Annotated in this window: 67 protein-coding genes, 10 tRNA genes, 1 other RNA gene and 1 riboswitch (1 of these 79 only partly in view); of the genes, 37 read left to right on the top strand and 41 right to left on the bottom strand. The window is 72.1% G+C overall.

Features of this window, described 5'->3' with window-relative positions; all coding sequences use genetic code 11:
- Window positions 1-444 precede the first annotated feature (444 nt).
- Window positions 445-1011, bottom strand: coding sequence for a MarR family winged helix-turn-helix transcriptional regulator (locus IE267_RS26530; RefSeq protein WP_161244893.1), 567 nt, complete (start codon window positions 1009-1011; stop codon window positions 445-447).
- A gap of 182 nt (window positions 1012-1193) precedes the next feature.
- On the opposite strand from IE267_RS26530, the gene IE267_RS26525 reads away from it, so the two are divergent.
- Entirely contained in the window at window positions 1194-2474 is a 1281-nt protein-coding gene (locus IE267_RS26525) for an MFS transporter (RefSeq protein WP_189764961.1), read from the top strand.
- Between the two features lie 12 nt (window positions 2475-2486).
- Here the strand turns inward: IE267_RS26525 and IE267_RS26520 are convergent, their stop codons facing one another.
- A complete protein-coding gene (locus IE267_RS26520) occupies window positions 2487-4115 on the bottom strand; it encodes an ATP-binding SpoIIE family protein phosphatase (protein WP_167158200.1) in 1629 nt (542 codons plus the stop codon).
- A 151-nt stretch (window positions 4116-4266) separates the two neighbouring features.
- A complete protein-coding gene (locus IE267_RS26515; protein WP_189764940.1) occupies window positions 4267-5640 on the bottom strand; it encodes an NAD(P)/FAD-dependent oxidoreductase in 1374 nt (457 codons plus the stop codon).
- Between the two features lie 323 nt (window positions 5641-5963).
- Between IE267_RS26515 and IE267_RS26510 the strand changes: the two genes are divergently transcribed.
- Together IE267_RS26510 and IE267_RS26505 are read left to right on the top strand one after the other, a co-directional pair.
- Window positions 5964-6863 (top strand): TetR/AcrR family transcriptional regulator, encoded by a 900-nt coding sequence (locus IE267_RS26510; RefSeq protein ID WP_189764939.1) that lies wholly within the window; start codon window positions 5964-5966, stop codon window positions 6861-6863.
- Between the two features lie 212 nt (window positions 6864-7075).
- A complete protein-coding gene (locus IE267_RS26505) occupies window positions 7076-9166 on the top strand; it encodes a sigma-70 family RNA polymerase sigma factor (protein ID WP_189764938.1) in 2091 nt (696 codons plus the stop codon).
- 130 nt (window positions 9167-9296) lie between these two features.
- Here the strand turns inward: IE267_RS26505 and IE267_RS26500 are convergent, their stop codons facing one another.
- Both IE267_RS26500 and IE267_RS26495 read right to left on the bottom strand, forming a co-directional pair.
- Window positions 9297-12470, bottom strand: coding sequence for an AfsR/SARP family transcriptional regulator (locus tag IE267_RS26500; protein ID WP_189764937.1), 3174 nt, complete (start codon window positions 12468-12470; stop codon window positions 9297-9299).
- A 196-nt stretch (window positions 12471-12666) separates the two neighbouring features.
- Window positions 12667-14808 (bottom strand): asparagine synthase-related protein, encoded by a 2142-nt coding sequence (locus IE267_RS26495; RefSeq protein ID WP_189764936.1) that lies wholly within the window; start codon window positions 14806-14808, stop codon window positions 12667-12669.
- A gap of 768 nt (window positions 14809-15576) precedes the next feature.
- Here IE267_RS26495 and IE267_RS26490 point away from each other — a divergent pair.
- The 4 genes from IE267_RS26490 (at window position 15577) to IE267_RS26475 (ending at window position 21082) form a co-directional block, all read left to right on the top strand.
- On the top strand, window positions 15577-16992 hold the full coding sequence (locus IE267_RS26490; RefSeq protein ID WP_161245700.1) for an NsdA family TPR-like regulatory protein: 1416 nt from the start codon (window positions 15577-15579) through the stop codon (window positions 16990-16992).
- Window positions 16993-17043: 51 nt separating this feature from the next.
- Complete coding sequence (lhgD, locus tag IE267_RS26485) at window positions 17044-18303, top strand: L-2-hydroxyglutarate dehydrogenase (protein WP_189764960.1); 1260 nt, start codon at window positions 17044-17046, stop codon at window positions 18301-18303.
- 421 nt (window positions 18304-18724) lie between these two features.
- Window positions 18725-19471 carry a tRNA (guanosine(46)-N7)-methyltransferase TrmB gene (trmB, locus tag IE267_RS26480; RefSeq protein ID WP_167159676.1) on the top strand — a complete coding sequence of 249 codons (747 nt, stop codon included), beginning with the start codon at window positions 18725-18727 and terminating at the stop codon, window positions 19469-19471.
- Between the two features lie 138 nt (window positions 19472-19609).
- Window positions 19610-21082 carry a PrsW family intramembrane metalloprotease gene (locus IE267_RS26475; protein ID WP_167158210.1) on the top strand — a complete coding sequence of 491 codons (1473 nt, stop codon included), beginning with the start codon at window positions 19610-19612 and terminating at the stop codon, window positions 21080-21082.
- Here the strand turns inward: IE267_RS26475 and IE267_RS26470 are convergent.
- From IE267_RS26470 to IE267_RS26445, 6 genes are all read right to left on the bottom strand, one after another.
- Window positions 21074-22018 carry an aldo/keto reductase gene (locus IE267_RS26470; RefSeq protein ID WP_167158212.1) on the bottom strand — a complete coding sequence of 315 codons (945 nt, stop codon included), beginning with the start codon at window positions 22016-22018 and terminating at the stop codon, window positions 21074-21076. The genes IE267_RS26475 and IE267_RS26470 overlap by 9 nt on opposite strands.
- A 125-nt stretch (window positions 22019-22143) precedes the next feature.
- Complete coding sequence (locus IE267_RS26465) at window positions 22144-23208, bottom strand: M23 family metallopeptidase (protein WP_167158214.1); 1065 nt, start codon at window positions 23206-23208, stop codon at window positions 22144-22146.
- Window positions 23209-23218: 10 nt separating this feature from the next.
- Window positions 23219-23391: riboswitch (cyclic di-AMP (ydaO/yuaA leader) on the bottom strand.
- A gap of 356 nt (window positions 23392-23747) precedes the next feature.
- On the bottom strand, window positions 23748-24869 hold the full coding sequence (locus tag IE267_RS26460; protein WP_189764934.1) for a PP2C family protein-serine/threonine phosphatase: 1122 nt from the start codon (window positions 24867-24869) through the stop codon (window positions 23748-23750).
- 135 nt (window positions 24870-25004) lie between these two features.
- On the bottom strand, window positions 25005-25274 hold the full coding sequence (locus tag IE267_RS26455) for a hypothetical protein (protein WP_167156482.1): 270 nt from the start codon (window positions 25272-25274) through the stop codon (window positions 25005-25007).
- A gap of 44 nt (window positions 25275-25318) precedes the next feature.
- The gene (locus IE267_RS26450) at window positions 25319-26116 is read right to left on the bottom strand and encodes a MerR family transcriptional regulator (RefSeq protein ID WP_189764933.1); all 798 of its coding nucleotides are present in this window, start codon (window positions 26114-26116) and stop codon (window positions 25319-25321) included.
- 123 nt (window positions 26117-26239) lie between these two features.
- A tRNA-Met gene (locus IE267_RS26445) sits at window positions 26240-26313 on the bottom strand.
- 496 nt (window positions 26314-26809) lie between these two features.
- Between IE267_RS26445 and IE267_RS26440 the strand changes: the two genes are divergently transcribed.
- The 6 genes from IE267_RS26440 (at window position 26810) to IE267_RS26415 (ending at window position 30158) form a co-directional block, all read left to right on the top strand.
- Window positions 26810-27031, top strand: coding sequence for a hypothetical protein (locus IE267_RS26440; protein ID WP_189764932.1), 222 nt, complete (start codon window positions 26810-26812; stop codon window positions 27029-27031).
- Window positions 27028-27342: a hypothetical protein gene (locus tag IE267_RS26435; protein ID WP_189764931.1), complete on the top strand. Its 315-nt coding sequence runs from the start codon at window positions 27028-27030 to the stop codon at window positions 27340-27342. The genes IE267_RS26440 and IE267_RS26435 overlap by 4 nt, the downstream gene beginning before the upstream one ends.
- 211 nt (window positions 27343-27553) lie before the next feature.
- Window positions 27554-27736: a hypothetical protein gene (locus IE267_RS26430; protein WP_189764930.1), complete on the top strand. Its 183-nt coding sequence runs from the start codon at window positions 27554-27556 to the stop codon at window positions 27734-27736.
- 177 nt (window positions 27737-27913) lie between these two features.
- Entirely contained in the window at window positions 27914-28654 is a 741-nt protein-coding gene (locus IE267_RS26425) for a DUF6879 family protein (RefSeq protein WP_189764929.1), read from the top strand.
- Window positions 28651-29493 carry a helix-turn-helix domain-containing protein gene (locus tag IE267_RS26420; protein WP_189764928.1) on the top strand — a complete coding sequence of 281 codons (843 nt, stop codon included), beginning with the start codon at window positions 28651-28653 and terminating at the stop codon, window positions 29491-29493. Before IE267_RS26425 ends, IE267_RS26420 begins: the two co-directional genes overlap by 4 nt.
- A 134-nt stretch (window positions 29494-29627) precedes the next feature.
- On the top strand, window positions 29628-30158 hold the full coding sequence (locus IE267_RS26415) for a hypothetical protein (protein WP_189764927.1): 531 nt from the start codon (window positions 29628-29630) through the stop codon (window positions 30156-30158).
- 231 nt (window positions 30159-30389) lie between these two features.
- On the opposite strand, the gene IE267_RS26410 is transcribed toward IE267_RS26415, so the two are convergent.
- Window positions 30390-30815, bottom strand: a complete 426-nt coding sequence (locus IE267_RS26410; RefSeq protein ID WP_167158230.1) for an HIT family protein — start codon at window positions 30813-30815, stop codon at window positions 30390-30392.
- A gap of 288 nt (window positions 30816-31103) precedes the next feature.
- On the opposite strand from IE267_RS26410, the gene IE267_RS26405 reads away from it, so the two are divergent.
- The gene (locus tag IE267_RS26405) at window positions 31104-31625 is read left to right on the top strand and encodes a hypothetical protein (RefSeq protein WP_189764926.1); all 522 of its coding nucleotides are present in this window, start codon (window positions 31104-31106) and stop codon (window positions 31623-31625) included.
- A gap of 116 nt (window positions 31626-31741) precedes the next feature.
- Here the strand turns inward: IE267_RS26405 and IE267_RS26400 are convergent, their stop codons facing one another.
- The 6 genes from IE267_RS26400 to IE267_RS26375 form a co-directional block, all read right to left on the bottom strand.
- Complete coding sequence (locus IE267_RS26400) at window positions 31742-31966, bottom strand: hypothetical protein (RefSeq protein WP_189764925.1); 225 nt, start codon at window positions 31964-31966, stop codon at window positions 31742-31744.
- 847 nt (window positions 31967-32813) lie between these two features.
- Window positions 32814-32886 (bottom strand) — tRNA-Lys (locus IE267_RS26395).
- Between the two features lie 165 nt (window positions 32887-33051).
- Window positions 33052-34623: an amino acid permease gene (locus IE267_RS26390; protein ID WP_189764924.1), complete on the bottom strand. Its 1572-nt coding sequence runs from the start codon at window positions 34621-34623 to the stop codon at window positions 33052-33054.
- Window positions 34624-34847: 224 nt separating this feature from the next.
- Window positions 34848-37115, bottom strand: a complete 2268-nt coding sequence (locus IE267_RS26385; protein ID WP_189764923.1) for a DEAD/DEAH box helicase — start codon at window positions 37113-37115, stop codon at window positions 34848-34850.
- A gap of 198 nt (window positions 37116-37313) precedes the next feature.
- Entirely contained in the window at window positions 37314-37859 is a 546-nt protein-coding gene (locus IE267_RS26380) for a hypothetical protein (RefSeq protein WP_189764922.1), read from the bottom strand.
- A gap of 240 nt (window positions 37860-38099) precedes the next feature.
- Window positions 38100-38450: a metallopeptidase family protein gene (locus tag IE267_RS26375; RefSeq protein WP_189764959.1), complete on the bottom strand. Its 351-nt coding sequence runs from the start codon at window positions 38448-38450 to the stop codon at window positions 38100-38102.
- Window positions 38451-38676: 226 nt separating this feature from the next.
- Here IE267_RS26375 and IE267_RS26370 point away from each other — a divergent pair.
- From IE267_RS26370 to IE267_RS26360, 3 genes are all read left to right on the top strand, one after another.
- Window positions 38677-38749, top strand: a tRNA-Glu gene (locus tag IE267_RS26370).
- A gap of 38 nt (window positions 38750-38787) precedes the next feature.
- A tRNA-Asp gene (locus IE267_RS26365) sits at window positions 38788-38862 on the top strand.
- A 26-nt stretch (window positions 38863-38888) separates the two neighbouring features.
- A tRNA-Phe gene (locus IE267_RS26360) sits at window positions 38889-38965 on the top strand.
- Window positions 38966-39409: 444 nt separating this feature from the next.
- Here IE267_RS26360 and IE267_RS26355 read toward each other — a convergent pair.
- The 3 genes from IE267_RS26355 to IE267_RS26345 all read right to left on the bottom strand — a co-directional run bounded on the left by IE267_RS26355 (window position 39410) and on the right by IE267_RS26345 (window position 41488).
- The gene (locus IE267_RS26355; RefSeq protein ID WP_189764921.1) at window positions 39410-40249 is read right to left on the bottom strand and encodes a cytochrome c biogenesis CcdA family protein; all 840 of its coding nucleotides are present in this window, start codon (window positions 40247-40249) and stop codon (window positions 39410-39412) included.
- Entirely contained in the window at window positions 40246-40998 is a 753-nt protein-coding gene (locus tag IE267_RS26350; RefSeq protein WP_189764920.1) for a DsbA family protein, read from the bottom strand. The genes IE267_RS26355 and IE267_RS26350 overlap by 4 nt, the downstream gene beginning before the upstream one ends.
- 88 nt (window positions 40999-41086) lie before the next feature.
- On the bottom strand, window positions 41087-41488 hold the full coding sequence (locus IE267_RS26345; protein WP_167158244.1) for a hypothetical protein: 402 nt from the start codon (window positions 41486-41488) through the stop codon (window positions 41087-41089).
- Between the two features lie 84 nt (window positions 41489-41572).
- Here IE267_RS26345 and hrpA point away from each other — a divergent pair, with 84 nt between their 5' ends.
- The 3 genes from hrpA to IE267_RS26330 all read left to right on the top strand — a co-directional run bounded on the left by hrpA (window position 41573) and on the right by IE267_RS26330 (window position 46092).
- A complete protein-coding gene (hrpA, locus tag IE267_RS26340; RefSeq protein WP_189764919.1) occupies window positions 41573-45532 on the top strand; it encodes an ATP-dependent RNA helicase HrpA in 3960 nt (1319 codons plus the stop codon).
- Window positions 45533-45622: 90 nt separating this feature from the next.
- Window positions 45623-45697, top strand: a tRNA-Asp gene (locus IE267_RS26335).
- A gap of 221 nt (window positions 45698-45918) precedes the next feature.
- The gene (locus IE267_RS26330) at window positions 45919-46092 is read left to right on the top strand and encodes a DUF6274 family protein (RefSeq protein WP_167158248.1); all 174 of its coding nucleotides are present in this window, start codon (window positions 45919-45921) and stop codon (window positions 46090-46092) included.
- Between the two features lie 388 nt (window positions 46093-46480).
- On the opposite strand, the gene bldC is transcribed toward IE267_RS26330, so the two are convergent.
- Entirely contained in the window at window positions 46481-46687 is a 207-nt protein-coding gene (bldC, locus tag IE267_RS26325; RefSeq protein WP_003949541.1) for a developmental transcriptional regulator BldC, read from the bottom strand.
- Window positions 46688-47172: 485 nt separating this feature from the next.
- On the bottom strand, window positions 47173-48015 hold the full coding sequence (locus IE267_RS26320; protein WP_167158250.1) for a DUF8083 family protein: 843 nt from the start codon (window positions 48013-48015) through the stop codon (window positions 47173-47175).
- Window positions 48016-48179: 164 nt separating this feature from the next.
- Between IE267_RS26320 and IE267_RS26315 the strand changes: the two genes are divergently transcribed.
- Both IE267_RS26315 and IE267_RS26310 read left to right on the top strand, forming a co-directional pair.
- Entirely contained in the window at window positions 48180-49268 is a 1089-nt protein-coding gene (locus IE267_RS26315) for a Leu/Phe/Val dehydrogenase (protein WP_189764918.1), read from the top strand.
- Between the two features lie 280 nt (window positions 49269-49548).
- A complete protein-coding gene (locus IE267_RS26310) occupies window positions 49549-49812 on the top strand; it encodes a DUF3073 domain-containing protein (protein ID WP_161255807.1) in 264 nt (87 codons plus the stop codon).
- 103 nt (window positions 49813-49915) lie between these two features.
- Here IE267_RS26310 and purM read toward each other — a convergent pair whose 3' ends face one another.
- Together purM and purF are read right to left on the bottom strand one after the other, a co-directional pair.
- Entirely contained in the window at window positions 49916-51013 is a 1098-nt protein-coding gene (gene purM / locus IE267_RS26305; RefSeq protein ID WP_167158252.1) for a phosphoribosylformylglycinamidine cyclo-ligase, read from the bottom strand.
- A 35-nt stretch (window positions 51014-51048) separates the two neighbouring features.
- Entirely contained in the window at window positions 51049-52575 is a 1527-nt protein-coding gene (gene purF / locus IE267_RS26300) for an amidophosphoribosyltransferase (RefSeq protein ID WP_161255815.1), read from the bottom strand.
- A gap of 290 nt (window positions 52576-52865) precedes the next feature.
- Here purF and IE267_RS40480 point away from each other — a divergent pair, with 290 nt between their 5' ends.
- Together IE267_RS40480 and IE267_RS26295 are read left to right on the top strand one after the other, a co-directional pair.
- Window positions 52866-52958, top strand: coding sequence for a putative leader peptide (locus IE267_RS40480; RefSeq protein ID WP_324901219.1), 93 nt, complete (start codon window positions 52866-52868; stop codon window positions 52956-52958).
- Between the two features lie 97 nt (window positions 52959-53055).
- Window positions 53056-54468, top strand: coding sequence for a sulfatase family protein (locus IE267_RS26295; protein WP_229861424.1), 1413 nt, complete (start codon window positions 53056-53058; stop codon window positions 54466-54468).
- Window positions 54469-54528: 60 nt separating this feature from the next.
- Here IE267_RS26295 and IE267_RS26290 read toward each other — a convergent pair whose 3' ends face one another.
- Window positions 54529-55326 carry a maleylpyruvate isomerase family mycothiol-dependent enzyme gene (locus IE267_RS26290; protein WP_189764917.1) on the bottom strand — a complete coding sequence of 266 codons (798 nt, stop codon included), beginning with the start codon at window positions 55324-55326 and terminating at the stop codon, window positions 54529-54531.
- Here IE267_RS26290 and IE267_RS26285 point away from each other — a divergent pair.
- Entirely contained in the window at window positions 55325-55531 is a 207-nt protein-coding gene (locus tag IE267_RS26285; RefSeq protein ID WP_189764916.1) for a hypothetical protein, read from the top strand. The two genes, IE267_RS26290 and IE267_RS26285, sit on opposite strands and share 2 nt — an antisense overlap.
- Window positions 55532-55588: 57 nt before the next feature.
- On the opposite strand, the gene purL is transcribed toward IE267_RS26285, so the two are convergent.
- From purL to purS, 3 genes are read right to left on the bottom strand one after another with little or no spacing between them, the layout of a single operon-like run.
- Window positions 55589-57838 (bottom strand): phosphoribosylformylglycinamidine synthase subunit PurL, encoded by a 2250-nt coding sequence (gene purL / locus IE267_RS26280; protein WP_189764915.1) that lies wholly within the window; start codon window positions 57836-57838, stop codon window positions 55589-55591.
- Window positions 57835-58515, bottom strand: coding sequence for a phosphoribosylformylglycinamidine synthase subunit PurQ (purQ, locus tag IE267_RS26275; protein WP_161246944.1), 681 nt, complete (start codon window positions 58513-58515; stop codon window positions 57835-57837). The genes purL and purQ overlap by 4 nt, the downstream gene beginning before the upstream one ends.
- Window positions 58512-58772 (bottom strand): phosphoribosylformylglycinamidine synthase subunit PurS, encoded by a 261-nt coding sequence (gene purS / locus IE267_RS26270; protein WP_078966365.1) that lies wholly within the window; start codon window positions 58770-58772, stop codon window positions 58512-58514. The genes purQ and purS overlap by 4 nt, the downstream gene beginning before the upstream one ends.
- Before the next feature lie 315 nt (window positions 58773-59087).
- On the opposite strand from purS, the gene IE267_RS26265 reads away from it, so the two are divergent.
- The 8 genes from IE267_RS26265 to IE267_RS26230 all read left to right on the top strand — a co-directional run bounded on the left by IE267_RS26265 (window position 59088) and on the right by IE267_RS26230 (window position 63635).
- Entirely contained in the window at window positions 59088-59405 is a 318-nt protein-coding gene (locus IE267_RS26265; RefSeq protein ID WP_100579828.1) for a histone-like nucleoid-structuring protein Lsr2, read from the top strand.
- Window positions 59406-59528: 123 nt separating this feature from the next.
- A tRNA-Gly gene (locus IE267_RS26260) sits at window positions 59529-59600 on the top strand.
- A gap of 78 nt (window positions 59601-59678) precedes the next feature.
- Window positions 59679-59751, top strand: a tRNA-Gly gene (locus IE267_RS26255).
- Between the two features lie 174 nt (window positions 59752-59925).
- Window positions 59926-60879, top strand: a complete 954-nt coding sequence (locus IE267_RS26250) for an ABC transporter ATP-binding protein (protein ID WP_189764914.1) — start codon at window positions 59926-59928, stop codon at window positions 60877-60879.
- Complete coding sequence (locus IE267_RS26245; RefSeq protein ID WP_229861423.1) at window positions 60876-61694, top strand: ABC transporter permease; 819 nt, start codon at window positions 60876-60878, stop codon at window positions 61692-61694. The genes IE267_RS26250 and IE267_RS26245 overlap by 4 nt, the downstream gene beginning before the upstream one ends.
- 80 nt (window positions 61695-61774) lie before the next feature.
- Window positions 61775-62929 carry a sensor histidine kinase gene (locus IE267_RS26240; RefSeq protein ID WP_229861422.1) on the top strand — a complete coding sequence of 385 codons (1155 nt, stop codon included), beginning with the start codon at window positions 61775-61777 and terminating at the stop codon, window positions 62927-62929.
- A complete protein-coding gene (locus tag IE267_RS26235) occupies window positions 62926-63537 on the top strand; it encodes a response regulator transcription factor (protein WP_189764913.1) in 612 nt (203 codons plus the stop codon). The genes IE267_RS26240 and IE267_RS26235 overlap by 4 nt, the downstream gene beginning before the upstream one ends.
- A 22-nt stretch (window positions 63538-63559) precedes the next feature.
- Window positions 63560-63635 (top strand) — tRNA-Gly (locus IE267_RS26230).
- Between the two features lie 50 nt (window positions 63636-63685).
- Here IE267_RS26230 and IE267_RS26225 read toward each other — a convergent pair.
- The 6 genes from IE267_RS26225 to ffs form a co-directional block, all read right to left on the bottom strand.
- Complete coding sequence (locus IE267_RS26225; RefSeq protein WP_167158266.1) at window positions 63686-64585, bottom strand: phosphoribosylaminoimidazolesuccinocarboxamide synthase; 900 nt, start codon at window positions 64583-64585, stop codon at window positions 63686-63688.
- Window positions 64586-64702: 117 nt separating this feature from the next.
- On the bottom strand, window positions 64703-66196 hold the full coding sequence (locus tag IE267_RS26220) for a N,N-dimethylformamidase beta subunit family domain-containing protein (protein ID WP_167158268.1): 1494 nt from the start codon (window positions 66194-66196) through the stop codon (window positions 64703-64705).
- Window positions 66197-66433: 237 nt separating this feature from the next.
- Window positions 66434-68098 (bottom strand): M48 family metalloprotease, encoded by a 1665-nt coding sequence (locus IE267_RS26215; RefSeq protein ID WP_189764912.1) that lies wholly within the window; start codon window positions 68096-68098, stop codon window positions 66434-66436.
- Window positions 68099-68663: 565 nt separating this feature from the next.
- Entirely contained in the window at window positions 68664-69920 is a 1257-nt protein-coding gene (purD, locus tag IE267_RS26210; RefSeq protein WP_189764911.1) for a phosphoribosylamine--glycine ligase, read from the bottom strand.
- 58 nt (window positions 69921-69978) lie between these two features.
- Window positions 69979-72282 (bottom strand): DNA polymerase III subunit gamma and tau, encoded by a 2304-nt coding sequence (locus IE267_RS26205; protein ID WP_189764910.1) that lies wholly within the window; start codon window positions 72280-72282, stop codon window positions 69979-69981.
- Between the two features lie 118 nt (window positions 72283-72400).
- Window positions 72401-72495: signal recognition particle sRNA small type (ffs, locus tag IE267_RS26200), an RNA gene on the bottom strand.
- 72 nt (window positions 72496-72567) lie between these two features.
- On the opposite strand from ffs, the gene IE267_RS26195 reads away from it, so the two are divergent.
- Window positions 72568-72655 (top strand) — tRNA-Ser (locus tag IE267_RS26195).
- 385 nt (window positions 72656-73040) lie between these two features.
- A complete protein-coding gene (locus IE267_RS26190; protein WP_189764909.1) occupies window positions 73041-76001 on the top strand; it encodes a hypothetical protein in 2961 nt (986 codons plus the stop codon).
- A gap of 52 nt (window positions 76002-76053) precedes the next feature.
- Here the strand turns inward: IE267_RS26190 and IE267_RS26185 are convergent, their stop codons facing one another.
- The gene (locus IE267_RS26185; protein WP_189764908.1) at window positions 76054-76572 is read right to left on the bottom strand and encodes a response regulator; all 519 of its coding nucleotides are present in this window, start codon (window positions 76570-76572) and stop codon (window positions 76054-76056) included.
- Window positions 76573-77139: 567 nt separating this feature from the next.
- On the opposite strand from IE267_RS26185, the gene IE267_RS26180 reads away from it, so the two are divergent.
- On the top strand, window positions 77140-78393 hold the full coding sequence (locus IE267_RS26180) for a hypothetical protein (protein WP_189764907.1): 1254 nt from the start codon (window positions 77140-77142) through the stop codon (window positions 78391-78393).
- A 133-nt stretch (window positions 78394-78526) separates the two neighbouring features.
- On the opposite strand, the gene IE267_RS26175 is transcribed toward IE267_RS26180, so the two are convergent.
- From IE267_RS26175 to IE267_RS26160, 4 genes are all read right to left on the bottom strand, one after another.
- Entirely contained in the window at window positions 78527-79078 is a 552-nt protein-coding gene (locus tag IE267_RS26175; protein ID WP_229861421.1) for a GNAT family N-acetyltransferase, read from the bottom strand.
- A gap of 175 nt (window positions 79079-79253) precedes the next feature.
- Window positions 79254-80798, bottom strand: a complete 1545-nt coding sequence (locus IE267_RS26170) for an alpha/beta hydrolase (RefSeq protein WP_189764906.1) — start codon at window positions 80796-80798, stop codon at window positions 79254-79256.
- A gap of 105 nt (window positions 80799-80903) precedes the next feature.
- Window positions 80904-81827, bottom strand: coding sequence for a cation diffusion facilitator family transporter (locus IE267_RS26165; RefSeq protein WP_189764905.1), 924 nt, complete (start codon window positions 81825-81827; stop codon window positions 80904-80906).
- Window positions 81828-81886: 59 nt separating this feature from the next.
- Window positions 81887-84355 carry a terpene synthase family protein gene (locus IE267_RS26160; protein WP_229861420.1) on the bottom strand — a complete coding sequence of 823 codons (2469 nt, stop codon included), beginning with the start codon at window positions 84353-84355 and terminating at the stop codon, window positions 81887-81889.
- A gap of 350 nt (window positions 84356-84705) precedes the next feature.
- On the opposite strand from IE267_RS26160, the gene IE267_RS26155 reads away from it, so the two are divergent.
- Window positions 84706-85287 (top strand): HhH-GPD-type base excision DNA repair protein, encoded by a 582-nt coding sequence (locus IE267_RS26155; RefSeq protein ID WP_161252646.1) that lies wholly within the window; start codon window positions 84706-84708, stop codon window positions 85285-85287.
- Window positions 85288-85690: 403 nt separating this feature from the next.
- On the opposite strand, the gene IE267_RS26150 is transcribed toward IE267_RS26155, so the two are convergent.
- On the bottom strand, window positions 85691-86051 hold the final stretch of the coding sequence (locus IE267_RS26150; protein WP_189764904.1) for a helicase HerA-like domain-containing protein. It continues 1343 nt past the right edge of the window; 361 of the gene's 1704 nt are visible here — the last part of the coding sequence; its start codon lies beyond the right edge, outside the window; the stop codon is at window positions 85691-85693.

The following is an 86051-nucleotide window of genomic DNA, read 5'->3' as shown; positions in this document are numbered from 1 at the left end:
ACTCTTTCGTGTCCGATTTCCTCGGTGCCTTTCAGGTTCTCCCTCGCGGGTTTCCCTTTCCGGCGGCTCCGACTCTATCAGATCCTTTCGGGCCCGATTCCCGGTCGCCCGGGGCCAAGTCGGCTTGTCTTCCCGGCTGTTGGGCCGTTCGGACTCCCGAACCCTAGCGGATTTTCCCGGCAACCCGTAATCGGGTCTTCCGGTCCCGATCGAAAGGAATTCGGCATGCCGAAAACATTCCCGGTCGGGAGATCGTGCTGAGTTGGGATGCCGCAGAATCTGCGGCGGATGGTTGTCACGGAACCCTGTGGGCTCCGCACAACTCGAAGAACCTTACGGATCGGGCCGAGTCGTGTCAACCCCGGCTTCGGCTCCTGTCCACTGGTTTTTGGGCCGGGCCCTCCCGGGAGGGCCCATCACCTCGGCCGACGCCCGATCGGCGTCTCAGTCGAGGTCGGTGAGCCGGCCGCCCGCGTCCGGCTGGGCGTGCTCCACGCGGCGGAGCAGGCGGATCAGCATCTCGCCGAGAAGGCCGCGCTCCTGCGGGGAGAGGTCCTGGAGGAGGTCCTCTTCGAAGTCGCTGGCCATGCGCATGGCCTCCAGCCACTTCGTCCGGCCCTCGTCCGTCAGCTCGACGATGACGCGTACCCGGTTGTTCTCGTCCCGGTCGCGCGTGACCAGGCCCTCGCCGGCCATGCGGTCGATCCGGTGCGTCATCGCGGCCGGGGTGAGGCCGAGGCGCTTGGCGAGCTCTCCGGGTCCCAGGCGATAGGGCTCGCCCGCGAGGAGCAGGGTCTTGAGGACCTCCCACTCGGCGTTGCTGATACCGAGGGCGGCGACCTGGCGGCCGTACGCCACGTTCATCCGGCGGTTGAGGCGGCCCAGGGCCGAGACGACCTTTTCGACCTGGGGGTCGAGGTCGCGGTACTCCCGCTGGTACGCGGCGATCTGCTCGTCGAGGGTCGGCTCCTGTGGGCCGTCGGGCTCGGCGGGCTCGGGGGTCTCAGCCATGTCGCGAGTATGGCACGGGGTTCGTTGGCGTCTAAGTCCTTGAGTGTGTATTGTTAAGGCTCTAACTTTAGTGTTGAAGTCTTCAGATCTGAGCCCTTCACGTTCGAGCCCTCGGCTCACGTCCGCGGGTGACAGGTTCTCCGAGCTTCCAGACCCCCAGGGTGGTGAGTGTGACCAAGGCGATGGGTGCAGCGATGCGCCGGATCCAGGCAGGTAACGCGCTGAGCGCGTTCGGACTCGGGTTCACCGTTCCGTACCTCTATGTCTATGTGGCCCAGGTGCGGGACCTGGGTGCGTCGACGGCCGGTGTCGTGCTCGCCGTCTTCGCCATGGCCGCGCTCCTGGTGCTGCCGTTCACCGGCCGCGTCATCGACCGGCGCGGGCCGCTGCCGGTGCTGGTCGGCGCCGCGCTGCTCGCCTCCGTCGGCGCGCTGAGCATGGGCTTCGCCACCAGCGTCCCCGCCGCCGTGGCCTCGGCCGCGCTGCTCGGCGCCGGTACCGCCGTGATGCAGCCCGCGCTCGCGACGATGATCGTCTGGTGCTCCGGACCCGCGACCCGCACCCGTGCCTTCGCCATGCAGTTCTTCCTGCAGAACCTCGGGCTCGGCATCGGCGGGCTCATCGGCGGCCAGATCGTCGACGAGAGCCACCCCTCCAGCTTCACCCTGCTCTTCTCCATCGAAGCGGTGATGTTCCTGGTGCTCGCCGGGATCGCCGGCTCCGTACGGATGCCGCGTTCGGCGGTCGTCTCGGACGCACGTCCCAAGGGTGAGCGGGGCGCCGGCGGCGGAATCCGGGCGATCCTCGGGCACCGGGCGATGGTGCAGCTGTGCGTGCTCGGCTTCGTGCTGTTCTTCGCCTGCTACGGACAGTTCGAGTCCGGACTCGCGGCGTACGGCACCGAGGCCGCCGGGATCCAGCCCTCGACGCTGGGCATCGCGCTGGCCGCCAACACGGCCGTCATCGTGGTCGCGCAGTTCCTGGTGCTGAAGTTCGTGGAGCGCCGGCGCCGCAGCCGTGTCATCGCGTCCGTCGGCCTGATCTGGGCCGTCGCGTGGATCGCGGCCGGTTACGCCGGGCTCGGCCACGGCAGCCAGGCGATGGCGACGGCCGCCTTCGTCTCGACGTACGCGCTGTTCGGGCTCGGCGAGGCGATGCTGTCGCCGACCGTGGCGCCGCTGGTCGCCGATCTCGCGCCGGAGTCGATGGTCGGGCAGTACAACTCGGCGTTCGCGCTGGTCAAGCAGCTCGCCCTGGCGGTGGGTCCGGCAGTCGGCGGGCCCATGGGGGCAGCGCTGCACGGCCCGTACATCGTGACGTTCGTGCTGTTCTCGCTCGGGATCACCTTCCTCGCGCTGCGGCTCGGCAAGAAGCTCACCCTCGCGCAGGACCACCCGGCCGCCGCGGCCACCTCGCGCGTGGTCGCGGTGCACCTGCCGGAGCAGGCACCCGCCAACGCCTGACCGGGGCAGGCCCTACCCCGGCAGTGCGAACTCGCACCACACCGCTTTGCCGCCGCCCGGCGTGCGGCGCGAACCCCAGGACGAGGCGATCGTCGCGACGATCGAGATGCCTCGTCCTGCTTCGTCCCCGGGCTCCGCGCGGCGGCGGCGCGGCAGGTGGTCGTCGCCGTCCGTCACCTCGATGATCAAGCGGCGGTCGGTGCGCCGCAGTCTCAGGCGCATCGGCGGGGTGCCGTGCTGGAGCGAGTTGGCCACCAGCTCGCTCGCGGCCAGGACGCCCAGGTCGCGCAGCTCCACCGGGAAGCGCCAGGAGGCGAGCACGCCGGAGGCGAACGCCCGGGCCCGCGGGGCCGCTTCGATGCCGCCCAGCAGGTCGAGGGCCGCGTTGTGGAAGAGCTCGGCGGCCGGCCCCGTGCGGGCGGGGTGCTGGCAGACCAGTACCGCGACGTCGTCGTCGTGTTCGGCGGTGACACCGAGCGAGCGCAGCAGCCGGTCGCACACCACCTGCGGGGTACCGACCGCGCCGGACAGCGCGCGCTCCAGGGCTGCCACGCCCTCGTCGATGTCCTCCCGGCGCCGCTCGACCAGGCCGTCCGTATAGAGGACGGCGGTGGCGCCCGGCGGCAGGGCGATGGTGCCCGAGGTGTGCAGCCAGCCGCCGGTGCCGAGCGGCGGGCCCGTCGGGTCCTCTGCCCGGTGGACGGTGCCGTCCTCATGGCGTACGAGAACGGGCAGGTGGCCCGCCGACGCGTAGACCAGGCGGCCCTCGTTGGGGTCGTGCACCGCGTAGACGCAGGTGGCGATCTGGCTGGCGTCGATCTCGGCGGCCAGGCCGTCCAGGAGCTGGAGCACCTCGTGCGGGGGCAGGTCGAGGCGCGCGTACGCCCGGACCGCCGTGCGGAGCTGGCCCATCACGGCGGCGGCCCGCACACCGCGGCCCATCACGTCGCCGATGACGAGCGCGGTGCGGCCCGCGCCCAGGGTGATCACGTCGTACCAGTCGCCGCCGACCGCCGCGTCCGTGCCGCCGGGCTGGTAGGTGGCGGCCACCCGCAGGTCGTCGGGCTGCTCCAGCTCCTGCGGGAGCAGGGAGCGCTGGAGGGTGACGGCGGTCTCGCGGTGGCGGCGCTCGCTGGTGCGCAGCCGCTCGGCGGCCTCGGCGTGGTCGGTGACGTCGGCGGCGAAGACGAGCACGCCGCCCTCGGCGTGGCCGGGGATCTCCACCGGGGTGCACGTGACCGTGTAGGACCCGGCGGCCCGGGTCTTGCGGGACTTGACCGTACGGGGCTTGCCGCTGCGCAGCACCTGGTCCATCAGCGGGAGCAGGCCGAGCTCGTCGAGCTCGGGCAGCGCCTTGGCGGCCGGGGCGCCGAGCGGGCGGTGGCCGAAGGCCGCGGCGTAGGCGTCGTTGACGTACGCGATGCGGTGCTCGGGGCCGTGCAGGAGCGCGACCAGGGCGGGGAGCTGGCCCAGGACCTCCCGCACGGAGAGGTCGTCCAGGACCGGGGGCTCGGCCGTGTCGTCCGGCCAGGGCTGCGGCCCGGATTCGGCGCGGGCGGCGGGCACGGAGCCCCGGTCGGTCCGTGCTGCGGCGCGGCGCTGCGTACCGGGGAGCCGGGCGCTCCAACGCGTGAAGTTCACGGTGTTCCAAGCCTCGTGTGTTGCTGCGGGTGCTGTGCTGCCGGTGCTGTGCTGCCGGTCCTTGCGGGGTGCTGGGTCGCGGGATCACTCTGTGCAGGTGTGGGCCCACCTATGGTCACACGCCCAGTGTGACGGACCGCACTGACAACCGTCAGTCGTCGTGCGGGGCCGGGCCCTTGGCGGGCGGGCCGCCGCCTGCGGCGATCTCGAACTCGGCGCGCGGATGTTCCAGCGAGCCGAGCGAGACGATCTCCCGTTTGAACAGCCCGGCGAGGGTCCATTCGGCGAGCACGCGGGCCTTGCGGTTGAAGGTGGGGACGCGGCTCAAGTGGTAGGCGCGGTGCATGAACCAGGCCGGGTAGCCCTTGAGTCTGCGGCCATAGACGTGGGCGACGCCCTTGTGCAGGCCGAGGGAGGCGACCGAGCCGACGTACTTGTGCCGGTACTCCTTGAGTTCGCCGCCCCGCACCGCTGACGCGATGTTCTCAGCGAGCACCTTCGCCTGGCGCACGGCGTGCTGCGCGTTGGGCGCGCACTCCTTGCCCTTCTCGTCCGAGGTCAGGTCGGGGACGGCTGCCGCGTCGCCGGCCGCCCAGGCGTGCTCGGTGCCGGCCACCCGCAGCTCGGCGGTGCACTCGATCCGGCCGCGCTCGGTCAGGGGCAGATCGGTGGCGGCGAGGACGGGGGCGGGTTTGACGCCCGCGGTCCACACGACGGTCCGGGTGGGGAAGCGGGCGCCGTCGCTGAGCACGGCGACCCGGTTCTCGCAGCTGTCGAGCCGGGTCTCCAGGCGCACGTCGATGTTGCGGGCCCGCAGCTCGCGGATCGCGTACCGGCCCATCTCCTCGCCGACCTCGGGCAGGATCCGGTCGCTGGCCTCGACGAGGATCCACTTCAGGTCCTCGGGGCGGATGTTGTGGTAGTACCGCGCGGTGTAGCGGGCCATGTCCTCCAGCTCGGCCAGCGCCTCGACGCCCGCGTAGCCGCCGCCGACGAACACGAAGGTCAGGGCCGCGTCGCGGATGGCCGGGTCGCGCGTGGAGGAGGCGATGTCCATCTGCTCGATGACGTGGTTGCGCAGGCCGATGGCCTCCTCGACGGTCTTGAAGCCGATGGCGTAGTCGGCGAGGCCGGGGACCGGCAGGGTGCGCGAGACCGAACCGGGCGCGAGGACGAGTTCGTCGTACGTCAGGCGGACCGTGCCCGTGCCGTCCTCGGGCGAGGCGAGGGTGGTGACGGTGGCGGTGCGCCGCGCGTGGTCGATGCGGTCGGCCTCGCCGATGACGATCCGGCACTGGCCGAGGACCCGGCGCAGCGGCACCACGACATGGCGCGGGGAGATGCTTCCGGCCGCCGCCTCGGGCAGGAAGGGCTGGTACGTCATGTACGGGTCCGGGGCCACCACGGTGATCTCGACCGCCCCGCTCCGCAGCTCCGCCTTGAGCTGCCGCTGCAGGCGCAGCGCCGTGTACATCCCGACGTATCCGCCGCCGACCACGAGAATGCGCACAGGTTCTGTCACCACCCCATGACGCAACGGGCCTCGGGCTTTGTCCACAGCCCCGACAAATTGTGCGACTGGAGGGAACTGCCGGGGCGGGTGGCGAATTCTCGCGGCCCTGAGGGCAGATCCGCAGGTCAAGGGGTGAGTGACACGTGTTGGGCCGGGTCCGATTCCGTCGGGTTTCGGTCCTTGGTCCGATCGGGGGGCACACCGTGCGGAAGAACCCCTTCTGAATTGAGTCCGGCTCAACTATGTTCGTATCCCGTCGGGGTGTCGAGTCATGACCGGTCCCGGCTGTCAGGGGCGGGGAGTCTCCGGGGGGAGACGTTGATACCGGGGGATAAATGCACATTCAGGACTCTCATTGGCAGACCGCCGTCGCGGCGTCCGACGGAAACGGTCGCGTGGGTACGGGTCCGAGCGGCGGGGGCTCGCGTTCCGCGCCGCTGCGGGTGGATGCCCAGCGCAATCTTGAACACGTACTGCGCGCGGCGCGCGAGGTGTTCGGCGAGCTCGGCTACGGGGCGCCGATGGAGGACGTGGCGCGCAGGGCCAGGGTCGGCGTGGGCACGGTGTACCGCCGCTTCCCCAGCAAGGACGTGCTGGTGCGCCGCATAGCCGAGGAGGAGACCTCGCGCCTGACGGACCAGGCCCGCACGGCCCTTGGCCAGGAGGACGAGCCCTGGTCGGCGCTCTCCCGCTTCCTGCGCACCTCGGTGGCCTCGGGCGCGGGCCGGTTGCTTCCGCCGCAGGTGCTCCGGGTCGGCAGGGACGCCGAGGAGTCCGACGGCGTGCGCCCCGAGGACGTACGTCCGGAGGGGTCCCGGGTCGACGGGCTGCGGGCCGGCGGAGTCCGGGCCGATGGAATCCGGGCCGATGGAATCCTGACCGACGGGCTGCGGGCCGACGGCGTGCGGGACGGGCTCGACGAGGCGCGAGTGCCGCAGCAGCGTCAGGTCGGCCTGGCCGAGCAGAGTGCGGCCTGGGGCCGGATCGTCGAGCAGCGGGCGGCGCCCGAGCAGGAGCTGGACGACGCGGGCGCGGCCGAACTGCTCGATGTGGTAGGCCAGTTGGTGGACCGGGCACGCGCGGCGGGTGAGCTGCGCGTCGACGTGACCGTGGCCGATGTGCTCCTGGTGATAGCCACGGCGGCGCCGTCGCTGCCGGACGCCACCCAGCAGGCGGCGGCCTCGGCACGGCTGCTCGACATCCTCCTTGAGGGGCTCCGCTCCCGCCCGTCCTGAGGGTCAACTCCCGTATGGGTCACGCGAGTCCAAAGCCGCTGGGCCACCGCGCCCGAACCATCGAGCCTTCCCCGAAAGAGTGACGGCTAGTGCTCGGGTGCGGTAAACCTCCCCGGATGAGTGGTTGCCGCGTCTGACACTCGGCTCCGCTTGTGCTCTGTGGCAGGCTGGCCCGGTGGTCGGGTCTGGGCGTGCTTACGGGAGCTTCCGCTATGGGCGTTGAAGAGCGGGACGAGTCACTCTCGGACGGCGGCGGCCCCGAATCGGGTGGCCCCGGGGGTGGTCGTCCGCCGCGCCAGGTGCCGAGCCAGGGCGGTCCCGGCAAGGCCGTGCCGAGTGGGTCCGCGTCGGTACCGGGGCAGGGTGTCGGCGGTTCCGGTTCCGAGCACGTGGGGGCGCCCGAGGCCGGCTTGAACGAGCTCGGCGTGAACGAACTCGGTACGCACGAACTCGGTCTGCACGAACTCGGCGGGACCGTACTGCCCGGCCCCTGGGGGCCGATGGACGGGGTCGGCGAGCCCGGCACGAGCGTGCCGTCGCAGCGCGAGGGCGGCCTTCGCGAGGGCATGACGCTCGACCTCGCCGAGGCCGGCCAGTCCGACGCGGACCTCATCCACGCGATGCGGGCCGGCGACGACAGCGCGTACGAGGAGCTGTTCCGGCGGCACTCGGAGGCCGTGCGGCGCTACGCCCGCAGCTGCTGCCGCGACGCGCACACCGCGGACGACCTGACGGCGGAGGTCTTCGCGCGGACCCTGCAGGCGGTGCGCGGCGGGGCCGGTCCCGAACAGGCCGTGCGCGCCTACCTGATGACGACCGTGCGCCGGGTCGCGGCCTCGTGGACGCGGACCGCCAAGCGGGAGCAGCTGGTCGACGACTTCGCGGTGTTCGCGCAGCAGTCCGCGCGCTCGGCCGACGTGTCCGACGACGACACCGTCGACCTGGGTGCCGATGTGCGGGCCATGCACGAGGCCGAGCAGACGCTCGCCATGCAGGCGTTCCGCTCGCTGCCCGAGCGCTGGCAGGCGGTGCTGTGGCACACCACCGTCGAGGAGGAGTCGCCCAGCGAGATCGCGCCGCTGTTCGGGCTGAGCGCCAACGCGACCGCGGTTCTGGCCAGTCGGGCCCGCGAGGGGCTCAAGCAGGCCTATCTCCAAGCTCACGTCTCCAGCGCGCTGACCTCCGGCGGGGACTGCGCGCGCTACGCCGACCGGCTCGGCGCGTATGCGCGCGGGGGCCTGCGGATGCGTGCCGAGCGCGGGCTCAGCAAGCACCTGGACGAGTGCGCGAAGTGCCGGGTCGCGGTCGTCGAACTCAAGGACGTCAACGCCGGTATTCCCGCGCTGCTTCCGGTCGCGGTCATCGGCTGGTTCGCCGCCGGGTTCTCGCTCAAGGCGGCCGGGGTCGTCGCGGGCGGCGCCGCCGGGGCCGCCGGCGCCGGTGCGGCGGCCGCGGCGACGGGCGGCAGCTCGTCCGGTGGCGCGGCGGGGAGTGCCGCGGCCGCGGAGGGGCTCGGCGCCCCGGTCAAGGCCGGTATCGCGGCGGCGGTGGCCGTCGCGGTGGCGGCGGGGATCGTGTTCGCGCTGACCGGCAACGACTCGGCGCCGCCGAAGCCGGATGCGAAGCCGCCCGCGGTGGCGCCCGTCACTCCGCCGAAGCCGCCGCCCAGCCCCTCGCCGCCCGCGGCTCCGGCGCCCGTGCCGCCCGCGCCCGCCCCCTCGCCCGCGCCGAAGAAGCCGGCTGCCCGTCCGACGCTGCCGAAGCCGACGCCGCCCCAGCCCACGCCGCCCCGTCCGGCGCCGCCGAAGCCCACGCCGCCCAAGCCGACGCCTCCCCCGCCCCCGGCGCCGCCCGCGCCGGCGCCGGCGCCGGCGGTGTTCCAGGTGAACCGTCTGGACTACGGCATCCTCGGCGACGGCACCAAGCCGGAGGTGCGGCTCGGCGGCTCCAGCTGGCTGTGGCAGCGCTCGGGCATGAGCATCGGCGAGCACCGCTACGCACACGGGGTGACCGTGCACGGCCGGTCCTCGGTGACGATCGACCTCAACCGCCAGTGCCGTACGTACGACGCGTACGCGGGAGTGGACGACCTCACGATGGGGCTCGGGGCGGTGCGGTTCTCCCTGTACGGGGACGGGGCGCGGCTGTGGCACTCCCCGGTGCTGCGGGGCGGTGATCCCGCGGTGCCGGTGCACGCCGACATCTCCGGCCGCCGGACGATCCGGCTCGTCGTCGAACCGGCCGGGCCGTTCGGCGGGGTCGCCCTCGCGGACTGGGCCCAGTCCCAGATCAGCTGCCGGTAGGGGCCCGCTGCGGCCCGGGTCGGCTTGCTGAGGGCAGGGCCACGCCTTCGGCTCGGCCCACGAGGGGGCGATCGGCACCGAGTTCCGTCCCCGTCGCGGCAGAGCCGTACCGCAGGCGGAGCCGTGCCGCTCAGGCGGTGCCGAGCGCGTCCAGGAGCGGCAGGACCTCAGTGAGCGGAAGGGGCGGGGCTGCCGTGGCGGTCGCGTACTGGTCGGAGGTGAGGGCGTGGTGGGCCCGGGTCGTGATGGAGGCCTCGACGGACCGTTCCGGGACGCTCCGCGGGATCGGGCCGCGCCAGGCGGCGGCCGCCGCGAGCGTCCGTAGCGCCGCCTCGTGGTGGCCGAGGTCCCCGAGCAACTGGGCGGCGCGCTCGGCGAGATGGGCCAGGACCATCTCGGTGCAGCCGGAGTCGGCCGCCGTGCGCAGCGCGTCCGTCATGCCGCGCAGGCCCGCGAGCGGGCCCGAGTCGGCGGCGGCGATCCGGGCGCTCAGGCCGTCGAGCAGCGCGATGAAGTGCGGGGGCGGCGGTCCGAACTCCGCGAAGGTGCGGGCCCGCGCGTACAGGGCGCGGGCGTCGTCGGTCTCACCCCGGTCGAGCGCGACGGTGGCCAGCAGCGAGTGGACGTAGGGCATCGCGTCGGGCACCCGGTAGCGGTCCGCCTCCGTCGCGGCGTCCAGGAGCAGCTTTTCCGCCGCGTCCAAGTCACCTTCCCGGTAGGCGAGTTCACCCACGCGCGCGGTGAGGAACGGCGCCTCCTGGTGGGCTCCGACTTCTCGGGCCAGCTGCAGGGCCTCCTCGTAGGCGGCACGGGCCGGCTCCACGAGGCCGCGCATCATCGCGGCCTCCGCGGCGGCGCCGGCCACCTGGGCCCGCATCCAGCGGTCGCCCACCCGGCGGCCGAGCTCCCGCAGTTCGGCGAGGTCGTCGTCGATGCCCACCATGCCGCCGGGCATGTCCATGCTCATGTGGGTGCGGAACATGAGGGACACCCCGATGGCCCAATCACTGCCGTGCAGGCGGCAGTTGGTGACGACGGCGTCGATGGAGGTGCGCACCATCTCGGGGGTGTCGGTGCGGAACGTCGTGAACGGCCACAGCAGTCCCGGGAAGCGGGCCGCCTGCGGGCCGCCGGCCTCGAAGGCCTGGCGCAGCCGGACGATGCGATCCTGCACCCCGGGGTCGGTGAATTCGCCCCGCTGGTCGGAGTCGGACAACAGGAAGAAGCGGAGCAGGTCCAGGTGGAGCCGCGGCCAGTGGTGCGGGTCGGACGCGTCGACGGGTGCCGGTGACAGCGCGGCGATGGCCCGGGCCCAGGCGGCGCCCTCGTTGCGGTAGTTGCGCAGCCACCAGAACCAGCCCATGTCCAGGGCGAGTTCGGTGGCGGCCGCCTCGTCCGTGCTGGGCCCGGTCGTGGTGCGGCGCAGCACGGCCCGTACGTTGCCGAGTTCGGTCTCCAGGCGGTCGATCCAGGGCAGCTGCTCGTGCGAGCGGACCAGGGGTTCGGCCCGGCGGACCAGGTCGCGGTAGTACGCGGAGTGGGCCAGGCCCGCCTCGCGCAGCGCCTCGGGCGTCTCGGCGGCCCGCTCGGTGGCGTACTCGTGGATGGTCTCCAGCATGCGGTAGCGCATGCCGCTGCCGTCCGTCGCGGGGCCCGCGACGACCAGGGACTTCTCGACGAGGGCGGCGAGTTCGTCGGGGCCGCCGCACACCGCCTGGGCGGCGTCGAGGTCCCAGCCGCCGGCGAAGACGGAGGCGCGGCGCAGCACGTTCCGCTCGGCTTCGTCGAGCAGGTCCCAGGACCAGTCGACGACGGCCCGCAGGGTCTGCTGTCGCGGCAGCACGGTGCGGCTGCCGGTGGTGAGCAGACGGAAGCGGTCGTCGAGGCGGTCGGCGATCTGGCGCGGGGTGAGCAACCTCAGCCGGGCGGCGGCCAGTTCGATGGCGAGCGGCAGTCCGTCGAGGCGGCGGCAGATCTCGACGACGGCCTCGGCGTCGGCGTCCGGGTCGAAGTCGGGACGTACGGTGCGGGCGCGCTCGGCGAACAGGCGGTGGGCCGGGGCCGGGGCGAGCGGCTCCACCGGGCGGACGGCCTCCCCGGGCACGCCGAGCGGTTCGCGGCTGGTGGCGAGGATGCGGAGCCGGGGGCAGTGGATGAGGAGCGTCTCGGCGAGACGGGCCGCCGCGTCGATGACGTGCTCGCAGTTGTCGAGGACGAGCAGTGTGTCCGGGCGGCGGGACAGGTCGTCGACGAGGCGGGCGGTGGGGTCGTCGTGGGTGGCCTTGGCGCCCTGGGCGAGCAGCGTCGTCTCGCGCAGGCCGAGCGCGGAGACCACGGCGCCGGGCACCGCCTCGGGCTGTTCGAGCGGGGCGAGTTCGACGAGCCAGCCCTCGGCGGGCGCCGCCCAAGCCGCCTGTTCGGCGAGGCGGGTCTTGCCGGTCCCGCCGGGGCCGATGAGGGTGACGAGCCGGGATGCCGTCAAATCGGCCTGGATGACAGCGAGTTCGCCCTCCCGGCCGACGAAGGAGGTCAGGCGCGGACGGAGGTTGCCGATGCGGGGCCGCGTCACGACCGGCTCGGGAGCGGGCGTCCCCTCCAGCAACTCTGCGTGCAGAGCGATGAGTTCGGGTCCCGGGTCGGCGCCGAGGGCGTCGACAAGGGTGCGGCGCGCCCGGTCGTACGCGGCGAGCGCCTCGGCACCGCGGCCTTCGGCGCGCAGCACCCGGATGAGCTGGGCGTGCAGGGTCTCGTCGTACGGGTGGGCGCCGAGCAGTTCCGTCAGTTCGGGCAGCAGCGCACTCGTGGCGCCGCGCCGCAGGTCCGCCTCGATGCGGCCGCGCCTGGCGGCCAGGCGCTGGGCCTCGGGGCGCAGGGCCGCGTCGCGTTCGGGGAGGTCCGCGAGGGCGGGGCCGCGCCACAGGGCGAGGGCGGCACGCAGGGTGCCGGCGGCGCCCTCGGGGTCACCGGCGGCGAGCTGGGCCGCGCCCTCGGCCGCGCGGTCCTCGAAGGCGTGCAGGTCGACGTCGTGGCGCTCGGCGGCCAGCCGGTAGCCGGCCGGACCCGACCCCACGGCCTGCCTGCCGAGCGCCCGGCGCAGCCGGCCCACCAGCGCCTGGAGGGCTGCGGGCGCGTCCTGGGGCGGGTCGTCGGCCCACACGTCGTCGATGAGCGCGGGCACGGAGACGGGACGCGGGGCGCGCAGCGCGAGGGCGGTCAGGAGGGAACGCACCTTGGGCCCGCCCAGGGGTATGGCGGTGCCCTGGTCGTCGCACGCCTCCGTGGCGCCCAGGATCAGGTACCGCACGCGTTCATTGTGACGGGCTTTCCCCGGGCGGGGGAATCGTTTTCCTCCCGGCGCACGCGGGCGGCTCGCCCCGGGTGCCCACTGGGGGGCCGAGGCCGTGTCCGTGCGCGGCTCCGCCCCGGGACGCGGCCGGCCGGTGCCGGGCCCCTTCCGCGCGGCCCCGAGCCCCGCGGAGGGCGCACCGGGGCACGAAACTTCAGGACCGCAGCGTGGGGCGCCGGGGCGGCACCACTCCGCCCGCCACCGCCCGCTGCCTCGGCGCCGCCGTGCCGGTCCAGCAGGTGCCCCGGCGGGCGAGCAGGCGGCGCAGCCACAGTTCGGTGGAGATCAGGTCGGCCAGGCCGTCGAGCGGGAGCGGCTCGCCCGCGGCGGCCGCCCGTACCGCCTTGCGGACCGTGCGGGCCTCGATCAGGCCCGCGTCCGCGAGCAGCGGCGCCTCGAAGAGGGAGATCAGCGGGTCCGCCGACTGACGCAGCCCGGCCCGGGCTGCCGTGGCCGGGGGCGTGAGGGAGGGGGTGCCCCAGCCGGGGGGCAGGTCGCGCACCCCGGACGCCGAGAGCACCGTCCGCAGGATCGAGGCGCGGGCCCCCGGCTGGACCCGCAACGATTCGGGCAGGGTGCGGCAGGCCCGGACGACCTGGTTGTCCAGGAAGGGGGCGTGCAGGCGCTGGCTGCGTACTTCCGCGGCCTGTTCCAGGATGCGGTGGTCCGCCGCGTACCGGGCGAGGGCCGCCGACGCGCGGGCCTCGCCGGGGCGCAGTGACGGGGCCGGGCGGGTCGCCGAGGCCATCAGGCGTACCGATACTTCGGCGAGCGCCTCCCCCGTCAGCCAGCGCGCGGCCGGGCCCGGGCGGGTCCACGCCAGGGCGGCCAGCGAGATCGACAGGGGGCTCGCGGCATCGTCGAAGCGGGGCTCGCGCAGGGCGTCCGCCGCCGATTCGATGCCGGTGCGGTAGGGGGTGCGGGCCAGCCGACGGGCCGCGCGGTAGACGGTGAGCGGGACGAAGAGGGAGTTGGCCGAGGGTCCGCCCGCCTTGGCAAGGGCGGTGGCCGGGCGCAGCAGATGGCGTCTTTGACGGTCCATCAGAAGGTCGGCCAGGCGCGCCGGATGGGCGTCGAGGACCTGGCGGGCGCCGCTTCCGGTGAAGTGGTCGGCGCTGCCCGAAAGGAGCCTGCGCCGGTGGCGCGGGGCCGCGATCAGGGAGGGGCCCGGCTCGTCGGTGAGCGGGCCTTCGAGGTCCGCGTACGGCAGGGACTCCTCGCCGCCGGTCACCACCACGTGGTGCAGCCGGGGGTTGGCGGCCATCGCGCCGGCCCGCTCCAGCTCCGCCTGGCGGCCCGCGCCCGGCACGGTGAGGTCGTTGAAGGTGACGGCGAGCAGCCGCTCACCCGCGCCGGTGCCGTGCCCGAGTACGGTGCCGGGCACGCCGGGAAGACCGGCCGCGAGCAGGGCGAGGGTGGCGGAGGCGGGGCCGCCGGAGAGGTCGGACCCTATGCCGGGGGCCGGCCCCCCGCGGGCGGCGCGGCGCTCGGCGGGGCCCATGCCGGGGACCGGGCCGGGGTCGGGCGGCAGGGTCTCGGGGGCGTGCCGGGGCGCGGTGAGCCTGGCCCGCACCGCGGACACCAGCGCGTCCCGCACCCCGTCCACCGCTGCGGCGGGCGGCAGTTGGGGCGCGGCGACCGCGAGGGAGGCGACCGGTTCGTACCCGGTGATCTCGCGCGAGCCCTCCCGCAGGACCAGCGCGTGGCCGGGCGGGATGCGGCGCACGCCCGCGTAGGGCGTGGAGTCGCCGAGCGCCTCGGGCACGTCGGGGCAGGCGAGCAGGGCCGCGAGGTGGCCGATGTCGAGCTGGGCCTCGATGAGGTCGGCCAGCGGAAGTGCCGCCGTGCCGTAGGCCGTTCCGCCCGCCCAAGGGGTGTAGAAGACGGGCCGGGCGCCGGCCAGGTCGCCGACTACCGTGACGCGGCGGGCCACTTGGGCGACCGCCGTGTAGCTGCCGGGCCAGGCGGAGAGATGGCGCAGGGCGCCGCCGCGCGCCGCGAACAGGCCGACGCGCAGCTCCTCGTCGGTGGCGGCGCAGCAGCCCAGGACGGCGAGGCGGGTGTCGGCGCCGACGCTGACGATGCGGATCTCGTCGGGCCGCCAGTCGCCCACCGCCCACAGCGGATCCGGGTCGCCCCACAGGAGTTGGGCCCCGACGGGGTGGACGGTACGGCCCTCGTCGGGCTCACCGACGGCGCCGGCCGTGCCGTATCCGCCCGCCTCGTACGCGCCCGTACCGTAGGTGCCCGTGCGGAAGCTTGCGGCGACGCTGCTCCACCCCACCAACCATCGCATCGCGCCTCCACAGGCTGTGGACAACTCGTGGACAACCCCGGACCGGCCCCTCCGCGGCCGCCCCGCCAGGAGGGTCCGTACGGGCCGAAGGAGGCCGGGCCCCCATGCTGCCACGACAAGGGCGCCCCTGAGGGGCCCCGGGTAGCGGACGCAAAAAGTGAATTCGCCCCGGCCGGTGGCCGATTGGCGTCGTTCTCGGGACGTACGGGACGGGTCGCGGGTGATCGACGAGGCGGTCCGGGAGTCCCGGGCGAGGGGCGATATTCAGCCATTCTCACGCCGCCGAGCAACGGCCCCACCCGTCTCCGGAGGCCCTCGACGCACAGTCCGGGAGGCGCTGTTCGCCTCCCGGACCGGTCCGCCGCCCGCGGGGATTGAGGCGGCGGTGTCCCCCAGCCCGCTGGATCCATGCAGCGGGCCGACCCACGCACCACACATGGAAGCGCCCCCCTGGTGGACCGGCGAGAGCGCACGGCCGGGCGCACGGCCACACATCGGGAGCGCGGCGGCGGCCACTCCCGCCGCACCCCGGCGCAACGGCCCCCGCGGCCGAGGCGCGCCCCCCGGTGTCGGCAACCGGCCGTACGGAAAACAATCTCGCCATACGGAAGACCGCCTCTTAACGGTCGGGATGCGGCGAACTACGCTGTGTTTACTGCTGTTCCTCACGGGTGGCATATTCCCGAGGGCTCGGCCACATGCTTTTGCGGCCGACGATCCGGACACCACACCGCCCGGGGGAACGCCGTCTGTGTCGAGGGGTGGCGCATGTCCAGGGAGCAACGCGGGCCGAACGAGAAGCTCGGCACCGTTCTCGCCCTCGCGGGAATCAGCAATGCCGGCCTGGCGCGACGGGTCAACGACCTCGGCGCGCAACGGGGCCTGACCCTTCGTTACGACAAGACCTCCGTGGCCCGGTGGGTCTCCAAGGGCATGGTGCCCCAGGGCGCCGCGCCCCATCTCATAGCCGCGGCCATCGGCGCCAAGCTGGGCCGGCCCGTCCCACTGCACGAAATCGGCCTCGCCGACGCCGATCCGGCCCCCGAGGTCGGGCTCGCCTTCCCGCGCGACGTGTCGGAGGCGGTGCGCTCGGCGACCGATCTGTACCGACTGGATCTGGCCGGGCGGCGGGCCGGCGGCGGCATCTGGCAGTCCCTCGCGGGCTCCTTCGCGGTCAGCGCCTACGCGACGCCCGCCTCCCGCTGGCTCATCACACCCGCCGACTCCTCGGTGGCCCGCAGCATCGACCTGACCGATCTGCCCCCGCTGAAGGTCGGCCACAGCGATGTGGCCAAACTCCGCGAGGCGGCCGAGGACGCCCGCCGCTGGGACTCCAAGTACGGCGGCGGCGACTGGCGTTCGTCCATGGTTCCGGAGTGCTTACGCGTGGACGCGGCCCCCCTGCTGCTCGGCTCCTACAGCGACGAGGTGGGCCGGGCCCTGTTCGGCGCGACCGCCGAGCTGACCCGGCTCGCCGGGTGGATGGCCTTCGACACCGGCCAGCAGGAGGCCGCCCAGCGCTACTACATCCAGGCCCTGCGGCTCGCGCGCGCCGCGGCCGACGTGCCGCTCGGCGGCTATGTGCTCGCCTCGATGTCGCTCCAGGCCACCTACCGCGGCTTCGCCGACGAGGGCGTCGACCTCGCGCAGGCCGCCGTCGAGCGCAACCGCGGGCTCGCCACCGCCCGCACCATGTCCTTCTTCCGCCTCGTGGAGGCCCGCGCCCACGCCAAGGCCGGCGACGGCCACCCCGCCGAGGCGGCCCTGAAGGCCGCCGAGGCGTGGCTTGAGCGCTCGCGCGACGGCGACTGCGACCCCTCCTGGCTCGGCTTCTACTCCTACGACCGCTTCGCCGCGGACGCCGCCGAGTGCTACCGCGACCTGAAGGCGCCCCGGCAGGTGCGCCGCTTCACCGAGCAGGCCCTCTCGCGGCCCACCGAGGAGTTCGTCCGCTCGCACGGCCTGCGCCTGGTGGTGAGCGCGGTGGCCGAGCTGGAGTCGGGGAACCTGGACGCGGCCTGCGCGGCCGGCACCCGGGCCGTCGAGGTCGCGGGCCGGATCTCCTCGGCCCGTACCACCGAGTACGTACGCGATCTGCTGCACCGCCTGGAGCCGTACGGGGACGAGCCACGCGTCGCCGAGCTGCGCGAACGGGCCAGGCCGCTGCTCGTGACCCCCGCATAGGGTCGCCGGCGGACGTTTACCGGGATTGTCAGTGGGCCAGTGCAGTATGTGATGAGGGGGTCCGGGGCCGTCCTCCGGGAAGACGCGACCGGGGTGGGAGGTGCCTGGGTGACGACGTACGACTGCGACGTGCTGGTGGTCGGCGGCGGGATCGTGGGTCTGTCGACGGCGTACGCCCTGACGCAGGCCTCGCCCGGGACACGCGTGCTGGTCCTGGAGAAGGAGAACGGCCCGGCCCGGCATCAGACGGGGCGCAACAGCGGAGTCATCCACAGCGGCATCTACTACAAGCCCGGCTCGCTCAAGGCGCGCTTCGCGGTGCGCGGGGCGGAGGAGATGGTCGAGTTCTGCGCACGGCACGGCATCGCCCACGAGGTCACCGGCAAGCTGATCGTGGCCACCGAGCGCGCCGAGCTGCCCCGGCTGCACGCCCTGGTCCAGCGCGGCCGTGAGAACGGCATCCCGGTGCGGGAGTTGGGCCCTGCCCAGATAGCCGCGTACGAGCCGGAGGTACGCGGGCTCGCGGCGATCCACGTCTCGACGACGGGGGTGTGCGACTACGGGGCGGTCGCGGCCCGCCTCGCGGAGCTGTCCGGCGCCGACGTGCGCTACGGCGCGGAGGTCGTCCGCATCGACCGGCGCCCCGAGCTCGGCGTGGCCGTGCGCACCGCCGACGGCACGGTGCTGCGCGCCCGGGCCCTGGTCAACTGCGCGGGGCTGCACTGCGACCGGGTGGCCCGGCTCGCGGGGGACGACCCCGGGGTGCGGATCGTGCCGTTCCGCGGCGAGTACTACGAGCTGGCCCGCCCCGGCCTCGTGAAGGGCCTCGTCTATCCGGTGCCGGATCCGGCGTTCCCCTTCCTCGGCGTCCATCTGACCCGGGGCGTCGACGGCTCTGTCCACGTCGGGCCCAACGCGGTGCCGGCCGCGGCACGGGAGGGCTACGACTGGCGCACGGTCCGCCCGGCCGAGCTGGCCGGCACGCTCGGCTGGCCCGGCACCTGGCGGATAGCCCGCAGGCACTGGCGGTACGGGGCCGGGGAACTGCACCGGTCCTGGTCGAAGCGGGCCTTCACCGAGGCGGTGCGCCGGCTGCTCCCCGCGGTCACCGAGGCGGACCTGCGGCCCGCGCCCGCGGGCGTTCGGGCGCAGGCGGTCCTGCGGGACGGCACGCTGGTGGACGACTTCCTGATCCGGGAGTCGGCTCGCACGATCCACGTCCTCAATGCGCCGAGCCCCGCGGCGACGGCGTCCCTCCCCATCGGCAGGGAAGTGGCATCCCGGGTCCTCCAGACCCTGCCCCGCTCCTGACCCCGACCGCCGTCAGCCCCGCGCCACACGGCCGGATACGCGGCTCCCCGCGCCCCTGGGCATGCCGAGGCCCGGCGGCCCCCGAAGCTGCCGGCCCCCGCCACTCCGGCCAGGACAGACACCCTCAGGGGCGCGGGGAGCTGCGCGAACGGCCCCCACGACCCGCAGCCGAAGACGGTGCCAGGGGCGCGGGGAGCTGCGCGAGAAGCGGGCACGGTCCGGGGCCGACATCGGGGTTGAGGGGCGCGGGGAACTGCGCGAACGGCGGGCCCGGTCCGGGGCCGGGGCAGGACGCACCCCGCCCCGGCGAGGGGGGCGGGGCCGGGGACGGGCCCCGAATCCGCCCGCACCGTAGAATCGGCGCATTGTGTCTGAGCAGCCCCGCACCCCAGAGCCCCCCGCCCAGGCGACCGAGAAGGTCCTGCCGAGGGACAAGGCACCCCGATTCCCCGGCGGCCCCGCCGCCGACCCGGCGGGCTCGCACCACGAACGCCGCATCCGCAGCTTCCAGCCCCGCCGAAGCCGTGTCACCACCGGCCAGGGCGAGTACCTGGAACGCCTCTGGCCGGTCTGGGGCTTCGACATCGACGGGCTGCGCAAGATCGACCCGGCCGAGATGTTCGACGGCCTCCCCGTCGTCCTGGAGATCGGCTTCGGCATGGGCGAGGCCACCGCGCAGATGGCCGCGGACGACCCCCGCACCGGCATCCTCGCCGTCGACGTCCACACCCCCGGCCAGGGCAACCTCCTCGGCCTCGCCGAGCGCAACGGCCTGAGCAACATCCGCGTGGCCAACGGCGACGCGATCATCCTGCTGCGCGAGATGCTGGAGCCGGACGCGCTGGACGGCCTCCGCGTGTACTTCCCGGACCCGTGGCCCAAGAAGCGCCACCACAAGCGCCGCCTGATCCAGCCCGAGTTCCTCTCGCTCGCCGCGACCCGGCTGAAGCCCGGCGCCGTACTGCACTGCGCGACGGACTGGGAGGACTACGCCGAGCAGATGCTGGAAGTCCTCGACGCTCATCCCGACTTCGAGAACACCGTGGACGGCGGCGGCTACGCGCCGCGGCCCGCGTTCCGGCCGCTGACCCGCTTCGAGGGCCAGGGCCTCGACAAGGGCCACGTGGTGCACGACCTGATGTTCCGCCGCGTCGCGCACAGCGGATAGCGGACAGCAGGCAGCGGACGTCAGGTGGCGGACAGCGGACGGCAGGAAGCGGACACCGTGCGGATCGGGCCGGGCGCGGCACAGCGGGTAGTGCAGGCACCGTCGCGCATTGTCAGTGACCCTCGTTAGGGTCGTCTGGTGTCCTTCGAGTCGCTTCCGCATCGCCCGCCCCCCGGGCAGGCGCCCCAGCAGGCCGGGCCCGGCCATCCGGCCCAGCCCGTTCCGGCGTGCGCGGAGGAGCCCCGCTTCGACGGGGTCCCGCCGGACCGCGCGAAGTGGCGCTACCGCCCGCGCCGCGACTTCTGGCGCTCCAAGGCGGTCCGCGCAGGCGCGCTGATCACCCTGCTCGCCCTGTGCGGCCTGGTCATCCTCGCGCTCGTACGGGACCAGACCGGCACCGAGGGCTTCCTGGTCGGGCTCGGGCTCGCGGTGCTTCCGGTGCCGCTGCTCGGCGCCGCGTTCCGCTGGCTCGACCGGGTCGATCCGGGCCCGTGGCGCAACCTCTTCTTCGCCCTGGCCTGGGGCGCCTGCGCCGCGGCACTCGTGGCGATCATCGCCAACTCCTTCGCGACGCGCTGGATAGCGACGGCCACCGCCGACCCGTCCTCGGCCGACCACCTGGGCGCGAGCGTCATAGCGCCGATAGTCGAGGAGAGCGCGAAGGCGGCGGCCGTACTGCTGCTCTTCCTGTTCAGGAGACGGGACTTCAAGGGGATCGTCGACGGGGTCGTCTTCGCCGGCTTCACCGCGACCGGCTTCGCCTTCACCGAGAACATCCTCTATCTGGGCAACGCCTTCGGCGAGGACCAGGCCAGCCACAGCGGGGGCCTCGCCTCGACGACGGCGGCGACCTTCTTCGTACGGGTCGTCATGTCGCCGTTCGCCCACCCCCTGTTCACCGTGATGACCGGCATCGGCTTCGGCGCGGCCGCGCTCGCACCGGCCGGCAAGCGGCTGCGCCGGGTCGCGTTCCCGCTGCTCGGCCTGGTGTGCGCCATGGGCATGCACGCCCTGTGGAACAGCTCGACGCTGTTCGGGGTGTACGGCTTCTACATCGTGTACGGGGCCTTCATGGTGCCGGTGTTCGGGCTGCTGACCTGGCTCGCGATCTGGAGCCGACAGCGCGAGCTGCGTACCGTCGCCGCCGAGCTGCCCGCGTACGCCGCGGCCGGCTGGCTGGGTCCGGCCGAGCCGCTCGCGCTGTCCTCGATGCGGGCCCGCGCGACGGCCCGCGACTTCGCGCACCACCGCTTCGGCGGGAAGCCGGCGGCCCGGGCGGTCGCCGAGTACGAGGCGTTCGCGACCGCGCTGGCCTTCCTGCGCCACCGTGCGTACCGCAGCCGGGGCGCCACGGGACCGGGGCCCGACTTCGCCGCCCGCGAGCAGGAGTTGCTTCACCATCTGTGGGAGCGCAAGCCGATCGCGGGCCCGGCGCTGCTGCACGCGGCCGGGGCCACAGGACGCATCTGGGTGCCGCCGCAGCCGGGCCCGCCGCACCCCTACACCCAGCACGCGCAGTACGCCCCGTACGCACCGCATCCGCAGTACGCCCCGTACGGGCAGCCGGGTCCCGCCGCGGGCCCGGCCCCGTACAACCCGTACCTACGCTGAGGCGGCGGTCAGCTCGGAGAGCTGGGCGTCGGTGAGCTCCAGGTCGGCGACCGCGAGCAGCGCGGGGAGCTGTTCGACGGTACGGGCCGAGGCGATGGGGGCGGCGACGGTGGGCCGGGCCGCCAGCCAGGCGAGCGCCACCGTGGCGATCTCCGCGTCGCGCTCCTGGGCGATCCGGTCGAGCGCGGCGAGCACCTTGCGGCCCCGCTCGGTGTCCAGGTGCTTGCCCGCGCCTTCGGCCCGCGCGCTGTCCACGCTCTGGCCGGGGCGGTACTTGCCGGTGAGGAAGCCGGAGGCGAGCGCGAAGTAGGGGACCGCGGCGAGGCCCGCGTGCGAGGCGGTGTCCTGGAGGGCGCCCTCGTAGGTGTCGCGGGAGACCAGGTTGTAGTGCGGCTGGAGCGCCGCGTACTTGGCGAGGCCCTCGCGGTCGGCGAAGTCCAGGGATTCCTGGAGCCGTGCGGGGCTGATGTTGGAGGCGCCGAGCGCACGGACCTTGCCCTCGCGCACGAGCTGGTCGAGGGCGGTGACGATCTCCTCGACGGGGACGGAGGTGTCGTCGAAGTGGGTGTAGTACAGGTCGATGTAGTCGGTGCCGAGGCGGCGCAGGGACTCCTCGGCGGCGGCCTTGATGGTGTCGGCGGCGAGGCCCTCGTACTGGGGGTGCGAGCCGACCTTCGTGGCGACGACGACGTCGGCGCGGTTGCCGCGGGCGGCCAGCCACTTGCCGATGATCGTCTCGGACTCTCCGCCGGAGTTGCCCGGGGCCCACTTCGAGTAGGCGTCGGCGGTGTCGACGAAATTGCCGCCGCCGGCGGTGTAGGCGTCGAGAACGGCGAACGACTGGTCCTGGTCGGCCGTCCAGCCGAAGACGTTGCCGCCGAGGGAGAGGGGGAACACGGAGAGGTCGGAGGAGCCGAGCGCGCGCAAGGAGGTCATGGACCCCTAACCCCCGGCCCGGTCCCGCCTATTCCGCTCCCCGGACCTTCGGAGGCGTGGGGAACCGGGCAATCCGAGGCCCCGGCCGGGCTGTCGGCCGCCCCGGCCCGCAGGGCGAAACCGGCTCAGGGGTTGAGCCCCTTCGACTGGAGCCAGGCCATCGGGTCGATGCCCGTACCGGACGGCGTGTGCACCTCAAGGTGCAGATGCGGACCCGTGACGTTCCCGGTCGCCCCGACCCGTCCGATCACGTCCCCCGTGGCCACCTTCTGCCCCACGCTCACCGCGAGCGACGACTGATGGCAGTACCACAGCTCGCTGCCGTCATCGAGCTCGATGACCGTGCGGTACCCGTAAGCCCCCGCCCACCCGGCCGACTTGACCGTCCCGGAGTGGATCGCCTTCAGCGGCGTACCCGTCGGCGCGGCGAAGTCGAGGCCGGTGTGGTGGCCGGAGGACCACATCGAACCTGCCTCGCCGAACGTCGAGGTGAGCGTGTACGAGCCGACCGGCAGCGAGTAGCTCGCGGCCAGCTTGGCCAGCCGCTCCTCCTCCGCCTTCTTCGCCGCGGCTGCCTCCGCCGCCTTCTTCTCCGCGGCGGCCTTCGCCTCCGCCGCGTCCTGCTTGGCCCTGGCCTCCTCGGCGGCCTGCTGCGCGGCGGCCTGCTGCGCGGCCTCCTTCGCCTCGGCGACAGCCCCGGCCTTCTGCTGTGCGGCCTGCTGGAGGATGCGGGCGCGCAGCGCCTCGCCCGCGTCGGTGGCGCCCTGTTCGGCCTCGCTCGTGGACAGGCCGGTCATGGTCAGCGGCGCGGCCGCGATCTTCTGGTCGGCCTGCGCGGCAGCCGTCCTGGGGCTGCTCGGGGCGTCGTGCGCGACCAGCTCGCCGACGCCGGGCAGCGACCCGAGATCGGGCAGGCTCTCGCTGATGGAGTCCGGCAGGGATATGGACACCGGCGGCTTGGTCTGCGCGGTGGCCATGCCACCCGCACCGACCGCCGCGATGACGCCGACGCCGAGGACGGTGGAGCTGCGCGCGAGTCCGCCGCGCTGCTTGGCGACTCTGTGCCGGCCCCGGACCGGGCGTACGGACTCCTCGGTCGGGTCCCACTCCTCCCAGCTCTCGTTCTCGCCGGGCGCGTCGCCGTACACGGAGGGGAGGGGGGTGCCGAGGGCAGGCTCGTTGGACGCCACGGGGGGCGCTCCTTTCCTTCCTTCTCGCCTACCGGTTAGCGGTGGGGGTTCCCCCTGGCCCTTAAGGCCTCGGGGGAGGGTTCGGAGCAGGAAGGTCTCCTACGAGCGCCCATGACGGACGTCCGATTCACCCCAAGTTGGTGGTTCCCCGGTTCCCCGAAGGGGATTCGGCGCAGGCGCGCGGTGCCGCCTTGGCGGCGGCTGGGACGACCGCGCTGCGTTATCGAACGTTAATAGACACCCGGGGCGGATTCCAAGCCGTTCCCACTGATCGTTCATGGCCATGGCCCGGACTTAGCGCCCATTGCCAGGGCAAAGCGGGCGAGTTGACGTCCCTTCAGAGTCACCCGCGTCACACCCGGTTTCTGACGGTGTGTCAATTGTTATGCGCAGCGAGACCCTTCGGGCACCCACCGTGACGGCACGGCCGAGCGCTCATCGGCCCCCCTTACGACCGCTCACCGGCCCCCCGCGCGCGACCGCTCGCCGGACACCCTCACGGCCGCTCGCCGCACTCCCCCACGACCGCTCACCGGGCCTCACTTCACGATCGTCACCGTGCGCCGCCGGTCGGGCTGGCCCTCGGCCGGCCGGCTCACCGCGAGCAGCGCCATGTCGTCGCTCGTGCCGCCGCCCGTGTAGCGGCGTACGTCGTCGACGAGGGCGTCCAGGACCTCGTCCGGGCCCGGGAAGATCGCACCGCGAAGGCGGACGGCGGGCTGATAGAAGACGCCCGTCCCGTCGCGCGCCTCGGAGAGCCCGTCCGTGTAGAGCAGCAGGGTGGAGCCGGGCGGGAAGGCCCGTACGTCCGAGCGGTCCGGCCACACCCCGAGGTCGGCCATGCCGAGCGGCAGCGCGGGCTCGCTCGGCTTGAGCACGTCGAGGGACCCGTCCGGGTGCAGCAGGAACGGCTCGGGGTGGCCCCGGTTCACCAGGCGTACGGTGCCGTCGCCGCGCGGGATCTCGGCGAGCAGCGCGGTGGTGAACCCCTCGACCGCGTCGAGCCGGTCGCGCCGGGTGCCCTCGCGGGCCAGCGCCCGCTCCAGGCGCTGGGTGACCGCCTCCAGGGACGACTCCTGCTCGGCGGCCTCACGGAACGCGCCGATCACCACGGCGACGGCCTCCACCGCCTGGAGCCCCTTGCCGCGTACGTCACCGACGATGAGCCGGACCCCGTACGGGGTGTCCTGGACGGCGAAGAGGTCCCCGCCGATGAACGCGTCCGCCTGCGCGGCCTCGTACCGCGCGGCGACGTGGAGTCCGCCGATGCGGGACGCGGGCGTGGGCAGCACGGCGCGCTGCGCGGTCTCCGCGATGACACGGGCGGAGGCGAGGCGCTCCCCGCTGCGACGCAGGATGCGGTTGATGAAGAGGGCGAGCGCGCTCACCGTGAGCACGGTGAACAGCTCGCTCGCGCCTTCACCGAGGTTGGGCAGATCGTGTATGAACCAGAGCGCCACGACGGCGGCCACCGAGCAGAGGCCCACGGCGGCCGTGCCCCGGGCCGAGTAGAACGGCGCGGCGATGACCGGGGCGCCGGCGAACAGCGCGGCCGCGGTCAGGTCCGGCGGGGTCGAGGCGTCGAAGGCGAAGCCCACGCCGACCAGCAGTACGGGTAGCGCCCGTACCAGGCGCCCTTCGCCCTCTGCTCGCTGCCGCACCCGTCCAGCCTGGCCCGTTTCGTCCCCGAAGGCGACTTGAGGCGCCCAGGCGAGTGCCCGGCGGGCCGAGCGGCGGGGCTGCGGGCGGTGCCGGGCCGCGCTGCCGGGCCCTGGACCGGGCGGGGGGCGGCCGGGTCAGTGGCGGCGGCAGCGGTGCGGGCCGGGGCGGCCCCGGGCGCAGCTCCCCCGGGTGTGCCGGTGATTGGCGGCCCGCTCGGGCACGCAGGGCAGCTCGACCCAGCCACCCCGGTTCAGCCGGCACCCCTGGGTCGGAGCCGAGACCCGGGCGACGGGGATGCCCCGGGCGGGCACGGGCGGCCCGCCCGGCTGCGCGCAGCCGCCGAGCCCGAGCAGACAGAGGGCGACCAGCACCAGACCACCGGCCGCCTCGCGCGGAGTCCTCACCAGCCACCCAGCCCCTCGAACGCTCACCTGTTGCGAGCGAGAGACTACTCTCGGCGAACACCCCCGTCGGCCGAACCGTCTCCGGCCGAATCCGGGAGATGCCGCTCGGCGTACACCGTCAGGGCATCCCGCACGAAGACGGCCGTGCCGTCACCGTGCTGGTCGTAGTTGACGCCGAAGCGCGGATCGTCGACGTACATCTGCCCGATCCCGATGACGTAGGACCGGCCGACGTCGGTGGTGGTGGACAGCCAGGCGACGTGCCGCCGCGCGATGTCCTGCGCGAGCTCGCCGTCGGCGGCGGCCCCCGCGCCGTGCGCCCGCCCCCAGTCCCGGGCGATGTCCTCGTGCTCCTTCAGGAAGCCCTTGCGCTGCGCCTCGGTGAGCGAGCGCCACCAGCGGTCGCCCTTCTCGTAGGCGTCCCGCCCCCAGCGCCGGCTCACCTCCTCCTCGTGCCGGGTGTGGTCGAAGCCGTCGAACACTTCCTCCGCCATGAGTTCCTCTCCCCTCTCCGTCTTGTGCAGGGTGGTCCGCACGGACGCGATCTGCCGCGCGATGCGTTCGCGCTCCTGTTCGAGAAGCCGCAGATGGGTACGCAGGGCGGCCGCCGGATCGCGCTCGCCCTCCAGGAGCTCGCCGATCACGGACAGCGAGAGCCCCAGCTCGCGCAGGAGCAGAATCCGCTGGAGCCGGACCAGGGCGTCCTGGTCGTAGTAGCGGTAGCCGTTGCTCCCGATACGGCTCGGGGCGAGCAGGCCGAGGTCCCCGTAGTGCCGGAGAGCGCGGCTCGTCGTCCCGGCCTTCCTGGCGATCTCCTGGATCGACCACTCCTTGCCGTTCACACAGCCCAAGCTAGATCTTGACGTTGCGTAAAGGTCAAGGCGCAAAGGTCAAGGCGTACCGGCCCGCGGGGGAACGCGAAGAGGCCCGGCACTTGAAGACAAGTGCCGGGCCTCTTCGTTCAGTAGCGGGGACAGGATTTGAACCTGCGACCTCTGGGTTATGAGCCCAGCGAGCTACCGAGCTGCTCCACCCCGCGTCGGTAAACACAACTCTACGCCATGAGGAGGGGTGCTCCGAACCATTTACCCGGGCGGACGGAAACGGAGGCGCCGGAAGGGCGGAAGAGCGGAAGTAGCGTGTCCGGGCGATGTGCGGTCCCGGACCGGTGCGTGCGGCACCCGACGGGGCGATGGACGAGGGTGTGCCGTCGACCTTGATGACAAGTGTCCCTTGGGTGCGACGCTCCTCACTCGTTCCGTCACTCGTTCTGCCGGTCCTGCCACTCCTGGCGCGAGGTCGCGCCGGCCGTGCCTTCCTGCGGGGCGCCCCGTGGCCGTCCTGGACGAACCGACGGCCGTCATCGACGCGGCAGACCGAGGCCGAGATCCTCGAGAAGCTGCGGGCGATCCCCGTCCGCACGACCATCCTGCTCATCGCGCACCGCCGCCGGACACCACCTCGACGATCTCGTGCCGGAAGCGTCCCGATGCGCATTCCGACCCCATCTCCCCCTGTACAAAGGAGAATTGACGATGGAGAACGACCGGACCACAGCCGCCCGCACCGCCTGGGGCGCCGGTGGCGTCGCCCTCATCGTGCTCGGCGGCGCGCTGATCTGGATCACCCAGACCAGGGCCGCCGGCCTGCCGGACGAACTGAGCCTCATGGCCAGTCTGGCAGTGCGCGGGGTGACGTTCCTGTTCCTCGGCGGCGGCGCCTGGTGTCTGGTGCGCGCCGGAAAGCAGCAGATGTGACGGCACTGCTCCAACTCGCCTCGCTATCACTGGAGTTCAACGAGCGGGTCGCGCTGAAGGCCGTCGACCTCACGGCACGGGCAGGCAAGCCGGTCGCCCGCGTGGGACCGAACGGACAGCACCCCGAGGCCGACGCGCAGATCGTCGACGGGTCCGGCGCGGCCGGGTCCGGCGCCGGGCGGGTCCGGCGCGGCCGGGTCGCGGAGGACCTCGACGGCATCGACGAATCGGCCCGCTCCACCGCCGCCCGCCGGAACCCCTCATGGACGACTGGTGCTGGGCGCCCCGTGTCACCGGCCTCGGGCCCGTGACGGGGGCCGCCTTTGTCGTTGCGGCAAGAAGGAAGCCCCCTCGCGCCCTCATGGCGGGGGTGATGCGCGGGGTGATGCGCCTCGCGGCGTCGGTGATGCGCCTCGCGGCGTCGGTGATCCGCCCCGATCCACCTCGATCCACCTCGATCCGCCATCAACTGCCAGACCGGAACTGCCCTTCCAGCACCACCCGGACAGGGACAGTCAAACCATGACCCCAGAGCTTGTTCCGGCCGCCGCCCAGCCTCTCCCCGCTCCGGCCGGCGCCCCCTACGTTCCGCTCACCGCACGGATGGCGGCCCGGCTCGCCGGCGAAGGCTCGCCGGTCGTCGACCGGGTCACCGAGGCCGCCGACACCGTGCCGTCCGCCTCGGCGTTCCAGTCGGCCCTGTAGCTCCCGGCGTGCGGGCCCCCTGCCTGGCCTTCGGGTCGGACCGGGGCGCATTGTCGTGTGGCATTGCCCGCACACCCCGCCGACGGCACCTCGATTCGCAATCTGCCGCAATCACGGGGCGCGCGGGAGATCGCCCTGCGCATGCTGATTCCCCAACAGGGCCGGACGGAGGGCGACATGACACTTCGCTACATCGGCACCACCAGCGACGACGGCGACTGCCCCACGCTGTACGAAGTCGAGGGGACCGGGGACATCCTCGTGCAAGGCGAGCGGGTGACCGACCCCGAGCACCTGGTTCAGCTGCGCGACGTGAAGGAGTCGGAGACCTTCGTCACCGTGCCGCGTGAGCTGCTCGCTCGGTTCGCTCCCCGCGCCATGCCGAACGACCCGATCCCCTTTTCCGAAGTGACGCACATGTTCGCCGACTTCAAGCACACGGCCTGGCGCCTGGAGACGCGCCGCGGCTACGCCTCCGACCGCAAGGGCGAAAAGTGGCAGCGCTGGCAGGCCGGCGAAGGCATCGCCGACGAGCCCTTCGACGCCTGGCGGACCAACGTGCGCAAGCAGACGGATCAGGGGAAGCGCTTCGAGCGCGTCCGGCTCGTCGACGTGCCGGCCACCGAGGGGCAGCGGTACCTCCTGGCCTCCGGACTCGGGAACGTCGCAGCCGGTGAGGACATCCGCAACCTGACCCGATCGGAAGCCGGTCGTCTCGGACTGCCCGACTGGGACTTCTGGCTCTTCGACTCCCGCACCCTGGTCCGTCTCGTCTTCGACGACGAGGACAACACCCTGGGCGTGATCGTCAGCGAAGATCCTCCCGAGGTTCTGGCCGCCTGCCAGGCGCGTGACAAGGCCTGGCACTACGCGACCCGTACCGAGGAGTTCCAGAGGCAGGTACGTTCCACCGTGTGAGCACGGACTTCCAGAACGCGAGGATCGCCTTGGGTGCGCGGCTGCGGGAACTGCGCACTGCGGCCGGCCTCGACGGGAAAGGCATCGCGGAACGGCTCGGCTGGCAGCGCTCCAAGGTGTCCCGCCTGGAGCTGGGGAAACAGACCCCGACGCCGGGTGATCTCGGCGCTTGGGCGCGCGCCGTCGGCCGGCCGGAGCTGACGGGCGAGCTGACAGGACGCCTGTCGGGGGTGGAGACGAGGTACCGGTCGTGGCGCCGTCAGCTGGCCACCGGGCATCGCGTCAGGCAGGAGCTCGCCATCGCGGAGACCGCGGACACGAAGGCGATCCGCGGTCTGGAAGTCGCGCGCATCCCGGGCCTGTTCCAGACACCGGACTACGCCCGCGCGACCTTCGCCGCGAACTCCGAGTTCCGGCAGGTCGCCAAGGACATCGACGAGGCCGTACGGACACGGATACGCCGACAGCAAGCCCTGTACGAACCGGGCAAGAGCTTTCGCTTCCTCGTGTGGGAGGCCGCCCTATACGTGCGGATGTGCTCGCGCGAGGTTCACGCGGCTCAACTGGACCGGCTCGTCGGTCTGATCGGCCTCGACACCATCGAGCTCGGCATCGTGCCGCTCGGAGCGGAGCTGCGGCGCACCCCGGCACATGGGTTCTGGATCTACGACCGTCGTCTCGTGATCGTCGAAACGATCGACACAGAGATGTGGCTCGACGACGAGGACTCGATCCGCCTGTACGAGCGCGCGTGGGACTGGCTGGCCGAGTCTGCCGCGTACGGCCCGCAGGCGCACCGCATCATCGCGCGCGCCCGGGCATCTCTCGACACCGCCTGAGCAATCCCGGCGAACCTTTCTGCCTACGTGCGCAATTGCGCGCAATCGCCGAGCGGATCTGTCGCCTGCTTCCTTAGCTTGCCGGTCACTACGGCGCTCCGCGCCGCTTCGAGCAGCCGACGGCGGAGGCACCCATGAACACCGTTGACACCCCAGTTGTCCACCCCCTCACCGAGTCCGAGCGGGAGTCGATCCGCGACTGGCTCGCGGGCAGCCTCAACCGGCCCCAAGTGGCCAAAGACCAATGGGAGAAGGGCGGCATCGCCGCACTCGCCCTCGGCCGCCGCTTCTCGGCCGTGCGCCTCACCGAGCCGCTCGTGTACGCGATCACCGGCAGCAGGATGTCCGTCCAGGCGACCCGAGCGCTGGCATCCGCCTTGCGCGGCCCCGTTCTCCACGCTCCGTCGATCCAGCGGTTCTACGCCTTCACTCCGCCCGCGGCGCCGACCTGGGGGCACAGTCCGTACGCGGAGTACCTCGGCCGCGACAACTACTTGGGCGTGCCCCCCATCGAGCGCACCGACCCCGAGGACGGTCTCGAAGGCTACTGGGCCGTGCCCGTGACCCGCCCGGGCGATCTGTGCGACCCGTCCCGACTGGCCGCGCTGATCGTGGCCGGGTCGCTGGAGTTGAAGGGGCTGGAGTTGGAGGGGGCCGAGTCGTGAAGCGGTGGGACTACGTCGTGTACGAGCGAGAAGGCCGGACCGGGCTCATCACGCTCGACCCTGACCGGCATCAGTGCGGTCTACGGTCCCGACGGCGTCCGCCTCGCCGACGGAGCGACCAGTACGCGGGCGCGGCCTGGGCGCTGCGTCGAGCAGGCGGGAGGACCGGTGACGTACGCACTTGCCGTGCACGAGACCGTTACGGCCCTGCGCTCCCTTTCGGACACCGGCTCAACTTCCGTGGCGCCGGCCCGAAGCCAGGGCGTCGGCAAGCCGGGCCCCCGGATCGCCGGTGACGCGGTGTGCGGAGCGTCCGGTGGGCCAGGTCGAGATTCCGTCGTCCACCCACCGCGGAACGACGTGGAAGTGCAGGTGGGGCACCGACTGCTGCGACCCCGGACCGTTGGCGCTGAGGATGTTCACCCCCGAGGCGTTCAAGGCGGTCCGCGCAGCCTCGGCCACACGCTGGACCAGCGCCGCCGTCACGGCGAGGACCTCGGGCGGGGTCTCGAACACGTCCGCGTAATGCAGCGTCGGAACCACCAGAGTGTGACCCGGCGCCAGCGGGTTCAGGGGAGCGAAAGCACACGCCACCGGACCACGCTCCACCCAACTCGCGGTGCCTTCACGGATGAGCCCGCAGAAAATGCAATCCATACGGCTGACCCTGCCAGCACGGGAGCACCCTCATCGGCCAACCTCAGTACCCGCGACGCCGCTCTCCCACTTGATCGGCAGCTGTTCACCCTCGCCGCCGCCGTCCCGCAAGCCGGGGCACAGCGCCCCTCGCCGGTGGGACTACCAGCACATGGGCGCGGCAGACGCTCGGGGCGCAGCCGGACCACGCACGCACTCAACTGCCTTACAGGCCTTGTGATTTGACTGATTCGCCAGTTAGCTTCGCCTGGCTAGCCTCACCTTTCGGCATAGTGACGGGGCGAAACCATGGTCGACACTCCGACGGGCAGCGGCGGGGACGGCAAGTGGCTGATAGGGGCGGTCGGCACTGCGCTGACTGTCGCCGCCTTCTTCGGCATACACAACTTCTCGGAGCTCAAGGACTGGGCCAACGGCACCAGCCACACGGTCAGCACCTCGCAGCCGCCACCTTCCCCCTCGGTGACGGCCAGCTGCTCCACCACCTTGTTGTACTGCGGCAAAGTGCACTTCTCTCAGGTAGGGCCTCCCCAGTTCGAGGGCCCCTGCCACAGCGTGGGCAACGGCGGATGCCCCGTGTCCCGCGTAGTCACCAACACCGGCACCGAAACCGGCGGGGCAACGGTGAACTTCTTCCTCGAGAAGGAGGGCGGCACCTCCGCATCCGAGTCGGCCGGAAGCGTCGGAAGCTGCACAGCCATCATCCCCTCGACCCCCAAGGGCGGATCGGTGACCGCCAGGTGCACCATCAACGCCTCGTACCAGGGCAGCGTGTCGCTACGCAGCGCCGTCAACGATCCCACTGGCTGACCACCTGGCCGGGCTCTCCGACCAGTGGCCCACCTCAAGCCCGTCTCCGCGTTCGCACGTCGGCGACTCCAACGGCGGCCAGGGCAAAGCCGCGCCCCGCCCCCTGGTGCTCAGGGTCACGGGCCACTGCTGCCGACTCCTCCGAGGAGGCCCAGGGCCGTGAGGATGGTGACACAGAGCGTCATCACCAGGATGAATGCGCCGCCGCCATAGAGCACCGAAGCCGCGATGCCCGAACCAGCCACATAGCTCAGCACACCAGCCACACCCGCTACGAGGGTGGAGGAGACCAGAGCCAGGAGGAGGAAGAGCACCTGCGCGGCGAAGGGGGAGAGTTTCACCGGTCCAAACCCTTTCGAAAGGGTGACCGAACCGATGGCAGGGGTGTGCCTCAGCTCGGCCACATGAATGTGACCCAACTGAGGCTTTGGACGCATCAAAGCGCTCGTTACTACACAGCTACGCCGACGGTGCCCCCTTGCGTCCACCGATCGGGGGAGCTTCGTCAGCCAGCTTCCTGGGACGGTCCTCGTTGCCGTCGCCTGCCTGACTCCGCGTGCGAGGCCCTCCTCGCATTCACGAGCGTAACTCCCCCAACTCCGTGATCGCCATAGCTGGTTGAAGAACGGGTGGGCCTCCATTCACCGCGCTTCGTTCTCTGATCTGCGCAGCGATCAACTCCTCGATGTCCTACCGCTTCAGGGGGAGCGCTCGCCGACTGGATCGGCAGGACCGGAGGCGCGTGGGGCACCATCCCCATCCCGAACGTCGCCATCGCCGGACGCGTGCGGGATGCGGTCGAGCCTGCCCGCACGGCCTTGTGGATCGAGCGCGACAACGATCCCCGGCGGGGCGGCATCGTCTGGAGCGCGACGGTCACCCGCGATGACTGCGGCTTCCTGTCCCTGCAGATGCAGACCGGAACCTTCGACAGCTGCCTCGACCACTGCCGGTTGCCCGACGCCCCGGAACTCCCCGACGCCCAGCTCGACCGCCGGCTCGCCGACGACGCGGCCGACCTCGCCCCAGGTCAGCGCAGCGCACCCGGAACGCCCGCCAGCGCCTCGGGCACGCTTCGCGCACTCACGCGCCCCGCAAAGCGGTCAAAACGACTCCAGCCCGACCGGGTGTTTCCGGTCGGGCTGAAGAAGTTGCAGGTCAGAGCATGTCTGACGCCGCGACAAGCGGTAGGCCATGTCGGACTCGAACCGACAACCAACGGATTAAAAGTCCGCTGCTCTGCCAATTGAGCTAATGGCCCTTGGCGAGTCACCCCCGAGCATAGCCGGACGGCGCCCGGCAGCCGATCGGGTATCGGTTGTCGGGCCCGTCGCGGGTCGCGGCGCGGCCCGCGATGTCCCGCCGGAGTCGTGCAGAGCGGGACGGAACGGGAGGAAAGGGCCGGGGGCCGGGGCCGGGCGGGCCCTCACTCGCCCGGCGTCGCCGTCCCCGCGGGCCGCAGGAACCAGTGCCGGGCCGAGGCCAGCCACCACACCGCGGCGAAGCCCAGGACCGCCAGGACCGCGATCGGGGCGTAGTTGAAGGTCTCCCAGGTGACCGGGGAGACCTGCGGCAGCATGAACAGGACTGTGATGACCGCCACCCAGGCCACCGCCACGATGCCGATCGGGCGCGACCAGCGGCCCAGGTGCCAGGGGCCCCGCGCGAACGCGTCACCGCGGAACAGGCGCAACAGGGTCGGGATCACGTACGCGATGTAGAGGCCGATCACCGCGATCGAGGTCACCGCCGCGTAGGCCGTCACGTTGATCAAGTACGGGAGGCCGAGGACCAGCGCCGCGCCCGCGGCCAGCCAGACCGCCGCGACCGGCGTGCGGGTGCGCGGGCTCACCGTGTGCCACAGGCGCGAGAACGGCAGCGCGCCGTCGCGCGAAAAGGCGTAGATCATGCGGGAGTTGGCGGTCACCGAGGCCATTCCGCAGAAGAGCTGGGCGCCGATCACCACCAGGAGGAGCAGCTTGCCGCCGGTGGCCCCCAGCGAGTCCAGGAGGATCTGGGCGGGGGGCGCGCCCGTGTCCGAGTTCAGCTGGGTGTCGTACGCGCCGATCGCGTACGTGAAGCCGAGCAGCAGCACGAACCCCGCTATCCAGGACGTCCAGATGGACCGGACGATGCCGCGCGGGCCGGCGGTCGAGGCGTCGTGGGTCTCCTCCGTCATGTGGGCGGAGGCGTCGTATCCGGTGAAGGTGTACTGGGCCATCAACAGGCCGATCAGCACCACGTAGACGCTGTTGGTGAAGCCGGTCTCGTTCACGAAGTCGGTGAAGACGAACGAGGTCGAGCGGTGGTGGTCGGGGACGAGGGCCAGGGCCGCCACGATCGCCAGCACGCCGAGCACGTGCCACCACACGCTCACGCTGTTGAGGAACGCCACGATCCGCACGCCGAACGTGTTCAGGAGCCCGTGCAGGACCAGGATCGCCGCGAAGAGCAGGATCGTGCGGGCCGGCGTGACCCCGAAGCCGAACTGGAGGTTCAGGTAGGCCCCGAGGAACGACGCCGCACCGAAGTCGACGCCCGCCGTCACCGCGATCTGGCCGAGGACGTTGAACCAGCCCGTGAACCACGCCCAGGCGGCGGCCTGCCGGGGCGGCGCCAGACGGTGGGCCCAGAAGTACAGGCCCGCCGAGGTCGGGTACGCGGAGCAGATCTCGGCCATCGCGAGGCCGACGATCAGCGTCATCAGGCCCACCGCCACCCAGCCCCAGGTGATGAGGGCGGGGCCGCCGGTCTTCATGCCGTACGCGTACATCGTCAGGCAGCCGGAAAGCACCGAGATGATCGTGAACGAGACGGCGTAGTTGGAGAACGCCGACATGCGCCGGGCGAGGACCTGCTTGTAGCCGAGCTGGGCCAGGAGTTCCTCGTCGGTCGTCGCACCGGTGGCGCCTGGCGCGGTTGGTCTGCCTGGTATGCCTGGCGCGCCCCCGGAAGTGCCGTGTCTTTCCGGGGAGTTGGGGCTGGCGTCATTTGTCATGCCCCCAGCGATTCCCAACCCGCGGGTAGGGCATGCGCCGGCGGGGGGCCGAGATGGCCGAGATTCAGCGGTCCTCGGGGTGAGGGCTCGCCGGGGGTGCCCGCCCATCGGCGTCGGGGCCCACGCAAAAGGGCCCGTACGCCGCCGGGCAGGCGGGATACGGGCCCTGATGGGCCGTCGGGCAACGGGCTCAGCCGTTGCGCCTCAGGCCGGGTTCAGCACGATCAGCCGTTGCGCTTCCAGCGCGGCTTGTCGTCGCGGCGGCCGCCGAAGGAACCGGTGTTGGTGCCGGTACCGCGGTGCTCGTCACGACGGCCGTACGGACGGTCGTGGCCGCCGGAGCGGAAGCCGCCGCCGGAGGGACGGTCGTCACGACGGTCGCGGTTGAACGGACGGTCGCTGCCACCGCGGTTGAAGCCGCCACCGGAGGGGCGCTCGTCACGGCGGTCGCGGTTGAAGCCGCGGTCGCCGCCACGGTCGTCACGGTTGAAGCCGCCCGAGGGACGGTCGTCGCGGCGGAAGCCGCCACGGTCGCCACCGCGGTCATCGCGGTTGAAGCCGCCCGAGGGACGCTCGTCACGACGGAAGCCGCCGGAGGGACGGTCGTCGCGGCGGAAGCCGCCACGGTCGCCACCGCGGTCGTCACGGTTGAAGCCGCCCGAGGGACGGTCGTCGCGGCGGTCGCGGTTGAAGCCGCCCGAGGGACGGTCGTCGCGGCGGAAGCCGCCGGAGGGGCGCTCGTCACGACGGTCACGGTTGAACGGACGGTCGTTGCCACCGCGGTTGAAGCCGCCCGAGGGACGGTCGTCACGGCGGAAGCCACCACGGTCGCCACCACGGCTGTCGCGGTTGTCACGGCGCTCGAAGTTGCCCCGGTCGTCACGGCGCTGGAAGTTGCCGCGGTCCTCGCGGGCTTCCTGCACCGGCACGGCAGCGGCGGCGGCAGCAGCCGCGACCTCGGCCTCGGCCTCGGCGGCGACCTCGGCGACCGCGGCCTCCGGGTCCTCGCCGCGCTCACGGGCGGCGCGGGCCACCAGGCGGTCGGCCTCCTCGCGGAGCTCACCGGCCCGACGGGTCAGGCGCTCCAGCTGCTTGGTGAGGTCGGCGACCTCGCGCTCGGCCTGCTTGGCCGAGTTGTTCGCGGAGTCGGCCTGGACCTCGGTCAGCGAACGGGCGCCGGTGATCTCGGCGACCTCCGGGTCGAACGCGCCGGCGCTCTGGATGATGTGGCGCGAGGCGTCGACGCCCGCGTCCTCCATCAGCCGGAAGATCTGGCGGCGCTGGTGCGGCAGCGAGAGCGACACGACAACACCGGACTTGCCGGCGCGGGCGGTACGGCCCGAGCGGTGCAGGTAGTCCTTGTGGTCGCCGGCCGGGTCCACGTTGAGCACCAGGTCGATGCCGTCGACGTGGATGCCGCGGGCGGCGACGTCGGTGGCGACCAGGGCGTTGACGTAGCCCTTCTTGAAGTCCTCAAGAACGCGGGTACGGGCGCCCTGGGTCATGCCGCCGTGCAGCGCGTCGGCCTTCACGCCCGACTCGCAGAGCTGCTCGGCGATGCGGTCCGCGCCCAGCTGGGTGCGGACGAAGATGATCGTGCGGCCCTTGCGGGCGGCGATGGCGGCGGTGACCGGCGCCTTGTCCTTGGGCTTCACGACCAGGACGTGGTGGGTCATCGTCGAGACGTTGCCCTGCGCGCTGTCGACCTCGTGCGTGACGGGGTTCGTCAGGTAGCGCTTGACCAGGGTGGAGATCTCGTTCTCCATCGTGGCCGAGAAGAGCATGCGCTGGCCGCCACCGGGGATCTGGTCGAGCAGCTCGGTGACCTCGGGCAGGAAGCCCAGGTCGGACATCTGGTCGGCCTCGTCGAGGACGGCGACCTGGACGTTGGCGAGCGAGCAGGCGCCGCGGTTGATGAGGTCGCGCAGACGGCCCGGGGTGGCGACGAGGACGTCGACGCCGCGCTCCAGGGCGTAGATCTGGTTGCTCATCGAGGTACCGCCGCAGACGACCTTCATCTTCAGGCCGAGCACGTCGCCGTACGGCTGGAGGGCGTCCGCGACCTGCATCGCGAGCTCACGCGTCGGCGTGAGGATGATCGCGCGGGGCTTCTTCTTCTCCGTGTGCCCGCCGGCCAGCGTGGCCAGGGTGGGCAGACCGAAGGAGAGGGTCTTGCCGGAGCCGGTACGGCCACGGCCGAGGATGTCCTTGCCGGCCAGGGCGTCCGGGATGGTCGCGGCCTGGATCGGGAAGGGGGTGGTCACCCCGTTCTGGGCGAGCTTGCGCACGACGCCCTCGGGCAGACCGAGGTCCGCGAAGGTGACGGTCGGCTCGGTGTTCTCGTCCGCCTCGGAGCCGGATTCGACGATCTCGACGACCTCGATGACGTCGGAGGCCGCTACGGCCTCGACGACGTCGTTCTCGCGGGCCTCGATGGAGTCGTTGTTCTCGTTCTCGGGCAGGACGGAGTGATCAGTGCTGGAAATGGACATGCGAAATGCGAAACCTTCCGGAGTCTCGGCACGCGCCCGTCAACTCCGTGAATTCGCAATTCGACCGCCTCAATGCGGTCAGCCACGGCTAGGGAGAGTACGCGCCACACGGCGCTCTTCTGTGTCGGCGCCGGGCAATGGGATCAAACGATCTACTACCATACGCACCCCCACCCCCCTAAGGCAAACCGAGTCCCCCTAAACCGGTCCGACCTGCGGTGATGCACTGGGCTCCGGCTGGAGCGGAGCCTGGTTTCCGCGCAGCGCGCTGTTGTGCGTGTCGGCCCCCGGAGTCGTCGACGGGGAGGCCGGCGGAGGCGAGACGGGCGGCGGGGGCGGGGACGAGACGGGCGGCGGGGGCGGCGCCGAGTGGCTGGCCGACGGGGCGGGCTGCGAGGGGGCTCCCGGCGACGGCTTGGCCGGGGCCGGGACGCCGGGCTTCGGGTGCGCGCCCGACGAGGGCACGGCCGCGCCGGACGCCCCCGGCGTCCCGCTCGCGCTCGGGGCGCCGGACGGGCCGCCCGGCGCCTTCGGGTCGTGCTTGCCGGTACGTTCCCGGCCCTCGCCGGAGCCGCCCTTGCCCTCCTCGTCGGACCTGGCGGCCTCGCCGTGCCGCCCGGCGGACGCCGAGGGCTTCGGCCTCCCCTCGTTGTCACTCACGCTCATGCAGCCCGCCGACGCCGCGAGCACCAGGACGGTCACGGCCAGCTCGGCCAGGCGGACAGGGGTGGTCAACTGGCGCACGGGGGCACCTCCGGAACGCGGGAGTGGGGTCACACGTTCCAACTCCCGGCCCCCCACCGGGGACACGCCCGGGCCGCACCCGGCTTGCGCCCGACATCCGTCCGAGCAAGCGCGGCCCCGCCGGGGACGGAGTGGGATCGGCCGGACGGGAGCGGGGTACGGCGTGGACGGGATCAGCCGTACGCGATCGCGTGAGCGCGCGCGGGAGAGTGGGCCCGGAGTGGGCGGGAGTGGGCGGGATCAGCCGTATCCGAGCGCGTGGAGGCGGGCGTCGTCGATCCCGAAGTGATGGGCGATCTCATGAACCACCGTCACCTCCGTCTCGGCGACGACCTCCTCGCGCGTCCCGCACATCCGCAGCGTGGGACCCCGGTAGATGGTGATCCGGTCCGGGAGCACCCCGGCGTACCACTCGCCGCGGTCGGTGAGCGGGGTTCCCTCGTAGAGGCCGAGCAGCTCGGGGTCGTCGGGGGCCGGTTCGTCCTCGACGAACACCGCGACGTTGTCCATCAGGCGGGTCAGCTCGGGCGGGATCCGGTCCAGCGCCTCGCCGACCAGCTCCTCGAACTCCTCGCGCGTCATCTCCAGCACCCGGCCATTGTCGGTCACGCACCGGCGTTCGGGCGCGTCCGCGCGGTCGTCCGGCCCCGCCGCGCGCCGCCGGACCCGTCCCGGGAGGCCCCTCGGCGGCCGGGCCGCGGCGCCCTGCGCGCACCCCCGCGTGACCTCCTCGGAAACCGTTTTGGCGATACCTCCCCGCATCCCATATGCTTCTCACGTCCCCGACGCGCTGCGAAGCGCCCAGGCGGGCCAATTAGCCCTCATCGTCTAGTGGCCCAGGACGCCGCCCTTTCAAGGCGGTAGCACGGGTTCGAATCCCGTTGGGGGCACGCACAATCCTGTGCGAGACTTGTTCTCGCGCAAGCTTGGTCCTGTGGAGCAGTTTGGAGTGCTCGCCACCCTGTCAAGGTGGAGGCCGCGGGTTCAAATCCCGTCAGGACCGCTGCGGTTCACCTCGGTGAACCGCGTGGCTGGGTAGCTCAGTTGGTACGAGCGATCGCCTGAAAAGCGATAGGTCGCCGGTTCGACCCCGGCCCCAGCCACCACAGAAAGCCCCGACCTTCCCGGTCGGGGCTTTCGTCGTACCCGGGGCGTTCGGGGCGGGGCTGGTCGAGGGCTTTTCCCCCACCCCGCCCCTTCCCGAGACCCTCCGGGGGAGAGTTCTTCGGCTGCGGGCCGTGCTCGCTTCTCGCGCAGTTCCTCGCGCCCCCAACCCCCTGTCGGCCTCGCACCGTGGGTGGCCGGTCGCGCAGTTCCCCGCGCCCCTGAAGGATTCGGCGCTGGGCCGCATCGGGCATTTCAGCCCGTCCGGCGATTGAGGACGAGCGCCGTTCAGGCGCGAACGGGGGTGCAGGGGGCGGAGCCCCTTGCGGGGGTTCGAGGGGCGCAGCCCCTCAGGGGTCTGGGGCGCAGCCCCAGGGGGCCGGAACCCAACCAACCCCGGGCCAAGGGCGGGCGGGTGGGCAAACCCGCCCGGGCGGCCCGAGGGCTCAGGTGTCCTCCGGTGCGCGGGCCCGTGCCCGCCACCCCCGTACGCCCAGCGTGACCGCGGCCGCCGCCACGATGGCCGTCAGCAGCGCCCAGTTCGGGACCGCGTTTCCGACGTTCTTGGTCCACTCCTCCAGCGCGTACGAGTCGTCCACGTTCAGCAGGCCGGGCAGGGCCGTCGCGCCGTCGTACGCCAGGAACAGGGCGCCGAGCGCGATGAAGAACAGGCCCGACAGGAGGGACGTGGTGTGGAGTTCGAGGCGGCCCAGCTTCAGGACCCTGCCGCGCAGCCACGTGCGGCCGCCCAGTTCGAAGCGCTCCCAGAGCAGGGCCAGGACGAACAGCGGGACCGCCATGCCCAGGGCGTAGACCGCGAGCAGCAGACCGCCGTAGACCGGGCTGCCGCTCACCGCCGCCACCGTCAGGACGCTGCCCAGGATCGGGCCCGCGCAGAACCCGGCGAGGCCGTACACCGCCCCCAGCGCGTACACGGAGACCGCGGTCGTGGGGCGGATCTTCCCGGACAGCTCCGTCATGCGGCGGCTCGCGAAGCCCATGCCCACGATCTGGGCGATGCCGAGGACGATGATCAGCCAGCCGCCGAAGAGGACCAGCTGGTCGCGGTGGCCGTAGAAGAGGCGGCCCGCGTACGAGCCCGCCGCGCCCAGCGGCACCAGGGTGGTGGCCAGGCCCGCGTAGAAGATGCCCGTGCGGGCGAGCAGCTTGGTGCGGCTGGAGATCGAGTACGCGAAGAACGCCGGCAGGAGCAGCGCGCTGCACGGGCTGAGCAGGGCGAGCAGACCGCCGAGGAATGCGGCCAGGTAACCGATGTTCGGGGTCACTTCTTCGCCGCCGCCTCGATGACCTGCGCGAACTCGGCCATGGGCTGGGCACCCGCGAGGGGCGTGCCGTTGATGAGGAAGGAGGGGGTGGAGCTGGCGCCGAGCGCGTACGCCTCGTCCTGGTCCTTCTTCACCGCAGCCTTCGCCGCGTCGCTGTCGAGGTCCGTCTCGAAGCGTGCCGCGTCCGGCACCCCGGCCTCCTTGGCCAGCTCCTTGAGGCGGTCGCCGCCGAACCCCTTCTCCTTGGCGCCCTCCGCGTACGCCGCCGCGTGGAACTGCCAGAACTTCCCCTGCTGCCCGGCCGCCCACGCCCCGCGCGCCGCCGCCTCCGACTCGGCGCCGAAGATCGGGAAGTTGCGCCACTCGATGCGCAGGGTGCCGTTGTCGACGTACTTCTTCACCAGCTGCGGCTCGGTGTCACGGGCGAACTTGCCGCAGTACGAGCACTTGAAGTCGGCGTACTCGATCATCACGACGGGCGCGTCGGCGCGGCCCTGCGCCAGCGGGTCCTTCGCGTCCCGACGGGCCAGCTTCATCAGTTCCGGGTGAGCGCCCGCCGCGGCCGGGTCGGAGGCGGAGGCGGAGGCGGCCGAGTCGTTGACCGTGGGCTTCGGGTCGGGGGAACTCGCCTGGTAGGAGGCGATCCCGAGGACGGCGGCGGCGGCCACCACGGCCGCCCAGATGAGGAACGGCTTGCGGGACTTGGCCGGCGCGGCGGGCCTGGACGGCTTGGACGTGGTCTTGGGCATGCGGGAACTCCGGGTGCGTGCGTACGCGCACACCTGCGAGGGGCGCGTACGAGAAGGGGACGGGCGGTCGCTGGGGCGGACCGGCCGTCTAGACCCTGAGCACCGAGAGTTCGACGGGGGTGGGCGCGCTGCGCGTGGGCCCGCGGACCGGCGGGTTGCGGTGGGCCGCGTACAGCGCGCCGAGGGCGGCATGCGCGACCCGGTCCTCCAGGACCGGCGCTTGGTCGTGGGCCGTACGGGTCCGGACCGGCGCGGCGGGGTCGGAGTCCTGGTGCCGGCCGCCCTGTTGGCAGCCGGGCACGGCCGAGCCGTCCGTGAAGGCGGGCGCCGGCACCTTCTTCGCGGGCGCGGCGGGCGCGGCGGGCGCGGCCGCCGTCGTAGGTGCCGCCGAGGCCGTCGTGACCGGCCCGCAGAGCGCCACCGCGAGCACCCCGAGCACCAGCAACAGCACCGCGGTGAGGCGGTGGCGCGGGGCTCGGGAGCGAGGCATGCCCGAAATGGTACGGGGTGGGCCCGGAACGGCGTCGAAATGCGTTCGCCACTCGTCCTCGGCGGGTGAGATCCTGGATCAGGTATGTCTACTTCCTTCGCCGATCTCCAGACGCTGCTCGACGGGGCCTCGCTGCGCGACGCCCACCGCCTGGGCCGCCGTCTCGAAGGCGCCCGCCGCATCCGTAAGCCCGAGGCCCGGCAGGCCGTGCTCGACGAGATCGCCGCCGAGGCCCAGAAGTCCGCCGAGCGCGTCGCCCGGCGGTCCGCCCGCATGCCCGAGGTCAGCTACCCCGAGCAGCTTCCGGTCAGCCAGAAGAAGGACGAGATCCTGGAGGCGATACGCGACCACCAGGTCGTGATCGTCGCGGGTGAGACCGGCTCCGGCAAGACCACCCAGATCCCCAAGATCTGCATCGAGCTGGGCCGCGGGGTGCGCGGCATGATCGGGCACACCCAGCCCCGCCGGATCGCGGCCCGCACGGTCGCGGACCGCATCGCCGAAGAGCTGAAGACGCCGCTGGGCGAGGCGGTCGGCTGGAAGGTCAGGTTCACCGACCAGGTGGACCAGGACGCGACCTTCGTGAAGCTGATGACCGACGGCATCCTGCTCGCCGAGATCCAGACGGACCGCGAGCTGCGCGGCTACGACACGATCATCATCGACGAGGCCCACGAGCGGTCCCTGAACATCGACTTCCTGCTCGGCTATCTGGCCCAGCTGCTGCCCAGGCGCCCCGACCTGAAGGTCGTCATCACCTCGGCGACCATCGACCCCGAGCGGTTCTCGCGGCACTTCGGGGATGCCCCGATCGTCGAGGTCAGCGGCCGTACGTATCCCGTCGAAGTGCGCTACCGGCCGCTCCTCGAAGAGGACAGCGAGGACGCGGACCGCGACCAGATCACCGCGATCTGCGACGCCGTGGACGAGCTCCAGGCGGAGGGACCCGGCGACGTCCTGGTCTTCCTGTCCGGCGAGCGCGAGATCCGCGACACCGCGGACGCGCTGATCAAGAAGAACCTCCGCTCGACCGAGGTGCTCCCCCTCTACGCGCGCCTCTCGCACGCCGAGCAGCACCGGGTCTTCCAGCAGCACAGCGGCCGCCGGATCGTCCTAGCGACCAATGTCGCCGAGACCTCGCTGACCGTCCCCGGCATCAAGTACGTCATCGACCCGGGCACCGCCCGCATCTCGCGCTACAGCCATCGCACCAAGGTGCAGCGCCTGCCGATCGAGCCGGTCTCGCAGGCCAGCGCCAACCAGCGCAAGGGCCGCTGCGGCCGTACGTCCGACGGCATCTGCATCCGGCTCTACAGCGAGGACGACTTCCTCACCCGGCCCGAGTTCACCGACGCGGAGATCCTCCGCACCAACCTGGCCTCCGTCATCCTCCAGATGACCGCGGCCGGCCTCGGCGACATCGAGAAGTTCCCGTTCATCGACCCGCCGGACCACCGCAACATCCGCGACGGCGTCCAACTGCTCCAGGAACTGGGGGCGTTGGACCCGACGGAGAAGGACCCGAAGAAACGGCTCACCCAGCAGGGCCGCAAGCTCAGCCAGCTGCCCGTCGACCCGCGCCTGGCCCGCATGGTCCTGGAGGCCGACCGCAACGGCTGCGTGCGCGAGGTCATGGTCATCGCGGCCGCGCTCTCCATCCAGGACCCGCGCGAGCGGCCCTCCGACAAGCAGACGCAGGCCGACCAGCAGCACGCCCGCTTCAAGGACGAGACCAGCGACTTCCTGGCCTTCCTCAACCTGTGGCGGTACGTCCGCGAGCAGCAGAAGGAGCGCGGCTCCTCCAGCTTCCGCCGGATGTGCAAGCAGGAGTACCTGAACTTCCTGCGCATCCGCGAGTGGCAGGACATCTACTCGCAGCTGCGGACCGTGGCCAAGACCATGGGCATCCACCTCAACGAGGAGGACGCGCCCGAACAGTCGGTCCACACCTCGCTGTTGGCTGGTCTGCTCTCCCACATCGGGCTCAAGGACACCGACAAGAACGAGTACCTCGGCGCCCGCAGCGCCAAGTTCGCGATCTTCCCGGGCTCGGCGCTGTTCAAGAAGCAGCCCAAGCTCGTGATGTCGGCGGAGCTCGTGGAGACCTCCCGGCTCTGGGCCCGGGTGAACGCGAAGATCGAGCCCGAGTGGGTCGAGCCGCTCGCCCAGCACCTGGTCAAGCGCACCTACAGCGAGCCACACTGGGAGAAGGACCAGGCCGCGGTGATGGCGTACGAGCGCGTGACGCTGTACGGCGTGCCGATCGTCGCCAACCGCAAGGTCAACTACGGCCGCATCGACGCCGAGGCCTCGCGCGAGCTCTTCATCCGCAACGCACTGGTCGAGGGCGACTGGCGCACGCACCACAAGTTCTTCTCGGACAACCGCAAACTCCTCACCGAGGTCGAGGAGCTGGAGCACCGCGCCCGGCGCCGCGACATCCTCGTGGACGACGAGACGCTGTACGACTTCTACGACCAGCGGGTGCCCGAACACGTCGTGTCCGGCGCGCACTTCGACTCCTGGTGGAAGCACAAGAAGCGCGACGAGCCCGAACTCCTCGATTTCGAGCGCGAGATGCTCATCAACGAGAAGGCCGGAGCCGTCACCAAGGACGACTATCCCGACTCGTGGCGCCAGGGCCCGCTGAAGTTCCGGGTGACCTACCAGTTCGAGCCGGGCGCGGACGCGGACGGCGTGACCGTGCACGTGCCGCTCCAGGTCCTGAACCAGGTCACCGACGAGGGCTTCGACTGGCAGATCCCGGGCCTGCGCGAGGAGGTCGTCACCGAGCTGATCCGCTCCCTGCCGAAGCCGGTCCGCCGGCACTACGTCCCGGCGCCCAACTACGCCTCGAAGTTCCTGGACCGGGCCGTGCCGCTGCAGGAGCCCCTGCCGGTGACGCTCGCGCGGGAACTCCAGCGGATGGTGGGCGTCCCGGTCACGGCCAACGACTTCGACCTGGGCCGGGTGCCGGACCACCTCAAGATCACCTTCCGGATCGTCGACGAGCGGCGCCGCAAGCTGGCCGAGGACAAGGACCTGGAGGCGCTCAAGCTCAAGCTGCGCCCCAAGGCCCGCCAGGCCCTCTCCAAGGCCGCCGCGGCGACCGCGGGCCCCACGGGCGAGTCCATCGAGCGCTCGGGCCTCACGGACTGGACGATCGGCACCCTGACGAAGGTCTTCGAGACCCGTCCCCAAGCTCTCAACTCCGTTCGAGCAGGGGATGCCCCGTTTGCCGGCCAGCCGGTGAAGGCCTTCCCCGCCCTCGTGGACGCGGGCGAGAGCGTCTCCGTACGCCTCTTCGACACCGAGGCCGAGCAGCGCCGGGCGATGTGGCGCGGCACCCGGAAGCTGATCCTGCTCAACATCCCGGTGAACCCGGCCAAGTTCGCCTCCGACAAGCTCACCAACCAGCAGAAGCTCGCCCTGTCGCGCAATCCGCACGGCTCGATCCAGGCGCTCTTCGACGACTGTGCGACGGCCGCGGCGGACAAGCTGATCGCGGACCACGGGGGTCCCGCCTGGGACGAGGAATCGTTCCGCAAGCTCTACGACAAGGTCCGCGCGGACCTGGTGGACGCTACGGTGCGCACGGTGGGCCAGGTCCAACAGATCCTGGCCGCCTGGCAGGCCTGTGAGCGCCGCCTGAAGGCCACGAACAGCCTGACCCTGGTCGCCAACGTCACGGACGTGCGCAACCAGCTGGCGGCCCTCGTGCCGCCCGGCTTCGTCACCCTGACGGGCACCAAGCGGCTGCCCGACCTGATGCGCTACCTGGTCGCCGTGGACCGCAGGCTCCAGCAGATGCCGACGGCCGTCCAGCGCGACACCACGCGCATGGAGAAGGTGCACGAGATGCAGGACGAGTACGCCTGGCTGCTTGAGCAGTTGCCGCAGGGGCGGCCGGTGCCGCAGCCGGTCCTGGACATCCGCTGGATGATCGAGGAGCTGCGCGTGAGCTACTTCGCGCACGCGCTCGGCACCGCGTTCCCGGTCTCCGACAAGCGCATCGTGAAGGCGATCGACGCGGCGGCCCCGTAGCGCGGGCATCGCTGAGAGTGAGTTCGACCTGACCGTCTGACCTGCTGTAGAGTCTCACTCGCAGCCAAGCACGAACGGGCTGCGAAACAAGGTCCTGTGGAGCAGTTTGGAGTGCTCGCCACCCTGTCAAGGTGGAGGCCGCGGGTTCAAATCCCGTCAGGACCGCAGTAAGTCAGGGCCCGCAACCGATCCGGTTGCGGGCCCTGATGCTTGTGCCCGGCGATCGCTCCCCGCGGCCAAGCCGCGAGCCGGCACCGCCGCCCGCCGGGGTCCAACACGGCCCGGACTCCCCGGAATCCGGGCCTTCTCGGCGTCTTGACGGGGGCACCTGCCGCCGGTACCCCTGCAAGGGAGGGGAACGGGGGCTCCCCCAGGAGGTGGCGCGCATGGCGGCTCCGTCGAGGCACGAGACGCGGGCGCTGCTGCGCGCCCATCTGTCGGCCGCTCTGGGCTATCGCCACCTCACCCGGCACTGCGCCGTCTGCCACCGGCTCCTGCGGCTCGCCATGGAGGTCGCCGAGCCCGTTCCGCCCGAGGACGAAAGTCCCCCCAACCGGTGACCTATGGCGGGCCGGCGGCGATCCGTGCGGTGAGAGGCTCTGGATGAAGGTGTCTTGAGGGTGTGACGGGAGTCACGGAACGAGTTTCCGGAACGGGTGAACTTACACCCCTCATACAACGCCCCGATTTAATATGTGCAATTGCACCACCCTCGACGGGGATGCCCCGGAGTCGGCGGAAGGCACCCCACCGAAGCGGCCACGGGTGGCGCGGGGGAGTTGCCGGACGTGCCGGACAAGGCTGGACATAAAAAAATCGCGCTGGACCCGGCGGAGTCCAGCGCGATCAATGACGCGGCCCGTTGGGGCGGGCGGACGCCATGTGGAGCTATAGGCGGGCTCGGCCGGGGTGGGGGCCCCGGAAACGCCCGGACTATCGGGGTGTTGTTCAGGCCTCGCTGCGCTGCTGCGGAATACCCGCCAGCAGTGCGCGGACCTCTGCCTCGCGGTACCGGCGGTGTCCACCCAGGGTGCGGATGGACGTGAGCTTGCCGGCCTTCGCCCAGCGGGTCACCGTCTTCGGGTCCACGCGGAACATCGTGGCAACCTCAGCCGGGGTCAACAGCGGCTCGGCATCAGGGGTGCGAGCGGTCATGAGCGGCCTCCTCGGGAGAACCGAACCTTCTCGGTTCTTTCCTCTAAATTCTGCACCTTGACCCGCGTTGCCCGAAATGGCGGACGCGAGCCGAGTCGGTTATAGGACGAACGGCTTGTCCTCGGCACTACAACTACACCATCCGTCCAGCCACGTCGGCCAAACCGATGGAATTGCCCTCCCAGGTGTTCATCAGCGACGGAAGCCGATGGACCATGCCATAGCGGACAGTCACGCCACAGTGACGATCAGTCACAGAGCGATCAGGAGTCGTCAGACCCCCCATAGCGAGCAATACCGAGCAATCCGCCCGTAGTTGGGCGGAAGGGATCCTCCCCGGACCCCTTGTCCTATTTTGGCACGAGGGTGGGGTCTGGACGCAAGGGTGAGATAAGTGCGGTCCGTCACCCTTGGGGCAAAGGCCCGGATCAGGACCTACGTCCTGCGACGGCTGTTCGAGGGCTGCCGGATCCGGCCGGAAGGCCTCAGTTGGCCATCCGGCGTTCCTTGACGGCCCGCCAGCGTTCCGTGAAGCGGCCGTACGCCTCCTCCGCGCCGGCGTCGTCGCCGGCCCGCAGCGCGGCGATGCCCTCGGCCACGTCCGCCGCCGAGCGGTCCGCCTTCAGCCGGTCCGCGGAGAGGACGTGCACCAGGCCGCCGTAGTCCAGCTCGACCAGCGAGCGCGGATGGAATTCCTCCAGCCACCGCCCGACGTCCACCAGGCCCTCGGTCAGCGGCCCCTCCTCGATGCGGTCCCGCAGCGTGCGCAGCGCCCTCGCGAGGCGCCGCCGGGCCTGGACCATCGGGGTGCGGTAGCGCAGCACGGGCGGCTCGGCACCCTCCCCCGGTGCATACTCCCGCTCTTCGTCCGAAAAGACCGTGAACCAGCTCACAGGGACGTGCCAAACACTGGTCAAGATCCAGGGCCGGGCGTCCGGGTTCCGCTCCCGCCAGCGCTCGTAGTCCGCCTCGGCCTGTCTGCGCACCACCGCGGGCAGCAGCGCGTCGAGGACCGGCTCGGGAAACTGGTCGGCGAGCACCTCCAGGGCCTGCCAGCCGCGCAGCCTGGTCCGCCAGGGACAGACGCACAGGACCCCGTCGACCTCCGCCACGAACGCGTCGGCGCTCTCGTGCACCGGCACCGGTACGGGCGGGGTCGGCACCAAGTCGGCGAGCGCGCGCCGGAGTTCGTCCTGGGCACCTGGAGTGCGCCCGCGCTCGGCGTAACGCGCCCAGTGTTGGCGCTCGGGTTCGGGAAAGGCGGCAAGGGGCTCGTACACCCGCAGGTAGGACGCGTACGGAACGATCACCGAGGACACCACCGCCATGCCCCGCATCGTCCCACGGGCGTCCCTCGGTGACCCCCGGTGGGGGTGATCCTGAGCACTGAGCCCGATCTACGGGCGCGTAGGACTTAACCTGCTCCCGAACCAGGCCCGCCACCACCCCGGGCGGACCGTCAACCGCCGCTTCGTACTTGGGAGTCACCACCGTGACCGATGTGACCGGAGCCGATGACGTACTGCACACCCTCTTCCGCTCCGACCAGGGCGGACACGAGCAGGTCGTGCTGTGCCAGGACCGAGCCACCGGGCTCAAGGCCGTCATCGCCATCCACTCCACCGCCCTGGGCCCGGCCCTGGGCGGTACGCGCTTCTACCCGTACGCGACCGAGGCGGAGGCCGTCGCCGACGCGCTCAACCTGTCGCGCGGGATGTCGTACAAGAACGCCATGGCCGGGCTCGACCACGGCGGCGGCAAGGCCGTGATCATCGGTGACCCCGAGACGATCAAGTCCGAAGACCTGCTGCTCGCGTACGGCCGCTTCGTGGCGTCCCTCGGCGGGCGCTACGTGACGGCCTGCGACGTCGGCACGTACGTCGCCGACATGGACGTCGTGGCGCGCGCCTGCCAGTGGACCACCGGCCGCTCCCCCGAGAACGGCGGCGCCGGAGACTCCTCCGTACTGACCGCGTTCGGCGTCTTCCAGGGCATGCGGGCCTCGGCCCAGCACCTGTGGGGCGACCCGACGCTGCGCGGCCGCAAGGTCGGCATCGCCGGCGTCGGCAAGGTCGGCCGGCACCTCGTCGAGCACCTGCTCGCCGACGGCGCCGAGGTCGTGATCACGGATGTGCGCGAGGAGTCGGTGCGCGCCATCACCGCGTCGCACCCCGACGTCGCCGTCGCCGCCGACACCGAGGCGCTGATCCGCACCGAGGGCCTGGACATCTACGCGCCCTGCGCGCTCGGCGGCGCCCTGAACGACGCCAGCGTGCCGGTGCTCACGGCGAAGGTGGTGTGCGGCGCGGCCAACAACCAGCTCGCGCACCCCGGTGTGGAGAAGGACCTCGCGGACCGCGCGATCCTGTACGCACCCGACTACGTCGTGAACGCGGGCGGCGTGATCCAGGTGGCCGACGAGCTCCACGGCTTCGACTTCGACCGCTGCAAGACCAAGGCCGCGAAGATCTTCGACACCACGCTTGCCATATTCGCTCGTGCGAAGGAGGACGGCATTCCGCCGGCCGCCGCGGCCGACCGGATCGCCGAGCAGCGCATGGCGGAGGCACGTCAACACTGAGCCTCGCAGGGGCCCGTCGGCCGCGCTGAGAGACATGACTCACGCCGGTCGGCGGGTCGGGCGCCAAGAAGAGGTTAAAATCGCGGTTGACCAGCGAGGACAGGGCGCTTTGTTGGTTCTGCCAAGTGGCGCGTCATGCGGGCGGCGTACCGTATGGCCGCGGAAGCAGGTACCGTTGAAGCCCTACGGACGCGGTCTCTCCATGGAGAGACCGTTCCGGATCATGAACGCGTGTCAAGACTCTGGGGCCGTCGAGCCCCGTCACCGAGGGGGTCGAGCCATGGGGCGCGGCCGGGCAAAGGCCAAGCAGACGAAGGTCGCCCGCCAGCTGAAGTACAGCAGCGGCGGGACTGACCTGTCGCGTCTGGCCAACGAGCTGGGCGCATCTACTCCGAACCCGACAGTGAGCCAACCGCCGAACGCGGAGCCACTGGAGGACGACGAGGACGACGACCCGTACGCCCGCTATGCGGATCTGTACGGGAATGACGACGATGACGAGGACGAAGAGTCCGGTCCGTCGTCGCAGCGCCGCGGCGCTTGACTTCGCTGATCCCGCTTTTCGCAGCACGTTTTCGCTGCTCTGAGCACACCGACCCGGTCCGGGGCCTTCGCCCCGGACCGGGTTTTGTGCTGCCCGTAACGGTCTACTTCGCGTAGTCGCCGGTGAGCTCGGCGCCGTCGCGGTGATCGCCACGCCCCACGATCTCGCCGGCGACCCAGGCGTCCACGCCCCGGTCCGCGAGGGTCTGGAGCGCCACGTCGGCCGAGGCCTCGGGGACGATCGCCATCATGCCGACGCCCATGTTGAGCGTCTTCTCCAGTTCCAGGCGCTCCACGTTGCCCGCCCTGCCGACGAGGTCGAAGACCGCGCCCGGCGTCCAGGTCGAGCGGTCGACCGTGGCGTGCAGGTGGTCCGGGATCACCCGGGCCAGGTTGTTGGCAAGACCGCCGCCGGTGATGTGGCTGAATCCGTGCACCTCGGTGGTGCGGGTCAGGGCCAGGCAGTCGAGCGAGTAGATCCTGGTGGGCTCCAGGAGCTCCTCGCCGAGCGTGCGGCCGAACTCCTCGACGTGCTGGTCCAGGCTCATCCCGGCCCGGTCGAACACCACATGCCGTACGAGTGAGTACCCGTTCGAGTGAAGACCGGAGGACGCCATGGCGATGACCGCGTCGCCCTCGCGAATGCGGTCGGCGCCCAGGAGCTGGTCGTACTCGACGACGCCGGTGCCGGCGCCCGCCACGTCGAAGTCGTCGGGGCCGAGCAGCCCCGGGTGCTCGGCGGTCTCGCCGCCGACCAGGGCGCAGCCCGCGAGGACACAGCCCTCGGCGATGCCCTTGACGATGGCCGCGACCCGCTCGGGGTGGACCTTGCCGACGCAGATGTAGTCGGTCATGAACAGCGGCTCGGCACCGCACACGACGAGGTCGTCGACGACCATGCCCACGAGGTCGTGGCCGATGGTGTCGTAGACGCCCATCTTGCGGGCGAGGTCGACCTTCGTGCCGACGCCGTCCGTGGCGGAGGCGAGCAGCGGGCGCTCGTAGCGCTTGAGGGCCGAGGCGTCGAAGAGTCCGGCGAATCCGCCGAGGCCACCCAGGACCTCGGGGCGCTTCGTCTTCTTCACCCACTCCTTCATCAGCTCGACGGCGCGGTCGCCCGCCTCGATGTCGACACCCGCGGCTGCGTAGCTGGCACCGGTGCCCGCGTGCGGAGCACGCTCATTGGGTTCAGCAGATGGCATGGCTCTGGAGAACTTTCGTGTCGTACTGCAGGGTCTTACGGGCGGCGCAGGGCGTCGGCGGCCGCGGTCGCGGCGGGGCCGGAAGCCAGCTCGGACTCCAGGAGCTGCTTGCCGAGCAGCTCGGGGTCGGGGAGCTCCATCGGGTACACGCCGTCGAAGCAGGCGCGGCAGAGGTTGTCCTTGGGGATCGTCGTCGCTTCGATCATCGCGTCGGTCGTGATGTACGAGAGCGAGTCGGCGCCCATGGACGTGCCGATCTCCTCGATGGTCATGCCGTTGGCGATCAGCTCCGCGCGGGTCGCGAAGTCGATGCCGAAGAAGCAGGGCCACTTCACCGGCGGCGACGAGATCCGGATGTGGACCTCGGCGGCGCCCGCCTCGCGGAGCATCTTCACGAGGGCGCGCTGGGTGTTGCCGCGGACGATCGAGTCGTCCACCACCACCAGGCGCTTGCCCCGGATGACTTCCTTGAGCGGGTTCAGCTTGAGCCGGATGCCGAGCTGGCGGATGGTCTGCGAGGGCTGGATGAACGTACGGCCCACATAGGCGTTCTTCACCAGGCCCGAGCCGTACGGGATGCCGCTGGCTTCCGCGTATCCGATGGCGGCGGGGGTGCCGGACTCCGGAGTCGCTATCACCAGGTCGGCGTCGACGGGCGCTTCCTTGGCGAGTTTCCGCCCCATCTCCACTCGGGAGAGGTAGACGTTGCGGCCCGCGATGTCGGTGTCCGGGCGCGCCAGGTAGACGTACTCGAAGACACACCCCTTGGGCTTCGCTTCTGCGAATCGAGAGGTGCGCAGGCCGTTCTCGTCGATGGCGACGAGCTCGCCCGGCTCGATCTCGCGGACGAAGCTGGCGCCGCAGATGTCGAGAGCGGCGCTCTCGGACGCGACGACCCAGCCGCGCTCCAGGCGGCCGAGCACCAGCGGGCGGATGCCCTGCGGGTCACGGGCGCAGTACAGCGTCTGCTCGTCCATGAAGACCAGCGAGAAGGCGCCCTGGACCTGCGGGAGGACCTTGGCGGCCGACTCCTCGATGGTCAGGGGCTTGCCGTCGTCGTCCGTCTGGCCCGCGAGCAGCGCGGTGACCAGGTCGGTGTCGTTGGTGGCGGCGAGCTGGGTGGCCCGGCCGTTCTCCTTGGGCAGCTCGGCGACCATCTCCGCGAGCTGCGCGGTGTTCACCAGGTTGCCGTTGTGGCCGAGCGCGATCGAGCCGTGGGCGGTCGCCCGGAACGTCGGCTGCGCGTTCTCCCACACGGAGGCACCGGTGGTCGAGTAGCGGGCGTGACCGACCGCGATATGACCTTGGAGGGAACCGAGAGAGGTCTCGTCGAAGACCTGGGAGACAAGTCCCATGTCCTTGAAGACGAGGATCTGGGAGCCGTTGCTGACCGCGATGCCCGCGGATTCCTGGCCCCGATGTTGGAGGGCGTAGAGCCCGAAGTAAGTGAGCTTCGCGACCTCTTCACCCGGAGCCCAGACACCGAAGACGCCACAAGCGTCCTGGGGGCCCTTCTCACCGGGGAGCAGGTCGTGGTTGAGTCGTCCGTCACCACGTGGCACGCCACCGAGTGTAGGCGAGATCGACCACTGGTCCGAATTGGGGATATCGACAGCTGGGGGCCCTGCCCACTTTTGTAGCTTTCGCGCCTCGGGCGCCCCCGGCGCACCTCCGCCGCCCCCGATGGGGCATCACCGCAGGTGGGCCCGGGCGCCCCGGAAGTGTTCGCGGTGTTTGCGACTGCTCGCGGTGACGGATTGCGACCGGGTCGTGTGTGACGGAGTTCGCTCCGGTCCCGCCCCTCGGGACGCTCATTGACAGGTGCCGGTGCGCTGCGTGAGGCTCCTGCACCATGCAGCCTCTGAGTGACCTCGCGGTCACGCTCGTAGAGCGCCGGCACGTCGACCTGGTCCGTGTCGCCAGCGCCATCTGTCGCTGCGCGTAAGTACGCCCCAGACCCCGCCCCCCTGACTCCCCCACCCGCAAGGGCCGGGCCGTGACGTCCGAGGGGCCGTTCCCACCTCTTCCTCTGGAGCCCTTCCGTGCCCTCGCACACCCGGAAACTGTCCCGCCGCGCCTTCGGCGGCGCGGTCGGAGCCACCGCCGCGGCCGCAGCCGTCGGGCTGCCCACCGCCGACGCCGAAGCCGCCGAAAGCGCCGCCCCGCAGGAGCGGCCGTTCCGTGCCGCACCCGGGCGCCACTCCGCGCGGCCCAACATCCTGTTCATCCTCGGCGACGACCTCGGCTGGGCCGACCTGTCGTCCTACGGGGCGCCGCACATCCGCACCCCCAACCTGGACCGCCTGGCCCGCCAGGGCGTGCGGTTCACCGATGCGTACTCCGGCTCCGCGACCTGCTCCCCCACCCGGTTCAGCCTGTACACCGGGCGCTTCCCCGGGCGGACGAAGGGCGGTCTCGCCGAGCCCATCGCGGATCGCGGCGTGGGCCTCGACCCGACCCACCCCACGCTCGCCTCGCTGCTGCGCGGCGCCGGCTACACGACCGCGCTGATCGGCAAGTGGCACTGCGGCTACCTGCCCGACTACTCGCCCACCAAGTCCGGCTGGGACGAGTTCTTCGGGAACTTCGGCGGGGCCCTGGAGTACTACTCCAAGCTGGGCCTCGGCGGGGAATACGACCTCTACGAGGGCGACGCCGAGTACAAGGACCTGCGGTACTACACCCGAATCCTGACCGAGCGGGCGAGCGAGTACGTGCGGCGCGAGCACGACCGGCCGTGGCTGCTCAACCTCAACTTCACCACCCCGCACTGGCCCTGGATCGCCGACGGCGACACCGAGGAGAGCGCCGAGGTCGTACGCCGCATCAAGGCCGGGGAGCCGGGCGCGCTGTTCCACTACGACGGGGGCTCGGTCGCGAAGTACACCGAGATGGTGGAGGACCTCGACCGTTCGGTCGGCACCGTGCTCGACGCGCTCAAGCGCTCCGGGCACGAACGCGACACCCTGGTGTTCTTCGCCTCGGACAACGGCGGCGAGCGCTTCTCCTACAACTGGCCGCTGAGCGGCAACAAGGCCTCGCTCCAGGAGGGCGGCATCCGCGTGCCCACCATCGTGCGCTGGCCCTCCCGGATCGACGGCGGCCAGGTCAGCCACGTCCCGAACTTCTCGCCTGACTGGACCGCGACCCTCCTGGAGCTCGCCGGGGCCCGCCCCCACCCCGCCTATCCCCTCGACGGCACCAGCCTCGCCGGATACCTGCTGCGCGGCGAGCAGCCCCGCGAGCGGGACCTGTTCTGGCGGGTGCGCGGAGAGCGGGCCCTGCGGCGCGGGGACTGGAAGTACTACCGGGGCCGGAGCGGCAAGGACCAGCTCTTCGATCTCGCGGCCGACCAGCGCGAGCAGGCGGACCGCGCGCCGGACGACCCGGCCCGGCTGGCCCTGCTCCGGGCCGCCTGGGAGAAGACGGACGCGACGCTCCTCACGTACCCCTGAGCATCGACAGGTGCGGCTGACCGGCCCCAAGTACCTCTGGGTCCACCGGAGTTCGGCCGGTCACGCCATCACCGGCAGCACCGCGGCGAGGTCCGCCCGCTCGCCGCTCGCCGCGACCCGCGCCGCGTCGAGCGCCTCGGCCCAGCCGAGGCGTCCGGTGGCGAGGCGCATCCAGGTGATCGGGTCGGTCTCGACGACGTTGGGCGGGGTGCCCCGGGTGTGCTTGGGGCCCGCCACGCACTGGACCACCGCGTACGGCGGAATCCGCACCTCGACCGAGCCGCCGGGCGCCTTCACGGCGAGCGCGTCGGCGAGCAGCCGGGTGCACGCGGCGAGGGCCTGGCGGTCGTGGAGGACGTCGAGTTCGGGCAGCGCGTCGTTCAAGTCGTCGGTGTGGACGGCGAGTTCGACGGTCCGCGTCACCAGCACATCGGCGAAGGTCATCGCGCCGAACCGGGTCGGCACGAGGCGCTCGTCCGCGGTGCTCGCGAAGAGCTCCGCGGCCCGGGCGGCCCGCTGCTCGAAGAGCGCGTCGAGGTCGTCGACGGAGGCGGCCAACTCCCTTGTCCGATCGGCCACTTGAGCCGCCGCGGGCGCCGTGGCGAACGGCCAGTCGAGCAGCGCGACCTCCTGCTTCAGCGGCTCCGCCTCGGCGAGCTGGCGGTCCAGCATGCCGAGCGCCATGGTGTGGTGCACGGCGAGCTCACGCACCGTCCAGTCGCCGAGCCGGGTCGGCCGGGCGAGCTGCTCGGGCGTGAGGGTGCGGACGGCGTCGCGTACGTTGCCGAACTGGGCGAGGACGGCGGCCCGGATCTTGACCGGGTCGTACCTGCGGGTGCGCTTCTTGGCCGGGGGCATGCGGCCGAGCCTACTTCGGGGCCCGCTTCGGTCCGGGATAGCTCCCGAGACCCGTTTCGACCTTCGCGAACGCCCGCTCGGCGCGCTCGGCGGCGCGGCGGCCGGGGTCACGGCCCTCGCCGCGGTGCTCGCCGCGCGGCTGCCCGCCGACACGCGGGCCGCATCCGTACCGGCGACGAAGGGCAGGCAACTCGTCGCCGCCTGAGCGCACTTCGGCCCCGTACCCATCAACTGGGGTACGGGGCCGAGGCGTTGGCGCGTACTAGGCCAGCAGCGCGGGGATCGTCGCCTCGTGGGCCGAGCGCAGCTCCGCGAGACCGAGGCTGAACTCGCCCTGGACCTCGATGGATTCGCCGTCCACGACACCGATGCGGGTGGCCGGAAGGCCACGCGCCCCGCACATGTCGGTGAAGCGCAGCTCCTCCGAGCGCGGCACGGACACGACGGCGCGGCCGGCCGACTCGCTGAACAGGAACGTGAACGCGTCCAGGCCGTCCGGGACGACCAGGCGGGCGCCGTTGCCGCCCTTGAGGCAGGACTCGGCCACGGCCTGGACCAGACCGCCGTCGGACAGGTCGTGCGCGGCGTCGATCATGCCGTCGCGCGAACCCGAGATCAGGATCTCGCCGAGCAGCTTCTCGCGGTCCAGGTCGACCTGGGGCGGCAGACCGCCCAGGTGGTCGTGGACGACCTGGGACCAGGCCGAGCCGCCGAACTCCTCGCGGGTGTCACCGAGGAGGTAGAGCAGCTGCCCCTCGTTGGCGAACGCGATCGGGGTGCGCCGGTTCACGTCGTCGATCACACCGAGCACCGCGACCACCGGGGTCGGGTGGATGGCGGTCTCGCCGGTCTGGTTGTACAGCGAGACGTTGCCGCCGGTCACCGGGGTGCCGAGCTGGAGGCAGCCGTCCGCGAGACCACGGGTGGCCTCGGCGAACTGCCACATCACGTCCGGGTCCTCGGGGGAGCCGAAGTTGAGGCAGTCCGAGATGGCGAGCGGCTTCGCGCCGGAGGCCGCCACATTGCGGTAGGCCTCGGCGAGCGCGAGCTGGGCGCCGGTGTACGGGTCGAGCTTGGCGTACCGGCCGTTGCCGTCGGTCGCCATGGCCACGCCCAGGTTCGACTCCTCGTCGATCCGGACCATGCCCGCGTCCTCGGGCATGGCGAGCACCGTGTTGCCCTGCACGAAACGGTCGTACTGGTCGGTGATCCACGCCTTGGAGGCCTGGTTCGGGGAGCCGACCAGCCGGAGGACCTGGTCCTTCAGCTCGTCGCCCGACCGCGGGCGCGCCAGCTTGCCCGCGTCGTCGGCCTGGAGCGCGTCCTGCCAGGAGGGGCGGGCGAACGGGCGGTGGTAGACCGGACCCTCGTGCGCGACGGTGCGCGGCGGCACGTCCACGATCTGCTCGCCGTGCCAGAAGATCTCCAGCTGGGAGCCCTCGGTCACCTCACCGATGACGGTGGCGATGACGTCCCACTTCTCGCAGATCTCCATGAAGCGCTCGATGTGCTGCGGCTCGACGACCGCGCACATGCGCTCCTGCGACTCGCTCATGAGGATTTCCTCGGGCGAGAGGGAGGAGTCGCGCAGCGGCACGGTGTCCAGCTCGACCCGCATGCCGCCGGAACCGGCGCTCGCAAGCTCCGAGGTCGCGCACGACAGGCCCGCGCCACCCAGGTCCTGGATGCCCGCGACCAGCTTCTCCTTGAAGATCTCCAGGGTGCACTCGATGAGGAGCTTCTCCTGGAAGGGGTCGCCGACCTGGACGGCCGGGCGCTTGGCCGGGCCGGTCGACTCGAAGGTCTCCGAGGCGAGCACCGAGACGCCGCCGATGCCGTCGCCGCCGGTGCGGGCGCCGTACAGAACGACCTTGTTGCCGGGACCCGACGCCTTGGCGAGGTGGATGTCCTCGTGCTTCATCACGCCGATGCAGCCGGCGTTGACCAGCGGGTTGCCCTGGTAGCAGGCGTCGAAGACGACCTCGCCGCCGATGTTGGGCAGGCCCAGGCAGTTGCCGTAGCCGCCGATGCCCGCGACGACACCGGGCAGCACGCGCTTGGTGTCGGGGTGGTCGGCCGCGCCGAAGCGCAGCGGGTCGACGACCGCGACCGGGCGGGCACCCATGGCGAGGATGTCGCGGACGATGCCGCCGACGCCGGTGGCCGCGCCCTGGTAGGGCTCGATGTAGCTGGGGTGGTTGTGCGACTCGACCTTGAAGGTGACCGCGTACCCCTGGCCGACGTCCACGACGCCCGCGTTCTCGCCGATGCCGACCAGCATCGCGTCGTTCTCGGGGACCTTGTCGCCGAACTGCTTCAGATGGACCTTGCTGCTCTTGTACGAGCAGTGCTCGGACCACATGACGGAGTACATGGCGAGCTCGGCGCCGGTCGGGCGGCGGCCGAGGATCTCCCGGATGCGCGCGTACTCGTCCTCCTTGAGGCCGAGCTCCTTCCAGGGCTGCTCGACGTCCGGGGTCTCGGCGGCGTGCTTGACGGTGTCGAGGCTCATGCGTTGACCAGCTTCTTCAGGATCGAGGTGAAGAATCCGAGGCCGTCGGTACGCCCCGTACCGATCAGCGGCTCCACGGCGTGCTCGGGGTGCGGCATCAGGCCGACGACGTTTCCGGCGGCGTTGGTGATGCCGGCGATGTCGCGGAGCGAGCCGTTGGGGTTCAGGTCCAGGTAGCGGAAGGCGACCCGGCCCTCGGCCTCCAGCTCGTCGAGCGTGCGCTCGTCGGCGACGTAGCGGCCGTCCATGTTCTTGAGCGGAACCTGGATCTCCTGGCCGGCCTCGTAGTCGGCGGTCCAGGCGGTCTCCGCGTTCTCCACCCGCAGCTTCTGCTCGCGGCAGATGAAGTGCAGGTGGTTGTTGCGGAGCATGGCGCCCGGCAGCAGGTGCGACTCGGTGAGGATCTGGAAGCCGTTGCAGATACCGAGGACCGGCATGCCGGCCTTCGCCTGCTCGATGACCGTCTCCATCACCGGCGAGAACCGGGAGATGGCCCCGGCCCGCAGGTAGTCGCCGTAACTGAACCCGCCGGCCAGGACGACCGCGTCGACCTGCTTGAGGTCCTTGTCACGGTGCCAGAGCGGGACCGGCTCGGCGCCGGCGATGCGCACGGCCCGCAGACTGTCCCGGTCGTCCAGCGTGCCGGGGAAGGTGACAACGCCGATGCGTGCAGTCACTTGGACTGCTCCTCGACCTTGACGGTGAAGTCTTCGATGACGGTGTTGGCGAGGAAGGTCTCGGCCATCTCGTGGATGCGGGCGAGGGCGGCCTCGTCGACCGGCCCCTCGACCTCGAGCTCGAAACGCTTTCCCTGACGTACGTCGCCGATCCCCTCGAAGCCGAGACGGGGCAGTGCGCGCTGCACCGCCTGTCCCTGCGGGTCGAGGATTTCCGGCTTGAGCATGACGTCGACTACGACGCGTGCCACTGGCACTCCCGGTGTGGTGTGGTGCGAAGGCGGTTCCACCACAGTACCCGGCCAAAAAATCTACGCGGGTAGATATAGTCGAGGCCTGATCACGTTCCGGTTTCGGCCGCGACAACACGTGGGAAAAATCCCGAGAAAAAGTCGCCGAAGTCATTGCGTTGAGACACGCTGATGCAATTGGCTGGGCTTCACATTGCAATGGGTGCCGCTGTACAAAGGAATCCCAGCCAAAACAACATTGCTCCATAACAGCCGGAAGGCCGGTATCGCCGCACGTCAGGAACGCGGGAGTGGCGAGACCGTAGGAAGGAACCGATATCCGTGGCTCAGCGCGTAGTGGTCACACTCTCCGATGACATCGACGGCGGAGAAGCGGCGGAAACGGTCACGTTCGGCCTGGACGGAAAGGTCTACGAGATCGACCTCAATCCCGCCAATGCAAAGAAACTGCGCAAGGCGCTCGCGCCTTACGTGACGGCGGGCCGCAAGCACGCGAAGTCCGGGAAGACCTACCGGCACACCTCCGTCGCGCCCGACCCGGCGGCCGTCCGCGCCTGGGCACGCTCCAACAAGATGGACGTGCCGGCCCGCGGCCGGATCCCCAAGAAGGTCTACGAGGCCTTCGCCCAGGCGAGCTGACCTCCGGTCCGGGGTGGTCCTGCGGCCGCCCCGGGCACCGGAGTTGCAAACCCCCCCTGCTGATCAGCTAGAGTCTGGAGCACGCCGAGGGGCAAGGCCGAAAAGCCAAGTCCACCGGAGCGTGCGGGTGTAGTTCAGTAGTAGAACACCCCCCTTCCAGGGGGGAGGCGCAGTGTGCAATTCCTGTCACCCGCTCTGCATTGCCTGCCGGCCACGGTTGTGGATCAGGTAGGGTAGTGCTCGCGCCGTCCAGTGAGAGCTGGTCGGAGGCATGCGGACGTGGCTCAGTTGGTAGAGCATCACCTTGCCAAGGTGAGGGTCGCGAGTTCGAATCTCGTCGTCCGCTCAGGAAAGATCAAGGCCCCGGTTCATCGAACCGGGGCCTTGGTCGTATGTCCGGCCGCGCGCGTGCCCGGTCGGTCCCTACCCGGCCAAGTGCCGTTCCGCTCCTGACATTTGTCATGTGCGGCGATGACAGCGCGCACTGCCCCGGCGGCCCCGGCGGCGGAACGCTTGAGGCATGGCAGGCACAGCGAACGTGATCGAGGTCGAGGAGCTGCGGCGCACCTACGCCGGGGGCTTCGAGGCCGTTTCCGGAATCTCCTTCTCCGTGGCACGCGGCGAACTCTTCGCGCTGCTCGGCACCAACGGGGCGGGGAAGACCTCCACCGTCGAACTCCTCGAAGGACTCGCCCCGCCCAGTGGCGGCAGCGTCCGGGTGCTCGGGCACGACCCGTACACCGAACGCGGCGCGGTGCGCCACCGGACCGGGGTGATGCTCCAGGAGGGCGGCTTCCCCGCCGAGCTGACCGTCGCCGAGACGGTACGCATGTGGGCGGGCTGCACCAGCGGCGCCCGGCCGGTGGCGGAGGCGCTCGAACTCGTCGACCTGGCCCGGCGCTCCCAGGTACGGGTCAAGCAGCTCTCCGGCGGCGAGAAGCGCCGGCTCGACCTGGCGCTCGCGCTGCTCGCCCGGCCCGAGGTGCTCTTCCTCGACGAGCCGACGACGGGCCTGGACGCCGAAGGGCGGCGCGAGACCTGGGAGTTGGTGCGCGCGCTGCGCGACGGCGGCACCACCGTGCTGCTCACCACCCACTACCTGGAGGAGGCCGAAGCGCTCGCCGAGCGGCTCGCGATCCTGCACGAGGGGCGCATCGCGGCGAGCGGCCGGGTCGACGAGGTCGTCGCGGCGCAGCCCTCGCACATCTCCTTCGAGCTGCCCGACGGCTACCACCTGGGCGACCTGCCGCCGCTCGACCGGCTCGGCATCACCAGCCACGAGAGGGCGGGGCGCACCGTGCGGCTGAAGACCAAGGAGCTCCAACTCGCCGCCACCGGGCTGCTGTTGTGGGCCCGGGACAGCGGGGTCGAGCTGCGGGGGCTCGATGTGCGCTCGGCCTCCCTCGAAGAGGCGTTCCTGAAGATCGCGCAGGACCGGCGCGGCGACAACGCGGAAAGGGAGGCCGTCCGATGAGCACCACCCTGGACGCGGCGCGGAGCCCGGTACTGGAGCCCGCGCGGGCCCTGAAGAGCTCGGCCGACCGCATGTCGGCGCTCGCCCGCGCCGAACTCACCCTGCTCGGCCGCAACAAGTCCACGCTGTTCACCGTGCTGCTGCTGCCGGCCACGCTCACCGTCTCCATGTACGGGACGGTCAACAGCGTCGACCTGGGCAAGCAGGGGCTGAACGCCGGAACCGTGCTGCTGCCCGGCTCGCTCGGCTTCGCCCTGCTGTTCGCCCTGTACTCGCCGCTGGTCGGCATCTACGTCGTACGCCGGGAAGAGCTCGTCCTGAAGCGGCTGCGCACCGGCGAGCTGCACGACCGGGAGATCCTGGCGGGGGCGGCACTGCCCGCGGTGCTCATCGCCCTCGCGCAGTCCGCGCTGCTCGTGGTGGGCTGCTCGGCGTGGCTGCACGTGCCGCTGCCCGGGGCGTGGTGGCTCGCGGTCGTCGGCCTCCTGCTCGGCATGGCCATGACGGGTGCGCTCGCCGCGGCGACCGCCGCCCTCACCAGGACCGCCGAGGCCGCCCAGATCGCGGTCATGCCGCTGATGTTGGTCTCCACCGCCGCGTCGGGCCTGATCGTGCCCACCGACCTCCTTCCCGACAAGGTGGCCGCGGTGTGCGACATGCTGCCGCTGACCCCGGTGATCCAGCTGATCAGGAGCGGCTGGACGGGCGGCGCCGGGGTGGGGGACGTACTGCGGGAGCTGCTCGTCGTGGTTGTCTGGACGCTCATCGCGGTAGTGGTCGTGCGCAAGCGCTTCCGCTGGGAGCCGCGGCGCTGAGACGAGGGGGCGACGGCGTGGTCGGCGGAATACGTGGCTGGTACCAACGCCACTGGGGGGACCTCAGCAGGGTCGAGAAGGTGGAGAAGCAGAGCCGGCTGATCTGGCTGTGCACGACGTGGTTCTTCTACCTCAGCTGGGAAGTGCCGTTCGTGCTCCTGGAACTGCCGCACGCACGGCTGCCGCTCGCCCTCGCCCTCGCCACGCTCGCCGCGGGCGCGGCCCAGGCCCACCAGGGCATCCGGGCCCACCGCGGCGCGCTCGACCAGTACCTGGGGCGCGGCCCCATGCCGCGCCGCCCGGTCCTGGTGTCGCTCGCGCTCTGTCTGCTCTCGCTCGTCCTGCTCGGTGGCCTCTACGCGGCGCACGGCCTCAAGGAGGCCGAACTCGTGATGGTCGTGCTCTACATCGTGATGCCGTTCGGGATGACGTACAGCACGCTCCTCAAGCCCTGGACGTTCCTGCGCCGGTTCGCGCTGCTCGGCCTGGCGACCGCGGCCGTCTTCGCGGCGTTCGGGGTGCGCGGCGAGCGGCTGGTCTACCTGGCGCTCGTGGTCGCCCTGTCCGGCATCTACATCCTGCTCATGGCACGCTGCGGGGCTTGGACGCTCGCGGTGATGTGGGAGTCGGACCGGGCCCGCGAGACCGAGGCCCGCCTCGCCGTCGCCGAGGAGCGGCTGCGCTTCGGGCGGGACATGCACGACGTGCTCGGCCGCAATCTCGCGGTCATCGCGCTCAAGGCGGAACTCGCCGTCCAGCTCGCCCAGCGCGGCCGGCCGGAGGCGGTGGCACAGATGGTGGAGGTGCAGCGCATCGCCCAGGAATCGCAGAAGGAGGTACGGGAAGTGGTGCGCGGCTATCGCGAGGCGGACCTCGGCGTCGAGATCGAGGGTGCCCGAGGGGTCCTGGAGGCGGCCGGGATCGGCTGTGCGTACAGCGGGCCGGCCGAGGGCCTGACCGTCGAGGCGCAGTCGGCGCTCGGCTGGGTGGTGCGCGAGGCCACCACCAATGTGCTGCGGCACGGGGACGCCCGCAGCGTGGCGATCCGCCTCGCGGTCGCCGAGCACACCGCGACCCTGGTCGTCGAGAACGACGGCGTACCGGAGCGGCCGAACACCACCCCGGGCTCCGGGCTCGCGGGCCTGCGCGAGCGGCTCTCGGCGCTCGGCGGCACCCTGGAGGCGGGCCCGGCGGGCGACGGGCTGTTCCGGCTGACCGCGCAGGTGCCCCGATGACCCGGGTGCGGGTGCTGCTCGCCGACGACGAGCACCTGATCCGGGGCGCGCTCGCGGCCCTGCTCGGCCTGGAGGACGACCTGGAGGTCGTCGCGGAGGCCGCCTCGGGACCCGAGGCACTCGCGATGGCCCGGGCCCACCGGCCCGATGTGGCGGTCCTCGATCTGGAGATGCCGGGTGCGGACGGTGTGACGGTGGCCACAAAACTGCGGGCAGAACTGCCGTCCTGCCGGACCATGATCGTGACCAGTCACGGGCGGCCGGGCCATCTCAAGCGGGCCCTTTCGGCGGGGGTGCGGGGCTTCGTGCCGAAGACCGTGAGCGCCCGGCGGCTCGCCGAGATCATCCGGTCGGTGCACGCCGGAAACCGTTACGTGGACCCGGAGTTGGCGGCCGACGCGATCTCCGCCGGGGACTCCCCACTGACCGTGCGCGAGGCCGAGGTGCTCGGGTTCGCGACCGACGGGGCCCCCGTCGCGGAGATCGCCGAGCGGGCCGCGCTGTCCCAGGGAACGGTCCGCAACTACCTCTCATCGGCCGCCGCGAAGCTGGGCGCGGAGAACCGTCACACGGCGGTGCGTCTCGCTCGCGAGCGAGGTTGGGTATAGTGGTCTCCGCGCCACGGCGCATGCGAACGTAGCTCAGCTGGTAGAGCACCACCTTGCCAAGGTGGATGTCGCGAGTTCGAACCTCGTCGTTCGCTCCACGAACAAGAAGCCCCCCGGTCGGAAGACCGGGGGGCTTCTTGCTGTCCGGCTACGCCCAGCTGGTGCCGGTGAGCTGCTCGTACGCCTCGATGTACTTGCCCCGCGTCGCGTCCACGACCTGCTGCGGCAGCGCGGGCGGCGGCTGCTCGCTCTTGCGGTCCCAGCCGGAGTCGGGCGAGGTCAGCCAGTCGCGGACGTACTGCTTGTCGTAGGAGGGCTGGTCACGGCCCGGCTCCCAGGTCGCGGCCGGCCAGAAGCGCGAGGAGTCCGGGGTGAGCACCTCGTCCGCGATCACGAGCTCCTCGCCCGCGAAGCCGAACTCGAACTTGGTGTCCGCGAGGATGATGCCCTGCTCGCGCGCGATGTCACGGGCCCGGCCGTAGACGGCGAGGGTGGCCTGGCGCAGCTGGGCGGCGGTCTCCGCGCCGATCTGGCGGGCCACCTCCTCGTAGCTCACGTTCTCGTCGTGCTCGCCGACGGCGGCCTTGGTGGCGGGCGTGAAGATCGGCGCGGGCAGCTCGGACCCGTTGATCAGGCCTTCGGGCAGCGCGAGGCCGCACACCGTACGGGACTCGTCGTACTCCACGAGGCCGGAGCCGGCGAGATAGCCGCGGGCCACGCACTCCACCGGGACCATCTCCAGCGACTTGCACACCAGGGTGCGGCCCGCCCAGTCGGCGGGGGCGCCGGCCGGGACCTCGCTGGAGATGACGTGGTTGGGCACCAGGTCGGCGAGCAGGTCGAACCACCACAGCGAGAGCTGGGTCAGGACCCGGCCCTTGTCGGGGATCTCCGTGGGCAGCACCCAGTCGTACGCGGAGATCCGGTCGCTGGCGACCATGACGAGGTCGCCCGCCTCGTTCTGATAGAGGTCACGCACCTTGCCCGTGTGGAGGTGGGTCAGGCCCGGCACCTGCAGCGGCTCGGGCTTTTCTACGAATCCGGACACGGTTCCTCCGCGTAGGTTGATCCAGGAGCGGTTCCGATTCTCTCGCATGCGGCCGGGAACCGGCGTCGCGGGTCGGGCCCCGGCACCCGCCGCGCCGCGACCCGCCCGCGACCGGCGTCAGTCCCGCTTGCAGATGCGGTCGAGGAGGTTGGCCGTGGCCCGCTGGATGCGGGAGTCCACATGGCCGGGCCGGTCGAGCGCCGGGGACCAGGCGAAGGTGCCCGAGGCGAAGACGAGCGCGCCGGAGGGGGCCCGGTACAGGGACGTCTCCTGGTGCCGGGCGTGCTGCTCGCTGTCCCGGTACGGGGAGTGGGCGAGCAGGATGCGGTCCTGGTGCTCGGGGAGTGCGGTGCGCGGGTAGTAGCGGTCGGCCTCGCCCGCGACCAGGCCCTCGATCTCGTCGCCGTCGCCCGCCCCGGTCGCCTCCCACAGCCAGTGGTCCGCGTTGCGGACGACCAAGGGGTACGGCTCGGGGACGCGGCCCGCGTACTGGATGCCGAGGAGTTGCTGCTCGGGCCGGGCGATCTCGCGCCACAGGGCGGGACGGCCGGGGCCGCGGCGCTTGCGGCAGGTCAGCAGACGGTCCGGGACCCCGGACGGCGAGGGTCCCAACTCCACTTGCCAGTAGAGGGAGTTGGCGGACAGGAAGACCAGCGAGGTGCCGCCGTCGCGGGCCAGCTCGACGGCCCGGCGCATGGGGGCCGACCAGTACTCGTCGTGGCCGGGAAAGACCAGGCCGCGGTAGCGGGTGGCGTCGACGCGGCCGGCGTGCAGGTCGCGCGCGTCGGCGTAGGCGAGGTCGTAGCCGTAGCGCTCGGCCCAGCGGATGAAGTCGTAGGCGTGGCCCACGTGCAGGGGCAGGCCCGCGCCCGCGTACGGCCGGTCGAAGGAGACGGTGATCGCCGCGTCCTCCTCGCCGAGCAGCCGGCCCTCCTCGTCCCAGGCGTGGTAGAGGCTGGCGCCGGTGCGGCCGTCCTCCGGGTAGAGGTTGTAGGCCTGCCAGGTGATGTCGGGCAGCAGCAGGAGCAGGTCCGCGGGGTGGTCGTCGCGAACGGTGAACGGGATGTGCGAGCGGTAGCCGTCGGCGGTGGTCAGCACCGCGACATGGGCACCGATCGAGGCGTGCGAGGGCACCTGGTAGCGCCAGGACTGCCACCAGTGATGGCAGGAGACGGTCCGGTCCGCGGTCAGCGGCGGCGGCTGGACGATCCCGGAGAGCCGGGGGCTGGTGGCGATCTTCGCGGCCCCGTCGCCGCCGTAGTGGCCGATCCGGTAGATGTCGACGGTGAACTGCTGCGGCGGGTCCACGGTGATGTGGAAGTCGATGGCCTCGCCGGGCGCGACGGCCCCGCTGGAGGCGAACCCCTTGATCTGCCGGCGTACGTCGTCGGCGGTGCGGGGCCCGGTGACGCGGGCCGGGCGAGGGGCCGGGACGCCTTCCTGGACCGGGACGTGGTCCACGTACCAGGGCACCACGTGGCCGGTGTCGTCGAAGTAGGTCTCACTGCCGCGAAGCCAGGGCAGCGGGCCCTGCCCGAAGGGGTCCGAGACGGCGTGCGCGAGGGCCCCGGACTCCCAGCGCCGGATGTGTTCCGACCGTTCCGCCCCCATGCCACTCCCCTCCCTCGGTCCCCCGCGACAACAGTGATGCGACTGCGGTGCGCGGTCTGTCCGCGACCGGTCCCCAGCACATCACATAACGCACGCACTCCGTCACCGTTCGTCGCGAATTGACGTTAAGGGGAACTCGATGTTCCGGATATGTAGGGCGAACTCGCCCTCCTGGGGGCCCTGTTGGAGGCGGGACGCCCCCGGGGGTGGCGCCGGGGGGGCGGCCCCGTACGCCCCTCAGACCAGACGGACCGGCTTCTCCGCTCGGACGCCGACGGAGGACAGCCAGCCGCGCAGTTCGTCCGGATCGCCCTCCTCGACGAGGGCGAGCACCGGAGACGTGAGATCCGAGCGGCGCACGTCGTCGATGAGCAGCGAGGGACCGTCCAGCCAGTCGAGCCCGGGCAGGGCGCCCGCCGTGTCGACCGCGGCGCAGCACACCATCGCCGTCACGTGGTCGGCGAGCAACTCCCGGCCCGTACGCGGCGGCTGGAGCGGGAGGAGCGGCACCGCGTCGACGCCCCAGGCCTCGGGGCCGGGCGCGGGCGGGGCGGACGCCGCCTCCTCGCCGGCCACCTCGGCCGCGATCCGGGCGGCCAGACGGTCGGCGGCCTCGCCGTCCGTCCCCGCGAGGTGGCCGATGACACGGGCCAGGGTGGGCACCGCGGACTCCGCGTCGCGCCGCTCGTCCAGCGCGTCCAGGACCCGGTGCAGCCGGGCGGCCTCGGTGCGCCACTTGCGGTCCACGACCTCCTCCGGATACGCGGCCCAGTCGACCGGCGCCCAGTCGGGGCCCGGCTCGGCGGGGCCGCCGTGGAACAGCCGGGCGGCGAGCAGCGAGGTCGCCTCGTCGGCGGCGCCGGGCTCCTCCAGGAGGTCGCAGGCCGGACGCTCGCCGAGCCGCGAAGTGAACCCCTCGGCCAGCCGGTCGCGCCGGGACAGCTCGGTGAGCGCGGAGACCACGCCCGCGTCGAGCCGAGAGGGCCAGCGGCCCATCCGCCAGGCGGGCAGCGCGACCCGGGTCAGCAGCCGGTCCCAGCCCGCGTAGGCGAGCCCGACCTGCTCCTGGGCGACGATGCGCACCCCGTAGTCCACCGTCTGGGCACGCTCGGACGCGGCGACCGCGACCCCGCGCTCCATCTCGGCGGCGTGCACCCGGCAGCCCCGCAGGAGCTGCCGGGCGACCGAGCCGACGAAGCCGAGGGCGAGGCGGCGCACCGGGTCGAGCCCGGGCCGGGCACCGAGACCCACCGCCGCGTCCAGACCCCTTACGAACCGGCGGGCGGCCGCTATGTCCGGGTGCGCGGAGGGGCCCGTACCGGCGACGACCGGGGCGAGGATGGCGCGGAGCTCGCCGACGCGCATCCACCACATGAAGGGCGAGCCGATGACCAGGACCGGCGCGACCGGCACCCGCCGGGCGCGCGGGGCACCCGCATCGGCGCCGCGTATGAAGCGAGCGGGCATCGCTCCCCGCCCGGCGTGCGCCGGATGTGTGCGGTCCTCCAGCCAGCTGTCGCAGTCCGGAGTCAGGGCTATCGCCGAGGGCGGCGGCACGTCGAGGCGCTCCGCCAAGTCCCTGACCAGGCGGTACAGGTCGGGGGCGGACGACTCGGCGAGGTCCACCGTCGGGGACAGGGCCGGCCTGGCCCGGACGATCACGGCCCCGACGACGGCCGCGAGCAGCAGCACGAGCAACGCAGCGGCGGTGACCGACCAGCGCACGGCGCTCCAGCCACCGCCTTCGATACGGCCCTGCGCGGCGGCGACGATCAACACGACGGCGACTGCCGCCGGCAGCAGGGCCACGGCCAGCGCCCTGCTACGGACCCGCAGCACGGCGAGAGCCCGCGAACGCGCGTGCTGCGCGCCCGCCTCTGCACCCATTCCGGTATCGGACACGGCCGGACTTCACCCCCTCTGCCCTGCGACGGCTTTGCTCACTCCCCCACTGTGGCACCGCCCACTGACATCGCAATGCCGGTGGGCCAAGTGCCGCAACGCCTTCGCCGCACCCTAGTTGGGGCCCCGGCAGGAGTCATCCCGATAGGGGGACCGTCACTCGATGGAATGGCTTTGGGTAAAGGTGTGAGTGTTCCGGGACGGGCCGGTGTGGGAGTACGGGGGCGGACACGGGGGGCGGAGGGTGAGGCGAACGCGCCCGGGGGCCGTCGGCCGCGGGAGGGGCGAGGGGCGCCCGGGGCCCATGAGTGAGCGGGGCCCACGGGTGAGCGGGGCCCACGGGTGAGCGGGGCCCACGGGTGAGCGGGGCCCACGGGTGAGCGGGGCCCACGGGTGAGCGGGGCCCATGCGTGAGCGGGGCCCACGGGTGAGCGGGGCCCATGCGTGAGCGGGGCCCATGCGTGAGCGGGGCCCATGGGTGCGGGGCGCCCCGGTCCCGCTGGAGGGTGAGGGCGCCCGGGCCCACCGGAGCGTGAAGGGCGCCGCGGGGCGTCGGCCGCGTCCGTCAGGCCTGGCCCTCGGCCGCCGCGCGGGCGATGTCCGTGCGGTGCTGCGAGCCGTCGAGGCGGATGCGGCCGACCGCCGTGTACGCCCGCTCGCGGGCCTGCGTCAGGTCCTGGCCGGTCGCGGTGACCGAGAGGACCCGGCCGCCCGCGCTGACGACCGCGTCGCCGTCGAGCCTGGTCCCGGCGTGCAGGACGTACGCCGTCGGCCCGTCCTCGGCCGCGACCTCGGCCAGACCGTCGATCGGGTCCCCGGTGCGGGGCGTCGCGGGGTAGTTGTGCGAGGCGATGACCACGGTGACGGCGGCGTCGTCGCGCCAGGCCAGCGGGGCCTGTACGTCCAGGGTGCCGTTGGCCGCGTGGAACAGGACGCCCGCGAGCGGGGTCTGGAGGCGGGCGAGGACGACCTGGGTCTCGGGGTCGCCGAAGCGCGCGTTGAACTCGATGACCCGCACGCCCCGCGAGGTGATCGCGAGGCCCGCGTACAGCAGTCCGGAGAACGGCGTGCCGCGGCGGCGCAGTTCGTCGACGGTCGGCTGGAGCACGCTCTCCATGACCTCGCCGACGAGCTTCGGGTCGGCCCACGGAAGCGGCGAATAGGCGCCCATGCCACCGGTGTTGGGACCCTCGTCGCCGTCGAGCGCGCGCTTGAAGTCCTGCGCGGGCTGGAGCGGCAGGACGGTGACGCCGTCGGTGATCGCGAAGAGGGAGACCTCGGGGCCGTCGAGGAACTCCTCGATGACGACGCGCTCACAGGCGAGCGCGTGCTCACGGGCCGCGGCGAGGTCGTCGGTGACGACGACGCCCTTGCCTGCCGCGAGACCGTCGTCCTTCACCACGTACGGAGCCCCGAAGGCGTCCAGCGCCTCGTCGATCTCCTCGGGAGTGGTGCACACGTAGGAGCGGGCGGTGGGCACGCTCGCCGCCGCCATCACGTCCTTGGCGAAGGCCTTGGAGCCCTCCAGCTGCGCGGCCTCCTTCGAGGGGCCGAAGCAGGGGATGCCCGCATCCCGCACGGCGTCGGCGACGCCGGCGACGAGGGGGGCCTCGGGCCCGACCACGACCAGCTCGCTGCCCAGCTCGACGGCGAGGCGGGCGACCGCGTCCCCGTCCGTCTGGTCCACGGGGTGGAGTTCGGCGACCTCCGCGATCCCGGCGTTGCCGGGGGCGCAGTGCAGCGCCGTCACGTCGGGGTCGAGGGACAGGGAACGGCACAGGGCGTGCTCGCGGGCACCGCCGCCGATGACAAGGACCTTCACGCCGGCCAGCCTAGCCGCCGGGAGGGCGTGATCCTTGTGCGGGTCACCAGGCGGACGCTCAGCCCTCGTTCGTATATTCCTCCACCACCGTCGCCCCGAGCTCGCGCACGATCAGGTCGTGGCCGGACAGCGCGTTGTCCACCAGGTCCGGATCGTCGTCCTCCGGAACGTCGTCCTCCAGCCGCACCGGCGGCGGCGGGGGCTCCTCCTGGCGTACGGGAGCACTGGCCTGCGGCGGCCGCGGCGACTGGGGTGCGGGCGAGGCCGGGGCCGTAGATACGGGCCGGGGTGCCGGTGAGGGCGCCTGCGGCGGCTGGTACTGCTGGCTCTGCTGAGGCTGCTGGCTCTGTTGCGGCTGCTGGACGGGCGGGGCGGGGGGCCGGGGGGTGGCGGCGCCGCCGAAGTTGCCCGCGGCGGGCGGGGGCTGGGTGCCGCCCGACGGGTCGATGATCGCCTCGACCTTCCACTGCACCCCGAACCGCTCGGAGAGCACACTGCGCAGCACGTCCTCGCTGCCGCTGCTCGCGAAATTGTCCCGGGCCCCGGCGTTGATGAAGCCGAGCTGCACGGTGGTGCCGTCGAAGCCGGCCACCTGCGCGTTCTGACTGAGCAGAATCCAGGTGAAGCGCCGCTTGTTCTTGACGGCCTCCAGAATGTCCGGCCACATGTTGCGCACCTGCATGGCGTTGCCCTGGCCGCCGGGGGCCGGGGCGGCGGCCTGCGCGACCGGAGCGGGCTCCGGTGCGGCCGGCGCGGGGGCGGCCGTGGGCCAGGCACCCGCAGAGGGGGCGGCGGCGGAGGCTCCGGGCCAGGCACCCGGGCGCTGGCCACCGCTCTGCCCGGGCGCGGCGGCCGAGGGCCAGGCCCCGGCGGGGCTCGCCTCGGCGGGCTGGGCGGGCTGCGGCTGAGCGGCGGGCGCCTGCTGTACGGGCCGGGGCTCGGCCTGGGCGGGCTGCGGCTGAGCGGGCTGCGGCTGAGCGGGCTGCGGTGCGGGCGCCTGCGGCATCGGGGCGGCGGGCTGCGACGGGGCGGGCGGCTGCGACGGGGCGGGCCCGCCCATCGGCCCCGGCCCCCCGGCCCCCGCACCCCGCACCGCGGCCCGAGCCCCCTCGGGCCCACCGGGACCGCCCTGCATCGGCGCATGCGCCTCGGGCCCAGGCACGTACCCCATGGCGGGCGCACCGGCGGGCGCCGTCTGGAAGTTGACCCCGCGCTCCAGACGGTCGAGGCGGGCCTGCAGCGAGCGCTCGTCGTCGTACGCGGCGGGCAGCAGCACCCGGGCACAGATCAGTTCGAGCTGGAGCCGGGGCGAGGTGGCCCCGCGCATCTCGGTGAGCCCGGCGTTGACGAGGTCGGCGGCCCGGCTCAGCTCGGCCGCGCCGAACACGGAGGCCTGCGCCTGCATCCGCTCCACGACATCGGCCGGGGCGTCGATGAGCCCCTTCTCGCCCGCGTCCGGAACGGCCGCGAGGATCACCAGGTCCCGCAGCCGCTCAAGGAGGTCGGCGACGAAGCGGCGCGGGTCGTTGCCGCCCTCGATGACCCGCTCGACGATCTCGAAGGCGGCGGCGCCGTCGCCCGACGCGAAGGCGTCGACCACGGAGTCGAGCAGTGAGGTGTCGGTGTAGCCGAGCAGGGCGGTGGCCATGGCGTACGTCACACCGTCGTCGGCGGCGCCGGCGAGCAGCTGGTCCATGACGGACATCGAGTCACGCACGGATCCGGCGCCGGCGCGCACGACGAGCGGCAGCACCCCGTCCTCGATGGGAATGCCCTCGCGCCCGCAGACCTCGCCGAGGTAGTCCCGCAGGGTGCCGGGCGGCACGAGCCGGAACGGATAGTGGTGCGTACGCGAGCGGATCGTCCCGATGACCTTCTCGGGCTCGGTGGTGGCGAAGATGAACTTGAGGTGCTCCGGCGGCTCCTCGACGACCTTCAGCAGGGCGTTGAAGCCGGCCGAGGTCACCATGTGGGCCTCGTCGATGATGTAGATCTTGTAGCGGCTGGAGGCGGGGCCGAAGAAGGCCTTCTCGCGCAGCTCACGGGCGTCGTCGACACCACCGTGCGAAGCCGCGTCGATCTCGATCACGTCGATGGAACCCGGCCCGTTGCGCGCGAGGTCCCGGCAGGACTGGCACTCCCCGCACGGGGTGGGCGTCGGCCCCTGCTCACAGTTCAGACAGCGGGCCAGGATGCGAGCACTGGTCGTCTTGCCACAGCCCCGCGGCCCGCTGAACAGGTACGCGTGATTGACCCGGTTGTTCCGCAGCGCCTGCTGCAGCGGGTCAGTGACATGCTCCTGCCCGATGACCTCGGCGAACGACTCGGGGCGGTAGCGGCGGTACAGCGCAAGGGACGACACGCATACGAGGTTATCGGGGCCCACTGACAACCGGGCCCGCCGACGACGGCCCGTCCCGGGCCCCCCGGCCGAACCGGCCCCGCCCGCAAGGGGAACGGGCATCCCGCGCCGCACAAAATAAGGCGCCCCCCACGCACCCGCCAGAGCCGACCTACCCTTGCTGCCTTCCGGCCCTGGGGGAGTTCAGTCAGATAGCGCCACGTGAGGGGCTCCGCACAGGGTACCTGATCCCCGAGGTGGGAACGAGTTCGCGAGCACCCCTCAACGTCTTGTATTGTTTGCCGCGGAGGATTCGCCTAGTGGCCTAGGGCGCACGCTTGGAAAGCGTGTTGGGGGCAACCCCTCACGAGTTCGAATCTCGTATCCTCCGCCAGTGCCTCACCGGGCACGATGTTGAAGGCCCCGACCGGGAAACCGGCCGGGGCCTTCTCCGTGTCCGGGGCATCCCCATGGTCGGGCCTTCTCCGGGCCCAGGTGCTCACCCCAGATCCCGGCCTTCCTGTTTCCCGGCCTCCTCCGTGTTCCGGCTCTCCCAACTTCCCGACCCCCTCCGTGTTCCGGCTCCTCCGTGTTCCGGCTCCTCCGTGTTCCGGCTCCTCCGTGTCCGGGGCGGCCATGTCCGGGGCGGCCGCGCCGCCGGCCCTGGGGGCGGGCCGGAAAAAGGTCGAACGGCTGTCCGACGCCCTCGTTACACTCCGCCCGATCGGCACTCCTGTGCACAACAGGGGTGAGTTCTTCGTTCCCAGGGGGGGGACCACATGGTGCAACTGCGCAGCCGCTACGAGCGGCAGAGAAAGAGACCCGTGGCTTCGGGCGTCGTCTCGTCCGTGGCTCTGATCGTCGCCGTCGTCGCCTCGCTCGCCGGACAGACCGGCACCGCGGCGGCGGCCGCCGTTCCCATGCCGGCCGCCGTTCCCGTGCCGGCCGCGAGCCCGGTGTCGGCCGCGTCGAGCGGGAAGGCCCCGGCCGCGCAGGACCGTTCCGAGGCGCGTCCGGCCTCCGAGGCGGCGACGGGCAAGGGCGTCCGGCCCGGCGCCACGCCACAGAAGGACACGCCACAGAAGGACACGGCCGGGCAGCAGCACGCGGCCGCCGCACGGCAGATCGGCCGGAGCGGTACGCCGGACGTCTGCTCCGGAGCGCTCGCACCGGACACCGTGTACACCTGCGCGCAGTGGCCGGCGCAGGGCGCGAGCTTCACGGTCGCCCTGGCGCGGCCGAACGACGTGGTCCTGGTCCAGGTCGTCTCCACCGACAACCAGGCCGAGCACCCGAAGCTGACCGCCCCGGACGGCTCCGCGGCCTCCTGCGAGCAGCCCGACGGATACGGACCGGCGCGGTGCCGGACGGCGACGGCCGGCACGTACACCCTGTCGTTCACCGACGTCTTCGGCAGCGGCGGCTTCTCCGTCGCGTACACCACGCTGCTCTCCGGCACCTCCTGCACCAAGGTGGCCGCCGCCAACACCTCGCTCGCGGCGCCGAAGACCTTCGACGGCACCCTCGCCGCGGGCTCGGCGGGCCGCTGCTACATCCTGCCCATGGCCGACGGGGACGTGCTGCGCGCCCATGTATCCACGGGACAGGTGACCACGACGGTCTACGACAGCACCGGGGCGCAGGTCTGCTCCACCCGTCAGACGGGCAGTGCCGACATCGACTGCGCGCTGAAGGGCACCGCCCCGTTCCGTGTGCAGCTGAACCAGCCGTACGCCACGGGCGTCACCTACGGCCTCACCACCGCTCGCCTGTCCAAGCCGGCCGGCTGCCCCGTCGTACAGCCGCAGGCGTACGGCACGGTTCCCGGCACGGGTTCGACGACGCGCTGCCGCACCCTGCGCGTGCCCGCCACCGGGCCGTACCTGTTCTCGCCGGTCGGCACCGCCTCCGCCGTCTCCGGCAGGCTCTACCGGCCCGACGGCACGACGGTGTGCCCCGCCACCCCGACCGAGCCCTGCACCCTGGAGGCCGGCGACTACGTCTGGGCGCGCGACGCAGGCGACGCCTCGGACGCCTTCGGCATCGCCTTCCACGCCACGGACCAGACGAAGGGCTGCACCGCCGCGCGCGACGACGGCTTCGCCTCGGGGCCCGCGACGGGCACCTTCAAGGGCGCCGGCCAGCAGCTCTGCCGCACTCTCGCGACGGCCACCGGGGAAGGCCTCTACCTGGTCGACAGCCCGCCCGCCGACGGCGCGGACCCCGATGTGACCGTCTTCGACGCCAAGGGCGTCCAACAGTGCGGCTCCGACTACGACTTCGGCGTCTGCCGGCTGACCGGAACCGCGCCCTTCCACGCGGTGCTGGCCGGGCCCGCCAAGGGCGCGTACCGGGTCACGATCCACCGCACCGGCGACGCCACCGGCTGCACCACCTGGGCGCAGACGCCGTTCGGCCGTTCACCGGGCACCGAAGTGGCGCTCACGGCGGAGCACCGGACGTCGTGCCTGGCCATTGGCGTCGGCGACCACTCCGCCGCCGAGATGTTCGACTACACGAACACGGCGAACCGGGTCAACGCCTCGGTGCGGGTGTACGACGGCGCGGGCAACGCGGTGTGCGGGACGAGCGTCAGCTCCACGACCACCTGTGCGTTCCGGCCCGGGGTGGCCTACACGGCGGCGCTGGTCGGCACCGGCGGCCCCGACACGTACCACCTGGTCCGGCGGGACATCTCCCCGACGGCCACGTGCGCCGCCCCCCAGTCGCTCGCCGTCGGCGGCACGTCCACCGGGTTGACCTTCGGCTCGGCGCTGGACAGCGGATGCGTGCGCGTCGAGGGAGCGTCGACGGACAAGTTCTGGTTCGGCGTGCGCACTCCGACCGCCGCCTGGGGCACGGGCGCCGAGCTGGGTGTGGCCGACGCCTCCGGCACGATCGTGTGCATGACGCAGAGCGGCTCTTCCTGCCGCGCCACCGGGTCGACGTCCTACGTCGTCTTCGCCACGGCTCTCGGATACACCGATGCGCCCATCGACGCGCATCTCGACACCTGGCGCATCGGTACGGCGGCGGGCTGGGCGCCGGAGTGTACGGCCAATTCGGTCTCGCCCGACGGGTTCTCCGTGCGCGGCGGCGTCTTCACCGAGTCGGCGACGGCGTACTGCGCCGTCGTCACCATGAAGCCCTCGCAGCGGTTCTCCGTCTACGGCGCCGACAACAGCACCACCGGCACGCCGTCGGTGAGCCTCCTGAGCAACACCCGCTTCGGCGGAACCGGCACCGACTACGCGTACCAGTGCTTCGGCAACAACGTCGGTGACTTCAGCTTCGACTGCCTGACCGGCTCCTCCGCCGAAGCGGGCGAGTACGTGATGGTGGTGAGCGCGGGATCGGCGTCCACCCCGGTCGAGTACACGATGCAGGGGGTCTGCCAGCAGGGCTGTTCCAGCTACCCCAAGGCGCCCGACGTGTCCTCCGTGAGCCCGGCGAGCGGCCCGGCCGGGACGCAGCAGGTGGTGCTGCACGGCACCGACCTGACGCTCGGCACCCCGGTGCAACTCGCCTCCAACGGAAGCTCGGCGAGCCCGTACAGCATGAGCCGGGCCGTCTCCGTCAGCCCCGACGGCACCTCTCTCACCGTGCTGCTCACCACGCAGGACGTGGCACCGGGCGTCTACGACGTCGTGGTGGGCGGGCCCGGCTACACGGTCGGCACCCGGTCACCGGGATATCTGCCGGGCGCCTACACCGTCACCGCCGCGGCTCCCGCGGCCTAAGCCGCCCGATCGGCACAGGAAGGCCCCGTCCGGGAACCCGGGCGGGGCCTTCTCAGCGCGGGGGCTCGTCCGGCCGGCGCGGGACGCGGACGGTTTCCGGTGGGTGCAACTGGCGTCGCCGTGCCGGGAGTTGAGCCGGTTCCGCAGGGTGGTTGCGGGGGCCGCGCTGCCGCGGGGCGGCCGTGAGGAGGGGGCTGGCGCGGTAGAGGTACTGGACCTTGATCCGTAAGGCCCAGGGGTCAAGGGGCTTGATCAGGTAGTCGGCCACGCCCAAGTGCAGTGCCTGGGCGGCCAGTTCACTGTCCTGGCCCATCCCGGTCACCAGGATGACGGGGATCAGCTGGGTCTGGGTGAGGCGGCTCAGGTAGCGGGCGACGTCCAGGCCGCTCACGCCGGGCATCACGACGTCGAGGACCGCGACCGCTATCCCCCCGTGCAGCGCGGCCTTGAGGGCGGCGTCCCCGCTGGTCGCGAGCTCCAGCGGGTAGCCGAGCGGCGCGAGGATGCTCTCCATGGCGAACAGGTTGTCCTCGTGGTCGTCGACCAGTAGCACCTTCATGTCCGCGGACATGGCCCCATCACCTTCACTCGGGAGCGCCGAATAGGCATATGCCCGTTCATGGCGGCTCGTACGCAGTCGGGGAGTACCACGGTGGTGTGCATGTGGGGAATGCACCTCGATGGACCTCGATGGACCTCGATGGACCTGTGGCAACGCATGTGCCGGGTTGGTCCGCACATAGTCGACGGCTGGCTTGTGTGGACCGAATTCTCGCACCGGGCGCCCCGGAACATCAGGGTGTCGACGATGTCTGTTGCCGCCGGCCCGGACCGCGTCCACGCCCCGCCCTCCGCCGCTCCCCCGCGGCACGCAGTGCCTACGCGCACATGCCAGTGGCCCATGTTTCGCCCGGCTCACACCTATGGGTGAACCCGCGCAGGTCGGCGGGCCGATCCGCGCCGGGGTGCGCCGGCGCGGCGACCACCGCTTGATCGATTCCGTCGGGCCCCAAGTCGACGGCCCAATGGTCTGAACCACCTTTCCACGGAGGAAACTTCGGGTCGGATGGGTTCACGATGACCGGATGATGATCCCGTCATCCCCTTCCGCGGGGCACGCGCCCCCAAGCGGCGAGCGATGAACGCGCCCACCGCCCCGGCCCGCCACCGGTCGCCCGCCCTCGGCCGCACGGCGATCGGCATCGTGCTCGGGCTCGTCGCCGGCTGGCTGCTCCTGGTCACCGTGCCCCACGCACTCGACGTCGAGCGCGCGTTCACGGCGGCGGGCGACTGCCCGGTCGCCGAGGTCTCGACGGAGTGCAGACACACCATCTCGGCCACGGTGACCTCGACCGCGGCCGACCACCAGCACCGCTCCACGTACTACTGGCTGGGCCTCGGCCACGCACAGGACGGGCCCGTGGCGCTGCCCGGGCGGCTGAAGGCCAGCCCGCACGCGCGCGGGCCGGGCCGGGCCGCCGCCGCGGTCCCGCGCCGCATCAAGATGGACGGCCGCACCCCCGTCTTCGCTCTGGTCCGGCCCGGCGTCGCGCTTCAACTCACGTACTGGCGTGGGGAGATCAGATACGTCGAATACCGGAGCCTGCGCCAGTACACGACGGCGGACCCGCGCGGCGGTTACCGGCTGCCGCTGGCCGCCGCGCTCTTTCTGTTCTCCGTGGGCGTGGCCTGTCTGCGCGGCGCGTACTGCTCGGCACGGCGTGCCACCGGGGTCCCCGGGGCGGCCGGGTCCATCGAGGTCTCCGGATCTGCCGGGTCCGCCGGGTCCGCAGGGTCCGCAGGGTCCGCAGGGTCCGCCGGGGCGGGCTCTCAGGAGCCCTGGCGGATTACCCTGCCGCTCGCCTCGGTGCTGCTGATCTCGTGTTTCGCCTTCGGTACGCCGTGGGTCACCGGCGGGGTGCCGACCGCCGTGCTGCTGACGACGGTCGGGGCGGTACCGGTCCTCGCCGGGTCCGCCTGGGTGACGCACCGCCGTCGGCGCCGCACCACCGACACCATCAAGGTGGCCCCGCTGGCCCCGTTCGTCGAGGAGTGCTTCCCGGGCACGATTCGCGGTGAAGTCCCTTACAGCCAGGAGGGGTTCGGCTATCTGGTCGCCGCACCGGGCCTGCTCGCCTCCACTCCCGACCCGTTCGGCCGGCTCGCCCGCTGCCCCGTGCCGCGCACCCTCACGGCGGTCCGGGTCCGCCCGCCGTACTGGACCGATCCAGGGCCCCGGCCCGCACCCGGATCGCAGGTGGTGGAGTGCCGGGACGGGCCGACCCCGGTCTATGTGGTGACCGAACACTGTTACACCGCCTGGGTGTTGGGGGCCTTGAGGCGCCCTGCGGACTCCCAGTTCCGGGCGGGCGGCACGGCACGGCGGCCGTAACCGGGCGGCCGGGGCGACTCGGCAGTTGCGACTCGGCCCGGGGCGACTCGGCCGTCGTCGCACATCCGTCGTCGCACATCCGTCGTCGCACATCCGCCGCAGCGCCCCGCCGCAGCGCATGTGGGGGCCGTTCCTATACGCCGAACGGCGCCGCGTACTGGATCACGCCCGTCGGCGCCGAAGCTCTCTCGGGCCGCAGCCGGAGCGCCATCAGGGCCTCGTCGGACACCTCGAAGGGGGCCCGGATGCCCAGGGCCGAGGCCCGGGCGAATCCGAAGCGCGGGTAGTAGTCCGGGTGGCCGAGCACCAGGACCAGGTCCTCGCCCAGCTCCCGCGCGGCCCCGAGCGCCGCCCGCACCGCGGCGGAACCCGCGCCCGTGCGCTGGTGCTCCGGAGTCACCGCCACCGGGGCGAGGGCCAGCGCCGGGGCGCCGTCCACCCGGCACCGGGTGAGCAGGGCGTGGCCCGCGACCGAGCCGTCCGGGGCCACCGTCACGATCGAGAGCCCGGGGATCCACGCCTCGTCGGCGCGCAGCGCGTCGACGAGGTCCGCCTCGGAGGCGGTGGGGAACGCGGCCAGGTTCACGGCCCGTACCGCCGCGACGTCCGCCGCGGTCTCGGGCCGGGTACGCCAGTCCGTGGCGCTGGGCGAGGTGGGCTCGGGCGATACGGACCCCGAAGACACGGGGTCGGACGACGTGGGCTCAGGCGATGTGGGCGCCGAAGACATGGGGTCGGACGACGTGGGCTCGGGGACCATGTGCTGAGTATCCATATGTGACCGATCGTGCCATTCGCCCCGCCCCCGGCCCAGCGAATTTCCGGCGGCCGGCCGTGGGCGGGCGCGCCGGTCCGGACGGTTACTCGTCCGGCTCCTCCGCCGGACAGCTGGTTCCCTCCGGGGGCACCGTCCCGGTCGCGAAGAAGGCGTCCGCCTTGGCCCGTACGCACTGCGAGGCGGCGTACGCCCCGTGCCCCTCGCCCTCGTACGTCAGCAGCACACCCGACCCGAGCTGTCGCGCCGTGTCCCGCGCCCATGGGTACGGCGTCGCCGGGTCGCCCTTGCCGCCCACGACCAGGATCTTGGGCGCGCCGGGACGGTCGATGCGGCGGATGTAGTCCGTTCCGGCCGGCCACCCCGCGCAGGCGACCGCCCGCGCGGCCGAACCGGGCCCGAAGTACGGTGATTCCGCGGTGAGTTGGCGCTGTACCGAGTCGTACGCCTTCGCCGGGTCGGCCGGCCGCACCGGGTCGTCCGCGCAGTTGATCGCGAGCATCGCCTCGTCGGAGTTGCTCGCGGGCGCGTCGTCCGTGCCCGCGCCCGGGTTGAGCGCGGCGAGGACTGTCGGGTCGTCGTCGAGGAGGGCGGCGATGCCGGCCGACAGGGTGGGCCAGGAGGCCTGGCTGTAGAGGGCGGACTGCACGGCGCTGTGCAGGTCGTCGCCGGTGAAGTCCTGGTTGTCGGAGCCGGTCACGGTCTTCCCGCCGGCCAGCTTGGCGACCGCCCGGTCGAAGGTCGCGGCGACCTGCTGCGGGCTGGTGCCGAGCTCGCAGTTCTGCTGGGCGCAGCCGGCGAAGAACGCCTCCAGGGCCTGCTGGAACCCCCTGGTCTGGGCGAGCGCGTCCTGTTCGGCGGTGCCGCGCAGGGTGTCGACCGCGTCCAGGACCATCCGGCCCGTCCGCTTCGGGAACTGGCTCGCGTAGACCGCACCGAGCCGGGTCCCGTACGAGATCCCCAGGTAGTTGAGCTTGTTGTCGCCGAGCACCGCGCGCAACACATCCATGTCGCGGGAGGTGTTGATGGTGCCCACGTGGTCGAGCACCGGGCCGGTCTTGGCGTGGCAGGCCCGGGCGACGCGCTGCGCCTCGGCCACGGCGGCGGCCCCCGCACCCGGCGCGTCCTGGCCCTCGCCGTCCAGCTGCCCCGCCTCGTCCTCGCCGCCGCAGCGCACGGGGGAGCTGCGGGCGACCCCGCGCGGGTCGAAGCTCACCAGGTCGTAGTGCTTGTCGATGCCGGCCGCCAAGTCCCGGAAGGCGGCAAGGCCGTCCACCCCGGATTCGCCGGGGCCGCCGAAGTTGAACACGACGGACCCCTTGCGCTCGTCGCCGTGGGCCGCGCTCCTGATGCGGGCAAGGGCGAGCGCGATGGCGCCCTTGCCGGGGTCCGCGTAGTCGACCGGCACGCTGAGGGTGCTGCACTCCATGTCCCGTACGGAGTCGAGGAGTTCACCGGTCTGGCCCTCGGTGGGCTCGCACGGCTCCCAGCCGATCTTCTGCTCGTAGAACCGCCCCAGGTCCGGCCCGGGTCCGTCGGCGCGGGTGACGGTGGCGGGCCCGGCCAGGGCCAGGGCCGCTCCGGCACCGGCCGCTATCGCCCGCCGAGCGAGCTTCGACTCACCCTTCATGGACTCACCCTTCCAGGAAGCGCAGCCCCCCGAACAGGCTAGACAGCCCCGCCCGAACCCGCGCGCCGAGCGCTGCTCACGCTCGGTGACCGCACGGCGGGGCGGTCAGCGGTGCAGGGAGTCCGCGGCCTCGGTGTGGCCCTCGGGTTCCAGCTGGATCGTGGAGTGGGCCACGTCGAAGTGGTCCCCCACACAGCTCTGGAGCCGGGTCAGCAGCTCCCCGTACCCACCTTCCAGGGCGGTCTCCTTCACCACCACATGTGCGGTGAGCACAGGCATGCCGGACGTCACCGTCCAACCGTGCAGGTCATGTACGTCGACCACACCCGGCTCTTCGAGGAGGTGGCGGCGGACCTCGGCGAGGTCCACGTCGTTCGGGGCGGCTTCCATCAGCACGTGCAGGGCGTCCCGCAGCAGCCCGTACGTCCGCGGCACGATCAGGAGACCGATGACGATGGAGGCGATCGGGTCGGCGGCCTGCCAGCCCGTGAAGAGGATGATCAGGCCGCCCACGATCACCGCCACCGAGCCGAGCGCGTCGCCGAGCACTTCCAGATACGCGCCGCGCAGGTTGAGGCTCTTGTCCTTCGCGTCCTTCAGCAGCCACAGGCCCACCAGGTTCGCGGCGAGTCCGCCCACCGCGACCGCGAACATGAGGCCGCCCTTGACCTCGACCGGTTCGCTGAAGCGACGGATCGCCGAGTACAGCACCCAGACGAAGATCGCGGCGAGCAGCAGGGCGTTCAGGACCGCCGAGAAGATCTCCACCCGGTAGAAGCCGAAGGTGCGGCATGGGGTCGGGGCCCGCTGGGCGAGCGTGATCGCGCCGAGTGCGAGGGAGACGCCGACCGCGTCGGTGAGGCTGTGCGCGGCGTCGGCGAGCAGCGCGAGGCTGCCGGAGAGCAGCGCGCCGACCACCTGGATCAGGGTGATCGACGCGCTGATGCCGATGGTCCACAGCAGCCGGTTGCGGTACGTGCCGCTGAGCGTGCCGGATGCCGCCGAGGGCGCGCCGTGGTCGTGTCCCATGCGCGCGCCTCCTCGTGGCCGGGTCCGGCCCCGGGATGTGGCCCCCGCACATCAGAGGATCACGAGGCATGGCCTCCCGCCACTGTGGGCGCCGGAAGGGTGGGCGACCACTCGGCCGACACCGGCAGGGACGGCACGGCCACCGTGGGCACCAGGAGCCCTGCCGGCACCGAGGGCACAGGGAGCACAGGGGTCACAGGGGTCGCCGAGGGCACTGTCGACGCCGGGGAAACCGAGGTCGCGGAGGGACCAGAGGTCACGGAGGGGGTCGATGCCGGGGGCGCCGTGGCAGTGACCGCCGCCTTCCAGGCCTCCGGCAGCCGGACCCGGTCCGCCGAGGTCCCGTCCCCGCTGGGCCGCATCCACCCGGGGGCCACACCACCTCGGGACGCGGTATGGGGTGAGCTGCCATGGGGCAGGCTCCCCGGGAGGTCGGCGGCCCCGTAGCGGCGTACCGAGGCGTGCCAGTTCAAAATCCCCGCGATCCAGTCCTGGAGTTCGGCCACGTAGGCGCCGAGCGTCTCCCGTCCGCTCTGGTCGAGCTCGAAGTCCTCGACCAGCAGCGGGAGTTCGTTGTCGATGACGTGCTGGAACTGGCGCAGCCGCGAGCGCATCAGGTCGTCCACGATGCGCAGGGCCGTGGGGTAGTCGCAGTCGAAGAAGTTCTGGACGACCAGGACGCCGTTGTGCACCTCGCCCTCGTACTCGATCTCCTTCTGGTACGAGAAGACGTCGTTGAGCAGGCAGCAGTAGTCGGCGGCCGCGTTCTCCAGGCTGCGGATCGGGCCGCTCTCGTAGAGGCCGGGCGGCAGTTGGCCCGCGTGGCGCAGGCGCGACAGGCTCATGGTGAGGTCGGAGCCGAAGGTGTAGCGGCGCATCTCGATGTAGTCGACGGGGTCGGGGATGCGGTGCTGGCCCTGGTTGTGCAGCTCCCAGAGCCAGCTCTCCAGCATGACGTCGACGGACCGGCGGAAGGCCGTGCGGGCCTCGACGGACATCGGCCCGGCGGTGCGCGCCCACAGGTCGGCGAGGCCGCGCTCCATCGGGGTCACCGCGGCCAGGGCGCCCGCGGCGGGCACGTCGACCGGCATGCACGCGGAGAACCGCTCGGTGGCCGCCCGCGCCCCGGCCAGGTTGCGCGGCCTGCCGTACACCAGCGGGTAGTAGTCGTCACCGTAGGTTCCCCAGGTCAACCACTCTGCGCTGAGGGCGAGTTCGTCCGGTGTCGCGTCCGGGTCGAGCCCCGCCGAGCAGAGGGCGAAGTCGTAGCCCGTCAGCTTCTCGGCGTCCCAGATGTCGTCGAGCAGCCCCATACGGTCCGCCCAGGCCATCGACTCCACACGTGCGTGGTCCACATGCGGACTGATCGTCAGTGGGTACGGCACATCGAAGTCGGGCAGCAACGAGGGGCCGACCTTCTGCCGCGGCACATGGGTGAAGCTGCGGTGCCGGGCCTCGGCGGGGCGGCCGAACAGGGCGGAGACGTCGAGCGCCGAGGTGCCGAGCACTCCGTCGGACAAGGAGGGGCCGAGGGCGGCGCCCTCGTTCATGTAGCGGCTGGAGCGCATGTGCCACTCGTGACCGCCGGACTGCCAGTCCTGGAGGCCCTTGACGTACGCCGCGACCGCCGCGCACTGGTCGGGTGTGAGGCCCTTCTCCAGGCACAGCGCCGGGACTTCGGTGAGCGCGGTGTTCTCGAACTGCTGGAGCCGCGAGGTCAGCAGGTCGTTGACGGCCTCGGCGGCCTGCTGTGTCGTGCAGCCGAGGAAGGTCTCAAGTACCAGAACGCCGTTGCTGAGTTCGCCCTCGTCCTCGACCTCGCGCTGGTAGGAGAACAGGTCGTTGCGCAGATGGACGGCGTCGGAGAAGGCGTCGGTGAGGACCCGCAGCGGCCTCGACCCGGCTACGGACGCGGGGAGTTCGGCGTTCGCGGCGTACTCGATGAGGCCGGCCGACCACGGCGCGCCGCCCACCTTGCGGCGCATCTCGATGTACTCGACGGGGTTGGCGATCCGGCCCGCGTTGATGTTGGCGAGCTCCCACAGCGACTCGTTGAGCAGGTTGCGGGTGCTGATCGCGAAGCGCTCGCGCCATTCCTTCGTCATCGACGGAACCGTGCGCGCCCACAGGTCGGCGAGGCCCGCCTCGACCGGGTTGGTCGCCTCGGGGAACCCGTCGGCGAGGTCCATGGGCATGAAGGCGGGCAGCCGGTCGAGGTATTCCTTGCCGCCCTTGCGGTCCAGGGTTCGCTTGAACATCTCCAGGAAGTGGTCGTCGAAGAAGAAGACCCACACGTACCAGTCCGTCACCAGGGCGAGCTGCTCGGCGTCGCAGTCGGGGTGGGTGTACGAACAGAGCAGCGCGTAGTCGTGCGCGTCCAGGTCCGCCAGGTCCCAGATCCCGGAGCCCTCCAGCATGCCCATGTCCCGTGCCCAGGTACGGGAGTGCTCCCGCGCGGAGTCCAGGTGGGGATTGAGCCGGGCCGGATACGGCAGATAGAAATCCGGCAGGACAAAAGGCTGGCTCACTGCGGTCGCCCCTCTTGGTACGCACATGGCTGCTACGCACGTACCCGGTACGCACGTGATGGTCCGGTCGGAACTACCCGGCCCGGCCTCGGCCATTCGAGTGCCGTACGTCTGTCATACGAAAGCGTGAGTCGACTCGAAAAGGGCGCGGGGGCGCGGCTTGTGTGGGCCGCGCACAGGGGCTTGGGCACATGGGGGCTGCGCACATGTGGGATGGACACGTGCGGGCACGTGAGCCGCGCCCCGTATCGGGGCGGGGATGTCGGGGCGGGGAGTGTCGGTCCGCGTTCCCCCGGGGACCCGGGGGGTGTCCGCGTGCGCCGGGGTCGTCGGCCGTCGATCATCGAGGCATGAACACAACCCTTCGGCTCGCCCAGCAGCCCGAGGCCGACGAGCTGCTCGGGCGCAGCCCGCTGGCCGCGCTCGTCGGCATGCTGCTCGACCAGCAGGTGCCCATGGAATGGGCGTTCTCGGGCCCGTACACGATCGCCCGGCGGATGGGGGCCGACGACCTCGACGCGGAGGCGATCGCGGCGTACGACCCGGAGGCCTTCGCAGAGCTGCTCAAGGAGAAACCGGCGGTGCACCGCTACCCCGGGTCCATGGCGAAGCGGATCCAGCAGTTGTGCGGGTTCCTCGTGGAGGAGTACGGGGGTGACGCGGCCGGGGTGTGGACGGGAGTGGCGTCCGGGGCCGAGCTGTTCTCGCGGCTGAAGGCGCTGCCGGGGTTCGGCGAGCAGAAGGCGAGGATCTTCCTCGCGCTCCTGGGGAAGCAGCTCGGGGTGCGGCCCCGGGGGTGGCGGGAGGCGGCGGGTCCCTACGGGGAGGCCGGGTCGTTCCGTTCGGTCGCGGACATCACCGGGCCGGAGTCGCTGGCGAAGGTACGGGCGTACAAGCAGGAGGCGAAGGCGGCGGCGCGGGCCGCGAAGTAGCCCCGCCCCGGTTGGGCGCTCGGGGGGCGGGGCCAACCCCCTGGGGTTCCGCCCCAGGCTCCGGGGTCTTGCCCCTCCCCGCCCCTTCCCGCAACCCTCCGGGGGTGGAATGGGGGTGGGTGGGCTTCCGGAAGCTGCGTCCCCGGGCCCTTTGGTTCGGCTGCGGACCGTAGGGGTCGTTCACGCAGTTCCTCGCGCCCCTCAAGACCTTGGCGCCGGCCCGCACCAGGCAGCCTCGGCCCGTCATGGGCGTCTCCCCTGGGCCGTAAAAGCCGTGGGGGAGTTCGCGGACGAGCGCCCTCAAGGCGCGAACGGCGTCCGGCGGAGCCCCCAGGGGCCGGCCCGCGCGTTACCTGCGGCGCGTGCCGGCGTCCGGCGGAGCCCCCAGGGGCCGGCCCGCGCGTTACCTGCGGCGCGTGCCGAAGATCGAGCGGGAGATCTCGCGGCCCAGCTGCGTCCCCACGGACCGGGCCAGCGAGCGGAAGATGCCGCTGCTCACCACCTGCTCCGCCAGCGAGGCGTCCTGCTTCTTCCCGCGGCCGGCCGGCTTGCCCGAGCCCGCGGACGGGTCGAGCGCCGCCGACACCGCCGCCTCCTCCCGCGCCCGCTCCGCCGCCGACAGCTTCTCGAAGGCGGATTCGCGGTCGACCGGCTCGGCGTAACGGGCGTACAGGATCGAGGACTTGACGGCCTGGTCGAGGGCGCCGGGGTCGATGGGCGCCATCAGGGACTGCGGGGCGCGCAGCCGGGTCGCCGCGACCGGG

This window comes from Streptomyces xanthochromogenes, assembly GCF_014650455.1.
GTDB classification, from domain to species: Bacteria; Actinomycetota; Actinomycetes; order Streptomycetales; family Streptomycetaceae; genus Streptomyces; species Streptomyces xanthochromogenes.
This window is presented reverse-complemented; position numbering and strand designations above follow the sequence as displayed.

Excerpts from the sequence above, each read along its gene's own strand:
- IE267_RS26530 (WP_161244893.1), bottom strand. The coding sequence starts at position 1,011 with ATGGCTGAGACCCCCGAGCCCGCCGAGCCCGACGGCCCACAGGAGCCG.
- IE267_RS26525 (WP_189764961.1), top strand. The coding sequence starts at position 1,194 with ATGGGTGCAGCGATGCGCCGGATCCAGGCAGGTAACGCGCTGAGCGCG.
- IE267_RS26510 (WP_189764939.1), top strand. The coding sequence starts at position 5,964 with ATGCACATTCAGGACTCTCATTGGCAGACCGCCGTCGCGGCGTCCGAC.
- IE267_RS26505 (WP_189764938.1), top strand. The coding sequence starts at position 7,076 with ATGGGCGTTGAAGAGCGGGACGAGTCACTCTCGGACGGCGGCGGCCCC.
- IE267_RS26495 (WP_189764936.1), bottom strand. The coding sequence starts at position 14,808 with ATGCGATGGTTGGTGGGGTGGAGCAGCGTCGCCGCAAGCTTCCGCACG.
- IE267_RS26490 (WP_161245700.1), top strand. The coding sequence starts at position 15,577 with ATGTCCAGGGAGCAACGCGGGCCGAACGAGAAGCTCGGCACCGTTCTC.
- lhgD (WP_189764960.1), top strand. The coding sequence starts at position 17,044 with ATGAGGGGGTCCGGGGCCGTCCTCCGGGAAGACGCGACCGGGGTGGGA.
- IE267_RS26470 (WP_167158212.1), bottom strand. The coding sequence starts at position 22,018 with ATGACCTCCTTGCGCGCGCTCGGCTCCTCCGACCTCTCCGTGTTCCCC.
- IE267_RS26440 (WP_189764932.1), top strand. The coding sequence starts at position 26,810 with ATGGAGAACGACCGGACCACAGCCGCCCGCACCGCCTGGGGCGCCGGT.
- IE267_RS26430 (WP_189764930.1), top strand. The coding sequence starts at position 27,554 with ATGACCCCAGAGCTTGTTCCGGCCGCCGCCCAGCCTCTCCCCGCTCCG.
- IE267_RS26425 (WP_189764929.1), top strand. The coding sequence starts at position 27,914 with ATGACACTTCGCTACATCGGCACCACCAGCGACGACGGCGACTGCCCC.
- IE267_RS26415 (WP_189764927.1), top strand. The coding sequence starts at position 29,628 with ATGAACACCGTTGACACCCCAGTTGTCCACCCCCTCACCGAGTCCGAG.
- IE267_RS26410 (WP_167158230.1), bottom strand. The coding sequence starts at position 30,815 with ATGGATTGCATTTTCTGCGGGCTCATCCGTGAAGGCACCGCGAGTTGG.
- IE267_RS26405 (WP_189764926.1), top strand. The coding sequence starts at position 31,104 with ATGGTCGACACTCCGACGGGCAGCGGCGGGGACGGCAAGTGGCTGATA.
- IE267_RS26390 (WP_189764924.1), bottom strand. The coding sequence starts at position 34,623 with ATGACAAATGACGCCAGCCCCAACTCCCCGGAAAGACACGGCACTTCC.
- IE267_RS26385 (WP_189764923.1), bottom strand. The coding sequence starts at position 37,115 with ATGTCCATTTCCAGCACTGATCACTCCGTCCTGCCCGAGAACGAGAAC.
- IE267_RS26350 (WP_189764920.1), bottom strand. The coding sequence starts at position 40,998 with ATGCCCAAGACCACGTCCAAGCCGTCCAGGCCCGCCGCGCCGGCCAAG.
- IE267_RS26345 (WP_167158244.1), bottom strand. The coding sequence starts at position 41,488 with ATGCCTCGCTCCCGAGCCCCGCGCCACCGCCTCACCGCGGTGCTGTTG.
- hrpA (WP_189764919.1), top strand. The coding sequence starts at position 41,573 with ATGTCTACTTCCTTCGCCGATCTCCAGACGCTGCTCGACGGGGCCTCG.
- IE267_RS26330 (WP_167158248.1), top strand. The coding sequence starts at position 45,919 with ATGGCGGCTCCGTCGAGGCACGAGACGCGGGCGCTGCTGCGCGCCCAT.
- bldC (WP_003949541.1), bottom strand. The coding sequence starts at position 46,687 with ATGACCGCTCGCACCCCTGATGCCGAGCCGCTGTTGACCCCGGCTGAG.
- IE267_RS26320 (WP_167158250.1), bottom strand. The coding sequence starts at position 48,015 with ATGGCGGTGGTGTCCTCGGTGATCGTTCCGTACGCGTCCTACCTGCGG.
- IE267_RS26310 (WP_161255807.1), top strand. The coding sequence starts at position 49,549 with ATGGGGCGCGGCCGGGCAAAGGCCAAGCAGACGAAGGTCGCCCGCCAG.
- purM (WP_167158252.1), bottom strand. The coding sequence starts at position 51,013 with ATGCCATCTGCTGAACCCAATGAGCGTGCTCCGCACGCGGGCACCGGT.
- IE267_RS40480 (WP_324901219.1), top strand. The coding sequence starts at position 52,866 with ATGCAGCCTCTGAGTGACCTCGCGGTCACGCTCGTAGAGCGCCGGCAC.
- IE267_RS26285 (WP_189764916.1), top strand. The coding sequence starts at position 55,325 with ATGCGGCCGAGCCTACTTCGGGGCCCGCTTCGGTCCGGGATAGCTCCC.
- IE267_RS26290 (WP_189764917.1), bottom strand. The coding sequence starts at position 55,326 with ATGCCCCCGGCCAAGAAGCGCACCCGCAGGTACGACCCGGTCAAGATC.
- purL (WP_189764915.1), bottom strand. The coding sequence starts at position 57,838 with ATGAGCCTCGACACCGTCAAGCACGCCGCCGAGACCCCGGACGTCGAG.
- IE267_RS26250 (WP_189764914.1), top strand. The coding sequence starts at position 59,926 with ATGGCAGGCACAGCGAACGTGATCGAGGTCGAGGAGCTGCGGCGCACC.
- IE267_RS26245 (WP_229861423.1), top strand. The coding sequence starts at position 60,876 with ATGAGCACCACCCTGGACGCGGCGCGGAGCCCGGTACTGGAGCCCGCG.
- IE267_RS26235 (WP_189764913.1), top strand. The coding sequence starts at position 62,926 with ATGACCCGGGTGCGGGTGCTGCTCGCCGACGACGAGCACCTGATCCGG.
- IE267_RS26220 (WP_167158268.1), bottom strand. The coding sequence starts at position 66,196 with ATGGGGGCGGAACGGTCGGAACACATCCGGCGCTGGGAGTCCGGGGCC.
- IE267_RS26190 (WP_189764909.1), top strand. The coding sequence starts at position 73,041 with ATGGTGCAACTGCGCAGCCGCTACGAGCGGCAGAGAAAGAGACCCGTG.
- IE267_RS26185 (WP_189764908.1), bottom strand. The coding sequence starts at position 76,572 with ATGTCCGCGGACATGAAGGTGCTACTGGTCGACGACCACGAGGACAAC.
- IE267_RS26180 (WP_189764907.1), top strand. The coding sequence starts at position 77,140 with ATGAACGCGCCCACCGCCCCGGCCCGCCACCGGTCGCCCGCCCTCGGC.
- IE267_RS26170 (WP_189764906.1), bottom strand. The coding sequence starts at position 80,798 with ATGAAGGGTGAGTCGAAGCTCGCTCGGCGGGCGATAGCGGCCGGTGCC.
- IE267_RS26165 (WP_189764905.1), bottom strand. The coding sequence starts at position 81,827 with ATGGGACACGACCACGGCGCGCCCTCGGCGGCATCCGGCACGCTCAGC.
- IE267_RS26155 (WP_161252646.1), top strand. The coding sequence starts at position 84,706 with ATGAACACAACCCTTCGGCTCGCCCAGCAGCCCGAGGCCGACGAGCTG.